Annotated in this window: 94 protein-coding genes, 4 pseudogenes and 1 riboswitch (1 of these 99 only partly in view); of the genes and pseudogenes, 38 read left to right on the forward strand and 60 right to left on the reverse strand. The window is 60.1% G+C overall.

Annotation, left to right across the window (positions count from 1 at the left end; translation table 11 throughout):
* The 3 genes from QSK43_RS15730 to QSK43_RS15740 form a co-directional block, all read right to left on the reverse strand.
* Nucleotide 1, reverse strand: partial view of an ABC transporter substrate-binding protein gene (locus tag QSK43_RS15730; protein ID WP_332304215.1) — a 1-nt sliver only. 1232 nt of this gene lie to the left of the window's left edge; just 1 of its 1233 coding nucleotides falls inside the window; only part of the start codon is in view: it crosses the left edge, with 1 base visible at nucleotide 1; its stop codon lies off the left edge, out of view.
* A 322-nt stretch (nucleotides 2-323) separates the two neighbouring features.
* Nucleotides 324-1754, reverse strand: a complete 1431-nt coding sequence (locus QSK43_RS15735; RefSeq protein ID WP_332304216.1) for a mannose-1-phosphate guanylyltransferase/mannose-6-phosphate isomerase — start codon at nucleotides 1752-1754, stop codon at nucleotides 324-326.
* A 271-nt stretch (nucleotides 1755-2025) separates the two neighbouring features.
* Nucleotides 2026-4455, reverse strand: a complete 2430-nt coding sequence (locus tag QSK43_RS15740; protein WP_332304217.1) for a glucose/quinate/shikimate family membrane-bound PQQ-dependent dehydrogenase — start codon at nucleotides 4453-4455, stop codon at nucleotides 2026-2028.
* A gap of 327 nt (nucleotides 4456-4782) precedes the next feature.
* Between QSK43_RS15740 and QSK43_RS15745 the strand changes: the two genes are divergently transcribed.
* From QSK43_RS15745 to QSK43_RS15780, 8 genes are all read left to right on the forward strand, one after another.
* Complete coding sequence (locus QSK43_RS15745) at nucleotides 4783-5781, forward strand: LysR family transcriptional regulator (RefSeq protein ID WP_332304218.1); 999 nt, start codon at nucleotides 4783-4785, stop codon at nucleotides 5779-5781.
* 132 nt (nucleotides 5782-5913) lie between these two features.
* Nucleotides 5914-8202: an NADP-dependent malic enzyme gene (locus QSK43_RS15750; RefSeq protein ID WP_332304219.1), complete on the forward strand. Its 2289-nt coding sequence runs from the start codon at nucleotides 5914-5916 to the stop codon at nucleotides 8200-8202.
* 233 nt (nucleotides 8203-8435) lie between these two features.
* A complete protein-coding gene (locus QSK43_RS15755) occupies nucleotides 8436-9275 on the forward strand; it encodes a transporter substrate-binding domain-containing protein (protein WP_332304220.1) in 840 nt (279 codons plus the stop codon).
* 188 nt (nucleotides 9276-9463) lie between these two features.
* The gene (locus tag QSK43_RS15760) at nucleotides 9464-10207 is read left to right on the forward strand and encodes an amino acid ABC transporter permease (RefSeq protein ID WP_332304221.1); all 744 of its coding nucleotides are present in this window, start codon (nucleotides 9464-9466) and stop codon (nucleotides 10205-10207) included.
* On the forward strand, nucleotides 10204-10986 hold the full coding sequence (locus tag QSK43_RS15765) for an amino acid ABC transporter permease (RefSeq protein WP_045017693.1): 783 nt from the start codon (nucleotides 10204-10206) through the stop codon (nucleotides 10984-10986). Before QSK43_RS15760 ends, QSK43_RS15765 begins: the two co-directional genes overlap by 4 nt.
* Before the next feature lie 12 nt (nucleotides 10987-10998).
* Complete coding sequence (locus QSK43_RS15770; protein ID WP_332304222.1) at nucleotides 10999-11799, forward strand: amino acid ABC transporter ATP-binding protein; 801 nt, start codon at nucleotides 10999-11001, stop codon at nucleotides 11797-11799.
* A gap of 4 nt (nucleotides 11800-11803) precedes the next feature.
* Nucleotides 11804-13150 (forward strand): MmgE/PrpD family protein, encoded by a 1347-nt coding sequence (locus tag QSK43_RS15775; RefSeq protein ID WP_332304223.1) that lies wholly within the window; start codon nucleotides 11804-11806, stop codon nucleotides 13148-13150.
* 26 nt (nucleotides 13151-13176) lie between these two features.
* On the forward strand, nucleotides 13177-14487 hold the full coding sequence (locus QSK43_RS15780; RefSeq protein ID WP_332304224.1) for an LLM class flavin-dependent oxidoreductase: 1311 nt from the start codon (nucleotides 13177-13179) through the stop codon (nucleotides 14485-14487).
* Nucleotides 14488-14565: 78 nt separating this feature from the next.
* Here the strand turns inward: QSK43_RS15780 and QSK43_RS15785 are convergent.
* Nucleotides 14566-16302: pseudogene (locus QSK43_RS15785) on the reverse strand (methyl-accepting chemotaxis protein).
* A gap of 323 nt (nucleotides 16303-16625) precedes the next feature.
* Between QSK43_RS15785 and QSK43_RS15790 the strand changes: the two are divergent.
* Nucleotides 16626-17879, forward strand: a complete 1254-nt coding sequence (locus QSK43_RS15790) for an NAD(P)/FAD-dependent oxidoreductase (protein ID WP_332304225.1) — start codon at nucleotides 16626-16628, stop codon at nucleotides 17877-17879.
* 58 nt (nucleotides 17880-17937) lie between these two features.
* Here QSK43_RS15790 and QSK43_RS15795 read toward each other — a convergent pair whose 3' ends face one another.
* Together QSK43_RS15795 and QSK43_RS15800 are read right to left on the reverse strand one after the other, a co-directional pair.
* Nucleotides 17938-18471 (reverse strand): hypothetical protein, encoded by a 534-nt coding sequence (locus QSK43_RS15795; protein ID WP_162484788.1) that lies wholly within the window; start codon nucleotides 18469-18471, stop codon nucleotides 17938-17940.
* A gap of 79 nt (nucleotides 18472-18550) precedes the next feature.
* Nucleotides 18551-18775 (reverse strand): aa3-type cytochrome c oxidase subunit IV, encoded by a 225-nt coding sequence (locus QSK43_RS15800; RefSeq protein WP_045017681.1) that lies wholly within the window; start codon nucleotides 18773-18775, stop codon nucleotides 18551-18553.
* 416 nt (nucleotides 18776-19191) lie between these two features.
* Between QSK43_RS15800 and QSK43_RS15805 the strand changes: the two genes are divergently transcribed.
* Together QSK43_RS15805 and QSK43_RS15810 are read left to right on the forward strand one after the other, a co-directional pair.
* Nucleotides 19192-19761, forward strand: a complete 570-nt coding sequence (locus tag QSK43_RS15805; RefSeq protein ID WP_234704224.1) for a TRAP transporter small permease subunit — start codon at nucleotides 19192-19194, stop codon at nucleotides 19759-19761.
* Between the two features lies 1 nt (nucleotide 19762).
* The gene (locus QSK43_RS15810) at nucleotides 19763-21598 is read left to right on the forward strand and encodes a TRAP transporter large permease (protein WP_332304226.1); all 1836 of its coding nucleotides are present in this window, start codon (nucleotides 19763-19765) and stop codon (nucleotides 21596-21598) included.
* Nucleotides 21599-21781: 183 nt separating this feature from the next.
* Here QSK43_RS15810 and QSK43_RS15815 read toward each other — a convergent pair whose 3' ends face one another.
* Complete coding sequence (locus tag QSK43_RS15815) at nucleotides 21782-22876, reverse strand: TRAP transporter substrate-binding protein (RefSeq protein WP_332304227.1); 1095 nt, start codon at nucleotides 22874-22876, stop codon at nucleotides 21782-21784.
* A 304-nt stretch (nucleotides 22877-23180) separates the two neighbouring features.
* Here QSK43_RS15815 and QSK43_RS15820 point away from each other — a divergent pair, with 304 nt between their 5' ends.
* Nucleotides 23181-23936, forward strand: coding sequence for a gamma-glutamyl-gamma-aminobutyrate hydrolase family protein (locus QSK43_RS15820; protein WP_332304228.1), 756 nt, complete (start codon nucleotides 23181-23183; stop codon nucleotides 23934-23936).
* Between the two features lie 101 nt (nucleotides 23937-24037).
* On the opposite strand, the gene QSK43_RS15825 is transcribed toward QSK43_RS15820, so the two are convergent.
* The 13 genes and pseudogenes from QSK43_RS15825 to QSK43_RS15885 form a co-directional block, all read right to left on the reverse strand.
* Entirely contained in the window at nucleotides 24038-25069 is a 1032-nt protein-coding gene (locus tag QSK43_RS15825; RefSeq protein ID WP_332304229.1) for an ABC transporter permease, read from the reverse strand.
* Between the two features lie 32 nt (nucleotides 25070-25101).
* Nucleotides 25102-26643 (reverse strand): sugar ABC transporter ATP-binding protein, encoded by a 1542-nt coding sequence (locus QSK43_RS15830; protein ID WP_332304230.1) that lies wholly within the window; start codon nucleotides 26641-26643, stop codon nucleotides 25102-25104.
* Between the two features lie 237 nt (nucleotides 26644-26880).
* Nucleotides 26881-27810: a sugar ABC transporter substrate-binding protein gene (locus QSK43_RS15835; RefSeq protein WP_332304231.1), complete on the reverse strand. Its 930-nt coding sequence runs from the start codon at nucleotides 27808-27810 to the stop codon at nucleotides 26881-26883.
* A gap of 320 nt (nucleotides 27811-28130) precedes the next feature.
* A pseudogene (locus QSK43_RS15840) lies at nucleotides 28131-28316 on the reverse strand (amidohydrolase); the annotation flags it as partial.
* A 44-nt stretch (nucleotides 28317-28360) separates the two neighbouring features.
* Complete coding sequence (locus tag QSK43_RS15845) at nucleotides 28361-29305, reverse strand: isoaspartyl peptidase/L-asparaginase family protein (protein WP_332304232.1); 945 nt, start codon at nucleotides 29303-29305, stop codon at nucleotides 28361-28363.
* A gap of 45 nt (nucleotides 29306-29350) precedes the next feature.
* Entirely contained in the window at nucleotides 29351-30889 is a 1539-nt protein-coding gene (locus QSK43_RS15850; RefSeq protein WP_332304233.1) for a hydantoinase/oxoprolinase family protein, read from the reverse strand.
* The gene (locus QSK43_RS15855; protein WP_045017659.1) at nucleotides 30886-31962 is read right to left on the reverse strand and encodes a DUF917 domain-containing protein; all 1077 of its coding nucleotides are present in this window, start codon (nucleotides 31960-31962) and stop codon (nucleotides 30886-30888) included. The genes QSK43_RS15850 and QSK43_RS15855 overlap by 4 nt, the downstream gene beginning before the upstream one ends.
* A gap of 117 nt (nucleotides 31963-32079) precedes the next feature.
* On the reverse strand, nucleotides 32080-33675 hold the full coding sequence (locus QSK43_RS15860) for an ABC transporter substrate-binding protein (RefSeq protein ID WP_332304234.1): 1596 nt from the start codon (nucleotides 33673-33675) through the stop codon (nucleotides 32080-32082).
* Between the two features lie 42 nt (nucleotides 33676-33717).
* Nucleotides 33718-34851 (reverse strand): DUF917 domain-containing protein, encoded by a 1134-nt coding sequence (locus QSK43_RS15865; protein ID WP_045017655.1) that lies wholly within the window; start codon nucleotides 34849-34851, stop codon nucleotides 33718-33720.
* Nucleotides 34844-36400, reverse strand: coding sequence for a hydantoinase/oxoprolinase family protein (locus QSK43_RS15870; protein WP_332304235.1), 1557 nt, complete (start codon nucleotides 36398-36400; stop codon nucleotides 34844-34846). Before QSK43_RS15870 ends, QSK43_RS15865 begins: the two co-directional genes overlap by 8 nt.
* A 17-nt stretch (nucleotides 36401-36417) precedes the next feature.
* Nucleotides 36418-38064, reverse strand: a complete 1647-nt coding sequence (locus QSK43_RS15875; protein ID WP_332304236.1) for an ABC transporter ATP-binding protein — start codon at nucleotides 38062-38064, stop codon at nucleotides 36418-36420.
* A 4-nt stretch (nucleotides 38065-38068) separates the two neighbouring features.
* Nucleotides 38069-38950: an ABC transporter permease gene (locus QSK43_RS15880; RefSeq protein ID WP_332304237.1), complete on the reverse strand. Its 882-nt coding sequence runs from the start codon at nucleotides 38948-38950 to the stop codon at nucleotides 38069-38071.
* Entirely contained in the window at nucleotides 38950-39978 is a 1029-nt protein-coding gene (locus QSK43_RS15885; protein WP_332304238.1) for an ABC transporter permease, read from the reverse strand. Before QSK43_RS15885 ends, QSK43_RS15880 begins: the two co-directional genes overlap by 1 nt.
* A gap of 136 nt (nucleotides 39979-40114) precedes the next feature.
* Between QSK43_RS15885 and QSK43_RS15890 the strand changes: the two genes are divergently transcribed.
* Nucleotides 40115-42466, forward strand: a complete 2352-nt coding sequence (locus QSK43_RS15890) for a helix-turn-helix transcriptional regulator (RefSeq protein ID WP_332304239.1) — start codon at nucleotides 40115-40117, stop codon at nucleotides 42464-42466.
* Nucleotides 42467-42514: 48 nt separating this feature from the next.
* On the opposite strand, the gene QSK43_RS15895 is transcribed toward QSK43_RS15890, so the two are convergent.
* From QSK43_RS15895 to QSK43_RS15940, 10 genes are all read right to left on the reverse strand, one after another.
* The gene (locus tag QSK43_RS15895) at nucleotides 42515-43828 is read right to left on the reverse strand and encodes an HlyD family type I secretion periplasmic adaptor subunit (RefSeq protein ID WP_332304240.1); all 1314 of its coding nucleotides are present in this window, start codon (nucleotides 43826-43828) and stop codon (nucleotides 42515-42517) included.
* Nucleotides 43815-45659 (reverse strand): type I secretion system permease/ATPase, encoded by a 1845-nt coding sequence (locus QSK43_RS15900; RefSeq protein WP_332304241.1) that lies wholly within the window; start codon nucleotides 45657-45659, stop codon nucleotides 43815-43817. The genes QSK43_RS15895 and QSK43_RS15900 overlap by 14 nt, the downstream gene beginning before the upstream one ends.
* A 14-nt stretch (nucleotides 45660-45673) precedes the next feature.
* Entirely contained in the window at nucleotides 45674-46429 is a 756-nt protein-coding gene (locus QSK43_RS15905) for a hypothetical protein (RefSeq protein WP_332304242.1), read from the reverse strand.
* 105 nt (nucleotides 46430-46534) lie between these two features.
* The gene (locus QSK43_RS15910; RefSeq protein WP_332304243.1) at nucleotides 46535-49312 is read right to left on the reverse strand and encodes a TonB-dependent receptor; all 2778 of its coding nucleotides are present in this window, start codon (nucleotides 49310-49312) and stop codon (nucleotides 46535-46537) included.
* 138 nt (nucleotides 49313-49450) lie between these two features.
* Nucleotides 49451-50446: a FecR family protein gene (locus QSK43_RS15915; RefSeq protein WP_332304244.1), complete on the reverse strand. Its 996-nt coding sequence runs from the start codon at nucleotides 50444-50446 to the stop codon at nucleotides 49451-49453.
* Between the two features lie 112 nt (nucleotides 50447-50558).
* Entirely contained in the window at nucleotides 50559-51059 is a 501-nt protein-coding gene (locus QSK43_RS15920) for an RNA polymerase sigma factor (RefSeq protein ID WP_045017636.1), read from the reverse strand.
* Nucleotides 51060-51264: 205 nt separating this feature from the next.
* Nucleotides 51265-52020, reverse strand: coding sequence for an ABC transporter ATP-binding protein (locus tag QSK43_RS15925; RefSeq protein ID WP_045017635.1), 756 nt, complete (start codon nucleotides 52018-52020; stop codon nucleotides 51265-51267).
* Nucleotides 52014-53081: a FecCD family ABC transporter permease gene (locus tag QSK43_RS15930; protein ID WP_045017633.1), complete on the reverse strand. Its 1068-nt coding sequence runs from the start codon at nucleotides 53079-53081 to the stop codon at nucleotides 52014-52016. The genes QSK43_RS15925 and QSK43_RS15930 overlap by 7 nt, the downstream gene beginning before the upstream one ends.
* Nucleotides 53078-54217, reverse strand: coding sequence for an ABC transporter substrate-binding protein (locus QSK43_RS15935; RefSeq protein WP_332304245.1), 1140 nt, complete (start codon nucleotides 54215-54217; stop codon nucleotides 53078-53080). The genes QSK43_RS15930 and QSK43_RS15935 overlap by 4 nt, the downstream gene beginning before the upstream one ends.
* A gap of 96 nt (nucleotides 54218-54313) precedes the next feature.
* Nucleotides 54314-55447: an ABC transporter substrate-binding protein gene (locus tag QSK43_RS15940; protein ID WP_332304246.1), complete on the reverse strand. Its 1134-nt coding sequence runs from the start codon at nucleotides 55445-55447 to the stop codon at nucleotides 54314-54316.
* A 113-nt stretch (nucleotides 55448-55560) separates the two neighbouring features.
* On the opposite strand from QSK43_RS15940, the gene QSK43_RS15945 reads away from it, so the two are divergent.
* On the forward strand, nucleotides 55561-56385 hold the full coding sequence (locus tag QSK43_RS15945; RefSeq protein WP_332304247.1) for a class I SAM-dependent methyltransferase: 825 nt from the start codon (nucleotides 55561-55563) through the stop codon (nucleotides 56383-56385).
* A 198-nt stretch (nucleotides 56386-56583) separates the two neighbouring features.
* Here the strand turns inward: QSK43_RS15945 and QSK43_RS15950 are convergent, their stop codons facing one another.
* The 4 genes and pseudogenes from QSK43_RS15950 to QSK43_RS15965 form a co-directional block, all read right to left on the reverse strand.
* On the reverse strand, nucleotides 56584-57078 hold the full coding sequence (locus QSK43_RS15950) for a pseudoazurin (RefSeq protein WP_332304248.1): 495 nt from the start codon (nucleotides 57076-57078) through the stop codon (nucleotides 56584-56586).
* Nucleotides 57075-57875, reverse strand: coding sequence for an ABC transporter ATP-binding protein (locus tag QSK43_RS15955; protein ID WP_332304249.1), 801 nt, complete (start codon nucleotides 57873-57875; stop codon nucleotides 57075-57077). Before QSK43_RS15955 ends, QSK43_RS15950 begins: the two co-directional genes overlap by 4 nt.
* Nucleotides 57872-58900 carry a FecCD family ABC transporter permease gene (locus QSK43_RS15960; protein ID WP_332304250.1) on the reverse strand — a complete coding sequence of 343 codons (1029 nt, stop codon included), beginning with the start codon at nucleotides 58898-58900 and terminating at the stop codon, nucleotides 57872-57874. The genes QSK43_RS15955 and QSK43_RS15960 overlap by 4 nt, the downstream gene beginning before the upstream one ends.
* Nucleotides 58897-59850, reverse strand: a pseudogene (locus tag QSK43_RS15965) (ABC transporter substrate-binding protein); the annotation flags it as partial. The gene QSK43_RS15960 and the pseudogene QSK43_RS15965, both read right to left, overlap by 4 nt.
* 241 nt (nucleotides 59851-60091) lie before the next feature.
* A riboswitch (cobalamin riboswitch) is annotated at nucleotides 60092-60326 on the reverse strand.
* A gap of 185 nt (nucleotides 60327-60511) precedes the next feature.
* Between QSK43_RS15965 and argE the strand changes: the two are divergent.
* The 6 genes and pseudogenes from argE (at nucleotide 60512) to QSK43_RS15995 (ending at nucleotide 66056) form a co-directional block, all read left to right on the forward strand.
* Nucleotides 60512-61636 (forward strand): acetylornithine deacetylase, encoded by a 1125-nt coding sequence (gene argE, locus QSK43_RS15970; RefSeq protein WP_332304252.1) that lies wholly within the window; start codon nucleotides 60512-60514, stop codon nucleotides 61634-61636.
* Nucleotides 61637-61660: 24 nt separating this feature from the next.
* Entirely contained in the window at nucleotides 61661-62587 is a 927-nt protein-coding gene (locus tag QSK43_RS15975; protein WP_332304253.1) for a 2-hydroxyacid dehydrogenase, read from the forward strand.
* A gap of 26 nt (nucleotides 62588-62613) precedes the next feature.
* Nucleotides 62614-62970, forward strand: coding sequence for a cupin domain-containing protein (locus tag QSK43_RS15980; RefSeq protein ID WP_045017612.1), 357 nt, complete (start codon nucleotides 62614-62616; stop codon nucleotides 62968-62970).
* Between the two features lie 297 nt (nucleotides 62971-63267).
* A pseudogene (locus QSK43_RS15985) lies at nucleotides 63268-63471 on the forward strand (aldehyde dehydrogenase family protein); the annotation flags it as partial.
* Between the two features lie 68 nt (nucleotides 63472-63539).
* Nucleotides 63540-64583: a tartrate dehydrogenase gene (locus QSK43_RS15990; protein WP_332304254.1), complete on the forward strand. Its 1044-nt coding sequence runs from the start codon at nucleotides 63540-63542 to the stop codon at nucleotides 64581-64583.
* A gap of 15 nt (nucleotides 64584-64598) precedes the next feature.
* Nucleotides 64599-66056: an NAD-dependent succinate-semialdehyde dehydrogenase gene (locus QSK43_RS15995; RefSeq protein ID WP_332304255.1), complete on the forward strand. Its 1458-nt coding sequence runs from the start codon at nucleotides 64599-64601 to the stop codon at nucleotides 66054-66056.
* A gap of 93 nt (nucleotides 66057-66149) precedes the next feature.
* Here QSK43_RS15995 and QSK43_RS16000 read toward each other — a convergent pair whose 3' ends face one another.
* Together QSK43_RS16000 and QSK43_RS16005 are read right to left on the reverse strand one after the other, a co-directional pair.
* On the reverse strand, nucleotides 66150-67424 hold the full coding sequence (locus QSK43_RS16000) for an NAD(P)/FAD-dependent oxidoreductase (RefSeq protein ID WP_332304256.1): 1275 nt from the start codon (nucleotides 67422-67424) through the stop codon (nucleotides 66150-66152).
* A gap of 15 nt (nucleotides 67425-67439) precedes the next feature.
* Nucleotides 67440-68108 (reverse strand): haloacid dehalogenase type II, encoded by a 669-nt coding sequence (locus QSK43_RS16005; protein WP_045017605.1) that lies wholly within the window; start codon nucleotides 68106-68108, stop codon nucleotides 67440-67442.
* Between the two features lie 326 nt (nucleotides 68109-68434).
* On the opposite strand from QSK43_RS16005, the gene QSK43_RS16010 reads away from it, so the two are divergent.
* From QSK43_RS16010 to QSK43_RS16040, 7 genes are all read left to right on the forward strand, one after another.
* On the forward strand, nucleotides 68435-69271 hold the full coding sequence (locus tag QSK43_RS16010) for a GNAT family N-acetyltransferase (protein WP_332304257.1): 837 nt from the start codon (nucleotides 68435-68437) through the stop codon (nucleotides 69269-69271).
* 14 nt (nucleotides 69272-69285) lie between these two features.
* Nucleotides 69286-70659, forward strand: coding sequence for an aspartate aminotransferase family protein (locus QSK43_RS16015; protein ID WP_045017603.1), 1374 nt, complete (start codon nucleotides 69286-69288; stop codon nucleotides 70657-70659).
* 284 nt (nucleotides 70660-70943) lie between these two features.
* Nucleotides 70944-71627: an HAD-IA family hydrolase gene (locus QSK43_RS16020; RefSeq protein WP_442967842.1), complete on the forward strand. Its 684-nt coding sequence runs from the start codon at nucleotides 70944-70946 to the stop codon at nucleotides 71625-71627.
* Between the two features lie 94 nt (nucleotides 71628-71721).
* Complete coding sequence (locus tag QSK43_RS16025) at nucleotides 71722-73332, forward strand: ABC transporter substrate-binding protein (RefSeq protein ID WP_332304259.1); 1611 nt, start codon at nucleotides 71722-71724, stop codon at nucleotides 73330-73332.
* A 197-nt stretch (nucleotides 73333-73529) separates the two neighbouring features.
* The gene (locus tag QSK43_RS16030; protein ID WP_045017597.1) at nucleotides 73530-74480 is read left to right on the forward strand and encodes an ABC transporter permease; all 951 of its coding nucleotides are present in this window, start codon (nucleotides 73530-73532) and stop codon (nucleotides 74478-74480) included.
* Nucleotides 74480-75331 (forward strand): ABC transporter permease, encoded by an 852-nt coding sequence (locus QSK43_RS16035; RefSeq protein ID WP_332304260.1) that lies wholly within the window; start codon nucleotides 74480-74482, stop codon nucleotides 75329-75331. The genes QSK43_RS16030 and QSK43_RS16035 overlap by 1 nt, the downstream gene beginning before the upstream one ends.
* Nucleotides 75331-76986 carry an ABC transporter ATP-binding protein gene (locus QSK43_RS16040; RefSeq protein WP_332304261.1) on the forward strand — a complete coding sequence of 552 codons (1656 nt, stop codon included), beginning with the start codon at nucleotides 75331-75333 and terminating at the stop codon, nucleotides 76984-76986. The genes QSK43_RS16035 and QSK43_RS16040 overlap by 1 nt, the downstream gene beginning before the upstream one ends.
* A gap of 158 nt (nucleotides 76987-77144) precedes the next feature.
* On the opposite strand, the gene QSK43_RS16045 is transcribed toward QSK43_RS16040, so the two are convergent.
* Nucleotides 77145-77621 (reverse strand): Lrp/AsnC family transcriptional regulator, encoded by a 477-nt coding sequence (locus QSK43_RS16045; RefSeq protein WP_045017871.1) that lies wholly within the window; start codon nucleotides 77619-77621, stop codon nucleotides 77145-77147.
* Between the two features lie 231 nt (nucleotides 77622-77852).
* Here QSK43_RS16045 and QSK43_RS16050 point away from each other — a divergent pair, with 231 nt between their 5' ends.
* Nucleotides 77853-79178, forward strand: a complete 1326-nt coding sequence (locus tag QSK43_RS16050; protein WP_332304262.1) for an NAD(P)/FAD-dependent oxidoreductase — start codon at nucleotides 77853-77855, stop codon at nucleotides 79176-79178.
* Between the two features lie 87 nt (nucleotides 79179-79265).
* Here QSK43_RS16050 and QSK43_RS16055 read toward each other — a convergent pair whose 3' ends face one another.
* The 7 genes from QSK43_RS16055 to QSK43_RS16085 all read right to left on the reverse strand — a co-directional run bounded on the left by QSK43_RS16055 (nucleotide 79266) and on the right by QSK43_RS16085 (nucleotide 87326).
* Nucleotides 79266-80201 (reverse strand): ABC transporter substrate-binding protein, encoded by a 936-nt coding sequence (locus QSK43_RS16055; RefSeq protein WP_332304263.1) that lies wholly within the window; start codon nucleotides 80199-80201, stop codon nucleotides 79266-79268.
* Nucleotides 80202-80322: 121 nt separating this feature from the next.
* Nucleotides 80323-81261, reverse strand: coding sequence for an ABC transporter substrate-binding protein (locus tag QSK43_RS16060; protein WP_332304264.1), 939 nt, complete (start codon nucleotides 81259-81261; stop codon nucleotides 80323-80325).
* Nucleotides 81262-81286: 25 nt separating this feature from the next.
* On the reverse strand, nucleotides 81287-83092 hold the full coding sequence (locus tag QSK43_RS16065) for an amino acid ABC transporter permease/ATP-binding protein (RefSeq protein ID WP_332304265.1): 1806 nt from the start codon (nucleotides 83090-83092) through the stop codon (nucleotides 81287-81289).
* Nucleotides 83093-83105: 13 nt separating this feature from the next.
* On the reverse strand, nucleotides 83106-83663 hold the full coding sequence (locus QSK43_RS16070; RefSeq protein ID WP_332304266.1) for a GNAT family N-acetyltransferase: 558 nt from the start codon (nucleotides 83661-83663) through the stop codon (nucleotides 83106-83108).
* 22 nt (nucleotides 83664-83685) lie between these two features.
* Nucleotides 83686-84873, reverse strand: coding sequence for a M20 aminoacylase family protein (locus tag QSK43_RS16075; RefSeq protein WP_332304267.1), 1188 nt, complete (start codon nucleotides 84871-84873; stop codon nucleotides 83686-83688).
* A gap of 84 nt (nucleotides 84874-84957) precedes the next feature.
* Entirely contained in the window at nucleotides 84958-86298 is a 1341-nt protein-coding gene (locus tag QSK43_RS16080; protein ID WP_332304268.1) for an LLM class flavin-dependent oxidoreductase, read from the reverse strand.
* Between the two features lie 23 nt (nucleotides 86299-86321).
* The gene (locus tag QSK43_RS16085; protein ID WP_332304269.1) at nucleotides 86322-87326 is read right to left on the reverse strand and encodes an LLM class flavin-dependent oxidoreductase; all 1005 of its coding nucleotides are present in this window, start codon (nucleotides 87324-87326) and stop codon (nucleotides 86322-86324) included.
* A gap of 304 nt (nucleotides 87327-87630) precedes the next feature.
* On the opposite strand from QSK43_RS16085, the gene QSK43_RS16090 reads away from it, so the two are divergent.
* Entirely contained in the window at nucleotides 87631-88080 is a 450-nt protein-coding gene (locus QSK43_RS16090) for an RrF2 family transcriptional regulator (RefSeq protein ID WP_045017867.1), read from the forward strand.
* Nucleotides 88081-88087: 7 nt separating this feature from the next.
* Here QSK43_RS16090 and QSK43_RS16095 read toward each other — a convergent pair whose 3' ends face one another.
* The 5 genes from QSK43_RS16095 to QSK43_RS16115 all read right to left on the reverse strand — a co-directional run bounded on the left by QSK43_RS16095 (nucleotide 88088) and on the right by QSK43_RS16115 (nucleotide 92196).
* Nucleotides 88088-89032: an acyl-CoA dehydrogenase family protein gene (locus QSK43_RS16095; RefSeq protein ID WP_332304270.1), complete on the reverse strand. Its 945-nt coding sequence runs from the start codon at nucleotides 89030-89032 to the stop codon at nucleotides 88088-88090.
* 51 nt (nucleotides 89033-89083) lie between these two features.
* Complete coding sequence (locus QSK43_RS16100) at nucleotides 89084-89629, reverse strand: flavin reductase family protein (RefSeq protein WP_332304271.1); 546 nt, start codon at nucleotides 89627-89629, stop codon at nucleotides 89084-89086.
* Nucleotides 89630-89831: 202 nt separating this feature from the next.
* The gene (gene ssuD / locus QSK43_RS16105) at nucleotides 89832-91001 is read right to left on the reverse strand and encodes an FMNH2-dependent alkanesulfonate monooxygenase (RefSeq protein ID WP_332304272.1); all 1170 of its coding nucleotides are present in this window, start codon (nucleotides 90999-91001) and stop codon (nucleotides 89832-89834) included.
* A gap of 159 nt (nucleotides 91002-91160) precedes the next feature.
* Nucleotides 91161-91358 (reverse strand): hypothetical protein, encoded by a 198-nt coding sequence (locus QSK43_RS16110; protein ID WP_332304273.1) that lies wholly within the window; start codon nucleotides 91356-91358, stop codon nucleotides 91161-91163.
* 217 nt (nucleotides 91359-91575) lie between these two features.
* Nucleotides 91576-92196: an alpha/beta hydrolase gene (locus tag QSK43_RS16115; protein ID WP_332304274.1), complete on the reverse strand. Its 621-nt coding sequence runs from the start codon at nucleotides 92194-92196 to the stop codon at nucleotides 91576-91578.
* A gap of 129 nt (nucleotides 92197-92325) precedes the next feature.
* On the opposite strand from QSK43_RS16115, the gene QSK43_RS16120 reads away from it, so the two are divergent.
* Nucleotides 92326-92532, forward strand: coding sequence for a hypothetical protein (locus QSK43_RS16120; RefSeq protein WP_332304275.1), 207 nt, complete (start codon nucleotides 92326-92328; stop codon nucleotides 92530-92532).
* A gap of 62 nt (nucleotides 92533-92594) precedes the next feature.
* A complete protein-coding gene (locus tag QSK43_RS16125) occupies nucleotides 92595-93665 on the forward strand; it encodes an LLM class flavin-dependent oxidoreductase (protein WP_332304276.1) in 1071 nt (356 codons plus the stop codon).
* Nucleotides 93666-93724: 59 nt separating this feature from the next.
* On the opposite strand, the gene QSK43_RS16130 is transcribed toward QSK43_RS16125, so the two are convergent.
* The 3 genes from QSK43_RS16130 to QSK43_RS16140 all read right to left on the reverse strand — a co-directional run bounded on the left by QSK43_RS16130 (nucleotide 93725) and on the right by QSK43_RS16140 (nucleotide 97651).
* Entirely contained in the window at nucleotides 93725-94903 is a 1179-nt protein-coding gene (locus tag QSK43_RS16130; protein ID WP_332304277.1) for an acyl-CoA dehydrogenase family protein, read from the reverse strand.
* Nucleotides 94900-95931, reverse strand: coding sequence for an ABC transporter substrate-binding protein (locus QSK43_RS16135; RefSeq protein ID WP_332304278.1), 1032 nt, complete (start codon nucleotides 95929-95931; stop codon nucleotides 94900-94902). Before QSK43_RS16135 ends, QSK43_RS16130 begins: the two co-directional genes overlap by 4 nt.
* 112 nt (nucleotides 95932-96043) lie before the next feature.
* On the reverse strand, nucleotides 96044-97651 hold the full coding sequence (locus QSK43_RS16140; RefSeq protein WP_332304279.1) for an ABC transporter substrate-binding protein: 1608 nt from the start codon (nucleotides 97649-97651) through the stop codon (nucleotides 96044-96046).
* 270 nt (nucleotides 97652-97921) lie between these two features.
* On the opposite strand from QSK43_RS16140, the gene QSK43_RS16145 reads away from it, so the two are divergent.
* The 7 genes from QSK43_RS16145 to QSK43_RS16175 all read left to right on the forward strand — a co-directional run bounded on the left by QSK43_RS16145 (nucleotide 97922) and on the right by QSK43_RS16175 (nucleotide 105310).
* Entirely contained in the window at nucleotides 97922-98911 is a 990-nt protein-coding gene (locus tag QSK43_RS16145) for an ABC transporter permease (protein ID WP_045017562.1), read from the forward strand.
* Nucleotides 98908-99903, forward strand: a complete 996-nt coding sequence (locus QSK43_RS16150; RefSeq protein ID WP_332304280.1) for an ABC transporter permease — start codon at nucleotides 98908-98910, stop codon at nucleotides 99901-99903. Before QSK43_RS16145 ends, QSK43_RS16150 begins: the two co-directional genes overlap by 4 nt.
* Entirely contained in the window at nucleotides 99900-100898 is a 999-nt protein-coding gene (locus QSK43_RS16155; RefSeq protein WP_332304281.1) for an ABC transporter ATP-binding protein, read from the forward strand. Before QSK43_RS16150 ends, QSK43_RS16155 begins: the two co-directional genes overlap by 4 nt.
* Nucleotides 100876-101811: an ABC transporter ATP-binding protein gene (locus QSK43_RS16160; protein ID WP_332304282.1), complete on the forward strand. Its 936-nt coding sequence runs from the start codon at nucleotides 100876-100878 to the stop codon at nucleotides 101809-101811. Before QSK43_RS16155 ends, QSK43_RS16160 begins: the two co-directional genes overlap by 23 nt.
* Before the next feature lie 39 nt (nucleotides 101812-101850).
* Nucleotides 101851-102906 carry an aldo/keto reductase gene (locus QSK43_RS16165; RefSeq protein WP_332304283.1) on the forward strand — a complete coding sequence of 352 codons (1056 nt, stop codon included), beginning with the start codon at nucleotides 101851-101853 and terminating at the stop codon, nucleotides 102904-102906.
* A 70-nt stretch (nucleotides 102907-102976) separates the two neighbouring features.
* Nucleotides 102977-104215, forward strand: coding sequence for an acyl-CoA dehydrogenase family protein (locus QSK43_RS16170; RefSeq protein ID WP_332304284.1), 1239 nt, complete (start codon nucleotides 102977-102979; stop codon nucleotides 104213-104215).
* Nucleotides 104216-104338: 123 nt separating this feature from the next.
* Nucleotides 104339-105310 (forward strand): LysR substrate-binding domain-containing protein, encoded by a 972-nt coding sequence (locus QSK43_RS16175; protein WP_332304321.1) that lies wholly within the window; start codon nucleotides 104339-104341, stop codon nucleotides 105308-105310.
* Between the two features lie 16 nt (nucleotides 105311-105326).
* Here QSK43_RS16175 and QSK43_RS16180 read toward each other — a convergent pair whose 3' ends face one another.
* The 8 genes from QSK43_RS16180 to QSK43_RS16215 form a co-directional block, all read right to left on the reverse strand.
* A complete protein-coding gene (locus tag QSK43_RS16180) occupies nucleotides 105327-106679 on the reverse strand; it encodes an LLM class flavin-dependent oxidoreductase (RefSeq protein ID WP_332304285.1) in 1353 nt (450 codons plus the stop codon).
* A 55-nt stretch (nucleotides 106680-106734) separates the two neighbouring features.
* Nucleotides 106735-108330, reverse strand: coding sequence for an ABC transporter substrate-binding protein (locus QSK43_RS16185; RefSeq protein ID WP_332304286.1), 1596 nt, complete (start codon nucleotides 108328-108330; stop codon nucleotides 106735-106737).
* Between the two features lie 40 nt (nucleotides 108331-108370).
* Complete coding sequence (locus QSK43_RS16190; protein ID WP_332304287.1) at nucleotides 108371-108721, reverse strand: DUF3088 domain-containing protein; 351 nt, start codon at nucleotides 108719-108721, stop codon at nucleotides 108371-108373.
* Between the two features lie 435 nt (nucleotides 108722-109156).
* Nucleotides 109157-110746 (reverse strand): ABC transporter substrate-binding protein, encoded by a 1590-nt coding sequence (locus tag QSK43_RS16195; protein WP_332304288.1) that lies wholly within the window; start codon nucleotides 110744-110746, stop codon nucleotides 109157-109159.
* A 34-nt stretch (nucleotides 110747-110780) separates the two neighbouring features.
* The gene (locus QSK43_RS16200; protein ID WP_332304289.1) at nucleotides 110781-111980 is read right to left on the reverse strand and encodes a M20 aminoacylase family protein; all 1200 of its coding nucleotides are present in this window, start codon (nucleotides 111978-111980) and stop codon (nucleotides 110781-110783) included.
* A 93-nt stretch (nucleotides 111981-112073) separates the two neighbouring features.
* The gene (locus QSK43_RS16205) at nucleotides 112074-113258 is read right to left on the reverse strand and encodes an LLM class flavin-dependent oxidoreductase (RefSeq protein ID WP_332304290.1); all 1185 of its coding nucleotides are present in this window, start codon (nucleotides 113256-113258) and stop codon (nucleotides 112074-112076) included.
* A complete protein-coding gene (locus tag QSK43_RS16210) occupies nucleotides 113249-114145 on the reverse strand; it encodes an NmrA family NAD(P)-binding protein (RefSeq protein WP_332304291.1) in 897 nt (298 codons plus the stop codon). Before QSK43_RS16210 ends, QSK43_RS16205 begins: the two co-directional genes overlap by 10 nt.
* A gap of 7 nt (nucleotides 114146-114152) precedes the next feature.
* Entirely contained in the window at nucleotides 114153-115220 is a 1068-nt protein-coding gene (locus QSK43_RS16215) for an ABC transporter substrate-binding protein (RefSeq protein ID WP_332304292.1), read from the reverse strand.
* Between the last annotated feature and the right edge of the window lie 123 nt (nucleotides 115221-115343).

The following is a 115343-nucleotide window of genomic DNA, read 5'->3' on the forward strand; positions in this document are numbered from 1 at the left end:
TGAGTCTCCTCCCTCACTGAAACGTTGCAGTTGGAACGTAAGCGAAGATTTTTGATTAGGCAACCGCCTAGGACAATGAATCTCGCCATCGCTCCCCAAGGCGTTTTGGACGGTCGCAAAACGGGACGGGCGACTGGCTTTTTACCAAGAAAAGAAGGTGGGGGATTGGGAAAAGCCGAATGGCGCGAAGAGGTCGGTTACACGTAACCCACAGGCAATGCGGCGCTGTTCTCCTGATCCGGCGTAGTGACAGAGATGCTATGGATCTATGATCCCGGCCTCACCGGCCGGGATAAAATGCCGCTCCGGCGCGGGCAACGATCCTAGTGTCTCTTATAATCGTCCTCGATGCGGATGACGTCGTCCTCGCCGATATAGGCGCCGGTCTGGATTTCCACCAGTTCGAGCGTGATCTGCCCCTCATTGGCAAGCCGGTGCGGCTGGCCAATGGGGATGTAAACCGACTGGTTTTCGGTCAGCAGTCGGGTTTCCTCGCCGATCGTCACCGACGCCGTTCCCTTGACGATGATCCAGTGTTCGGAGCGGTGATAATGTTTCTGGAACGAGATGCGATGGCCGGGATCGACCGTGATGTGGCCCACGCGATAGCGCTCGTCCACATACATATGTTCGATGTAACCCCAGGGGCGATAGACACGCCTGTGCGCTTGCGTCCGCGGTGCATGTTCGCCGTCCTTCAGCGTCTCCACCAGCCCTTTTACATCCTGCACCCGGTTTTTCGGGACCACCAGAACCGCATCCTTGGTAGCCACCACCACCAGGTCCTTCGCACCCACCACCGTCGTCAGCAATTGCGTCGAATGGATCAGGCAACCCTCGGAATCGATGAAGACGCCCTCGCCCTCCAGCGCATTGTCGTTGCCCTGCTTGTCGGCGATCTCCCAGATCGCGTCCCAGCTGCCGATATCCGACCAGCGGAAATGGCCGTGCACCACAGCCATGCGTTTCGTCTTCTCGATCACCGCATAGTCGATGGAGTTTTTCGGCGAGGCCTCGAAGCTTGCCTGATGCAGGCGCACGAAGCCAAGGTCGCTTTCATATTGTTCGACCGACTGCGTCACTGCCGCGAGAATCTCCGGCGCGAATGCCTTCAGTTCGGCGATCATCACGTCGGAGCGGAACAGGAAGTTGCCGGAGTTCCAGAGATAGCCTTTTTCCAGATAGGAGATCGCCGTTTTCACATCTGGCTTTTCCACGAAGGCTTCAACGATGCTGAGGTCTGCCTCGCCATCGATCGCCTCGCCCGGCTTGATATAGCCATAGGAAGTGCGCGGCTCTGTGGGCACCAGACCGAAGACCACGATATTGCCCTGATCGGCGGCTTTCGCGCCAAGCTTCACGGCGTCGGAGAACTTGTCCGCATCCAGAACAACATGGTCGGCGGCCAGCGCCAGCACCAGACATCCCGGCTCCCGGCGTTCGGCCAGCACGGCGGCGGCGGCCATGGCGGCGGCGCTGTCGCGGCGGGCGGGTTCCAGCACCACAGTCGCCGGCAGGTCGATCTCTTCCGCCTGACGGCGGGCAAAGAAGCGGAAATCCTCGTTGGTGATCACCAGCGGTTCGGAATAAAGCGTCTTGTCGCCCACGCGTGTGAGCGTCTGCTGATAGGTCGAAAGATTGCCGACCAGCGGCTGGAACTGCTTGGGCAACTGATCGCGCGATACCGGCCAAAGCCGCGATCCCGCCCCGCCTGCAAGAAGAACCGGCGTGATCTTTCGAGTTTGTTCCTTCACAGCAAAAACCTTTCCAACTTTAAAAAATTTCCGGCGGGCCGGACAATATACATATTTGCCAATACCGCCATCATCGGTTTGCGGGCGGACGAGCGCAAGCTCATAAGTTCACCGTGTGAAAGCTTGGTGAATACGGGACCCGTGCGCCGATAGACCGTTTTGCTAACGCGAGGCGGAGGGTGAAGTTCCCCTCGGGTATCAGTTACGCGGCAAAGAAAAACCCCGGACCAATGGCCCGGGGTTGCGTTTCCAGAATGATGAGCCGTGAGGATCAGTCGGGCAGCGCATAGGCGATCACGTAGTCGCCACGGTCGGGAGACTGGCGTGCGCCGCCGGCCGAGATGACGATATATTGCTTACCAGTCTTAGGAGACTTGTAGCTCATCGGACCGCCCTGACTGCCGACCGGAAGGTGGGCCTTCCAGACTTCCTTGCCGGTCGCCGTGTCGAAGGCGCGCAGATAATAGTCCTGCGTACCGGCGATGAAGACGAGACCGCCCTGCGTGGCAAGCGTGCCGCTGAGCGTCGGCATTCCGATTGGGATAGGCAGGCCCATCTTGATGCCGAGCGGACCCGTATCCTCGACAGTGCCGACCGGCACCTGCCATTTGATCTGCTGCGTCTTCATGTCGATGGCGGTCATCGTGCCATAGGGCGGAGCCTGGCAGGGAATGCCGAGAGCCGACAAGAAACGGTTCTTGTTCACCGCATAGGGCGTGCCCTTCATGGGAACCACGCCCATGCCGGTGTTGACGCTTTCGCCACCGCTGGCCACCGCCTTGGTCGGAGCGGCTTCCTTCATCTCGATCCACAGGCCGAGGCGCATGTCGTTGACGAAGATGGTGTTGGTGGTCGGATCGGTCGAAAGACCGCCCCAGTTCATGCCGCCGAGCGAACCCGGGAAGGCCAGGGAGAGATCCGTTCCCGGCGCGGTATAAAGGCCCTCATAACGCATGCCCTTGAAGGCGATACGGCACAAAAGCTGGTCGAACGGGGTGGCGCCCCACATATCGGCCTCGGTCAGGGTCTGCGCGCCGATTTCAGGCATGCCAACCGAACGCGGCTGGGTGGGCGAATAAGGCTCGTTCGGAATATTGCCGGCCTTGACCGGAACGTCTTCCACCTTCGTCAACGGCTGACCCGTCGCGCGGTCCAGCACATAAATCTGCCCGGCCTTGGTACCGAAGACCAGAGCTGGAACGGTCGTTCCGCCCGCCTTCGGGAAATCGACGAAGCTCGGCTGCATCGGCACGTCGAAGTCCCAGAGGTCGTTGTGAACCGTCTGGTAGACCCATTTTTCACGGCCGGTCGTGGCATCGAGCGCCAGCATGGAAGCGCCGTATTTGTGGTCGAGCGGCGTGCGCGTCGCGCCATAAAGATCGACCGAAGGGCTGCCGACCGGCATGAAGACCGCATTCAGCTCCGGGTCATAGGACATGGACGCCCAGACGTTCGGCGTAGAGCGGGTATAGGTCTGGCCTGCAGGCGGCAGTCCGGTGATCTCGGGGTTGCCGGGATCGAAAGCCCAGCGAAGCTCACCCGTCACCACGTCAAAACCGCGCATCACGCCGCCAGGCATGTCCACCTGCACGTTGTCGGCGATACGTCCGCCAACGACGACGGTGGTGCCTGCGAGCGTCGGTGCCGATGTCAGCACATATTGCGGATCCGGCGCATCACCGAGACCAATCTTCAGATCGACGCGGCCGTTGGTGCCGAAATCCGGGCAAAATGCGCCGGTGTCGGCATCGAGTGCGATGAGTTCAGCGTTGATGGTGTTCATCAGAATGCGGCGCTGGCAAAGCGCGCCGTCGGCAACGACCGCTGGCGTGACAGGTGTCGAGCCCGGCGCTGTCGGCTGCTTCAGCGGCGCCTTGGCATCGAAATAGGCAAGACCACGGCAACGCATCCAGACGCTGGATTTCGCGTTGATTTCGGTCTTCCACTTCTGTGCACCGGTATCGGCGTCGAGAGCGATGACATTGTTGTGCGGCGTGCACACAAACACGGTGTCGCCCACCTGCAGCGGCGTCTCCTGATCTTCCGCACCGTTCGCGCCGGGGCTGATCGGGGTATCGCCGGTGCGATAGGTCCATGCGACCTCAAGGTTCTTGACGTTGTCCCGGTTGATCCCGTCAAGCGCGACAAAGCGGCTACCGCCTGCCGTATTGCCGTAATGCTCCCAGTTCTTCTGCTCCGTTTCCGGCGTCACCGGCGTCAGCGCAGCGACCTCACCATTAAACGCGACGGTCGGATGCGGCACGAACATGCCGGCAAAACCGGCAGCGGACGCGATGGCCAAAACGGCGGCCAGGGCAAAGGAGGTGCCGTAAGCCGGCGTTTTGCCAGCCGCGCGGCGCAGCAGCGGATAGGAAAGCGCAACCACCGTGGCGCCCACACCCAATGCCAGCAGGCGGGAGATGAGCGGCCAGAAGTGCAATCCGGCTTCCCAGAATGCCCAGACACCGCTCGCGATGAAAACAAGGCCGAACAGCAGCGCGCCAGCGGGCTTGCGCAATACGATGAGCAGGCCGGAGACGATCAGCGCGATACCCGCCACGACGAAATAAAGGCTGCCGCCGAGTGCTGCGAGCTTCCCGCCGCCGATGGCGAAGAACAGGCCCGCGGCAATGATGACGGCGCCGAGCACCAACAGCCATAATCTGGCTGGAAGCGACGATGAGGTTGCTGGTTTACTCATGAATTAAATATCCGGTTAGGAGAGCCGCCGCGAAGGCTGACGCCCGATGATCGTTCAATGTCCGGCAAGACCGGGACAGTCCGCCGCACTTGCGGCTGAGCGAAGATGCGATGAAGGCGGCGCGGATGAACGGGGAACAATGCTGGGGAAGACTTCCGTGGTGACTGTCATTTTGACCCATTCACTGCAGGTTTCCGCCGGCCCGGTGGACGGCAGATTAGACGCTCGAATAAATCCTCCCCGGCCCGGAGACTGCCAGCATCGCTTGTTGACGCCAGAGAACCGAGACCTTGGGCGTGGTATAACGTCGCCTGCGACAAGATGACAATGCTCAAGACAGGCAAATTTGATAAGCTATACTTATACCATGTAACCTCGCCGAAAAAGACCTGCCCGCCGATGGATATTCGACAACTTACAATCTTCGTGGAAGCCGCAAGGGCCAGAAATTTTCGTGCCGCCGCCTTGCAGCTCGGCATCGCCCAGCCTGCCGTTACCCAGCGTATCCGGCAACTGGAGGAAAACCTGGGCTTCAAGCTCTTTCACCGCATCAGTCGCGGCGTGGAACTCACGCCAGCGGGCCAGTCGATGCTGCTCGATGCGGAGGAAATCCTTGCCCGCACCAGGGGCGCGCTGGAAAAAGCGCACCAGATCAGGCGAGGCCAGCTCGGCACGCTGCGTATCGGCTTCGGCACCAGCGTGATGGCGGAACACAAATTGCCGGCGCTGATCACCCGTTATGGAAGCGACCATAGGGAGATCACGCTTGAACTTCTGCCCGGCATGACGATGGAACAGTTGATCGAGCAGGTGGCGACGCGCAAGACCGACGTGGCCTTCATTCGCGCACCCCTGCCCCAGTTGCCGCAAGGGCTGAGGGCTAAGCCCTTCGATCGCGCGAAACTATGCATCGCCCTGCCGGAACAGCATCCGCTTGCGTCCCGCGACAGACTTTCGATTAGCGATATTGCGCAGGAAAAACTGCTGCTGCCGGTAGACGAGATCGGCCTCGGCCTCAGCAGCAGCGCGCTCTCGCTGTTTGAGGATGCAGGCTGCGAACCGCAAATCGCTATGCGCATCGCCAACGTCAATACCATCCTTGCCCTTGTGGCAGCGGGTGCGGGAATTTCCATTCTGCCGGAAAACACGGCGCGCTCCATCAGAGGCGTCACTGGTGTGCCGCTGGACAGCGCCGATCCCTGGTCGGATTGCGTACTGGTCGTCCGGCGGGGTCAGCTTGCCCTTCACGTAGAGGCCTTCGTAAATATGGCGCAGCAGGCCTACAGCGCCGGTCCGCAATTCGAACAATACGACTTAATCGATTGAATCGTCCGCAAATTTCGCAACAGCTAAATTTGCTGCACTGAACAACATTCAAAGCTTGGCAGGCGCGCGAAAAATACAATAACAACGGCGGATATTTTTACACGTTTATCGACAGGAAAGCACGCACAGCCCATGTCCGACACCACGAAAACCGCCAGCCCCAGAACATCGGTTACGGATCAGGAAGCACTGGATTTCCACTCGCAAGGCAGACCGGGGAAACTGGAAATCACCCCGACCAAGCCGATGGCGACGCAGCGGGATCTGTCGCTCGCCTATTCGCCGGGTGTGGCTGTGCCGGTGAAAGCGATCGCCGAAAATCCGGCCACCGCTTACGACTATACGACGCGCGGCAACATGGTGGCGGTCATCTCCAATGGCACGGCGATCCTCGGTCTCGGCAATCTCGGCGCGCTCGCCTCCAAGCCGGTCATGGAGGGCAAGTCGGTTCTGTTCAAGCGCTTCGCCGATGTCGACTCCATCGACCTTGAAGTGGACACAGAAGACGCCGACGAATTCATCAATTGCGTGCGTTACCTCGGCCCCTCCTTTGGCGGCATCAATCTGGAAGACATCAAGGCGCCCGAATGTTTCATCATCGAAAGCCGCCTGCGCGAGTTGATGGACATTCCCGTCTTCCATGACGACCAGCACGGCACCGCCATCATCGCCGCCGCCGGCCTCATCAACGCCATCGAGCTGACCGGCCGCGACTTCAAGACGACGAAGCTCGTCTGCAACGGTGCGGGCGCCGCCGCCATCGCCTGCATGGACCTCATCAAGGCCATGGGTTTCAACCCTGAAAACATCACGCTTTGCGACACCAAGGGCGTTATCTATCAGGGCCGCACCGAGGGCATGAACCAGTGGAAATCCGCGCATGCGGTGAAGACCGATAACCGCACGCTGGTGGAAGCCATGAAGGGGGCGGACGTGGTGTTCGGCCTGTCCCAGAAAGGCGCCTTCAGCGAAGAGATGATCCGCTCGATGGCACCGAAGCCGATCATTTTTGCGATGGCCAACCCGGACCCGGAAATCACCCCCGAAGAAGTCGCCCGCATCCGTGATGACGCCATCATGGCGACCGGGCGTTCGGATTATCCGAACCAGGTCAACAATGTTCTGGGCTTCCCCTACATCTTCCGCGGCGCGCTCGATGTCCGCGCCAGCCAGATCAACGATGCGATGAAGATTGCCGCCGCACAGGCGCTGGCCGACCTTGCCCGCGAGGATGTGCCGGATGACGTGGCCGCCGCCTATCAGGGCAACCGTCCGCGCTTCGGATCGCAATATATCATTCCGGTTCCGTTCGACCCGCGCCTGATCTCGGCCATTCCGGTGGCCGTTGCCCGGGCCGCCATCGAAACCGGCGTCGCCCGCCGCGAGTTGCCCGATCTCGACGCCTATGCCCGCGAGCTTTCCGCCCGACGCGACCCCATGGCTTCGACAACGCAGCGCCTTTACGAGCGGGTGCGCCAGTCGCCCAAGCGGGTTGTCTTTGCCGAGGCGGAAGAAGAACAGGTTATGCGCGCGGCGATTTCGTTTACCGCGCAAGGGCTTGGTACCGCCATCCTGCTCGGCCGCGACGACATCATCAAGGCCAATGCGGAGCGCGCCGGCATCGATCTCGACCGTGCGAATATCGAGATCACCAATGCCCGCCTCTCCAGCCGCGTCGATGCCTATGTCGATTATCTCTATGCGCGATTGCAGCGCGGCGGCTTCCTGCTGCGCGATGTGCAACGCCTGGTCCACAACGACCGCAACCACTTCGCCGCCTGCATGGTGGCGATGGGCGACGCGGATGCCGTGGTCACCGGCGTTACCCGCAACTATTCCACGGCGCTGGAGGATATCCGCCGCTGCATCAACACCAAGCCTGGCCACCGCGTCATCGGCGTTTCGCTGGTCGTGTCGCGCAACCGCACCGTCTTCGTGGCCGACACAGCCGTGCACGACATGCCGTCCGCTGAAGACCTGGCCGATATTGCCGAAGAGGCAGCCGGTCTCGCCCGCCGTTTCGGTTACGAACCGCGCGTGGCCATGCTCGCCTACTCCACCTTCGGCCAGCCGACCGGCGAGCGCTCCGACAAGGTCCGCGAAGCGGTGAAGATCCTCGACAAGCGCAACGTCAATTTCGAGGTCGACGGCGAAATGTCGGCCGATGTCGCGCTCAACCATCAACGCATGCAGAGCCAGTATCCCTTCGCCCGCCTTTCCGGTGCGGCCAACGTGCTGGTCATGCCCGCCATCCATTCCGCCTCCATCTCCACCAAGATGTTGCAGGAACTGGGCGGCGCAACCGTCATCGGCCCGCTTCTCGTCGGCCTCGACAAGTCGGTACAGATCACCTCGATGGGCGCCAAGGACAGCGATATCGTCAACATGGCGGCGATCGCGGCCTATAATGCCGGTCGGTGAGACGGGCTGGACATTGCGGCGCATTTCTTCTCCCCGGCGGGGAGAAGGCGAAAACTGCGCCAGCTCGCTTCTTAAAGAACAAGATTCTACGATTTTAAATTCTTAGGTTATTTTTTCTCATTAGAGAACTTATTGGAACACGATTTTATTTATGAGATTTTTGGCGCAAAGCCAATTCTCGCTCTCGGCGGGCGCGTCATGTAGTTTCCATCTACAATAAAAAGGAAATACCAATGGCCCTCTCCTTCTCCAGATTTGCCGCAAAACTCATCGCAGGAACCGTCGTCGTCGCTTCGATGGCCACCGCCGCTCACGCGGATGCGACGCTCGACCGTATCAAGGGTCGTGGCAAGCTCACCGTTGGCGTCATCCTGTCCGGCGCGCCTTTCGGCTTCATCGATCCGAAGACGCAGGAGCAGAAGGGTCTCAACATCGACGTCGCCAAGGCGCTGGCAGCCGGTCTGGGTGTCGAACTGGTCACCGAAACCGTGACCCCGCCCAACCGCGTGCAATTCCTGCAGCAGGGCAAGGTCGATATCCTGATCGCCAACATGCAATACACGGAAGAGCGCGCCAAAACGCTCGGTTACGTGCCCACCCCCTATGACCGTCAGGGCGGCGCTGCTATCGGCCGCAAGGATTCGGGCATCAAGGACTGGTCGGACCTGAAGGGCAAGATCGCCTGCGTTTCGCAGGGCTCCAACTACACCCAGCCGCTGATCGAGCAATATGGCGCGCAGGTAAAGGCGCTGCCGAGCCAGCCGGAATCGCTGCTGGCGCTGAAGGGCGGCAATTGCGACGTCTCCGTGCACGTCAACGGCACGCTGAGCCTGATGCTTCAGGACCGTGCCGACGAGTGGAAGGATTACGGCATCCTCATCCCGACCGATCTTATCCCTTCTGACTCCGTCATCTGGCTGCGCAAGGGCGAGGCCGACACCCAGGCCGCGCTCGACAAGGTCGTCAAGGAATTGCACGCCTCCGGCAAGATGATCGAATTCGCCAAGGCCAACCGCCTGCCGAGCATCGGTTATATGGAAGAGCAGAAGGCGAAGCTTTCCGCTGCGCAGTAAAAAGACAGGTTCCGGGTTTTCTCCTCCTAGCAGCAAGGGCGGCGGGAGATGACGATGCGAACGCGGAGCGGTTTACCTAATCATCAAGAACGGCCGGTTTCACCCGCCGTTCTTTTCTGCTTTATAACAAGGCAGGTCATTCTGGCGCCGCCTGTCGGGCGGCACCGCGACAACAGCATGGATTTCCGATGCAGGATGCATTTATAGCGCGCTTCATAGAACTGGCCGCGCATATCGGCCTCAACTATGACTTTCTGAACAGCGGCTACGAGGTTCAGATCTGGCTCGACGGCATGAAGATGACGCTGATCCTCGTGGCCGTCACCCTGCCGCTCAGCCTCATCTTCGGCTTCATTTTCGCGGCCATGCTCACTTCAGGCAAGGTCTGGCTCGCCGGACCCGTGCGCGCCTATGTGGAACTGACCCGCAACACGCCGACGCTGGTGCAGCTGATGTGCGGTTTCCTCGTGCTCAACATGCTGATTTCCAACGCACTTGGCGGCGCGCAGAACAATCCGCTCACCCCGTTCTTCTGGGTCGTCGCCATCACCGGCCTGCACGTTGCCGCTTTCCATGCGGAGGCGCTGCGCGGCGGCATCGAGGCGGTGCCAGCCACCACCATCGAGGCGGCGCGCTCAATCGGCTTCAGCTCCTTCGATATCTTGCGCTATGTGGAGTTTCCGCTGGCAATCCGCACCGCGCTGCCCTCCATCATCAACAATCTCATCAATCTGGTGAAGCTCACCACCGTCGGCTCGGCGATTGCAGTCGGTGAAATCACCTATGCCTCGATCCTCATCTGGACGCAGCGCGACAATGTGGTTGAACTGATGCTGGTGATCCTCATTTTCTTCAGCATCATCAATTTCATTGTCGCAAGGGCGGGTCTGTGGCTCGAACGGCGACTTGCGGTTCCGGGGTTCGGTCAATGAGCGCGGTGGTCTCTCCAACACAGGCGGCGAAGAAGCTGCCTTTCGGCACTATTCTTCTGTGCGGCGTACTGGTCGCCGTCGTGCTGTGGCTGGTTCTCGACCCTTCGCTCGGCCAGGTGTTGCTGGAATGGCTGCCCTATCTCGGCAAAGGTTTCGCGATGAATGTGCTGATCAGCATTCTGGCGATCGCCATCGGCACCATCATCGGCGTTGTGCTTGGCGTCATGGAGCTTGCGCCCTATCGCCTCGTGCGCGCGCCGGCGCTCACCTATGTGCAAATCTTCCGCAACGCCCCGCATCTAGTGCTGATTTTCGCCGCGACCTACATCTTCCCCTTCGAGATCGTCGCTTTCGGCAACTACATTCCCTTCCCTGACTGGATCAAGGCGGTCGTCGGCCTCGCCATTCCGGCAAGCGCCCACATCGCCGAAATCACTCGTGGCGCGATCCAGTCCATTCCGACAGCGCAATGGGAAGCGGCGCAGGGCCTCGGCTTTTCGCGCAACCAGACGCTGCGCTGGATCATCCTGCCGCAATGCGTGAAACGCTCGCTGCCGCCGTGGATGAACCTTTACTCCTCGATTACCATGGGCACGGCGCTCGCCTCGCTGGTCGGCGTGCATGAGCTTCTACATGCGGCAACTGATGCCAGCACCGCCGTGCAGCGCAACGATTTCACCGTCGTGGTTTATCTCACCGTCCTGATGGCGTTCTTCCTGTTCTGCTATCCTGTGTCCCGTTTCACGCAGCGCCTCGAGCGGCGCTTCGCCTCCCGCTGATTGGAATACACCATGTCCGCATCCGCACCGCAAACCGCCGCTAATGCTCTGGTTGAACTGGAAGGCGTGCACCTGTCCTTCGGTGACAATCAGGTCCTGAAAGGCATCGATCTTACGGTCAACAAGGGCGACGCCGTTTCCATCATCGGCCCTTCCGGCTCCGGCAAATCCACGATCCTGCGCTGCATCAACGGCCTGCTCATTCCGCAATCGGGCAAGATCACCGTCGGCGGCACCCGTGTCGATCAGCTGAAAACCGAGGCCGAGCGCATAACGTTGCGCAAGCGCATCGGCATCGTCTTTCAGCAGTTCAACCTCTTCCCGCATCTGACTGTCATGGAAAACATCACCATCGCGCCCATCAAAATCCTCGGCACGCCAAAGGCGGAGGCCGAACGTCATGCCCGCGAATTGCTGGAAAAAGTGCGTCTGTCGCAGAAGGTAGACGCCTATCCCGGCCAGCTTTCCGGCGGCCAGCAGCAACGCGTGGCCATTGCCCGCGCACTCGCCATGCGGCCGGAACTGGTGCTGTTCGACGAAGTCACTTCCGCGCTCGACCCGGAAACCGTCGGTGAAGTGCTCGCCGTCATCCGCGATCTCGTCAATGACGGCATGACCAGCATTCTCGTCACCCACGAAATGCGTTTTGCCGAGGAAATCAGTGATAATATCGTCTTCACCGAAAACGGCCTGATCGTCGATCAGGGAACGCCGGAGCACATCTTCTACAAATCGACCAATCCACGCATCAACGCCTTTGTCAAAGGTCTCGGAGGACAGGTGGCACGGGTTGCTGACGGCGAAGGGATCTGATGCCATGACCGCCGACCAAAAGCTCACGCTTCATCTGGCCGAGGCCATCGCCGCCTCCGATCCGCTCCGCGACGAAGAGGCGGTAGCGATTGCCCGCACGGCGCTGATAGACTTTTTCGCCTGCGTGCTGGGCGGCGCTTCAGACAGAAGCACGACAGTCCTGATCGACAGCTTTACGCCAGGCACATCCGGCATGGCAGGCATTATCGGCCACGATCTGCGCACGGATGTCTTTACTGCCGCCCTCATCAACGGCCATGCCGGGCATGTGCTGGACTATGACGATGTCCACGGCAGCGTACGCGGCCACCCAACAGTCGCTATCATCCCCGCTCTGCTGGCCGTTGCGGTCGAGGAAGGCTCGACGGCGGACGCCTTCATCGCCGCCTATATCGTCGGGTTGGAAACCATGGCGCGGATTGGCCTGTCGCTCGGGACCAAACATTACGAAAACGGCTTCCACGCCACCGCCACCCTCGGCCCCATCGGCGCTGCGGCAGCCATCGCCCACCTTCTGAAGTTCAATCCGCAAACCACCGCCGTGGCGCTTGGCCTCGCGGCCACGCAATCGGCCGGGCTTCGTCTGCAATTCGGTTATGATGCGAAGCCACTGCATGCCGGACTTGCCACACGCGCCGGCCTTACCGCCGCACGGCTGGCACGATCAGGTTTTCAGGGCGCGCCGGATTTTCTGGACAACCCGATCGGCTTTTATTCCGCCTTCGCCTTCGGTGCCGAACAGCCGAAACGGGTCCTGTCGGGCTGGGGTTCGCCCTGGCAGATCGTCTCGCCTGGCCTCACCCTCAAAGCCTTTCCCTGCTGCACCGCCAGCCACCCCGTCGCCGTCGGCGCGCTTGCGTTACGCAACCTGCATGACCTGACGCCGGATGAAATTGAAACCGTCGTCATCACCTTTCCGCCGGGTGGCGATGCCGCCCTTGTCGGCTCGGCTACGCCCGTCACCGGTATCGATGCGCGCTTCAGCGCCGAATATGTCTTTGCCGCCGCACTTGCCGATGGAGCGCTTGGCATTAGCCATTTCGACGAAAGCCCGGCGCGTACCGACCTGCTTGAACTCTCGGCAAAAGTCTCGCGCCGGCATGACGAAACTGCCCGCCGTCTCTCGCCCGATCCGACCACCCGTTTCGTGGTCATCGACGTGACGAAGAAGGATGGCACGGCACTCTCGCGCCGTATCGACGGCCTGCCCGGCATCGATGACCCCACGGAAAAATTTGCCGATGCCACCGGCGGCAATGAAAAACTCGCTGGAATTCCGGCACTGGTGCGGAGCATGAAAACCGCAGCCGATCTCAAGAAGCTCGAAACGCTTCTGGCAACACAAATATAACTCGACCGACATGAAGGCATGATCCCATGACCACGACGACCCGCAAAAGACAGATGCATCTCGGCCTTTTCCTGCAGGGCGCAGGACACCACGTTTCCGGCTGGCGTCATCCGGAGGCGGAAGCCGGCAGCGAGAATTTCGACCTTTTGACCCGCGTCACGAAAATGGCCGAAGCTGCGAAGTTCGACATGGTGTTTCTCGCCGACGGCCTGACCAGCGGCGTCGACGCCCATCCCTCGATGATCGCCCGTTTCGAGCCGCTGACCCTGCTTGCGGCACTTGCCATGGTGACCGACAAGATCGGTCTGGCCGCCACCGCCTCCACAACTTACGGTGAACCTTACCACACCGCCCGTGCCTTCGCCTCCATCGATCATCTGAGCCATGGCCGCGCGGCATGGAACATCGTCACCACATCTTACGCCCGCACGGCGGCAAACTTCTCCAAGAGCCATCCCGAGCATGACGAGCGTTATGCCGTGGCGGAAGAATATGTGAACGTGGTGCGCGGCCTTTGGGACAGCTGGGACGACGACGCCTTCGTCAAGGACAAGCAGGCGGGCCGTTACGTCGATCCTGAGAAGGTCCATATTCTCGATCACGAAGGCAAATATTTCACGGTCAAGGGGCCGCTCAATATTCCGCGCTCGCCGCAGGGTCACCCGATTCTCATTCAGGCCGGCTCCTCCGGGCCAGGTCAGGATCTAGCCGCCCGCACCGCCGATATCGTCTTCACCGCCCAGCAGGCGATTTCCGAAGCGCAGGCCTTCTACACCAGCCTCAAGGCGCGGGTGGAGAAGTTCGGCCGCGATCCGGCCGGCGTCGCCGTGATGCCGGGTTTCATGCCGATTATCGGCAAGAGCTTCGAAGAGGCCGGCGAAAAGCTGAAGGAACTGAACCGCTGGACCGATATCAAGAGCGCCATGCCGCTGCTTGAGGAGCGCATCGGCCACAGCCTTGCCGAATACGATCTCGACGGCCCGCTGCCGGATCTGCCGATCTCCGACCAGTTGCGCAGTCGCGCCGAACTTCTGACCGAACTGGCGCGCCGTGAAAAGCTGACGATCCGTGAACTGGCGCTGCGTGTTGCAGCAGGACGCGGCCATCATATCGTCATGGGCACGGCGAAAGACGTGGCCGACCGCATGCAACAATGGTTCGAAAATGGCGCAGCCGACGGCTTCAACGTCATGCCACCCTTCTTCCCCGGCGGGCTGGAAGAATTCACCCGCGAGGTCGTGCCGCTCTTGCAGGAACGCGGTCTGTTCCGCCTGGACTACGAGGGTTCGACGCTGCGCGACCATCTCGGCATCGAGCGACCTGCATTGCGGGGGTAATGGCATGCGGATGCTGACCGGACGCATTCGGATCACCAAACCTCGTTGAAGAACCGAAGCGGGCGCAAGCCCGCCCCTTCAGGCGGCGGCGCGGTCTGCTTGCCGACCCTGCCGAGCGGCATTCGAGAAATCTGACCGGACGGGCGATCCGTCCTCGCGCTGAACCGTGCGGCGGTTCAGTTTGAACAGGCTGACCAGTTGCGCGAGCACATCGGCTCCCTGCGCCAGCGTGGTGCTGATTGCCGTGGTGCGGGCGCTCATGGCGGCATTCTCCTGCGTCATCCGGTCCAGCTGGCCAACCGCCTTGTTGATTTCGCTGATGCCGATGGCCTGCTCGTCGGCGGCCTTGGCAATCATGTCGACATTGCCGTCGATGTGCCTGACCAATCCGTCGATCTGCTTCAGTGCCTCGCCGGTCTCACCCACCAGCCTGACGCCTTCGAGAACTTCCGCGCCGGACTTGTTGATGAGCGTCTTGATTTCCTTTGCGGCTTTGGCGGAACGCTGCGCAAGCTCGCGCACTTCCTGCGCCACCACGGCAAAACCCTTACCCGCCTCGCCCGCGCGCGCTGCTTCCACGCCGGCATTCAGCGCCAGAAGGTTGGTCTGGAAGGCGATCTCGTCGATAACGCCGATGATCTGGCTGATTTCCCGCGATGCCGTCTCGATGCGCTGCATGGCGTTGACGGTCCGCTCGACAACCTCCGTCGAGGCCGCCGTCGATGTACGTGCGCTCTGAACGAGTTTGCGCGTCTCTTTGGTATTTTCGGTCTAAGAACGGACCGTGGAGGTGATCTCTTCAAGCGCTGCCGAGGTCTCTTCCAGCGCCACTGCCTGCTCGCGCGAGCGCTCGGCGAGATTGATGGAGGCATCGCTGACTTCCTGGCTGCTTCTGCTCAGCTCGTCCGTCTGGCCGAGAACATTCTCCAGCGTCTTCTGGAATTCCGCGATGGATTTGTTGAAATCGCGTCGCAGCGTTTCGAACTCGCCCACGAACGGCCTATCCAGCGTCAGCCGGATATTGCATTGTGAAAGCCGCTCGAGTGCCGCACCAAGTTCCTCAACCGCATGCATCCGGTCGGTGACGTCAAAAGCGAATTTTACGACCTTGAAGACACGGCCCCGGTCATCGAGGATCGGATTGTAGGACGCCTGAATGAAGACGCGTTTGCCATCCTTGCCGAGCCGCATGAATTGCCCGGAGGAGAAACTTCCCGAACGAAGGTCTTCCCAGAAGGAGCGATATTCCTGGGACCGGACATAGGTCTGATCGCAGAACATCGAATGATGTTTGCCGATAATTTCTTCCGCCGTGTAACCGAGCGCGGTCAGGAAATTCTCGTTGGCGCCGAGGATCTTTCCGTCCGGCGTAAACTCGATCGTCGCCTGCGCCCGGGAAAGCGCCACCAGCTTGCCGTCATCCTCGGCGCTCTTGCGCTTCATCGAGGTGATATCGGTTGCGATCTTGACCACCTTGTAAGGTTTGCCGAAACGAAAAACCGGATTGTAAGAGGCTTCGATCCAGATATCGTCACCGCTTTTCGCACGCCGCCGGTACTGCCCTTGATCGTATTCGCCGCGCGACAGTTTTGCCCAGAAAGCCCTGTATTCGGGCGAAGCCGCGTCTTCAGGCGACAGGAACATGCTGTGGGAGCGTCCGATGAGGTCAGATTGCTGATAACCGACCGCCTTGCAGAAATTGTCGTTCGCTTTCAGAATCTTACCAGCCAGATCGAACTCGATGATCGCCTGTGAGCGGCCAAGGGCGTCGAGGATCGCAGATGCGTCCGAACCGAGATTGAAAAAGTTAGACATGCGTTCCCCCATCAATGACCGATATGCGGACCTCCTCCTCCCTTGATATCCAGGAGATGAAATCGGAGCGGTCTGCTTTCGCGCAAAACTAGCGGGACACCGTTAAATACCGATTAATGATGATCTATAACTATCAATCCGGCTACAGATTTGTCGACAAAACCGTTGCAGGCGCACGCTTTGGCCCACCGCCCTGCCTCGAACCGGAAACGCTTATTTGCCACAGTGCCGATATTTCTGCGGTCGCGGAGCGATGTGGGCTTTCAACGGAACGGCATTCATTGTTATGGCGAGCTTGAAATATTTGTGTTGCAGGAGCGCCGATGACCAAAACCCTGAAATGCGACGTGCTGGTGATCGGCACCGGCATTGTCGGTTCCATGGCGGCGCTTTACCTGCAAAATGCCGGGCGTGAGGTCGTTCTTCTGGAGCGCGGCGAGGTTGCCCGGGGCGCAAGTTCCGGCAATGCCGGCATCCTTGCCTTTCCTGAAATCATTCCCATTCCCGCCCCCGGCATCATGAAAAAGGCGCCGCGCTGGCTTTTCGATCCGCTCGGCCCGCTCAGCGTGCCGCCCGCCTATGCGCCGAAGATCGCGCCCTGGCTGTGGCGTTTCTGGCGCGCCAGCGCCGAGCGCAACTTCCGCCACGGGCTGAGGGCGCTCAGCGAAATCAACCGGCTGGCGGCAACGGAAATGGCGCATGTCGCCGCCATGCCGGAGCTTGTCCCCTTCGTTTCGAAAATCGGCACGCTCGATCTTTACGACAGCGAGGCAAGCCTCAACGCCGCCCGCAAGGACTGGGATGAAAAGGAGCAGGCAGGCTTCTCTTCCCAGCGCGTTGGCCGCAACGAGATAGACGAGTTACAGCCGGGTCTTGCACCGCAATTTCGTCACGCCATATTCTCGCCGGACGGCCTGCAGGTCTCCGATCCCTACGATTTCACCCGCGCCATTTTCGATCTGGTGATTTCCCGTGGTGGAAGCCTGCGCAAGGGCGAGGCCGAACGCATCGACGCCGTCGGCGAAAGCACGATCGTGACGCTGGAAAACGGCGACAAGATCGATGCCGACAAGGTGGTGATCGCCTGCGGCGCGTGGTCGAAGAAACTTGCCGCAACGCTTGGCAACATAGTGCCGCTGGAAACCGAGCGCGGCTACAACACCACCCTGCCCGCCGGCGCTTTCAACCTGACGCGCCAGCTTTATTTCAACGACCACGGTTTCGTCGTAACCCCGCTTTCCTCGGGCATCCGCGTCGGCGGCGCTGTCGAACTGGGCGGACTGGAACTGAAGCCGAATTTCAAACGATCGGAAGCCATGCTGAAGAAGGCGGGACGTTTCCTGCCTGGCCTCAAGGTGGAAGGCGGACAGCAGTGGATGGGGTTCCGTCCTTCGATGCCGGATTGTCTTCCCGTCATCGGCACAGCCCGCAACACAACTTCCGTCATCTATGCCTTCGGCCACGGCCATCTGGGGCTGACGCAATCGGCAGCAACCGCGCGCCTCGTGACGCAGCTGGCAAGTGGCGAAGAGACTGCGATTTCGGCCGATCCGTTCCGTCCGGGACGCTTTTCCTGAGACAGGTGGCGGGTTGGATATCAGCCAGAATGTTTCCGGTTCAGGCGGAAGCGTCAGGCTATTTCACCTGCTGCATGGAATCTTCCGGAAACTCCACCTCGGCAAAGGACGGGTAAACCTTTCGCAGGATCGTTACCTGCTGCTGGTCGCTCACGCGCAGCAAATACCAGCCCGTACCGTCGATCAGCGCCAGTGTGTGGGACTTCGCTTCAATCGTCTGGCCTCCGGTTTCCATCACCGTTTTCGTCGGAATGAGCGCATAGGGCGTTCCGTCAGACGTCTGCTCCAGGCTGATCGCCTGCGTGTCCATGGTGAATTCGGTGATCTTGACTGCCGCGAGCGCCATTTGCATCTGTGTCGTCAGAGCGCTGCGCAATTGCCCGACAGAAACACCCGCATCCTGTGCAATGAACTCGAAGATTTTCGGCGGCACCGTCCGGCCTACGGTCTCGAAATCCTGCGCATTTAATGCCGCGCTGAAACGCTCTATCTGCGTATGCAGTTTGTCCTGTTCAGACGGCGAAAGATCGCGCGACAAAGCGGGATATGACAGCGCCGCCAGCAAAAACAGACAGGATAACAGGCGTTTCATTGCATGGCCCTTCCGAACATGGCGTTTCCGGCTGACCAACATCGCCATGTTCCGGCCGGGAAACGCTCGTGAACGGAATTCAGCGCAGAAGAATGAAGCCTGCGGCCGAGAGGACGAGGAACACGATGAGACCGCCAAGGAAACCCACCGAGGTAAAGAAACCGGCGACCATCGCCAGCATCAGCACGCACAGCAACATGGTGCCGTATTTCGTCATGGCCAGAAAAGCGTTATAGGTCTTTTCGTGCTCGGCGTAGTTCATCTCGGCGCCAACTTCGACTGGACCCGTATGGTGTTCGCTCATTTCCGCTTCCCCTTTATCTCCATCCGCCATACCCGCCGCACAAGACGATTTGCTCGCCGACGATCACGGGTCCATGACGGATTCTCCGGAGCCAGAGGTAACATGAAGTCGGAGAAAAGTGCAATGGATCATTGCCTCCACGTTGCTTGTCGCAGCCGTGGAAAAGTGAAATTTAATAGGCCGTGAAAGACCGATGCTGTAGCGCACAGGGTAAAATCCGTGCACGATAAATTGTAGCAGGCGCTGCCGGGAGGGATTGCCAGAGGAGGGGTAAGCCGTTCGGAGTTGCTTTTTGAAATGCAGTTCAATAAGCACCTGCAAACAAGAAAACATCGGACTTGCTTGGCAACAGGGCATAAGCCGTCAATAAAAAATGCTGCGGTCCGGACCTTGGTTCTGGTCCTGAGGAGGGGAAAGTGAAATTTTTATTGGGAATAAGCCGTGCCGTTGATGCGGTCACCACGGTTATAGGGCAATCTGTGTCCTGGTTGTTGCTGGCGGCGGTGCTGATCAGCGCAACCAATGCGGTCGTTCGCAAGGTATTCGACATGTCGTCGAACGCATGGCTTGAGGTGCAATGGTATTTATACGGCACTGTTTTTATGCTTGCGGCGGCGTATGCGCTTCTTAAGAACGAGCATGTGCGGATCGACGTCCTGTCCTCCACATGGTCGAAGCGCACGCGTGATATCGTCGATTTCGTCCTTCACATCATTTTCCTCGTCCCCTTTGCCGGGTTGATGACCTATCTGGCCTGGCCTTGGTTCTGGAATTCCTTCAACTCCGGTGAAGTGTCGTCCAATGCCGGCGGCCTGATCATCTGGCCTGCCAAATTTGTCGTGCTGCTGGGCTTCGCCCTGCTTCTGGTCCAGGCGTTTTCGGAAATCATCAAGCGATATGCGGTGATCGCCGGATACATGGCCGATCCGCGCGAAACGGCGCTGTCGGAGCACGAAGCAGAAACCAACGGCACGGCAGGAAACTGACATGATAGATCTGATCGCGCATAATCTGCCGCTGGTAATGTTCAGCAGCGTGATGCTGATGCTGTTGCTCGGTTATCCCGTTGCCTTCACGCTTGCCGCCGGCGGCCTCATCTATTTCGTGGTGGGCGTGGAACTGTCCTGGATTTCTCCAGAAATCCGCCTGTTCTGGCCCTTGCTGCAATCCCATCCGGAACGCATTTACGGGATCATGTACAACGACACGCTGCTGTCGATCCCGTTCTTCACCTTCATGGGCATCATTCTCGAGCGTTCCCGCATGGCGGAGGACCTTCTCGATACGATCGGCCAGCTTTTCGGCCCGATCCGCGGCGGCCTCGCCTATGCCGTCATTCTCGTCGGCGCGCTGCTGGGCGCCACGACCGGCGTGGTGGCGGCCTCCGTCATGGCGATGGGCCTCATCTCACTGCCGATCATGATGCGTTACGGTTATAACCGCCCACTCGTCGCCGGCACCATCGCCGCTTCGGGCACGCTCGCGCAGATCGTGCCGCCGTCCCTGGTTCTGATCGTCATGGCCGACCAGCTCGGCCGCTCCGTCGGAGACATGTATGTCGGCGCGCTTTATCCGGCGCTTCTGATCATTGCCACCTACTGCGCTTATATCTTTGCGATTTCAATTTTCAAACCGGACATGGTGCCTGCTCTTCCAAAGGAAGCACGCACGCTCGGTAACGGCGTTACATCGCTTCTCGTGATGATCGCGCTTTCGGTGGCGCTTTATTTCCTCGGGATGCATGTGCTCTTCGCCGGCGTTGCAAGCCCGGAATGGCGGCTCGTTGCCGCGCTGGCCTTTGCCGTCCTGGCGGTTTATCTCGTTGCCCTGTTTAACAGCGCGGTGAGCAAGAAGGTCATCTCGCGTCTGGCTGAACAGGTAATCGTCGTTCTGGTGCCGCCGCTGGCACTGATCTTCCTTGTTCTCGGAACCATCTTCCTCGGCATCGCCACACCGACCGAAGGCGGTGCGATGGGCGCCACCGGCGCACTCATCCTCGCACTCGCCAAAGGCAGACTTTCGGTTGCGACGGTAAAGAATGCGCTGGATGCGACCACCAAACTCTCCGCCTTCGTCATGATGATCCTCATCGGCGCCCGCGTTTTCGGTCTCACCTTCTACGGCATCAACGGTAACGTCTGGATCGAGGAATTGCTGCTTGCCCTGCCTGGCGGGGAATACGGCTTCCTGGTCGTCGTCACGATCATCATTTTCATTCTCGGCTGCTTTCTCGATTTCTTCGAGATCGCCTTCATCATGGTGCCGTTGCTCGCTCCCGTGGCCGACAAGCTCGGCATAGACCTGGTCTGGTTCGGCATCATTCTCGGCATCAACCTGCAAACCTCGTTCCTGACGCCGCCCTTCGGTTTTTCACTGTTCTTCCTGCGTTCCATCGCCCCGAATTCCACCTGGGTGGACAAGGTCACCGGCAAAAGGATGCCGGGCGTGAAGACGACGGAAATCTACAAGGGTGTGTTTCCCTATATCGTCATCCAGTTCGCGATGATCCTGGTCGTCATCGCATTCCCCGGCCTGGTCATGACCTACAAGAGCGGCCACAGCACAGTCGATCCCAATACCGTCAAGATCGAGATACCGGGCGGCCCCGGAAGCGGCGGACTTTCCCTTCCCCCGCTTGGCGGCGGTACTTCACCGCAGCAACCCTCCATGGGCCTTCCACCGCTGAACCTGGGCGGGCCAGCCCCGGCAGCCCCGCAGGCGCCGGCCCTCGGTCTGCCGCCGCTCGATCTGGGCGGCCCGCAAAACGGACAGCAGCAACCGGCACAGCCCGACCTCGGCCAGCCGCCGAAGATCGGTCCGTAAACGCCGGCTTGCCGAACGGCCCGCGAATGCAATGTTCCCAAGGGATGGCGAAGCCTGCGGCCTCGCCATCCCTCATGACACATGCAAGCCCTACCGCGCGGCTGCACCCTCGGAAAATCGCACAACAAAAACCCCGGAGACCGAAATCTCCGGGGTTTTTGCCGGTCCGCCTTGACCGCATAATCAGAGCTTGCCGTTACGCTGCTGGATCATCATGAATGTATCGAACGTATACTCCGAAAGCTGCATCCAGAGATAACCCTCGCGCTTGAAGGCCACCTGATCCTCGTAGATCTTCTTGAAGTCAGGGTTGGATGCCGAAATATTGGCGTAGACTTCCAACGCAGCCTTGTAGCAGGCTTCGAGGATTTCCTGGCTGAATGGACGCAAGACGGCCCCTTCCGCAACAAGCTGCCGCACCGCTGTCGGGTTTTTGGCGTCATATTTCGCCATCATATTGGTGTTGGCAAAGGCACAGGCGTCCTGCAGCACCGTCTGATAGTGCTTCGGCAGGCTGTTCCACTTGTCCAGATTGACGAAGGAGTGGATGACCGGGCCGCCTTCCCAGAAGGCCGGGTAATAATAATATTTCGCAACCTTGTAGAAACCGAGCTTGTGGTCATCATAGGGACCGACCCATTCGGCAGCGTCGATGGTGCCTTTTTCCAGCGCCGGATAGATGTCGCCGCCAGCGATCTGCTGCGGCACGACGCCGAGCTTTTCCACCACCTTGCCGGCCAGACCGGCAATGCGCATCTTCACGCCCTTGAAGTCGTCGACGGTGTTGATTTCCTTGCGGAACCAGCCGCCCATCTGCGCGCCGGTATTGCCTGATATCATGCCGTAGAGATTGTGCTTGGCGTAAAACTCGTTGAGCAGTTTGTTGCCATTGCCCTCGTAGAACCAGGAATTGGTCAACCGGGCATTAAGGCCGAAGGGTATCGCCGTACCGATGGCGAAGGTCGGATCCTTGCCGACGTAATAATAGGAGCAGGTATGGCACATTTCCACCGTGCCTGATGACACGGCATCGGCCGCCTGCAGGCCGGGGACGATTTCGCCGGCGGCGAAAGTCTGGATGGTGAAATTGCCGTCCGTGGCGGCGGCGACATGCTTGGAAATATCCTCTGCGCCGCCATAGATCGTGTCGAGCGATTTCGGAAACGACGACGTCAGACGCCAGGTGATCTTTGTATTCTGTTGTGCAATGGCAGGCGCGGCAAGAGCCGTAGCAGCTCCCGCAAGCGCACCTTTTTTCATAAAGGAACGGCGATCCATCTATATCCTCCCAGATATGAACGCTGCCTGCAGCTTGAATTTCCCCTTTGCTGTTCAGGCATCAAGGCGAAGTATGCACGGTCCCGCCTTGCTGACAAGCACCCTCGCCAAGAATAAACCGCCGAAAAACCGGCCCTTTCGAGAATTTTTCGGAAGGGCCGGTACTATTCTGTTTGCAACTGAAAAGGCTTCATCCCGCCTCATACTTTAGGCGGATACATCGTGGAGGCATCACCAAACGCATGCTTGACTTGGCCCGTCGGCAGTCGCACATATTTTCGGAGATTCGCCGCCCGGAGCCGCCATGCCAAAACCCATCATCGCCGTTCCCGCCGACATCCGGCATTTCGCCGGAGCCGACTGGCACGCCGCCCAGAACCAGTATCTTTCCGCCGCGCTGAAGGTGGCCGGTGTCATGTCTTTCATCGTTCCGGCCTTCGAGGACGGCAATGAGGTCGACGCCATCCTCGACCGGGTCGATGGCCTGCTCGTGTCCGGTTCGGCCACCAATGTGCACCCTTCCCTCTACGGAAAAGAGGCGCAGGAGAGCGACGGACCATTCGATCCGGCCCGCGACGCCACCAGCCTGCCGCTTATCCGCCGCGCGCTGGAACGCGGCATTCCAATGCTTGCCATCTGTCGCGGCATTCAGGAGCTGAACGTGGCGCTGGGCGGTACCCTTGCTTCCGAAATACAGGAACAGCCCGGCATCTGGGACCACCGCAAGCCAGAACATGACGACCGCGACGTGTCGTTCGCCATTCGCCAGCCCGTGCAGGTGCGCGAAGGCTCCTGTATTGCGCAACATCTCGGCGTATCGGGCGAAATCCAGATCAATTCGCTGCATCGGCAGGCGATTGCTGAAACGGCGCCACGCCTGCAGGTGGAGGCGACGGCGGCGGACGGCACCATCGAGGCCGTTTCCGTGATCGACGCCAAGGGCTTTGCCGTTGGTGTGCAATGGCATCCGGAATATTGGGCCGAGACGGATGCCCCCTCGCGAGCCTTGTTCGAGGCCTTCGGCAAGGCTGTTTACGAGTACCGAAACAGCAAGGCCTGAAACCGGCCTCTTTCCTCCAACGCAAATCAAGCCTTCATCGCCAGGGCATAAAAAAAAGGGGCAAGCCTGAAAGCTTGCCCCAAGTCCGGGAGGAGGAGTGTTTAGCGCTTTGCGCGTTTCTTCTGTCGGTAAACGTCGGCGACGACGGCGGCCACGATGATCAGACCTTTGACGATCTCCTGGTAATAGGCATCGACCCTGAGGAACGTGAAACCGGATGTCATGACGCCGAGAATGATGGTGCCGATCACCGTTCCGGTGATGCGGCCAGCACCGCCGGCGAGCGAAGTGCCGCCGATAACGGCTGCGGCGATAGCGTCGAGTTCATACATCACGCCCATGCCGGCCTGCGCCGTCTGTGCACGGGCAGCGGTGACGACGCCGGCAAGACCGGCCAGCATGCCGGCAATGGCATAGACCTTGATCAGATGCGCCTCGATATTGATACCGGAAACGCGGGCGGCCTGCTGGTTGGCGCCGATGGCATAGGTGAACTTGCCATAACGCGTGTAACGCAGCGCGACATGGAAAATGACGGCAACGACGAGGAAAACCACGACCGGCCACACGCCCGTGCCGATGAAGGTGAAACCATCGGTCAGGCCGGAGATCGGCTGACCCTTCGTGTACCATTTGGAAAGACCGCGCGCCGTCACCATCATGCCAAGCGTTGCGATGAAGGGCGGGATTTTCGTGCGCGCGATAAGTTGCCCGTTGATAAAACCGGCCAAAGCGCCCGCCAAAATGCCGACAGCCAGCGGCATGAAGAAAGGCAGATCGGTAAGACCCGGATAAAGCGCGCGCGGCCACGTGGAGGATTGCCCCACACTGGCGGATAACATCGCTGTCAGGCCGACCACCGAACCGGAAGACAGATCGATGCCGCCGGTGATGATGACCTGCGTGACGCCGACGGCGATGATGCCGATGACCGACACCTGCAGGATCATGATCGTCAGGCGCTGCTGGTTCATCAGAAAGCTCTGGCCGATGAAAATCCAGCCGAGTATTTCATAAACCAGCGCGATGCCGATCAGCACGAAAAGTATATTTGCTTCCGGCGGTATGCGCCGATGCGGCTTGCGTCCGGATTTTGCATCCAACTCTGCGTTGGCGGCGGCGTTCGTAGTCATAGTCATTCCTCCTCGAAAAATCCCGGCGCGCCTCACCGCGATGCGAGATCCATCACCTTCACCTGTGTGGCTTCACTTCTGTCAAGGAAACCCGTCACGCGACCTTCATGCATGACCATGATACGGTCGCTCATGCCCAAAACCTCCGGCATTTCGGAGGAAATCATGATGACGGCGACGCCATTTCGTGCCATCTCGCAGACCAGCTTGTGAATTTCCGCCTTGGCCCCGACATCGATGCCGCGCGTCGGCTCGTCCAGAATGAGAATACGCGGCTTGGTCAGCATCCAGCGGCCGATCAGCACTTTCTGCTGGTTGCCGCCTGACAGATTTTCGATACGCTCGTAAAGATTGGGCGTCTTGACCCGCAGCTTGCGGCACATGTCCTCGCAGGCTTCGGACAGCGCGTTTTCCTGCACGAAGCCATTGGCGACATATTTGTCCTGCAGGACGGCGATCTGCATGTTCTCCAGAATATTGAGGATCAGCAGGCACCCGGTATCCTTGCGGTCTTCCGTCAGGAACGCCATACGGTGGCGGATCGCCTCCGTCGGGCTCATGATCGAGACTGGTTTGCCGTTGATTTCTACGGTGCCCGAAGAGGCCGGCGTAACGCCGAACACCGTTTCCGCCACATTCGAGCGACCCGAGCCCACCAGACCCGCAACGCCTAAAATTTCCCCGGCGCGGACATCGAACGAAACATCGTGGAACACACCCTTGAGCGTCAGGTTTTTAACCGACAGCACCACGTCGCCGATCGGAACCTCTTCCTTCGGGAACATCTGGGTGATTTCGCGGCCCACCATCATGTGGATGATGTCGTCACGCGTCACATCGGTGGAAGCGTGGGTGCCGATATATTTGCCGTCGCGGAAGACGGAAAATTCATCGGCGATCTCGAACAGCTCGTTCATCTTGTGGGTGATGTAGACGATGCCGATACCGCGTTCCCTGAGGTCACGGATGATGCGGAAAAGATGCTCGACCTCGCGTTCCGTCAATGCCGAGGTTGGTTCGTCCATGATGAGAACGTCGGAATCGTAAGAAACCGCCTTGGCGATCTCGACCATCTGGCGGCTCGCAACCGATAGCTCGCCGACGCGCATCTCCGGATCGAGATCGATACCGAGCCTTTCGAGCAGCGTCTGGGTGCGACGATACATTTCGCCATGGTCGATAAAGCCCAGCCGGTTTTTCGGCTCGCGGCGTATCCAGATGTTTTCCGCCACCGTCATATAAGCCATCAGATTGAGTTCCTGATGGATCATCGCGATGCCGTTTTCGAGCGCGTCGAGCGGTGAATCGAGACGTATCGCAGCGCCCTTCAGGCGAATTTCGCCGACGTCCGGCTGATAGATACCCGCGAGAATCTTCATCAGCGTCGATTTGCCGGCACCATTCTCGCCCATCAGCGCGTGCACGGTGCCGCGCTTGAGATGGAACGAAACATCATCGAGCGCGACGACGCCGGGAAACTCCTTGCGTATGCCGTCCGCCGCGAGAAGATATTCTGCATTCGGCACTGCGCCACTGGCGCGCACGGCGGCCATTGTCGATGGACTGACGACCATCTCATCCTCCACGATAGACAAAAATGACCGGAGAACGGCTCTGCCAAACGGCGTGGCTCCCCGGGGAGGTTTACAGCGCCATGTCGATCACGACACAAAAAGGCGCTGTAACAATTTGAATTCACTGAAATTCTACTATCATGCTTCGGCCCGGAGCCTGGCGTTCCGGTTACCGTCCATATCCGGCATTTGCTTCCGGGATTGGTTTAAGCGGTCGCAAATGCCGGTAGTGGATCGTCAGTTCTTGGCTACGTAGTCCTTGACGTTTTCCGGCGTGACTAGCTGGAAGGGAATGTAGACCTTCTTCTCAACCTTGTCGCCCTTGACGAGCTTCAGCGCGGCATCGAGAGCGCCCTTGCCCTGGCCGGCCGCGTCCTGGAACACCGTCACGTCGAGATCGCCCGCCTGCATGGCGGCAAGGGCGTCCTGCGTGGCGTCCACACCGGCAACTACATAGTCCTTCATGTCCTTGCCAGCGGCCTTCAGCGCCTGAACGGCACCGATCGCCATTTCATCATTATTGGCGATGACGGCGTTGAACTCGATACCGCTGGACAGCCAGTTGGTGACGAGGTCGGAACCCTGGGTGCGCTGCCAATTGGCGGTCTGTTCTTCCACCACGGAAATGCCCTTACATTCATCGGTCTTCAGAACATCGTGAACGGCCTGCGTGCGCATGCGTGCGCCCTGATTGGACAGTTCGCCCATCATGATCACGGCCTTGCCCTTGCCACCGAGAAGCCGGCAGACTTCCTTGGTTTCGAGCGTGCCCGCCACCGTTTCTTCCGATGCCACAAAGGCCTGGCCGTCCGGCAGGTTATCCACGTTCACCGGCTGACGGTTCACGTAAACCAGCGGAATCTTGGCCTCAGTGGCGAGTTTCGACATTGCCGCCGTCGCATCCGTATCAACCGGATTGACGATGATCGCGTCGACCTTGGAGGCGATAAAGTTCTGGATCTGGCTCTGCTGCTTGGCAACGTCGTTCTGCGCGTCCTCAACTTGCAGTGTGACGCCTTTCAGTCCCTTGGAATAATCCTGCATGCCGTTGCGCAGCACAGTCAGGAAGTTGTCGTCGAACAGGGCCATCGAAACACCGACGGTCTCGGCATGTGCCGCCGTGCCCAAAAGCACAGATATGGCCGCACTGATAATAAGCTTTTTCATTATTTTCTCCTCCTCGGTGTCCGGCGCCACCTCTCCCAGCCGGAAACGGACCCGAAAGTCCGCCGCTAACTCCTCACAGTCAGAAAACGGAATAATGAAACCGAAATTCTTATGTTCGATATATTTATTCCATTTTTAGCTCGAACGTCAATGCTTTCTTCGTCGCCACGGGACAAGGCGGCAAACAAAGCGGTGATGATCAGGGGATTATGGCTCATGCTCTTGCTGAGCACTTTCACGGAAGTCGCTGGGCGGCCTGTGATAAAGCTTCACGGACAGACAGGAAGAGTGGGTTGGGCGCGAAAAACCCCCGCCGCGCCTTATCGGTGAAAACCGGGCATTACATCCGCCGGAATGGGACAGACATAGTCGCTGCCTTCGGTTTTCTCCGGCCATTCTTTGTGGGGCTCTGGCTACCAGTTCGGGCGAGGTCGTCAGCGAAAGACCCGTCAAGGCATACGTTTGGCGGCCTGCGCCATAGCCTTGTGGGTGGCCGGACTTTGCCCTGCGCCACCACCCGTCAGATGAGCGGATTGGTTCCGATCACCCGTTACAATTCCACCTCATAAACCCTGTCGTGGGTGGCGACACGGGCCTCTCCTGAAGGCGTCACCCAGCCCCGGAACATGCCGGGCGTATTATAGGGCGCGGCAATGCCACCTTCGGCATCGATCGCGACAAGACCGGCACCGATATCGTAGGGCGCCAGATCCTTATGGACGAGATTGCCGGCGGCGGTCTCCAGATCTTGCCCAAGATAGGCGACGCGGGACGCGATCTCATGGCCGACGACGTAGCGGATGAAAAACTCACCCTTACCGGTGCCGGAAACCGCACAGGCGCCGTCGCGTGCGTAGGTCCCTGCCCCGATCACCGGGCTGTCACCCACCCGGCCATCCGGCTTGTTGGTATATCCGCCTGTGGAGGTCGCTGCTGCGAGATGTCCCGCCGCATCGAGCGCCACGGCACCGACGGTTCCGTGTTTTTCGTTTTCTGTCGCTTCGGTTCCTGTCGCGGCATGGACCTTCATGGCCGCCAGCGCCTCGACCCGCTTTTGCGTGGTGAAATAGGACTGAGGCTCCGTGGCAAGCTTCTTCTCCTGCGCAAACCGGTCAGCCGCTTCGCCGGTAAGATAGACCGCACGTTCATCCACCATGAGCGCACGTGCCGCCTTCACCGGGTTTCGGATGGCGCGGGACGCACTGATCGCGCCCGCCGCCAGGGTCTTGCCGTCCATGATCGACGCGTCGAGTTCGTGAATGCCATTCTCGTTGAGCGCCGCCCCATGGCCTGCGTTGAAATGCGGGCTATCCTCCATGACGATGACGGCCGCTTCAACCGCTTCCAGCGCCGTTCCGCCAGCCTTGAGCACACCATAACCGGCACGCAGCGCCGCCGCCAGATCGTGGCGCGCAGCCTCCCATTCCTCCGGCGTCATGCTGTCTTCCGGCATCACGCCGCAACCGCCGTGAATGGCCAATGCGATCTTCGTCATGTCCTCACTCCACTGTCGCCCCGCCGCCGGCCGGGCCTCTTATCGTCAATGAAAGGCGATATCGCCGATGACCCGTACCCGTACCCGCCGAGCGCCGCCCGGCAGATAGGCGATGGGAATATCCTCCACCTCAAGGGTCTTGAGGCTCGCGCGCTCTGCTCCCGAAGCGACCGCCGCGTTCTGCGCTTCGGTCTCGGCTTTCGCAAGGGCCTCGTCGCGGCTCAATCCGGAAAAGACCTGATCCACTTCGCCCGAAACCTGCGCCATCGCCGCACCGAGCGCATTGGCAACGCCTGCATTTTCCACCCGCAGTACCTCGGATGCGCCCGGAACCCGCTCCGGTATCAGGAATGCCCCGCCGCCGACCGCAACCAGCGGCACGTCTTCGGCCGAAGTCTTCATCTGGTCGAAACTGTCAGCCACCATGTCGCGGATACGGCCGAGCGTCGCCTGTACGAATGCCAGATCGAGGTCCTTCACACGTTCCCTGTCGCCCATCTCGATCAAGCCTGCGGCCACCGCAATATCCGATGTCGTCAGTGTCTCGCCGCCGAAAACGCGGGCTTCGGTCAGGATGCGATACCCCACCGAGCGCGGGCCTATCTTACCTGTCTGCGGGTCGACAATGGTGCCGCCACCAAGTGCGATCGGCAGAAGATCGGGCATGCGGAACAGGGTACGTACTCCGCCAATATGGACGATATTGTTTGCCTCACGCGGAAAACCACCGACAAGGCAACCGATATCGGAGGTGGTGCCGCCAACATCCACCACCATGGCATCGGAAAGCCCGGTGAGGAAGGCCGCGCCGCGCATCGAGTTGGTGGGGCCGGAGGCGAAGCTGTGCACGGGATTTGCGGCAGCCACATCCGCCAGCGCCACGGTACCGTCGTTCTGGGTCAGATAGAACGGCGCCTTCACACCCGCTTCGCGCAGTGCATCCGAAAATGCCTGTACCGTGGTCTTGCCCAATGTCTGCAAGGTGGCATTCAGAAGTGCGACGTTCTCGCGCTCCAGCAGCCCGATGCGTCCGAGCGTGTGGGAAAGCGTGATGCGTGCATCGGGGATCACCGAACGGACGATCTCCGCCGCCCTCACCTCGCACTCCGTCGTCAACGGCGAGAAGGTCGCGGAAATGGCGATGGAGGTGATGCCCGCATCGCGGATTTTCATCGCCGCTTCACGGGTTTCGTCCGGGATCATCGGCACCAGCGGGCTGCCATCATATTCATGGCCGCCATGAACCATGAAGATCAGCGGATCGACAGCGTCATGGAGGTCTTTCGGCCAGTCGCACATGGGCGGCAGCGAAGAACCGGTCGGCAGCGCGATGCGAATGGCCGCAACCCGCTCCAGCCGGGCGCGCTCCACCACCGCATTGGTGAAATGCGTCGTACCGATCATCACCGCCTCGATCGGGCGATCCGCCACACCGACATGGCCCGCCACGTGGCTCAGTGCCGCCTTCACGCCGGACAAGACATCCTGCGTGGTCGGAACCTTGATGGAGGCGACGATCGTGTCTCCATCGATCAGAACGGCATCCGTATTGGTGCCGCCAACGTCAATACCGATGCGTTTCATGGGAATACCGATTTGAAGTCAATGTCATAACCGAAGGCACGCGGGCCGACGGCGGCGATACCCGCGGGCGTCGTCAAGAGTTCCGGCGCCGGCAGGGCGACAACCGTGACGCGCTGGCCGTACCGCACCGATTCCGTGCCGATGGCGCTGCCCGAAACGGTGTCGAGAAGGCAAAGCAGATCCGGCGTCATGGCGACCGGCTGGCCATCGCGGAAGGCGACCGCCCATTCGTTCTGGAAGGCGAGTTCCAGGCGCGAGCCTCTGTCGGCGTCGATGCCTTCAATGGTGGTGCTGCCGCGCAGGAAGCCGCCGGTAGTCTCGCGGGCGACATCCACCACCTTGCCACGGAAGAGATGCTTGCCGCCCTCATGGTCGAGAACCGCCTGAACAGGATCGTCATGGCGCGCACGCGCCTCCATCACCGCACGCCCGAGTTCGGTCGCCTTGGTGACGGTATAGTGGATGCCCCACTCCTTCACTTCCTTGCCGGTGCGCGGCGCCTTGCAGGTCGCGGCGGTGGAGCCGACTTCGGTGCAGACCTTGCGCGAGATGCGTTCCATCCATTTCCAGGAGGCAGCACGCGTCACGATCACCTCATTGTCGCGTACATCGACCAGCGAAAGCGGAAACATCGGCAGGTTGCCGATTGCGAAGGATGTCATCTGCGCTTCGGGATAAGCGCGTCCCATCGCATCCGCATTGACGACCGGCCGGTCGAGCATGGCGGCGGCGAGGAAAGACGACAGCGCGTTCGAACCGCCGATCTCGACGCTCATGATCGCCCGGAATGGCTTGCCGAGGTAATCTTCCATGACCTCCACCGCGCGGGCAAGATGAACGGGGTCTCCCAGCCGCTCCTGGCCGACAAGCGGCGCGCCCATCTTGGACACGACGGCCACCATATCGTCGTCGGCAAGCGCCATAGGGTCCATGACCTTTACCCGCCGCCCTTCGGCATAAAGACGGCGCAGATTGAGCGTCGAGATATAGGGATTGCCTCCCCCGCCCGTTCCCAAAATCCAGGCACCGGTGGCAAGAGGTTCGATATCGTCTTCGGAAAATTCCTGGATCATGCGTCATCCTCGAGCATCCCGCAGCCGTTACGGCGCATATGGGTCGCTCTATCCCTTTGAAATCACACGTTTGACCGGCCCCGCCTGTGGCGGAGCCGGATTTTCATAACGAGGCGATCACTCCGCCTTGCAGTCCCAGTGGAAGTTGGAGAAGTTCAGGTCCCAGCTCTGCATGGGAATGAATTCGTAACCCTGAAGGCACTTGTTCGCCGCATAACGGCGGTTCGGTGCAACCGCCCAGACATCCGGCTGAAGATCGGCGATCTTGGTCTGCATTTCCTTGTAGGTGGCGTTCTGCACGCCGACATCGGTCGTGGAACGAACCTTGTCGATCAGCCCGTCGATTTCCGCATTCTGCAACCATTCCATCGACATCCAGGTGCCAGAAGCCTTGGAATGATACTGGTTGTAGAACATCGAATCCGGCGACGGATAGGTGGGCGAGATATTCACCTGCGTCGATGCGGGCGTCGTCTCGGGCTTGGAGGAAAGCTCGACGATGCGGTTCCACGGCTCCGGCTTGATATCGAGCGTGATGCCGATCTGCTCGAGGCTGGACTGCAAAAGCAGCGCCACTTCCGCCTCGAAGGCCAGCGAAGCGACATAGCTGTTGACGAGCGTGATCTTCTGGCCGGCATATTTCGACTTCGCCAGCTCTTCCTTCGCCTTTTCCAGATCGTAGACGCCGGGCTGGATATCGCCGTTATGCGCGTCCTTGAAAGCGTCGGAGAGCGGTCCCTGCATGTCGAAACCGGGATAGATCACTTCCTGGATCGTTTTGTAATCCGTCGCATAGGCAATGGCGCGGCGAACGTGAACGTCGTCGGTCGGGTAGACCTTGGTATTCAGCTTGATGACGAAGCCGCCAGCCGTGCGGGTCTGGATCAGCTTGTAACCCTTCATCCGGCCGATGGATTCGTAGGTGTCGTTGCCAAGCCCGTGCGAGGAAAGGCCAAGCTCGCCCTTTTCCGCGAGCGCCTTGACGGTGGCGTCGTCGCTCGTCTGGACGAAGCGCACTTCGTCGATCGGCTTGCCCTTGGTCCAGCCGAGGAAATAATCCGCATTGCGGGCGATGACCATATCGGCCGAGCGGTTGTAGCTGACGAGCTTATAGGGGCCAGAACCGGCGGAATGTTCGCCGACATAGGCCTCACCCCATTTGTCTTCGGGCTTGGCATTGGCTTCGATCAGCGTCTTGTTCAGCGCCATCATCAGCGGCGTGGCGGCCATGAACGGCGAGAACTGGCGCTCGATCTTCATGACAAGCGTCGCATCGTCAGGTGCGGTGACGTTTTCGGGCTTCAGCACGCCGACGATGAGGTTCGACGGACCCTTGTTGATGCCGAGCAGGCGCTGCACCGACCAGACGAGATCGGCAGCCTTCACCGCCGTGCCATCCTCAAACTTCGCGTCGTCGCGAAGATGGAAGGTATAGGTCAGGCCGTCTTCAGAAATATCCCAGGACTTCGCCAGATGCGGCACGATTTCGCCCTTGGCGTTCACCGTGGTCAGGCCGTCATACATGTTCACGATGGCCATGTAGCCGGTGTAGTCAGTCACCTTCGCCGGGTCGAGTGAGCTGAATATCTGCATGGTATTGACCGCGACCGAAACCTTGTCTTCCGCAAAAGCAGCGGAAGGAACAAGCGGCAGCGCGATTGCCGTGCCGAGCGCAAGCACGGCAAGGCGGGAAGAAAGTCCTGGCATTTTCATTGTCGTTCTCCTCTTTATTGCGGGTCATTTGCCCGCTTATGGTTAGGCAGCCTTGCTGACCGGTACGGGCAGCGGTGAGAAAGGAATTTCCGGGTAACCGAACGCCGCCGGTCCAACGACCTCAAGCGCGCGGGCGCTGCGCAGAAGATCGTGGCAGGGGATCGCGACCACGGCCACGCGCTGGCCATAACGCAGGACTTCGGTGGTGATCGGATAACCGGTATCGACATCAAGCAGGACGATCAGGTCCGGCACGGTCACTTCCACCTTGCCGTCACGGCGGAACAGCAGGAATTCGTTCTGGATCGCCACGCTCGCCGTCTGGCCGGAGCAATCGTCAAAACCGGAAAGTTCGACATCGCCGACGGCGAAACCGCCGCGCAGATGGCGCTTCAGATCGGTGATCTTGCCGTTGAAGATGCGTCGTCCGCCTTCAAGCGCGCAGATCGCCGCAATCGGGTCTTCCTGCTGCTTGCGGGCGCGGATCACCGCCTCGCCGAGCGCGATCGCCTTGGTGTAGGTTTTCGGAATGCCGTACTGGTGCACGTAGTGGGCCTGCATCGGCGCAGTCGCCAGCATTGCGCCGCCGCCCTGCGAAACGACGCAGGCGCGGGCCATGCGCTCGTGCCAGACCTCGGAAACGGCGTGGCTGAAGATCACGGCATTGCCGTGCAGGTCGCACATTACCGATGGTGTCGAACTATGCCCATAGATGGAGAAGGTCGTCATCTGCATCTCGGGGAAAGCCCGGCCCATGCCGTCGCAATCGAGGATCGGCAGGCCACCCAGCGCCGCCGTCACCAGCGGGTTCATGGAGTTCGAGCCGCCAATTTCCTCGCAGACGATTGCGTCAACCGGCGTGCGGATCAGCTCTTCCATGGCGCGCAGGCAACGCAGGCCTTCACGGCCCTCGCGGATGCGCTCCACGCCGACCACGGGCGCGCCGATGCCGCCGATGGACATGCAGAGCGCATCCGGCTCGATGGCGTCGGTCGCAAGGATCTTCATCTCGTAACCGGCTTTCATGGCCTCGAGTGCAAGCAGCTTGCCCAGATAGGGATTGCCGCCACCGCCCGTGCCGAGAATACCGGCACCGATTTCCAGCGCGTCGAGATCCTCCCGCGTCAGCGTACGCAATGCCGCCTCGTCATATTTCAGCTTGCGCGTCTCAGCCATGATTGGCTCCCATTTCTCCAACGACTTTCACATGAATGCGGGTGGCATTGCCGGGCAGATAGGCAAGCGGCATATCCTCGCGCTCGATGACTTCCAGCGTCTCGGCCAATGCGCCTGCCGCAATCGCCTTCTCGCGTGCCTCGGCCTCGGCCTCGGCAAGTGCGCTTTCACGCGTACGGCCCTCGACCAGCGAGAAGACGCGGTCCGTTTCGCCGCTGATCTGCGCGATCGCCGCGCCGACGGCATTCGCCACCGCGAAATTCTCGGGGCGGATGACGTCCAGTTCGCCGATGCGATCAGGGATGAGAATGGAGCCGCCGCCAACGGCGATCACCGGCACCGGCGAAGACGAGATCCGGCTGCGTTCCACACATGCCTCGAGCATGTCATTGATCTTTTTCACCGCAGCATCCACCAGTCGCTTGTCGAGAGTGGAAACCAGCGCCTTCTCACCCACATCCGCCTTGCCGGATGCGACGGCGATATCGGTTGCGGTCAGGGTCGTGCCGCCAAAGCAGAGCGCTTCGCGGCGGACGCGGTAACCAACCGATTTCGGGCCGACGGTGAGGCCATGGTCACCATTGACCACCAGCGAGCCGCCACCGAGACCGATGGAGAACACATCCGGCATGCGGAAATTGGTGCGCACGCCGCCAATATCCACCGTCGTGGAAGCCTGGCGCGGAAAGCCATGCGACAGCGAGCCGACATCGGTGGTGGTGCCACCGACATCGACCACAACGGCATCCTTGAGGCCGGTGAGGAAGGCCGCGCCGCGCATGGAGTTCGTCGGACCCGAGGCGAAGGTGAGTACCGGGAAGCCGCGCACGACGTCAGCCGCCATCAGCGTGCCGTCGTTCTGGGTGATGTAGAAGGGGCATGTTATGCCCGCTGCCTTCAACGCCTCGCCGAAAGCGGCGACGGTGCGGTCGGCAAGCGACAGAAGGCTGGCATTCATGATCGCCGCGCTTTCACGAGCGAGCAGGCCGTGCCGGCCGATATCCTTGGACATGACCACCGGCAGACCGGGGCAACGCTCCTGAAGGATTTCCTTCACCCGCACTTCCATCGCATCGTTGATGCCGCTGAAAACACAGGTGACGGCGGCTGCCTTCAGGCCCTTGGCGCGGATATCGGCGGCGATGCGGACAATCTCGTCCTCATCGAGCGGTGAGAGTTCGCGGCCGTCGAATTCGTAACCGCCCCGAACCTGGTAACCGTGGTTGCCGACGATTTCCCTGAGATCATCCGGCCAGTCGACCATCGGCGGCAGGCCGGCGCCGGATGGCAGGCCGAGCCGGATGGCGGCGACCTCGTCCATATGTCGCCGCTCGATCACCGCATTGGTGAAATGCGTGGTGCCGATCATCACGGCGCCAATGCGCGCCCTGTCGATGCCCGACGCCTCGATCACCTTTTCAAGGGCTTCGATGACACCGGACGTCACATCCTCGGTGGTGGAGGCCTTCACCCCCGCCAGAACGATCTTTTCCTGTAACACAACGGCATCGGTATTTGTGCCGCCGACGTCAATTCCAACGCGATACACGTCAGGCTCCTCTTTCATCAATCGGTCGTTTTGACGAGGAAGCGCATACGCTCTTCCTCCGTCACGGTGGGTTTCAGACGTTCTTCCTCGTCGGTGACGACGGGGATCGCCGCGATCAGCGCGCGGGTATAGGGATGCTTCGGCTCAGCGAAGACGGCCGAGGTCACCCCTTCCTCGACGATCTCGCCACGCAGCATGACGGCGATGCGCGAGCAGAAATTGCGCATCAGCGACAGGTCGTGCGAGATCATCAGATAGGTCAGGCCAAGCTCCTCGCGCAGCTGCAGCAAAAGGTCGATCACCGTCTTCTGCACGGAGACATCAAGCGCCGCCGTCGGCTCGTCGAGGATGAGGATTTTTGGTTCGGCCGCCAGCGCACGGGCAATGGCTACACGCTGCTTCTGGCCGCCGGACAGTTCATGCGGGTATTTGCCGAGATAGGATTGCGGCAACCGCACCAGCCCCATTAGTTCCTGCATCCGGTTTTCGCGCGCCTCGCCGCCCATGCCGATGGATTTCAGCGGCAGGCTAAGCGTCTGCCTGACGGTGCGCTTCGGATTGAGGGAGGTGCCCGGATTTTGATAGACGATCTGCGTCAGCCGCTTGCCACGTTCCGGAGACGGGGCGTCAATGACGAGACTGCCGGAGGTCGGGCGCGAAAGGCCCATGATCATCCGGGCAACCGAGGTCTTGCCGGAACCGGATTCGCCCGCAAGGCCGAAAATCTCGCCGTCCTTCAGCGTCAGGTTCACATCGCGCACGGCATGGTAACCGTTGCGCCTGCCGTAAATCTTGTTCAGCCCTTCGATTGTGATGATCGGCGAGCGTTTGCTTTGCGCCAGATCCGTCACGCGCGGGCCGTAGAGCGGCGGCACCGCATCCAGCAGCGAACGTGTGTAATCCGCAGCGGGAGCATGCAGGATTTGCGCGCAGGGACCGGTCTCGACGATATCGCCATGGTGCATGACCACGACCCGGTCGGCCACCTTGCGCACGACGCCGAGATTGTGGGTGATCATCAGCAGCGCCATGTTTTCTTCGGCCACCAGCTGGTTGATGAGATTGAGAATTTCATCCTGCGTGGTCACATCAAGCGCGGTGCCGGGCTCATCGGCGATCAGGAGTTTGGGCTGATGCAGCAGCGCAAGCCCGATCAGCACGCGCTGGCGCATGCCGCCCGAAAGTTCTGACGGATAGGCATTCATGACCCGCTCGGTATCGCCAAGCTGCACGCGGCGCAGAACCGCCGCGATGCGGATGCGGCGCTCTGCCTTGGACGAGTTGATGCCGTCGCGCTTGTCGGCAAAGCGCATGACATCGTCGAGATGCGTGCCGATCTTGAAGACCGGATTGAAGGACGACAGCGGATCCTGCATGATCAGCGAAAACGCCGTTCCCTTGAGCGCCTCGCGTTCCCTTCGCGGCATGGCGAGCACATCCCGGCCGTCGATGACGATGGCCCCGGAAGTTATCGCAGCATTCTTTGGCAGCGTGCCGATGATCGTCTTGGCCGTGACCGATTTGCCCGATCCGGTTTCGCCGATCAGCGCCACGCGCTCGCCGGCGGCGACCGTGAAGGCGACATCGCGCAGCACCTGCCGCGTACGGCCATAATTGGTGAAAGTGACGTTGAGGTTTTCGACCTTGAGAAGCGGTTCAGTCATGGCTTTAGCTTTCCACGTCGAACATGTCACGCAGGCCGTCGCCCAGGAGATTGAAACCCAGCGTCACGTAAAGCACGGCCGCACCGGGGCAGAGGACTTCCCACCAGAAATCCGGCATGAACTGACGCCCGTTGACAACCATCGATCCGAGGTCGGGGGTCGGCGGCTTGACACCGAAACCGAGGAAGCTGAGCGTCGCACCGAAGAGGATGACGAAAGCCGCATCCAACGTCGTCTTGACGGAAATGACCGAGACGCAATTGGGCAGGATTTCGCGAAAGAGGATATGCAGCGGCCCGGCGCCGGCAAGACGCGCGGCTTCGATGTAATCCTCGGATGCGATGGACTTCGAGACCGAATAAATCAGCCGCGCATGCCAGGTCCACCACAGAAGCGTGATCGCGATCATGGCGTTCATCAGGGTGGGTTCCAGCAGATTGGAGACCGCCAGCGCCATGACGAGCGGCGGCATGGCCAGCATCACATTCGTCAGGCCGCTGATGATTTTCTCGGTCCAGCCACCGAAATAGCCGGCAGCCAGGCCGAGCACCGTGCCGACGGGAACCGAAATGCCCAGCACGCCGATGACGAGAAGAAGCGAGACCCTGAGCCCGAACACGGTGCGGGAGAAGATGTCGCGTCCGGCCTTGTCCGTGCCGAACCAGTGCTCCAGATCCGGGGGCATGTGGCGGGCGCGGAAATCGACCACCGCGCCGATATGTTTGGGATAGGGTGTGAGCCAGGGCGCGAAAATCGCCAGCACCAGCACCGACAGTAGAATCAGCGAACCGATGACCGCCGCCGGATTACGGCTGAAGCGGTACCACATCATGTAACCGGCGCTTAAGCCCCGATCGGTGGGTTCGAGCATTTTCATATCAGCCATCAGCGAGCCTCCTTGCGGCGCAGGCGCGGGTCGATGATCGAGATCAGGACATCAACGATCAGGTTCGCAACGATGAAGAACAGGCCAGCCACCAGCACCACGGCGGTTACGGCATTGAGGTCTTTCTGAAGGATGGAATTCAGCCCGTAGGAGGCGAAACCGCCCCAGGCGAAAACCATTTCGATCACGAAGGCGTTGCCGATCAGCGAGGCGAATTCGAGCCCCATGATCGTCAGCGGCGCGATGGAGGAAAGCTTCAGCAAATAACGGAAGATGATGACCCGCTCCGGCACGCCGAAGCTTTGCAGGGTGAGCACATGATCCTTGCGCTGGTTCTCGATCATCGAGGAGCGCGTGATGCGGGTGATCTGACCGATGCCGGCCATGGAAAGCGCAAATGCCGGCAGCGCAAGGTGTTTCAGCGCGTCCAGCACCACATCGAACCGTCCGGCAAGCGTCCCGTCGATCAGGATAAACCCCGTCGGACCGCCCTGCCAGCCAAGCGCATGATCGATCCTGCCGATGATCGGCCAGCCGGAGATAAAGCGGGCGGCCAGCAATTGCAGCGTGATGGCGAAGAGGAAGCTCGGGATCGTCACCCCGGTGAGCGAGAGGATGCGGCCGATATGATCGAGCGGCCGGTCGCGGTAATGCGCGGTGATGACGCCGAGCGGGATGGCGACGGCAAACATGAAGATGACCGATACCAGCACCAGTTCGACAGTGGCTGGAACGGTCTGCGCCAGATCGGTGGTGACGGGACGCTGGGAAACCAGCGAGAAACCGAGATCGCCGTGCAGGGCGTTGCTGATGTAGTCCACATATTGAGCGGCGAGCGGCTTGTCGAGACCCATCTCGCCGCGCAGCGCATCCACCTGTTCCTGCGTAGCGGCTGGACCCAGCGCCATGCGGGCGGGATCACCCGGCACCACGCGGGCCAGAACGAAAATCATGATGGACAGGGCGATCATGACCAGCACGAAAGCGCCGAGCCTGTTCAAAATCGCGACCAGCGGATGTTGCTGCATCAGTGGAACGTTCCTTGTGCATCAGTTGCCTGAGCACAATTTTTCACCGCACATCCTTTTGAACAATCGCCGAAAGGTATAGTTTTTTGATAAATGAGTATAGGTTTTTGAAATCAAATCCCCTATCCCTTTGCGAATGACGCTTCTGCCGCGCACCCACCTCTGCCGTCGCATCGCCAGCGAAACCGTGGGCGTGATCTTTCTGCGCGCGCCGGCAGGCGCCGGGAAAAGCGTTCTCATGGACATGTTGGCAAAAGAGCTTGGAACGGAGGTGTGCCGGACGCACCAGCCGCGAAGCGATGATGCAACAAAAGGCTGGCTGCTTTGGGATGTCCCGGTCTTCGCACGCGCCGTCCGCATGCCCGCTCCTATTCTGGAAACCGTGCGTTTCGTGGTCATCGCCTGCCGTCCGGATCAGCGCATCAGCGGACTGGCACGGCAAATCCTGCATCGCGGTTCGTTCACCATCGGGCCGGAAGAACTGACTTTCAGGCGAGACGAGGCGAATGGCCTTTCTGCCGAGCAGAAGCGCCTCGCGCTCGACGATTATGCGGGCTGGCCGGCCTTTCTGTCTCTCGCCTGCGAACCCGACGAAAAACTGTGTGCCGACTATCTGCGGGAAAACTATCTGCCCCATCTTTCGCCCGCTCAGACGGTTGCGCTTTCACTCTGGCTCGAAGAGCCGTCAGCAGACCCCGGAGAGGACTGGGTAGAACTCCTGCCGCCTTTCCTGACAGGAAACCCGGAAAAGCACGGCATGCTGATACGGCTTCTGACGGTGGCAGTGAGAGAACGTCTCGCGACATTGCAGGCCGGCAGCGCCGTGGTGGAGATCGCCTCGGCTTTCGAAAAGGAAGGGCGGGCGCTTGCGGCAATGGCGATGCTGCTCGACCGCGGTTATGAGACCCATGCCGCGCAAATCCTCGAACGAGCCGATGGCCGGGAGCTGATCTACAGGAGTAGCGTCGACAGGTTTCGCGAGATCATCATGCGGTTTTCGCAGGACATGATTGCGGCGAATGAAACCGTCCTCTTCGCCGTTACCCGCGCACTCCTGAAACAGGGCGAATTGCAGCGCGTGCGCCATCTGCTCGGCAAGAGCCTCGGTTCGGATTATCTCGACCCGCTGAAAGTGCTTGCCCGTGGCTCGCGTTTTTCCTTCGCCGCCCGCACGTTCCGGCTGAATCTGATGATTGCCGAGGACCTGACCCCCAATGACGCGATGATAACGCGGCTGGGGGAATTCATGGCCGATTATCCCATGGACGACCACGGAAAATGGGCGGCCTACTACAATGCGCTGCTGGAATTCGAAATCCGTCGCCGCAATTTTCGCGAGGCAGAGGCCTCCGCCGCCCGCGCCCTCATCTATCTGCGCAAGATGGGCGGTCAGCCGCTGCTGGAATTCTTCATCCATCTGCACCAGATCGTCCTGCGACTGATGAGCGGTGATGTGCTTTTGGCCCGCCGTGCGGCGCAGGAGGCCCGCACAAAGCTGGAACAGGTACAGCATGACGCCGCGCAGGAATTCCGAATGCTGTGCCTGGCTGAAGCCTGCCTCGCCTACGAGGCTGGAAAGCCCCGCGATCTGCTGCATTTCGTCGAGCATGAATTCGATCATTTCGCAGCGGCCGAGATATGGCCGAGCCTGATGCAATTTGCCCTGCATTATGCCTCGCAGGTTCTGATCGATCATTTTCCGATGACGGTTCGCCCGGGCTTTCTCGACGGCCTGTGGATCCATCTTTCGGAAGGGCTGCAATTCCACGCGATGATGGAGATCAGAACGGCCATCGCCTACCAGAACGCCAATCGCTGGGCGGATGCGGCTGCAACGCTATCCGCAATCCGCATGCCGATGGGCCGCAACTGGGTGGAGAGCGCGCATGAGGACCTTGCCCGCCTGACGCGGCGCGACGAAATCGCCTACGTGATGGCCTGGCTTCGCGATGCGGTGCATCTCTTTACGCCGCGCGCCTATCTCTCCCGGCAGATGGACGCGATGATCGCCAATCCCAAGGTCACCAACCGCGAAAAGGTCGCGCTCAGAATTTGGCAGAGCTACGCCGCTCATCAGCGCCGCGACAATGCCGCTGCCCGCGCCCATATTCTGACCGCTCTTGAATCGGCGACGCGCCTTGGTTGCAGCGGCGTCCTGTCGGAGGAGCGCATCTTCCTGTCGCCGCTTCTGAACAACCGCCGTATCCGCAGTTTCATCGAAACCTCTTCCGACGTCCGGACAGCTTTGTCGATTTTCGCCGCTTCGGTGAACTCACCGCAGGCGCGCGCCCTGCATGGCGGACTTTCACAGCGGGAAACGCAGATGTTGCAACTGCTCGCAAGCGGTATGTCAAACAAGAAGATCGCGCAGACGCTCAACATCTCGGAAGTGACAGTGAAATTCCATCTCGGAAACCTGTTCCGCAAGCTCGATTGCAAACGCCGCGCGGAAGCGATCCGTGCGGCGAAAGCACTGGGCTGGCTCTGATCCCAACCCCGAACAACCGATCGGAAGAGCCGGCGCCCCGCTCGAGACCTATTCCTCCCGGAAGGCGCGGTTGATCTGGTCCGTCAGCGGCTTGGCGATATAGGACAGAGCGGTACGCTCGCTGGTCTGGATGAATGCCTCAGCGGGCATGCCCGGCACCAGCGGCGCATTGTTCAGCTTTTTCCGCTCGGAAACCGGTATGGTGATCCGCGCCAGATAATGGGAGAGACCGGTCCTCTGATCTGTGGTGATATCCGCCGCGATGCGACTGACATGGCCTTCCAGTTCCGGCGTGACGCGCTGATTGAACGCAGTCATGCGCAGCATGGCTTTTTGCCCAACCTGTAACTGGTCGATGTCCTTCGGCACGATCTGCACCTCCAGCGCCAGTTCGTCACCTTCCGGCACGATGAGCATGATCGGATCCGCCGGCGTCACCACACCGCCCACGGTATGCACCGCCATTTCATGCACCATGCCGGATTGTGGCGCGATGATATCAATGCGTTTCAGCTGGTCCTCGGCCGCCACCTGCCGCTCGACATATTCGCCTGTCTGCGCCTGTATCTCGCGCAGTTCGCGCCCGACCTCCGTGCGCAGCTCCTGATCGATCTGCAGGATCTGCAGTTTCGTTTCGGTGATCCGGCCCGCAGTCTGCGCCTGATAGGCGATTTTTTCACCGCGCTCGCCGCCAAACGTCGCGGCCTGGGTCTGCAGGCTGTTCAGCCGCTGCACGGACACGACACCCTGTTCCCGCAGCGATTTCTGCGAAATGATTTCGTTCTGCAAGACCGCAAGCCCGTTGTCATAGGCGATTTCCTGCGCCTTCAACCCTTCGATTTCATGTTCGAACTGCATGATGCGTTCGGCAAGCTGCGCTTTCCGCCCCTCGCGATAAGACTTGCGGAATTCGAACAGCTTTGTTTCGCTGCGCATGGCGGAGGCGACGTCGGGATGATCCTTGCGCGCCATGAGCGCCTGCGGAAAGACGAGTTCCGACAGATCGTCCCGCTCGGCCTCCAGCCTTGCCATGCGCGCGCTCAACTCGTCCAGCCGCTTGGTCACGATGGCGAGATTGGCGCGGGTCTGGGTCGCGTCGAGACGCATGAGGATATCGCCGGCCTTCACCTTGTCGCCTTCGTTCACCAGAATTTCGCCAACGACGCCGCCGCTCGGATGCTGCACTTTCTTGGTATAGGAATCCACCACCAGATGACCGGATGCGACGACCGCACCGGCAAGGTTGGTCGTTGCGGCCCATCCGCCGACACCGGCCAGCAGCGCAACGCTTGCGGCAAGGCCGGCAAGAAGATGTTTGCGGATGGAACGGGACACATGGCTGCGCTGATCAATTTTTGACATCCGTATCTCCTTCCAGGCTCACCTCTTCTCGGTCTTTCAGCACCACCGCCTGGGGATTGGTATTGGCGACAACACGCAGCGGCGAAATCGTTTGGGCGGAAGCGGCAAATCCCTTGGTTGCCTGCCCGTTCGGTGCGCGCAGCACTTTCGACAGCACTTCGTCGCGCGGACCGAAAGCTTTCATCCGGCCCTCCTCCATCATCAAAATGAAATCGACGGCACCGATCGCGCTTGGCCGATGAGCAACGACGATGGCAATGCCCCTGCGCGCCTTGACCGAGGCTATTGCCCTGACGACGGCCGCCTCGCCTTCCGCATCGAGATTGGCGTTCGGCTCGTCCAGCACCACGATGAAGGGATCGCCATAAAGCGCGCGGGCAAGACCGATACGCTGGCGCTGCCCTGCCGAAAGCGCGGAACCCGCCTCGCCGATGTCGCTGTCGTAGCCCTTTTCGAAACGCAGGATCAGCTCATGCGCACCGGCGGCTTTCGCCGCGGCGATGATTGCCTCGGGATCGGGATCGTCCTCGAAACGGCAGATGTTCTCGCCGATCGTGCCGTCGAACAGCTCCACGCCCTGTGGCAGATAACCGATGTGACCGCCGACCGTCTCGCGATCCCATTGATCGAAGCTCGCACCGTCGAGCCGCACCTTGCCGGCTGCGGGCGTCCAGGCTCCGGTGAGAATACGCGAAAGGGTGGATTTGCCGGAACCGGAAGGGCCGATGACGCCAAGCGCGCTCCCGGCGGTCATGACGAAACCAAGTCCCGCGACGGTCGGTTTTCGCTCTCCCGGCGGAACGATGGTGACGTTCTCGACCCGGAGTTCCTTTTCAGGCTTCGGCAGGGCCATGGCCGAGGCTGTGGCCGGCATCTGCGCGAAAAGCTCCCTCAGCCTTACCCAGCTCTGCCGGGCCGCCACGAAGGATTTCCAGTTGGAGATGGCGAGATCGACGGGCGCCAACGCCCGGCCCATCATGATGGAGCTCGCAATCATCACGCCGCCCGAGGCCTCCTGCTGGATGACCAGCCATGCACCGAACGCGAGAATGGCCGATTGCAGCACGATCCGCAGGTATTTTGCGATATTGCCGAGACCGCCGGCTACGTCGCTCGCCTTGCGATTGGCGGCGAGATAGGCCTCGTTGGAAACCTGCCAGCGTCTGCCGAGCCGACCTCCAAGCCCCATGGCCTGCACGACCTCGGCATTGCGGCGCGAGGCTTCCAGCTGCCGGTTGCGGGCCATGTTTTCGATCATGGTGTCGCGGATCGGCTTCTGCGAGAAGATATTGGTCAAAATCGTAAGCGATATGAGCAGGATGGCGCCGGCAAGCGCCGTCACTCCAATCCAGAAATGAAACAGAAAACATATGCCGAGATAGAGCGGCATCCACGGCAGGTCGAAAAAGGCGGTCGGCCCCGTACCGGATAGAAAGCCGCGCACATTGTCGAGATCGCGCAACGGCTGCAACCCATCACCCGGCATGCGGTTGACGAGCGGCAGGCGCACCACGGCATCATGCACCTTGCCGGAATAACGCATGTCGAAATCTTCGCCGATGCGGATCAGAACCCGCGCGCGGATGATATCGAGCAGGCACTGGAAGCCATAGAGGCCAAGCGCGAGAAGGGCGAGCCCGATCAGCGTCGGCAGGCTGCCGCTGGCCAGCACCCGGTCATAGACCTGAAGCATGAAGAGCGGCGAGGTGAGCGCCAGTATGTTGACCACGCCACTGACGAGGGCCACACCGAAAAACGTGCTTTTAAGGGGCGAAACAACCGCCGCAGTGAGGGACTGCGGCGGTGTCTGCTGGTGGTTTTGAAAGCCCACAGCCTGATTTTCCTTTACGCGGCAAGCGCCGATGCGCTAGCGAAAATGAAGTCCGATGCGTCGAGTACGCTTGCATCGACACCGACGAGTGTGATCGAAACTGACGAGTTGGAGTCAGATTCCACCACCGCATTGCCATTGAGGTTATACCAGAACAGGTCAGCGACCGAGGTCGACCCCCAACCGGATACATCAAGCTTATCAGCACCATCCTGATAACCATAGGTGCCGGTTGGTCCTGCGGTTACGATATCGTTACCACCCGAGAAGACGAATGTATCAGCGCCAGCAAAACCGGTCAGCGTGTTCGAAGAGGTAGTATCCTCGACCACAGTGCCGGTAGCCGCGAAGTAATCATAGAATCCGGCCAGCGAGCCGAAACGGGCAAGCTGGTAAACAGCTAAATCGAGAAGATCGCGCGCGCCTGCAAGCGAGTAGGCGCTGTCGGGGTCAATCAGCAATTCCTGCTGGCTGACGGCGATGCCGCTGGTGGACTGGCTGTAACCGGAGCCGAGAACGATGCTGTCGACCGAACCCGTCAGGTTGCCCTGGGAGTACTGGAGAGCGCCGCTCATGACGATGCCCTTGCCGCCGGTGCTGCCATCGCCCCACGCCTCGTAGGTCGTGTTCGGATCGATGGTCGTCGTTGCAAGCGAGCTGGTCTGAGCGTCATAGAACGCACCATAGGTCGAACCGAAACCGCTTGTCCAACCGTTGAGGTAACCGATCAGGTCGGAGGAAGACTGCGTCAGTTGAATTGTGGTAGCCATAGGTGTACTCCTTTGCTGGCCAATACAGATACCTTTGTCTTATGACGAAGGCGTTTCATCTCCGGGACGGGCTGCAATCCCGGCCCGGAGAATTTCTTCCGCATCTCAGAACTTCACGTTCATCGTCGCGATAAAGGTGCGGCCCGGTGCGGTATAGGCACTTGCTGCCGGGATATATTTACGGTCCGTCAGATTGTTGACCGCGAACCGAAGCGTCGCTTTTTCATTGAAGGCATAGGAACCGTAGAGATCCACCGTCGTGTAAGGATCTGTCATTTCGCGCAGATTGCCCTCCGTATCGAGCGTGCGCGACTGTGTGGGCGTGACATGGTTCAGCCGCGCGCCCAGCGAGAATTTTTCGTCGAAGAAACGCATGCCGCCATCGAGCGTCAGCTTTACCTTGGGCGCTACATCGCCGGGCCATGCGACGATCTCGCCGCTTGTCGTGGTCGTGCCGTTGGAGAAAACCTGTGTTTTGTCCGGCCAGTCGGTCTTCAGCAGCGTCGCCGAGCCACCGATCCAGAAGCTGCGGGCATCATAATTGCCCTCGAATTCAAGCCCGCGCATATAGGTCGTGCCGTCGAGATTGACGAAGCTGGTATAGGTGCGGTTCGCGACCTGATCCGTAACGAGATAACCGAGAGCGATGTAATCCTTCACCTCGCGGCGGAAGGCGGCCATTTTGATGCGGATGGAATCGTGGTCCAGCAACACGCCGTCGAAGCTCATATTCGCGCCGATTTCGTAGGTCGTGGCTTTTTCGGCCCTGAGAAATTGGTTTGGGGCATACTCGTAACCAACGGAATCCCCTGGACGCGCACCGGCAAAAAAAGCCTCCAGGGTTGTCGGTGGACGCAGGCTCTGGGAATAGCTCACATAGGGACGAAGCCAGTCGAACGGCTTGAATTCTATCGTGGCGGAAGGCAGCCAATCACTGTAGGTACGGTCGATATCCATCTCATAGGCAGGGTTTTCAACAACTGGATCATTTCGGGTAGCAAATGGCCCGGTTCCTGGCATGCAGTTGGACGAAACGGTGTTCCAGACCCGGTTAAGGAACCTTGTCTCGGTAATATTGGTCGTGGGGTTTTCCGGGAGAAAAACAGCGTAATAATATTGCGACGCCGTGTAATTACTTGAGATGGGATCGCATGCAACCGTAGTGGTTCGTATATACGAAATTTCGTCGTAATACGTAGTCTTTCCCTTCAGACGCGACCAATCATACCTTACGCCACCGCTTAGAGTTAACCAATCGGCCGGCTCCAGTTCGCCGTTCAGGAAAAAACTGGCGATATCACGCCGCCCGGCTGGACTGAAAGACGTGTAACTGCTGGCCCATGTCGGGTTCAGCGCAATTTTGGAACTTGTCGCGCTGGCCATAGAGATATCGCGGAAAGCTTCCGCTCCATAATTCAGGCTGAGCGCACCCAGCTTGGTATCGAAACGGCTGGTGTTCTCGACGGTGCCACCGAAGCTTTTAAGACCAAGATCGAGAGCCGTCTCCACCGCATAGGTACGCGCCGAGCGCAACTCGTGCGTCATATTATCGTTCAGCCACAGCGACGACTTGAAGTCGATGAGTTCGCTTTCGGGGTCCCAGTCCAGCTTCGCGACGACGCTGTCATTGCGCACGCTTTCCCGGTCGATCACCTCGGCAGCGCCCTGAACGAAATCGTTCTGCTGGTGCATCCATGACAGTGACGTCTGTACATCCCCAAAATCGCCTTCGCCCTTGAAAAAGGTCGACCAGCCATCCCGGCCGAGCAGGTCTTTCATTGTCAACGCGGTGCTTCGGGCCTCGCCTTTGGTTCCGATCTTGTATTCATCCATGATCGTGCGGCTATAACCGGCGACAAAGGAGAGAGGACCTTCCGGCTCGCGAATGGCCGCCAGAACCGAACCCTGAAAATCGTAACCATTGGTGCCACGGGAGACATTCACCTCACCGCCCTTGTTCGCACCCTCGGGGATCAGATCGGCAGCGCTGACGGTGCGGAACTCGACCTTGCCGCCCAGCGAACCGGCATTGCCGGAGGTGGCGTTGGTTATTTTCTCGATCTCGACGGCACGGATGAAAGCGACATCGACATAACCTTGCCCGGCGCTCGCGGTGTAACTCGTGGCACCACCGAAAGCCGCACCACGCTGCGCATTTTGCCGCGCACCATCGATGGAGACGACCACGCGGCCGCTTTCCTGCAAGCCGCGTACATTGGGCGAAACGGTCGGGAAACTGCCATTGCCTTCACCGGCATAAACGCCGGATACGCGGTTGAAGACATCGCGCGTGTTGCGCACGCCGGCGGACTGGATCGCCTCGCGGCTGACAACGCTGACGCTGGCGGGGGTTTCGTAAACCCAGTCGGGCGTGCCCTGGTAACCGGAGCCGGCGGCAGCATTGCGCCCGCTTTTACCGGTCAAGGTGATGGTTTGAAGAACCGTGGTGCCTTCCGCCCCGGAAAGATCGACAGCGGCCTCCTGCCCGGTGCCGATGATGACGGTCGTGCCGTTACCGGCGATCCGGAAATTTACGCCCGTGCCCGCTAGAAGTCGCGCCAGCGCCTCCCGCACCGTGAAACTGCCGGTGACGGCATTGGTGCGCACATTGCCGGCCGATGGCGTGGCAAGCGTGACCTGGAGACCGGATTGCCGCCCGAAAGCGCCGACGACGGACGATAGCGATTGGGCGGGAATGTTAAAAGGCCGCGTCGCGCCCTGCTCGCCAGCCGGTCGCTGACCATTTGCGGCATTCGGCCCGCTCTGCGCAAAAACCGGCGTCGAAATTGAAACGACAGCCGCCGTCGTCGCCAGCAACACGGTGATACGTGCCTGCTGTGCCGTTTTTTTCCCTGAACCGGTCTTACGTGTCTGGAGGCGCATACTGCTTTCGTCTTCCTGTCTTTCGTTCCGGATATATCTTGACCGGATTACTCAACAAAAAGACGATTGCCTCGACGCTTTTTTTCATGGTTTCGGAAGAAATTTTATAAGCTACTGAAAATAAATAGATTTATTGATTCAGAAGCGGGTGATGATGCGGGCGGCACCGGCAATTGCATGCACCTTGCCGTGATAGGGCTCCACCAGCGCTTCCAGCGCGCGGTCCGGGTCGCGAAGGTTGTAAAAGCCCGTCACGCGCTGCTCGGCAAGCGTCTTGTCCGCCATCGTCAGCCATGCGGGATGATAACGCTGGATTTGCTCTACCACCGAGCCGATCGTCGCATCCACCACGTAAAGCTCACCGTTACGCCAACCGCCGATATCCTCAATGGCGACGCTCTCTTTCCGAATGGCGCCGGAGGCGTCGACAACCAGTACCTCGCCCGGAACAAGCCGTGCTGGCGGCGCATTGCGGAAGGAGGCTTCCACCGAACCGTGCGCAAGCGCGACCTGCGTCACGCCATCTGTGAGATCGACATCGAAAGCCGTGCCCAGCACCTGAACGGTCACGTTTTTCGCCTCAACGACAAAGGGTCGGGCGCTGTCCGGCACGACATCGAAAAAGGCTTCGCCCTTCAGCACCCTGACGCTGCGACGGCCATTGGCAAAATCGGTGGAAAGCGCGCTCGCAGCGGCGAGCTGCACCCGGCTGCCGTCTTCGAGGGTTATGGTGCGGTTTTCGGCGGTGCTGGTCTGATACTCGGCTTCGATGCGAACGAAAAGCGCAGGTACGAACAGCACGGCAAGACAGAGAGACACCGCCGCCACGGCCATGCCGGCATAATGGCGCGCGGACCAGCGCCGCTGCGACGCCCGTTGTGTGGCCTCGCCCGACAAATGCGGCGCATCTTCCCAGAGGCTCTTGAGAGCAGGCTCCACCAGACCGAGGTTCCGCCATGTCTTGCACGTCCGCTCCCAGGCCAGACGGTTTGCCGGCGAGGCTGCAAGCCACTGGTCGAATTCCGCCTTCACCCGCTGTTCCGAAGCACCCGCCTGCAGCCGGATCAGCCAGTCGGCCGCTTCTTCCGCCTTGCCCGTCGGCAATTCTATTTTTTTATCGGGATCAATGGTCATTGAGCCGGGCCAGTTCCTTTGACTGGGCGGAGGAGCCGCCTCGTCTTGCGCGTTACTATAAAGACGTTTGATGAAGAAGTTTTTTTCACAGGATGGGACAATAAAGGCTATTTTACTGCATTTCTTTAGTAATCGCGGCAATGCTACCCTTAATCAGACGGTGAGCGCTGGCCACGGACACACCGAGGTGACGAGCGATCTCTTCCATATTGTAACCGCCGAATCTATGCATTTCCAATGCCACCCGCGCCTGAACCGGCAGGGCGGCCAAGATAATCTGCATCTGCCGGACTTCATCGCAAAACAGCGCATGTTCCTCGGGCGTGCCGTGGTCCTGCGGCACACCCCAGAAGGGAGTGTCGTCCGGCCGCTCCCGCAGGTCCTGCCGGTTGCGCCGACGATTGTCGAGGGCGAGGTTGCGAACGATGCGGAAAAGATAAGATTTCAGGTTGGAGGGATTGCCGGAGCCTTCGGGAACGAATTTCAGGAACGCTTCCTGAACCACGTCTTCCGCGTCCGCCCGCGACCCTAAAATGAGGGTGGCGTATCTGATCAGGTCGATCCTATGCGTGACGTAAGCGTTATAACGCCTGTCATCTTCCCGTATGCCCATGTCTCAACCGAGAGAAATTTCAAGGATCAACGAACTGCAAGCCCCGAATGGCAGCGCAGTTTTGCTGCTCAAACCTCTAGCACCCAAACCGCGGATCGAACAGATATTTCATGACTATTATCATCAAGAATTTATGCAGGCGCAGATCGTGCAACAGCCGGAGACGCGCAGACCCGGCAAGCGTTGCCACCGGGTCTTGATCGCGTCAGATAGCCCCGTCGACGATCACCATCGGCCTGCCCTGCGAACAGGGTTCGATACGCGCATCGATGCGATAGATATCGCGCAGCATGGCCGAGGTTATCACCGCCTCGGTGCTGCCGCTCACCACCATTTCACCACGCGCGATCACCATCGTATTCTCACAATAACGAAGTGCGTGATTAAGGTCATGCAGGGCAATCAGCACGATCATGCCGGTCTTCTGCGCAAGATCGGTGACGAAGCCCAGAACCTCGATCTGCCGGTGAAGATCGAGCGCGGATGTCGGCTCGTCCATCAAAAGCACTTCCGGCTTGCGCGCCAAGGCCTGCGCCAGCGATACCAGCTGCCGCTGCCCGCCCGACAATTCGCCGAGCCCCCGAAAGGCGAGATCGTGAATTTTCAATGCCTTGAGAATGGCGTCGATCTCGAACAGTTCATCGTCGTGAACACGCCAGCCGCCACCGCCCTGCTTGGCGGAAAGCAGCACGGATTCGTAAACCGTCAGCACCGCATTGGCGCCGGTGTCCTGCGGCATGTAGCAGATGGCGCGGTTGCCGCGCGCCGTATCCGACAGTTCGACCAGTCCGGGACCCGAGATCAGGCTGGCGATGCGCTTGAAAAGCGTAGACTTTCCGGCGGCGTTGGGGCCGATGACAGCCGTTACGCTGCCGCCTTCCAGCGTATCGATGCCGACCTTGGAAAGAACGGTGGTGCGCCCGTAGGCGGCGCCGACATCCTTCAGTGCGAGCGCTACCATGCGCGTCTCCTGTTTCCGAAAATAAGCGCGAAAAAGAAGGGTACGCCAACCAAGGCCGTGATGACCCCGATCGGCAGAATAGCGCCGGGAATGAGGATTTTGCTGATAACCGAGGTTGCCGACAAAAGCAGCGCTCCGCAGATTATCGAACCGGGCAGGAAGAACCGCTGGTCCTCGCCAACCACCATGCGGGCGATATGCGGACCGACAAGCCCGACGAAACCGATGGTGCCGACGAAGGAAACCGGAATGGCGGCCAGAAGGCTGACGGTCAGCATGGTCTGCAACCTGAGCCGGCGCACATTGATGCCCATGCTCGCCGCCTTGTCGTCGCCCAGCCGAAGGGCTGTCAGCGCCCAGGCGCTGCGCATGAAGATCGGCACGGTGACGAGAAGAATGCCGCCGGTAACATAGACCTTTTCCCACGTCGCCTTCGTCAGGCTGCCCATGGTCCAGAAGACGACGGCGGCAAGCGCCTGTTCGGACGCCAGATATTCGAGCAGCGACAATGCCGCATTGAAGGTGAACACCAGCGCGATGCCGAGCAGGACGATGGTCTCGACGGTGACGCCGCGCATCGTCGAGGCGAAATGGATGAACAGGGCAGCGACCATGGCCATGATGAAGGCGTTGATCGGCACCATATATTGCACGGCACCCGGAAAGATTGCCACGCCGCCGACGAGGGCAAGCGCCGCACCGAAACTGGCGGCGGCCGAAATGCCGAGCGTAAACGGGCTGGCGAGGGGATTGGACAGGATAGTCTGCATCTGCGCGCCCGCAACCGACAGAGACGCGCCGACAGTGACCGCCATCAGCGCAATCGGCATGCGGATATCCCAGATCACCACCCGAAGCTGATTTGCCGCAGCAGCCGGATCGGCAATGGTCGCCAGAACTTGCGAAAGCGTGTAGCGCGCCGGGCCAAGCGCCATGTCGGCGGCCATGCTGAAACAAAGGGCGATGAACAGCCCGAAAAGAATAACGATCCTGCGGGCGGCAAGGGCGCGATATTGATCGCGCCCGCTCACGCCGACAGCGCTTTCATTCAACGAAGTCATTCATTCGAACCTTTTTCGAGGGAGGCGAAATAGCCCGGTCTGTAGGTAACGGGGAGAAACTTCCGGTGAAATTCCTCAAAATTCTTTTCCGGATCGAGATCGGTAAAGAGGTCGGGATGGAACCACTTGGCGAATTGCTGGATGGGAAAAAATTCGTAAGGCGCACCGTAGAACTGGTGCCAGACGGCGTGGACATCGCCTTTTTTGACGGCCTTCAGTTCCGGAAACGGCGTGCGCTTCATCAGGTTCGCCAGCCGCTTTCGAGAAAGAGCCATATCGGCTCCACGCCCTACGGGAACGAACTGGTTGATGTCGGATTCCGCCGCCCAGTTCGAGCCGGTGACGATGACGTGGTCGGGATCGGAAACGACGAGCTGCTCGGGATTGAGATCGCCGAACGTCGTCTTGATGATGCCGTCGGCAATATTGTGGCCGCCGGCGAGATCGACCATCGCGCCGAAATTGGCGGGGCCGAAAGTGCGGCAGCAATTGTCTTCACCGGAAATGCCGGGCGAGCGTTCGATGAAGACGTTCGGACGCGTAAGGTCCTTGACGCTGGCGAGCCGGTCGGTCACACGGGCGATCTCGGTGCGGCGATAAGCGATGAATTCCCTGGCGCGTTCTTCGGCGCCGAACATTTTCCCGAGAATTTCAATCGAGGCTTCGCTGTTCTTCTCGGGATCGAGGCGGAAATCGAGATAGACGATCTTGATGCCGGCGGCGGCGGCCTTTTCTTCGAAACCACTTTCCCTGGCGGATTTTTCCGCTTCCAGATTGAGGGTGATCACATCAGGCGAAAGGGTGATCGCCGTTTCCAGGCTGAAATCGCCCTGCGGCACATAGCCGAAGCGCGGCAGTTTTTCGATCTGCGGAAAACGCTCGACATAGGCGGCGTAGCTGTCTGGATCCTTCTTGAGAAGATCGTCACGCCAGCCGACGACGTTTTCGAAGGTCCGGTCGCCTTTCAGGGCCGCGATGACGTGAATCTGGCGCGCCTCGCCGACGATGACACGTTTGGCAGGCAGATCCAGCTCGACCACGCGTCCGGCGACGTCGGTGATCTCCGCTGCCAAAACAGGCACGGCGAGAAGAGAGAAAGCCAGCACAGCAAGATGCCTGAGGGCGTTGAGCCGCATGAGAAGTCCTCATTGAGTTCCAAAAGAAAATGATGAAGCCGCATGGCTGCGGCTTCATCCATCGATCAGACGGCGCTCCTCTTCACCGTCTACGTCTTACTTGGCGTCCTTCAGCGATACGAAGTAGCCGGGCTTGTAATCGAGCGGCAGGAAGCGGGCATGCAATTCCTTGAAGGTCGCCTCGGGATCGAGATCCTTAAAGAGATCCGGATGCAGCCACTTGGCGATTTCCTGGATGGCGACGAACTGATAGGGATTGTTGTAGAACTGGTGCCAGATGGCGTGAACATTGCCGTTCTTCACCGCCTGTACACCCGTAAAGGCCGGACGCTTGGTCAGGTTTTCGAGCTTGCGATGGGCTTCCTTGATATCCGCGCCATAACCGACACCAACCCAGTTGCCGCCGGGAACATAGCCGTTCCAGTTGCCGCCGGTGATGATGATCTGCTCCGGATTGGAGGCGATGATCTGCTCGGGATTAACATTGCCGAACGTGCCGGGAATGATATCTTTCGCCATGTTGATGCCGCCGGCAAGTTCCACCATCTTGCCGAAATTCTCGTTGCCGAAGGACATGCAGCAATCGTCGGAATAACCGCCGGCGCGTTCAATAAAGACCACCGGCTTCTTCGGGTTGGCCTTGGCGAGCGTATCGGTAACGCGGGCGATGGAGTCCGCGCGGAACTTGATGAAGTCCTCGGCGAGCTTTTCCTTGCCCGTCAGCTTGCCCATCAGGCGCATGCTCGGCTCGGTGTTTTCCATCGGCTTTTCACGGAAGTCGACATAGACCAGGGGAATGCCGACCTTTTCGAGCTTTTCGACATAGCCGGCTTCCTGCGTCGCCGTCTTCGCGTCGATGTTCATCAAAATGACATCGGGTTTCAGCGCAATGGCCTGCTCGATGTCGAAGGTGCCGTCCTTCATGCCGCCGAAGGTCGGCAGCTTGGCGATCTCAGGGTATTTGGCGAGATAGGCGTCATAGGTTTCCGGATCGGCCTTCGCCAGATCGTCGCGCCAGCCTACCACGTGCTGGAAGGGGTTTTCCTTGTCGAGCGCGGCGAGGAAGTAAATCTGGCGTCCCTCGCCCAGAATGACGTGCGAAACGGGAACGTTGACCTCGACATCACGGCCTGTCACGTCCTTGACGGTTACCTTTTCGGCGAATGCCGGCCAAGCGGCGGATACGAGAAGGCCAAGGGCAAGTGCCGCGAATTTGGCTGAGATGCGCATCGGATATTGCTCTCCAGTGTTGACTGTCGCGGCTGTATTATTTTCTGACTGTACTAGTCAAGATTTATGTTTTAGAGCCATTCTTAACTGACCGGTACATGAGCTGAAGAACAATGATCGACACTATCCAGTATGGTAAAAACGACAGCCTGAGAGACGAAATCAAAGCCTATTGGTCCGGTCGCGCCGCGACCTTCGACCTTTCTCCCGGACACGAGATTTTTTCGGAAGAAGAACGCGCGGCCTGGCATGCGCTGGTCTTGAAGCATCTGGGCCAGGGCGAAGGCCGCAAGGCGCTCGATCTGGCGAGCGGCACCGGCGTCATCTCGCATCTGATGGACGATCTCGGTTTTCAGGTCACCGGCATGGACTGGTCGGAAACGATGCTGGAGCTTGCAAGGGCGAAGGCGAAAGCGCGCGGGCGCAATATCCGCTTTTTCGTCGGCGATGCCGAAAGCACGATGGAGCCGGACGAAAGCGCCGACGTCATCATCACGCGCCATCTGGTCTGGACGCTGGTGGACCCGCAGGCAAGCTTTGCCGAATGGTTCCGCGTGCTGAAACCGGGCGGACGCCTGCTGATCGTCGATGGTGATTTCGTCAACACCGGCTGGCGTGAAAAACTGGTAAAGAAGCTGGCGACCGGTCTGGAAAGCATCGGCCTCGTGAAACCGGACCAACCGCACAAGCCGGCGGACCCGGCCAACACCTTCAGCAGCATTCTTTCACGGGTCTATTTTTCGAAAGGTGCAAGGGCCGGCGATGTCGCGGCGCTGTTGCGCGAAACAGGCTTCGAACCCGTCGCGATCGATCAGGAACTTCAGGCCATTCATCGCGCCCAGTCGAAAAACTTCAGCTTGCTGAAGGGTATTTTGCGCGGCCTGCAACACCGTTATGCGGTTTGTGCGGTGAAGCCGGATATTTCCGAAAAGGTCTGAGGAACGCCACAGATGCCTTCAATATCCGCATACACGACGTCGTCCTCGGGCCTGTCCCGAGGATCCAATCACGTATCGCAAAATCAATGCATTGCAGATGCTCGGGACAAGCCCGAGCATGATGGAGGAGAGGTTTTCGGGCTTTGCCTGCACCCTCCCGGACGATCCAAACAGCCACTCAAGACTTCCACCGACGCCTCAATTTTCCGCCCGCTCGAATAGCCCCTCCAAGCGCGGCTTCGCCCGGCCGGGCACCTCTACCGTCTTGTAACTCTGCGGCAAGGTCGCCTCCCCCACCTTGATCAGCATCACCATGCCCATGCCGTAATGCGGTGGGCATTTTATACCGTAAAAGCCCGGTCGTTCGAAACTGTGCTCGAATTCGTCGTTGATCCGGCTTTTGAACCCTTCAGCACCTTCAGGAATCATGCCGCCGATAGTCGCGGCATTGTGGCTCTTGTGGGTCGGCACGAAGCGCACGCGGTCGCCGGGGGCGATCTCCAGAAAATCGGGTTCGAATACCATCGGACCTTTTTCGCCTCGGTTCAGCATCTTCACTTCGAAGGTTTCGGCCATCGCGTGAAAGGGAAAACCCGCAGCCGTCGCGAGGGCGATTCCGACAAAAGCGTAAAACGATTTTGCATCCGGAAGGTCGCCAAAGCGAAGATTTTCAAGCATATTCAATGTGATCATCGTGCCAGCGCTTTCTTTGCGTGGTCGACCGTCCCGTGGGCAGGCAGAAAACGAATATGGGAAAAGCCGCCCTCGTCCGTGGTGACGACGGATTGCACGCCGAAAACGGCGGCTATCGTCGCAGAGGTCAAAACCTCGCGCGGTGGGCCGACTGCGATCAATTCGCCCCGATGGATGATGACAACCCGGTCGCAGAACATGGCGGCATGATTGAGATCGTGCAGCGCCGCCACAACGGTCAAGCCCTGCCGGCGCACCAGATCGAGCAGGCCGATCTGATGGCCGATATCGAGGTGGTTGGTCGGCTCGTCCAGCAGCAGGATGTGCGGCTGCTGCGCCAGCGCCCGGGCAATGTGCAGGCGTTGGCGTTCGCCGCCTGAAAGGTGGTGCCAGTTGCGATCCGCCTTGTCCGCCATGTCAACATTTTCGAGCGCGGCATCGACGATGGCATCGTCTTTTGGCGACCAGGCGGACAGCGGGCCGAGATAGGGCGTGCGCCCGAGTTCCACGGCCTGCCGGGCGGTGATGCGCTCAGTGGTTTCAGCCTGCTGCTCCACGAAGGCGAGCCTGCGGGCAAGTTCCCGCCGCCCGAATGAGACAAGCGGCTCCTCACCAAGCGTGACATGACCCCGGCGCGGCTTGCGAATGCCGGCCAGCATGGAAAGCAGCGTGCTTTTGCCGGAACCGTTCGGCCCGATGATGCCGAGAAATTCACCGGAGGCGACCTCCAGCGAAACCCCGCGCACGATGTCGAGAGTGCCGGCATGGAAATGCAGATCATGGGCGGACAATCTCATGACCGGCCTCTTTTCTGCCCGAGAATGAAGGCGAAGGCGGGCGCGCCGACCAAAGCGGTGATGACACCGATCGGCAAAACCTGGCCCGGAATGACGATGCGCGACAAAATATCCGCCACGATCATGAAAACCGCACCTGTGAGGGCCGTCACCGGCAGCAGCATGCCGTGGCGAACGCCAACGAAGATGCGCGCCGCATGCGGAATGACGAGGCCAACGAAGCCGATGGAGCCGACCAGCGACACCATGACCGCCGTCATGATCGCCGAAACCGAGATCAGCACCGCATAGACCCAGCGCACCGGGATGCCGAGCGACGCCGCCGCCTGCCCGCCAAAAGCGAAGGCATCGAGCGCACGGGCATACCAGAGACACACCGCAAGCCCTGCAAGACTGACCGGCAGGGCCAGCCAGACATCCGGCCAGCGCACGCCCGAAAGATTGCCCAGAAGCCAGAACATGATGCCCCGCGCCTGTTCGGCATTGGCGGATTTGGTAACGACGAACGACGTCATGGCGTTGAACAGCTGCGAACCAGCCACCCCCGCCAGAATGATGGCGCTGTTGCCGTGCCCTGCCCGCACCGCCAGAAGGCTGACCAGCGAAAACGCAACGAAAGCCCCGATCAGGGCGCCCGCCGGCATCGTCAGAAACCCTGCGCCGAAGCCCAGAAGCGCCACGGCGACTGCGCCGGTGGAGGCGCCTGCGGAAATGCCGAGAATATAGGGATCGGCGAGTGGATTGCGCAAAAGCGATTGCAGCACAGCACCGGCCAGCGCCAGCGATGCGCCGCAGCAGGCGGCGACAACGGCGCGGCTGAGGCGGTAACTCCAGACGATGCCCTCATCGAGCGGCTCCAGCGGATAACCCGCATGAAACACACGATTGGCGATGGTTTTTGCCACCACATCGAAAGGAATGGCGGTCTCGCCGATGGCCGCACCGGCCATCAGCGCGACGAGCAGCAGGGCGAGTGCGGCAAAAGCCAGACCCGCCCGACCGAGATGGACGGAAAAACCGTTCACTTGGCGAAGCCGGCGGTGGAAATCGCCTCGGCCAGCGTCTCAATGCCTTCGATCGTGCGGATCGTCGGGTTCATCGCCTGTGCGTCCATTTCGAAGACATGAGCCTCCTTGACGGCGGGCATGATGCTGGCAACCGGATCGGTGGCGAGAAACTTAAGCTTGACGGCAACATCATCGGCGGGGAAACGGCGACGGTCCATCTTGCCGGCAACGATCACCGATGGATTGGCCTTGGCGATGGTTTCCCAGCCGACGGTCGGCCATTCCTCATCGCTTTCGATGACATTCTTCAACCCGAGCGCGGACATGATGTAGCCGGGCGCGCCATTGCGCCCCGCCACGTAAGGATCGATATCGAGTTCAGCGCTGGAGAACCAGAAGACGGCCGAAAGCTTGCCATTCGCCGAGGCGATCTTGGCGCGGGCGGCTTCCTCGCGTTTCTTCAGGTCGGCGACGACTTCCTCGCCGCGATCCTGAACGTTGAATATCTGGGCGAGGTCGCGGATTTCCTGGTAGATCAGATCCATTGTGAAGACGGATTTGCGCACGCCGTCACCCCCACCGGAATTGTCCTTGCCCATGCAATCGGCAGGCGACGTATAGACGGGAATACCGAGTTCGGCGAATTGCGCCGGCGTTCCGACAACGCCTTCGGGGCCGATCTGCCACTGGAACTGCGTCGTCACGAGGTCCGGCCTCTTGCCGACCACCGCCTCGAAGCTCGGATCATTGTCGGCCAGCCGCTCCACCTTGGCGTTGGCGTCCTCGTAACCCTTCAGAACCGGGCCGATCCACAGCGCCGTGCCCACCACCTTGTCGGCGACGCCGAGCAGATAAAGAACCTCGGTCGTGCTCTGGCCGACGGAAACGGTGCGGGCGGGCGCCTGCTTGAAGGTGATCTCGTGGCCGCAGCTTTTGATCGTCAGCGGATAAACGGTTTCGGCAGCATGAGCGGCTCCGGCAGGCAGGGCCGAGAGTGCAACGGCCAGAAGACCGACGGAAACCGGCAGGTGTTTGAAATGGAACATATGTTCTCCAGTCAGAATACGTGGCGTGATCCGCAGAGGCGCGTCAAAACGCGTGGCGACAAAGCGGCGGCATGTGTGGAGATGGAGAACGGGACACGGAATACGTTTCCGCAGACGGAAAGGTCATAATCAGCTCCTCTTCCGGGCATCCCCGCCCGTAACGATGGTTCATATTATGACGGCAGGTCTCCTGGCTCACGAATATGCGCCGTTCATCTGCCTTCCCGCATCCCGAAGGACACAGTGGCATGACGCTTTGCGGCGTCACGAGGATGAACGGCAATCCGCTTACAGTTGCGGGGGCAGCCACGGCATTGGGCGATTAAAATCACCCGCACCATGTTCCCTATTAATCCCTTTGCCTTTCGGCTTCAGGAACCGTCACGTTCTGACATAAGGGGCAAGTGGCGGGGCGTCAATTGCGATATTCGACTTTGAGGAAGGTCGCCGGTCACACCAGCACGAATTTTCTGAAAGCACTGGAAGGTCACAACAATCTACCGAAATCCTCCGCATTTCAGCAGATAAACGCCGCAGGCCACTCTAAGCTTGCGCGATGACAATCCGGTCAGCGGAGACGGCCATGAACGCAATCGAAATCCTTGAGCGTCTCGTCGGTTTCCCGTCGGTCGTCGGAACCGCCAATGGCGACATTGCCGGATGGATCGCCGATTATCTGGATAGCCACGGCGCCAAAGTCTCCCTGCTTCCCGGGCCGGAAGGTGATCGCGCCAATCTGTTCGCAACCTTCGGGCCGGCAGATCGTGCCGGCTATATTCTGTCCGGCCATATGGATGTGGTGCCCGCAGGAGAACCGGAATGGTCCTTCGACCCCTTCTCGCTGCGGCCCGAAAACGACCGTCTCTATGGGCGCGGAACCACCGATATGAAAGGCTTTCTGGCGACTGTTCTGGCCGCCGCACCGGCATTTTCGCACCTGGCGCTGAAACGGCCCGTGCATATCGCCTTTTCCTATGACGAAGAGGCGGGCTGCCGTGGCGTGCCGCATCTGATCGCCCGCTTGCCGGAGCTGTGCGCTCCGCCGGCGGGCGCGATCATCGGTGAGCCGAGCAATATGCGGGCCGTTCGGGCGCATAAGGGCAAGGCCGCCGCGCGCATCGCCATCCGTGGTCGCTCCGGCCATTCGTCGCGCCCGGACCAGGGGGTGAACGCCATCCACCTGATGACCGGCATCATGGCAAAGGCCGTCGAGACGGCGGATGTGCTGATGCGGGGACCGTTCGAAGCCACTTTCGAGCCGCCCTATTCCTCGCTGCAGATCGGCACCGTCAAGGGTGGTCAGGCGATCAATATCATCCCCGATTTCTCCGCTATCGAGCTGGAAGCGCGGGCGATTTCCGGCGTATCGCCGCTCGCCCTGCTCCAGCCGGTTCGCGACAGCGTCGAGGCGCTTGCCGCAAAGGGCGTCGATATCCAATGGACGCCGATGAGCGATTATCCGGCGCTTTCCTTGCCAGCCGACACTCCACTCGTTCTGCTTCTGGAGGAACTGACCGGCACGGCGTGTCTGGCGGCCGTCAGCTACGGCACGGAAGCGGGGCTTTTTCAGGCTGCGGGCATCGATGCCATCATCTGCGGGCCGGGGGATATCGGCCGCGCCCACAAACCGGACGAATTCATAACGGCAGGCGAACTTTCGGCCTGCCAGTCGATGCTGGAAACACTCGCCAGCCGTTGCACGGTCTAAACCTTCGGGAAATATGGATTTCAGATGACGTTTCTCTTCAACTCCGACGCAAAGCGCGGCGAAATCTTCCGGCAGGCTCTGGCCGCCGACCTGCCTGATCTGCCGTTTTCGATGGATGCTTCCAGTGTCGATCCGGACGCGGTCCGTTACCTCATCACCTGGACCGTGCCGCAGGACATCGCCCGGTATCGTAATCTCGAAGTCCTGTTTTCGATCGGTGCGGGTGTCGACCAGTTTCACATCGAGGCCATCCCCGAGACGGTGAAGGTCGTGCGCATGGTGGATGAGGGCATCATCCGCATGATACAGGAATATGTCTGCCTCGGCGTGCTTGCCCTTCACCGCAACCTGCCGGTCTATTTGAAACAGCAGCGCCAGCAATTGTGGAGGCCCCTGTCGGGCCAGCGTCAGGCGGAAGAGTGCCGAGTGGGCGTTCTCGGCCTCGGCATGCTGGGCGTTGCGGCGCTGGAGCGGCTGAAACCTTTCGGTTTTCCGCTCTCCGGCTGGAGCCGCTCACCGCGCCAGATCAAAGGCGTCATCTGCCACCATGGCGAAGAGGGGCTGGCCGCCATCCTCTCTACCAGCGATATTCTCGTCTGCCTGCTGCCGTTGACCGACGAGACCACGGGGCTTCTGAATGCCGGGCGCCTCGGGATGCTTCCCGAGGGTGCCGCCCTGGTCCACACCGGGCGTGGCAAACAGCTTGACCATGACGCCCTCATCGACGCGCTGGACAGCGGCAGGCTTTCAGGCGCCATGATCGACGTCACCGATCCGGAACCCCTACCGGAAGACCACAATTTCTGGACGCACCCGAAAATTCTCCTGACACCGCACATCGCCAGCGTCACCCAGCCCCATTCCGCCGCCCGCACCATTGTCGAAAATATCAAACGATACCAATCCGGTCTCGAACCGCTCGGCCTCGTCGACCGCGGCCGTGGATATTGATTACACCGCTCCAAGAAAGGACATCCATGCCTCTCCTCAAGACAATCGACACCAAACCCACCTTTGAACCGAAAGCCTCCAAGGCCTTGCCTGAACGTCTTATCGCCGGTGATCCGTCGTTCAAGACGTGGCCGCTGGATGAAGCCCGCGACGGCACCGTCCACACCGGCATCTGGGAAGCGACCCCCGGCGAAAGCCGCTCTATCAAGGGCGAGACATTCGAGTTCTGCCACATTCTCGAAGGCGTCATCGAGATCACGCCGGAAGGCGGTGCGCCGCTGCGTTACACGGCGGGCGACAGCTTCGTCATGAAACCCGGCTTTGTCGGCGTCTGGAAGACCATCGAAACCGTGCGCAAGATCTACGTTACGGTCACGGGGTGATTTGTTAAGCCAAATTCTTGGCATTCCGGCCGGTGGACAGGCGTTTTTGCGAAAAAACGCCGGCCGGCAATCGGATGCTGGACCCGTGCCTGCATGGGTGTCATCCCCGAATATTTTTCGGCCGGGATTTGCACCCCGGACGAAACGCAGCAGTTCCCAGTAAGCGACTTATGTCCGCCGAAGATTGCGCTGTGGGCCGCCTGCAAAACAGGATTTTCGTTCATTACCCCACCGCAGTCGGTCAATACTGCTTGCCATCAAGGGTTAGCGTTGAGGCATATCCAAAGAGGATTCCACATGACGCTCAGCTTCGATCCAGACAGCTTATCTCTCCCGATCGGCCATTTCATCGGCGACCGGCTGATCCCGGCTAAAAACGGCATCGACATGCACCGCCCCGCCGGCTGCCCGAAAGCGGATGCGACGCTGGTCGATGAGGCCGTGCAAACCGCCAAGGCCGCGCGGCGGCTACAAGCGCTCCGGCATTGGCAAGGATCTCGGGCCGGAGGCCTATCTTGCCAACCGCAAGAGCAAAAGCGTCCTTATCGGACTGTAACAGGGGAAGCATCTTGAAAACGCATCGCATCGCACTCATTCCCGGAGACGGCATCGGCCGCAGCGTGACGGACGCGGCATGGCAGGTTCTCAATGCCGCAGCAAAAAGTTCCGATTTTGCGCTTGAAGGAACGGAATTCCCCTGGTCCTGCGCTTTCTACAAGGAAACGGGCGCGATGATGCCGAAAGACGGCATTGAAACCCTGCGCGGTTTCGATGCCATCATGCTCGGCGCGGTCGGCTGGCCGGCGGAGGTGCCGGATTCGGTCTCGCTGCACGGCCTGCTGCTGCCGATCCGCAAGGCTTTCGTGCAATACGCCAATATCCGTCCGCACCGGCTTCTGCCGGGTGTGCAGGGGCCACTCAAGGCCGATGGTTTCGACATCCTCTGCATCCGCGAAAATACCGAAGGCGAATATTCCGGCGCGGGCGGACGTGTACACCAGGGCACCGAGGACGAGGTTGCTGTCGAAACCTCCATCTTCACCCGCAAGGGCGTGGAACGCATTTTGCGCTTTGGCTTCGAGCAGGCGCAAAAGCGCCGTGGCAAGCTGGCTTCGGTCACCAAGTCGAACGCCCAGAAATACTCGATGGTGTTCTGGGACGAGGTGACGCAGAAGCTCGCCGCCGAATATCCTGACGTCGAGGTTTCGAGCTACCATATCGATGCCATGGCGGCACGCATGGTCATGGCGCCTGAAAGCCTCGATGTCGTGGTCGCCTCCAACCTCTTCGGCGATATTCTGACCGATCTCGGTGCGGCCATTCAGGGTGGTCTCGGCTTTGCCGCTTCTGCCAATATCAATCCCGATCGCTCCGCCCCGTCCATGTTCGAACCGGTGCATGGGTCCGCCCCGGATATCGCCCCTCTCGGCATCGCCAACCCCATCGCCGCCATCTGGTCCGGCGCGATGATGTTTGAGCATCTTGGCGAGACCGGCGCGGCCGAAAGGATCATGACGGCACTGGAAACAGCGACCGGCAGGGGTATCGGCACGGTGCCGGGCAAGGACAAGACGGACACCATAACCGCTGCAATTCTCGCAGCACTCGACTGATTTTGGAGGAACATGATGCAGGGCTTGAAGGACAAGGAACTCTTTCGCCAGACGGGTTTGATCGGCGGCGCATGGCAATCGGCGGCAACGGGCAAGACAGTCGACGTGATCGACCCGGCAACGCAGGCAATTATCGGCACCGTGCCGGATATGGATGGCGGTGAAACCCGCGCGGCGATCGAAGCCGCCAATGCCGCCTTCGGGCCGTGGAAGAAAAAGACCCACGCCGAACGGGCGGCACTTCTCGAAAAATGGTTCGCGCTGATGATCGAGCATATCGATGATCTCAGCCTGATCCTCACCACCGAACAGGGCAAACCTCTCGAAGAAGCCAAGGGCGAAATCCGCTATGGCGCGTCCTTCGTCAAATGGTTTGCGGAAGAGGCCCGGCGCATCAGCGGCGGCACCATCCCCTCCCCGACGCCGGATCGTCGCATTGTGGTGTTGAAGGAGCCTGTCGGCGTCTGCGGCATCGTCACGCCGTGGAATTTCCCGAATGCAATGATTACCCGCAAGGTCGCACCAGCCCTTGCGGCCGGCTGCACCGTCGTCATCAAGCCTTCGGAATTCACGCCCTATTCGGCGCTGGCGCTCGGCGTTCTCGCCGAACGGGCCGGCATTCCCTCAGGCGTCATCAACATCGTCACCGGCATGCCAACGGATATCGGCAACGAGATCATGGCCAACGAGACGGTGCGGAAGATCTCCTTCACCGGCTCCACCCGTGTCGGCTCGCTTCTGATGCGTGGTGCGGCCGACAGCGTGAAGCGGCTGTCTCTGGAACTCGGCGGCAACGCGCCATTCATCGTTTTTGAGGATGCGGATCTGGATCTCGCCATTGAAGGCGCCCTCGTTTCGAAATTCCGCAACGGCGGCCAGACCTGCGTCTGCGCCAACCGCATTCTCGTTCAGGCGAGCGTTTATGACGCCTTCGCGAAAAAACTCGCCGCCCGCGTCGATGCCATGCGTGTCGGCCCCGGAACGGAGGCCGGTGTTTCCATCGGCCCGATGATCAACGAGCCAGCAATCGCCAAGATCCGCGCCCATATCGACGATGCCGTTTCCAAAGGCGCGACGATCATCACCAAGCCGCATAATCTGCCGGAAGGTCCGCAATATACCGCACCCGTGGTGCTGACGGGCGCCACGACCCAGATGCGTCTGGCGAGCGAAGAGACCTTCGGGCCGGTGGCCCCGCTCTTCCGCTTCGAGACCGAAGAGGAAGCGATCGCTATCGCCAACGGCACGCCCTTCGGTCTTGCCGCCTATTTCTATACCGAAAGCCTCAAACGCGCCTGGCGCGTGGGCGAAGCGCTGGAATTCGGCATGGTCGGCCTCAACACCGGCGCGATCTCCACCGAGGTCGCACCTTTCGGTGGCGTCAAGCAATCCGGCCTCGGCCGCGAAGGCGCGCAGGCCGGTATCGAGGAATATCTGGAAATAAAGACGTTCCACATCGGTGGACTTGCCTGACGACTGTTTCTTTCTCCCCGCCTAAAGGGCCGCTCTGCGGCCCTTCTTTTTTGTACCCATGCAACAAAAAAGCGGCCCGGAGGCCGCTTTGAATTACTGGAACTTGTCGAGCATCTTATAATAAAGCCCGACGAGCGGCAGAAACCAGGGCTTGCCGAAATGGCCGGGAACGGCGGGCCAGTCCAGCCCCTTCAGCGGGTTGGTGTCCGGGCGGCCAAGAATGGCGTCGGCCATCGTCATGCCGAGATGGGTGGAAAGCTGCGCGCCGTGGCCGGAATAACCCATGGCGTACCAGACGCCATCCTGAAAACCGGCGCGCGGATAACGGTCCTTGGTCATGTCGACCAATCCGCCCCAGCAATAATCGATCGGCACATGGGCAAGCTGCGGGAATATGCGGTGCAGGCTTTCCGTCAGGATCGCACCGCTCTTGGCATCCGAACGCTGGTCCGATGTGGCGGAAAAGCGCGCGCGGCCGCCGAAAATCAGCCGGTTATCCGGCGCAAGGCGGAAATAATTGCCGATATTCATGGTGTTGACGTAGGTACGGTTGCCCGGAACAGACGCCTGCACTTCGGCATCCGTCAGCGGCCGTGTGGCGATGATGAAACTGCCGACCGCGATGATGCGGCGGCGGAAATAACCGAAGCCGGAAGGGGTATAAGCGCCGGTCGCAACCAGAACATTGTCGGCCGTTACCTTGCCGCGTGCGGTTTCCAGTTCGTGGATCTTGCCGTTCTGGATGTGCTTCGTCACCGCCGCATTTTCGAAGATCACCGCGCCATGGCGGCTGGCGGCTTGCGCGAGACCGGCCACATACCGACCCATATGCATCATGGCGCTCTTCTTGGACAGCATGGCGCCATAAAAGGGAGAGCCTATTTCCGCCTTGAGATCGTCAACCGACAGAAGCGCCGTATCGGGATCGACCTCGGCATGAACAGCCTCGAAATTCTTCGCCAACCCTTCGAAATGCTGCGGTTTCGAAGCCATTTTCAGCTTGCCGGCACGGCGGAAATTGCAGTCAATCCCTTCCTCGGCGATCAGGCTTTCCAGCGTGTCGATCGAGGCATCCAGCGCCTTGTAGAGCGCAATGGCGCGCTCCTTGCCGAGTTCCGCCTTGGCGGAGAGGTAGGAGTGGGCAAGGCCATTGTTGAGGTGCCCGCCATTGCGGCCGGAAGCGCCCCAGCCGACACGCTGTCCTTCCAGAACGACGACGCGCGCACCGGCTTTCGCAAGCTGGCGCGCGGCACCGAGACCGGTGAAGCCGCCACCGATGACGGCCACATCGTAGTGGCCTTCGACAGGACCTTGCGCCGCCCCCGCAAACAGGGGCGACGTGTCATGCCAATAGGAGACGAGCTTCATGATCCGATCCTTTCCTTACAGTCCGACGACGCCCGCGAGACCGGAAATATCGGAGATTTCCGTGTAACCGTAATAGGGATTTGCCGGTTCATGGCCGCGATTGACCCAGACCTTGTTCTTGATGCCGAGATCATGGGCAGACATCAGGTCGTAGCGGAAGGAGGACGAGACGTGCAGGATATCCTCCGGGCCGCAGCCGAGCATGTCGAACATATATTCGAAAGCCTTGAAATGCGGCTTGTAGGCCTGCGCCTGTTCGGCCGTATAGACAGCATGGAACGGCGCGCCGAGCTTTGCCACATTCGACATGATCTGCGAATTCATGGCGTTGGACAGGATGACCAGCGGAATTTCCTTGGCGACCTTGGAGAGACCGGCCGGAACGTCCGCATGCGGACCCCAGGTAGGAACCCGCTCATAAACCATTGCCGCATCTTCGTCCTTGAAGGCCACACCGTTGCGCTTGCAGGTGCGCGACAGGGCGTTATGCACGACTTCGGCGTAAGGCTTCCAGTCATGCATGACCTCATCCAGGCGATAGGCAGAGAAGTCCTTGATGAATTCCTGCATCTCGGCCTCGTCCAGACGATCACCATAGAGATCGCGGGCAGCCTCTGCCATCTGGAAGTGGATCAGCGTACCGTGGCAATCGAACGTGATGTATTTCGGGCGGAAGATGGTCATGTCGTCGTCATCCTTTGCTGGGGATCGAAAGTGGCCGTGATATCAGGATTATAGAAAGCCTTTGCCGGACCGGCGCACCGCAATTGCCGGTCGCGAAAGCAGATTGTTGCGTATCCGACCACGAGATTGGCACAGAGTTGCGTGCGCCCATCCGGCCATTCCACGCCGGCCTCCCTTTTGCCCGGCAGAGGCGAACGACACGCGGCATAAGATGCGGCGGTGGGTAAAAGCAACAGTCAAACATATCGAACCTTGCCATTCGTCGGGACAATGTTCTTTGGCCACCGGTCTATCAATGAACGAGAAGAACAAAACGGAGTTGGGCCATGCAAGCCAGCCTGATCGATATTCAGAATTTCGAGCCTCAACATCTTGACGCCGCCGTTGAGCTTTCCCGGCAGGCCAGCTGGCCGCACCGGAAAGAAGACTGGGCGCTTGTCCTCTCACTCAGCAAGGGTTTCGTCGCTCTGGAGAACGGCCGGGTCGTCGGAACGGCGATGGCAACACTTCTGGGAGACACCTGCGCCACCGTTAATATGGTGATCGTGGACGAGGTGATGCGTGGCCGGGGTCTCGGGCGCCAGTTGATGAATGCAGCCCTCGACGCCGCCGAAAATCGCGAATGCCGTCTGACCGCCACCGCCGATGGTCTCCCGCTTTACGAGAAGCTGGGGTTCGCCGCCTGCGGCGAGGTACTCCAGCATCAGGGTATCCCAGTTGCGACCGATAAGCCGACCAGTGTGACTTGGGCGGAAACCGTTGTTCCAGCCGAGCTTGCAGCACTTGATGCGCAGGCTTTTGGCGCGGACCGCACAGCACTCTTTGCCGAACTTGCAGATAGGGCACGTTTCGCGGTCGTGCGACAACAGGGCGTCATCAAGGGTTTTGCGGCGCTGCGCACGTTTGGCCGTGGCGAAGTCATCGGCCCGGTTGTGGCGGAAAATGCCGAAACTGCACGCGATTTGATCGCCTTCGTGCTTTCCGAGCGCCCCGGCGCATTCTTACGCGTCGATACCACCGCCGTTACGGGCCTTGGCCCCTGGCTTGCCGAACACGGCCTCGGCCATGTTGGCGGCGGCATCGCCATGCGGCGGGCCGAAGCCGAAATCCCCGCCGACAAAAAACTGAAAACATTCGCATTGACCAGCCAGGCGCTGGGCTGAATCTGGAGAGACCAATGTTAAGCAATTCACTGATCGAGCTCGACCGCGCCCATCTGGTGCACCCCGTCTCTTCTTTCCGCGGCCATGAAAAGCTGGGCGTGCGAATATTGAAATCAGCAAAGGGCGCCACCGTCACCGACATGACCGGCCACCAGTTGATCGACGGCTTTGCCGGCCTCTGGTGCGTCAATGCAGGCTACGGCCATGACAGCATCGTCGAGGCGGCGGCAAAGCAGATGCGGGAATTGCCCTATGCGACCGCCTATTTCGACATTGGCAGCGAACCGGCGATCCGGCTGGCCTCCGAACTGGCCGACCGCGCGCCGGGCGATCTCAACCACGTCTATTTCACGCTCGGCGGTTCCGATGCGGTGGACAGCACCATCCGGTTCATCCGCTATTACTGGCACGCCAAGGGCCAGCCGCAGCGCGACCAGTTCATTTCCATCGAACAGGGTTATCACGGCTCCACAACGGCCGGTTCGGGCCTGACCGCCCTGCCCGCCTTCCATGCGGGTTTCGGCGTGCCTTACGACTGGCAGCACAAGATCCCGTCGCATTATGCCTATCGCAATCCTGTCGGCAGCGATCCGGCCGCCATCATCGCTTCTTCCCTCCAGATCCTGAAGGACAAGATCGAGGCCATTGGCCCGGAACGGGTCGCCGCCTTTTATGCCGAGCCCATTCAGGGCTCGGGCGGCGTTCTGGTGCCGCCGCCGGGCTGGATCAAGGCCATGCGCGAACTCTGCCGGTCCTATGGCATCCTCTTCGTCGCCGACGAAGTGATCACCGGCTTCGGCCGCACGGGACCGCTATTTGCCTGTGCCGACGAGGACATCGTGCCGGACTTCATCACCACCGCCAAAGGCCTCACCTCCGGCTATGTGCCGATGGGTGCGGTATTCATGGCCGACCATGTTTATGATACGATAGCCGACTTCGCGGGCGATGCCGCCATAGGGCACGGTTACACCTATTCCGCCCACCCCGTCAGCGCTGCCGTCGGCCTCGAAGTGTTGAAACTTTACGAGGGCGGGCTGCTGGAGAACGGCCGTCGCGCCGGTGCGCGGCTGATGGCCGGACTGGAAGGGTTGAGAAGCCACCCGCTGGTTGGTGATGTGCGCGGCCGCGGCATGCTCGCCGCCATCGAACTCGTGACCGACAAGGACAAAAAAACACCGCTGCCGGCTGCGGCGGCCCCTGCACGCAAGGTTTTCGACCGTGCCTGGGAGAACGGCCTCATCGTGCGGGCCTTCGCAAACGGCGTTCTCGGTTACGCGCCGCCGCTCTGCTGTACCGACAGCGATATCGACACCATTGTCGAGCGGACGCTGAAAACCCTCGATCAGACGCTCGAGGACCCGGCCGTTCGGGCCGCCATGGCCTGAGACGAAAGACGGATGGCGTTGCGACACCTTCTTGAAATGTCGCAACGCAGCACATATTCGCAATATTCTGCCGAAGTCTCGAGCCTTTTCGGCGAATCCGGCGCGCTGGAAGTGCCAAACTATCCTTAGAAAAACGCCAAACGCCTTAAAGAATGGGCGTTGACAACAATAGGAACGGGGCAAGCATCCCGTCCGGGAACAGAATAAAATGCCGCAGCCTTCCCACGAGGCGCGTGGCATAGCGGAGACCGACATTGCCCAAGAAATTGCGCGACTTCAAATATATGAGCTTCGATGTGGTTGGAACACTCATCGATTTCGAAGGCGGCCTGAAAACGACGCTTGTCGAGATCGGCGCTGAAAACGGCGTGGAGATCGACGGTGAAAAAGCCCTCGGGCTTTACCGTGCCGCCCGCTACTCCGACGCGACCGACCTGTTCCCGGACGATCTCGTCCGTGTGTACCTCGCCATCGCTCCGGAACTCGGCTTGCCGGCGGAGCGCGCCTTTGGCGAACGCCTGCGCGACGCGGCAAAAAACTGGAAAGGCTTTGCAGACAGCCGTGCCGCCATGGCTGAGCTTGCCAAGACGCATCGTCTCATCGCCATGACCAATGCCCAGCGCTGGGCTTTCGAATATTTCTCCAGGGAACTCGGCAATCCCTTTCATGCCGCTTTCACGGCGGATGATACCGGCACGGAAAAGCCCGACCCCGTTTTCTTCGAAAAGGTTTTCGCCTTCGTTGAAAGCGAGGGGGCATCGAAGGACGACATTCTGCACGTCGCGCAAAGCCAGTACCACGACATCGGCATTTCACGGAAACTCGGACTGACCAATTGCTGGATAGAACGCCGCCACGCCCAGAAGGGATATGGCGGCACGATCGAGCCGGAAAACTTTACCGAACCGGACTACCACTTCACCTCGATGGCTGGCCTTGCCGAGGCCACGAGGCAGACGGGCGGTTGAGATCGTCCTTGCCTGTGGCACCACGCGCCAGGACGCGGATGCCGGAAATTTCTGCAAACGCTATTTCAACAAATCATACAATAAGGGGAAGACCATGAGTGACAGGATTACAAACTGGACCCGCTCCGACGATGCCGCCGTTGAACAGGCGATCCGGCGCGGCGCGACACGGCGAGAACTGCTGCACATGATGCTGGCGGGCGGCGTGGCGCTTTCCGCCGGTTCGGCCATTTTCGGCCGCGCCTCGCAGGCCGTGGCGGCCACCCCCGTTTCCGGCGGTACGCTGAAGGCGGCCGGCTGGTCCTCTTCCACCGCCGATACGCTCGACCCGGCGAAAGCCTCGCTTTCCACGGATTACGTCCGCTGCTGCGCGCTCTATAACCGCCTGAGCTTCCTCGATGTTTCCGGCACGCCCCAGATGGAGCTGGCCGAATCCATCGAAACGAAGGACGCCAAGACCTGGACCGTGAAGCTGCGTTCCGGCGTCACTTTCCATGACGGCAAGGCGCTGACCGCCGACGACGTGGTCTATTCGCTGAAGCGTCACCTCGACCCGGCCGTTGGTTCGAAGGTCGCCAAAATCGCCGCCCAGATGACCGGCTTCAAGGCAATCGACAAAAGCACCGTCGAGATCACGCTGGCAAACGCGAATGCCGACCTGCCGGCTATTCTGGCCCTGCACCATTTCATGATCGTCGCCGACGGCGCGACCGATTTTTCCAAGGGCAACGGCACCGGCGCCTTCAAGCTGGAGAAATTCGAACCCGGCGTCCGCTCGATCATGTCGAAAAACACCAACTACTGGAAACAGGGTGGCCCGCACGTCGATAGCTTCGAGTTCTTCGCGATTTCCGAAGATAATGCCCGCGTCAATGCGCTCATTTCGGGCGATATCCATCTTGCAGCAGCGATCAATCCGCGTTCGATGCGCCTGCTCGACAAGCAGGAAGGTATCGTGCTGTCCAAGGGAACGTCCGGCAACTATACCAACCTCAATATGCGGCTGGACCAGGCTCCGGGCAACAATGCCGATTTCATCGCCGGCATGAAGTCGATCGTCAATCGCGAGCAGATCGTCAAGGCGGCGCTGCGCGGCCTCGGCGAAGTCGGTAACGACCAGCCCGTGCCGCCAATGAGCCCCTACCACAATCCGGACCTGAAGCCGAAAGCCTTCGATCCGGACAAGGCGAAATTCCATTTCGAAAAAGCCGGTCTCATCGGCCAGTCCATCCCGGTCATCACCTCGGACGCCGCAAACTCCGCCGTGGACATGGCCATGATCATCCAGGCGTCGGCCGCGGAAATCGGCGTCAAGCTCGACGTTCAGCGCGTTCCTTCCGATGGTTACTGGAGCAATTACTGGCTGAAGGCGCCTATACACTTCGGCAACATCAACCCGCGCCCAACGCCGGACATTCTGTTCTCGCTGCTTTACGCCTCCGACGCACCGTGGAACGAAAGCCAGTATAAGTCGCCGAAGTTCGACAAGATGATGCTCGAAGCGCGCGGCATGCTAGACATGGAAAAGCGCAAGCAGATCTACTTCGAAATGGAAACGATGATCGCCGACGAAGCCGGCACCATCATTCCCGCCTATATTACCAATGTCGACGCCATCTCCTCCAAGCTGAAGGGGCTGGAAGCCAATCCGCTCGGCGGCATGATGGGTTACGCCTTTGCGGAACACGTCTGGCTTGAAGCCTGATAGACCAAGGGGCCGGGCGCTGACGCACCCGGCCACCTTTCCGCCAGTGCGGAAAGCCTCCACAGCTGGAGCAGGACGATGAGACATAAGCGGTTTTCGTCGAAAACCCGCCCCAGCTATATAATTTGGATCATGATGATTTCAGGTCGATCCGGCCTGAACTCATCATGACCCAGGCAGGTCGCAGGAGCATGTGAATGAACAGCCGGATATTATCCCTTATCGCCAGGCGGCTGGTCGTCATGCTGACGACGCTGCTTATCGTATCGTTTATCGTCTTTTCCGCCACCAGCCTGCTGCCCGGCGACACGGCGACGATCCTTCTTGGTCAGTCGGCGACGCCGGAGGCCGTGGCCGGCCTGCGCACAGCCATGCATCTCGACGACCCCGCCCTTTTGCGTTTCGTCCGCTGGCTTTTTGGCCTGCTGCGCGGCGAACTCGGCACGTCCTACGCCAACAATATGGCGATTGCCGACCTCATCGGTCCGCGTTTCATCAACTCCATGAAGCTTGCCGGCATCACCACTGTTATCGCCGTGCCGCTGGCGCTGACGCTCGGCATCAGCTCCGCCATGCTGCGCGGAACGCTTTATGACCGCGCCGTCACGATCCTGACCATCGGCGTCATTTCCGTGCCGGAATTCATGATCGCGACGCTCGCCGTTCTGCTTTTCGCCGTGTACCTGAAATGGCTGCCGGCCCTGTCGCTGGTCAGCGAGGTTCATACCCTGTTCGATGTGCTGCGGGTCTACGCCATGCCGGTCATCACCCTCACCTTCGTCGTGTCGGCACAGATGATCCGCATGAGCCGCGCCGCGGTCATCGAGACGCTCGACACGCCCTATGTGGAAATGGCGCTCTTGAAGGGCGCGCCACGCATGCGCATCGTGCTCCGCCACGCGCTTCCCAATGCGCTCGGCCCCATCGTCAATGCGGTCGCCCTGTCGCTCTCCTATCTCGTCGGCGGCGTCATCATCGTCGAGACCATCTTCAATTACCCTGGTATCGCCAAGCTGATGGTCGATGGCGTTGCGACCCGCGACCTGCCGCTGATCCAGAGCTGCGCGATGATTTTCTGTGTGGGTTATCTCCTCCTCATCACCACCGCCGATATCATCGCCATCATGTCCAATCCGAGGCTGCGCTGATGGCCGAGCATATCAAAACAACGTCGGGGAATTCGCGTTTGGGTTACAAGATCAACGTAGTCGGCGTTTTCGGCTTTCTCGTCATTTTTCTCTGGGCAATGGTGGCGATCTTCGCGCCTTATCTCATCCCGCATCCGGTCGGTGAAATCATCGATCTCGATTATTTCGGACCGATGACCTCCGATCTCTGGCTCGGTTCCGACTATCTCGGCCGCGACGTGTTTTCCCGCATTCTCATGGGCGCGCGTTTCACGGTCGGCATCTCGCTTGCTGCCGTCACGATCGCCTGCGTGTCCGGCGTCGTTCTCGGCATGAGCGCCGCCGTGGTCGGCGGCTGGTTCGATGCGGTACTCAGCCGCTTTCTCGATGCGGTGAACTCCATTCCGAGCAAGCTTTTCGGGCTTGTGGTCGTCGCCGCCGTCGGCTCTTCCATTCCGGTGCTGATCGTCACCCTGTCGGTGATCTATACGCCGGGCGCCTATCGTTTCGCCCGGGCGCTCGCCGTCAATGTCAACACCATGGACTTCGTCACCGTCGCCCGCGTGCGCGGCGAGAGCCTCCTGTACCTCATTATCTCCGAAATCCTGCCGAACATCATCCGCCCAGTGCTTGCCGATCTTGGCGTGCGTTTCGTGTTCATCGTGCTGCTGCTGTCGGGCCTCTCCTTCCTCGGTCTCGGCCTGCAACCGCCGAATGCGGACTGGGGCGCGCTGGTGCGTGAAAACATCGGCGGCCTGCCCTTTGCCGCGCCGGCCGTCCTCTTCCCGTCGCTGGCAATCGCCAGCCTGACGATCAGCGTCAACCTGCTGATCGACAATCTGCCGCAGAAAATCCGCGACAGGAGCGAATAATGACAAATCTCGTTGAAATCCGTGGACTTAAAGTCGAGGCGACCACCGATTCCGGCCGCCGCATCGAAATCATCAGGGGTGTCGACATCGATATCGCCGAGGGTGAAATCGTCGCGCTGATCGGCGAAAGCGGCTCCGGCAAGACGACCATCGCGCTGTCATTGATGGGTTATGCCCGCCCGGGCTGCCACATTTCCGGCGGCAGCGTTACGGTGGCGGGCCGGGACATGGTGCAGCTTTCGGAAGCAGAACGGGCGACCATTCGCGGCACGAAAATCAGCTATGTGCCGCAGAGCGCGGCAGCCGCCTTCAACCCGGCACAAAAGATCATCGATCAGGTCATTGAAGTCACCCGCATTCACCATCTGATGCCGCCGCAGGAGGCGCGCGTCAGGGCGGTAGAACTGTTCAAGGCATTGTCGCTGCCCAGCCCCGAAACCATCGGCGACCGTTATCCGCATCAGGTTTCCGGCGGCCAGCTTCAGCGTCTTTCCGCCGCCATGGCGCTGATCGGCAACCCGGAACTGGTGATCTTCGACGAACCGACCACAGCACTCGACGTGACCACACAGATCGAAGTTCTGCGCGCTTTCAAATCGGCGATGCGCAAGGGCGGCATCGGTGGCGTCTACGTTTCTCACGACCTTGCCGTCGTCGCCCAGATTGCCGACCGGATCGTGGTGCTGAAAGGTGGCGAGATACAGGAAACCGGCACCACTACGGATATTCTGGAGAATGCGCAGCATCCTTATACGCGGGAGCTGCTGACCGCCTTTAACGACAAGGTCCGCGCCGTAACACCGCTCAGACAGAGTGACGCAAAGCCGCTTCTGGATATCGAAAATCTGATCGCCGGTTATGGAACGAAAGGTGACGACCGGATGCCGCTGGTGCGTGCGGTGGATTCCGTCAGCCTTGCGGTCTATCCCGGCCGCAATCTCGGCATCATCGGCGAATCCGGCTGCGGAAAATCAACGCTGGCGCGCGCCATTGCCGGCATTCTGCCGGCCGCAAGCGGTCACGTCGTCTTCGAAGGCCGGCAACTGGATGCCGACGCCCGGTGTCGCACCAGCAATGAGCTGCGCCGTATGCAGATCGTTTTCCAATATGCCGATACGGCGCTCAACCCGGCAAAACCCATCGAGGACATTCTTGGCCGGCCGCTGACCTTCTATCATGGTATGAAAGGCAAGGCCCGCGACGCCCGCATCGACGAATTGCTCGACATGGTGAAGCTGCCGCGCTCGGTTCGCAACCGCCACCCTTCCGGCCTGTCGGGCGGGCAGAAACAGCGCGTCAATTTCGCCCGCGCGCTCGCCGCCGAACCATCGCTCATCATCTGCGATGAAATCACTTCGGCGCTGGACACGGTCGTCGCAGCCGCCATCATCGATCTGCTCGGCGAACTCCAGCGAGAACTGAACCTCTCCTACATCTTCATCAGCCACGACCTTTCTGTGGTGGAAACCATCTGCGACGAGATCGTCGTGATGTATGGAGGGCAGAAAGTGGAGCATCTGGAGACCGAAGCGATCAAATCCCCGACCCATCCCTATTCGAAACTCCTGTTCTCCTCAGTACCGAAGCTCGACCCGAAATGGCTCGACAGTCTCCAGCAGGATGCGGAGCTGGTGCGGGCGTTCTCCAAGAAGTAACAACATCACTTTCGTCATCCTCGGGCTTGTCCCGAGATCTGCAACCGTCTGATTCTGCGAGACGTGGGTAGATCCTCGGCACGAGGCCGAGGATGACGTTGAGTATGAAGCGACGTGTCTCGGCACTTCGGCACCCCTGCAAAGGGACGTCCATCGCCTCAGAGCGGAAACAGGCTGGTCAGCGGCATATGCGATTTGATGATCGGCGATTTCAGCACCACGAAGCTGAAATATTTGTCGATGCCGACATCCATATCCGTCAGGCGTTCCATGATCAGCTGATATTCTACGATGCCTGAGGTGACGAATTTCAGCAGATAATCGTAGCCGCCCGATACCAGGTGGCATTCCACCACCTGATCGACCTTTTCGATGACGCCGAGGAAGCGGGCGAAATCGATCTGGCGGTGGTTCTTGAGCGTGATCTCGGTAAAGACCGTCAGCGTCTGACCGAGCTTGTTGATGTTGATCTGCGCCGAATAACCTTCGATGTAACCCTCGGACTGAAGTTTCTTCACCCGCATCAGGCAGGGGCTCGGCGAGAGGTTGACAAGCTCCGCCAGCTCGACATTGGTGATGCGACCGTTTTTCTGGAGTTCGTAGAGGATCTTGATATCGATCCGATCGAGTTTCATCACTTTGCAGAACCCCTTTTTTGTTTTTTCGTACACGCGGCATAAAATTCTGATGCGGCATTGAAAATCTTATCACATGGGCGAGCGCTGTCGACGCGGTGATGTTTTTTTCATTCAGCATAAAGAGTTGCAGACATGCCGCCGAACGGCAGGAGATTCTGACAATCGGCGTAGTCTGGCAGCGTTTACCTGACGAGCAAGGTAAATTAGGACGAATACAAGGAGCCCGACATGCCTGCCCCGCTGCAACAGATCACGACATCGCCGGAACTGCCGAAATCTGCGGACGCCGTTATTATCGGCGGTGGCATCGTCGGGGTTTTCGCTGCCTATTACCTCGCCCGTCGCGGCCTGAAAGTGGCGCTCGTCGAAAAGGGCCTGATCGGCGCGGAACAATCCAGCCGCAACTGGGGTTGGTGCCGGCAGCAGAACCGCGACGCCCGCGAATTGCCGATTTCAACGCAGAGCCTGGCGCTCTGGGAACGGTTTGCCGCAGAAAGCGGCGAAGACACCGGTTTCCGCCGCTGCGGATTGTTCTACCTGAGCAACAACGAAGCTGAAATTGCCGGCTGGGCGCGCTGGCGCGACTTTGCCATCACCGCCGGCGTAACGACGCATATGTTGAGCGGGGATGAGGCCAGCGAACGTGGCCGCGCAACCGGAAAACGCTGGAAGGGCGGCGTGTTTTCGCCGACGGACGGCACGGCCGATCCTTCGATGGCGGCCCCCGCCGTCGCGCGCGCCATCATGAAACTGGGCGGCACGGTACACCAGAACTGCGTAGCGCGCGGGCTGGAGACGGAAGGTGGCCGCGTCAGCGCCGTCGTTACCGAAAAAGGCACCATCCGCACCAAAACCGCCATCATGTCCGGCGGGGCCTGGGCGTCCTCCTTCTGCCGCCAGCTCGGCATTCGTTTTCCGCAGGCCTCTGTCCGCTCCTCCATCCTGTCCGTCACATCGGGTGCGGAAGGCCTGCCGGATGCGCTGCATACAAAAGCCGTTTCCGTAACGCGCCGGAACAACGGCGGTTACACGCTCGCCATCAGTGGTCTCGGCCGTATCGACCCGACCGCGCAGCAAACGCGTTTTGCGCGCGAATTCGTTCCGATGTTTCTCAAGCGTTGGCGCAGCCTGCGGCCGGGCGGGCTGGAAGGTATTCGCGGCGGCCACGAAACGCTGAAACGCTGGCGACTCGATGCACCAACGCCGATGGAGCGGGTTCGCATTCTCGATCCGAAACCGAATGCCGCCGCCATTCGCGAGACCCACAAACGGGCGCTGGAGCTTCTGCCTGCCCTTCGTAACACGCAGATTTCCGCCGCCTGGGCCGGTTTCATCGACAGCACGCCGGATGGTGTACCCGCCATCGGCGAAACCAGCGAATTGCCCGGCTTCATCCTCGCCGCCGGTTTCAGCGGCCACGGTTTCGGCATCGGACCGGGCGCTGGCCATCTGATTGCCGATATAGTGACGGGTTCAACCCCGATCGTCGATCCCACCCCCTATCACCCCAGCCGTTTCCAAGGTTCGGCGTGGGGCAAGGTCGCCGATTTCTGATTTTTCTGCTCAGGGCAACTGACGCACAAAACAACACCCGCAGGCATAACCTGCGGGTGTTGCAGTCCGCCGCATTGTTTCGACCGGTCAGCTTTTCGGCAGGCCCGGAGGGTTGGTGCGCGATTCCGGCAAAGCCTCTTCCGAAAGCTGCCAGCGATCCAGTATTTTGGCATACGCGCCGCTCTTGATCAGGTCATTGGTAGCGAGCGTCAGGGCATCGGCCAGTCCCGAACCCTTGCGGGTGGTGATGGCGACATCGGAACGTTCCGGCCAGCCGGCAGAGAGCGTCCCGACACGCTTGATGGTCTTGTCGCGCGCGGCAATGAAGACCAGCTGTGCATGCGGCTGGACGATCACATCCGCCCGCCCCGCCGAAAGTGCGACAAGCCGGGTCGCCTCGTCATCGTAATATTGTAGCTCGAGTGGCTTCAATCCGGCAGCGACATTTTCATCGTTCCATTTCAGCAGAATACGCTCCTGATTGGTACCGGCCCCGACGATGATCCTCAGACCCGCCGCATCCTTCGGCTCCCTGATGGCGGTGATGCCGCTGTCAGACTTGACGAAGAAACCGTGCAGGCCCTGACGATAGGTGGAGAAGTCGAACTTTTCCTTACGCTGCTCGGTCACGCCGACATTGGAGATGACGGCATCGTATTTACCTGAGGCGAGGCCGAGCGGCCAATCCGCCCAGGCCACCGCCACCAGTTCCAGTTCGAGGCCGAGGCTGTCGGCCACCGCAAGGGCATAATCCGGGTCGGCCCCGACCACGGTTTTCGCGTCCGTCGCATAGGTTGCAAGCGGCGGTCCGCCGGGTGCCACGGCAACGGTGAGTTTGCCCGGCGTGAAGAATTTGAAGTCTTTCGGAATGGCCGCTATCGCGCCGGCGTCTTTTTCCACCCGGATCCGGTCAGGCTGGTCCGGTGAGAGATCGAAAACATCGGTTGCGAAAGCCGATCCGAAACCTGCGACGGAGAGAAAAGCACCGAGCGCGACTGTCGCGAGACGAGAGGTGAACGTCATTCTGGTTCCCCGATAAAATGATTGCGGGACGGAGATAGCGCGGACGGGAGGATGCCCGCGCTATCGGCTGAGTGATGTCCCACCTTCAACTCAGCTTGTTTGCAACTCAGCTTTTGGTAACTCAGCTCTTGGGCAGGCCGGGCGGATTGGTGCGGGATTCGGTGATGGCTTCCGAGCCGAGGTTCCAGCGCGCAAGGACCTTGCCGTAATTGCCGTTCTTGATCTGGGCGTTCAGCGCCGCCGTGACGGCTGCGGCGATGCCCGCATCCTTTTTGGATGCGACGGCGATTTCCGCCGCTTCCGGCCAGCCGCCGGAGAAGGTGCCGACGAGCTTGGTCTTCTTCTGGCTTGCCGCCTGGAAGGCCGACGTTGCATTAGGGCCGAGATAGGCGTCCGCGCGGCCGGATTGCAGGGCTATATCCAGCACGGCCTGATCGTCGTAATATTGTACCTCGGTGTCGGCCAACCCCTTCGCCTTGTTGTCCTTGATCCATTTCAGCAGGATCTGCTCCTGATTGGTGGAAGCGCCGACGATGACCTTCAGCCCGGCCACGTCTTCGGGCTTGCCGATTGCCGTCACCTTGCTGTTGTTGCCCACGTAAAAACCGAGCAGATCGTTGCGGTAGCTGGAAAAATCGAACTTTTCCTTGCGCGCTTCCGTCACGGTAATGTTGGAGGTAACGGCGTCGTATTTGCCGGACGCAAGACCGAGCGGCCAGTCGGCCCAGGCGATCGGAACAAGCTGCAGCTCAAGGCCGAGGCTGTCGGCAACCAGTTGGGCGATATCCGGCTCCACGCCAACAGGCGTTTTTGTATCGCTCGCATAATCGACCAGCGGCAGGCGGAACGGCACGGTCGCGACCGTCAGCTTTCCGTCAGCGATGAACTTATGGCTGGCGGGAAGAAGCTTGATCGCCTCTTCCACCTTCTCAGTGCGCACGCGCCCCTTCTGTTCCGGCGAAAGGTCGACTTCCTGCGCATGCGCAGTCGGTATCAGCGCAGTGGTAGCGGTGAAAAGACCGCCTGCAAGCAACGACAATAGTTTCGATGAAAAAGCCATACGAGTGTTTCCTTTGTTGTTTTGATTAAAGAACTTTTGCGAGGAATTCGGCGGTGCGGGGGTGATCCGGGCTGTTGAACACCTTTTCCGGCGTGCCCGTTTCGATGATGCGGCCCTGTTCCATGAAGACGACCCTGTCAGAGACTTCCCGGGCAAAGCCGATTTCGTGGGTGACGATAATGAGGGTGACGCCGGAGCGGGAAAGCTCCTTGATGACGTCCAGCACCTCGTTGACGAGTTCAGGATCGAGCGCGGATGTCGGCTCGTCGAACAGCAGCACCTTCGGCCGCAAGGCCAGCGCCCGGGCAATTGCCACGCGCTGCTGCTGTCCGCCGGAAAGCTGGCGGGGATAGGCGCCGGCTTTTTCGGCAAGGCCGACGCGGGCCAGAAGATCACGCGCCTCGGTCTGCGCCTGCTCTTTCGATATGCCACGAACGGCGACCGGTGCTTCGATGATGTTTTCAAGCGCGGTGAGGTGTGGGAACAGGTTGAAGCTCTGGAACACCATGCCCACCTCGGCGCGGCGCTTGAGGATTTCCCGTTCCTTCAGTTCGTAAAGCGTGTCGCCCTTTTGACGATAGCCGACCAGTTCGCCGTCTATGGCGATGAAACCGTCATCGACGCGCTCCAGATGGTTGATGGAGCGCAGCAATGTGGACTTGCCGGAGCCGGATTGGCCAAGAATGGTGGTGACGCTGCCGGCGGGAATGGAAAGGCTGATATCTTCAAGCACCTTCAGTAACCCGAAGGATTTCGAAACGCCGTGGATATTGACCGAACCGCCGCGATTTCCGAGCTGGAAGCTGGCCGCGCGGGTAGGTGCAACACGCTCGGGCCTTGCGGCGACCGTGGCCACCGTTTCTCCTGCTTCAGGCAAGGGCTTGCGCGGCAGGAAGGTGCGGTAGATCGTGGCAAACAGGGAGGGTGGCGGATTGCGCAGCGCGCCGCGTGAGAAATGCCGCTCGATATGGTGCTGCACGATCGACAGCGCGGTCAGGATCACCAGATACCAGACGGTCGCGACCATCAGCAGCGGGATCACTTCCAGATTGCGGCGATAGATGATCTGGATCGTGTAGAACAACTCCGGCAGGGCAAGGATGTAGACCTGAGACGTGCCCTTGGCGAGGCCGATGATATCGTTGAAGGCCGTGGGCAGGATGGAGCGCATCGCCTGCGGCAAAACGATGCGAGACGCCTGCCGCCGACGGGGAAGGCCGAGTGCGGCAGCGGCTTCCAGTTGACCCTGATCGACCGAGAGAATGCCGCCACGCACGATTTCGGATGCGAAGGCGGCCTGATTGAGCGTCAACCCCAGAACGGCGGCGGCAAACGGCGTCATCAGCTGCGTCGTATTCCAGCTGATGAAGTTGATGCCGGTATAGGGCACACCGATCGTCACGGTCTCATAGAGATAACCGAGATTATTGAGGATCAGCAGAAGCACGATCAGCGGGATCGACCGAAAAATCCAGATATAGGTCCAGGATACGGCAACCAGCAGCGGAGAGCGGGAAACGCGGGCAAGCGCCAGCAACGTTCCCAGCACAAAGCCGAACACGGCACCGAACGCCGTCAGCAGCAGTGTGCGGCCGAGGCCGACCAGCACCGGTTCGGCGAAGAACCATTCCGCAAACACGTCCCAGCCCCAGCGCGGATTGCCGAAAACGGAATGCAACACAGCGGCGATGATGAGAACGGAGAAAACCGTGCCCACCGTCCGCAACGGATAACGGGCCGGAACGATGCGGAAATGGGAGTAACCACCCTTGAACGGTTCACCCTTTTGGTCGCTCACCGCAACATGCGGAAAATCAGAGGCTATAGTCATCGGAAAAAGCCTTTCACGGGTGGGCCGGGGAAGATTGCGGCCGGGTAGCCGGTATCGGCGCTCCGTCCGCAACGGAGGTGGAGACGGTATCGGAGAGCCATTTCTCGAAGGGCAGCGACTTGATCGTCTCGGGGTCGGCCGACGTGTCGAACAGAGCGCGATAACCGTTGGTGAGATAAAGGCCGACCGCTTCCGGTTGGCGGAAGCCCGTGGTCAGATAGACGCGGGCATAACCCTGCCGGATCGCCTGCTGCTCCAGCTCCTGAAGCACGATTTTCGCCAACCCCTGCCGGCGGTGGGCCGAATGGGTCCAGACCCGCTTGAACTCGGCGGTTTCTTCGTCGTAACGCATGAAAGCGCCACCAGCGATTGCCTTGCCGCCGCGCAAAAGCAGCAGGAAGTTGCCCGATGGCGGGCTGAAGGCCTCCGGCGGATATTTGTTCATTTCCGCCCTGGCACCTTCCGCATTGAAAAATGTGCCGTAACGGCTGTCATATTCGAACAGCAACTCCTCCAGAAGCGGGGTTGCGAGCGGATCATTGACCGATGTGTAGAGAAAACTGTCGCTCATCTCATTGTCCTAAACTCGTGCATCAGGAGAGGTATGCTTCCGCCAGACGCACCCAGAAGCGGGCCGCAGGCGCGATGATCGCGTCGTTGAAATCGTAGTGGGGGCTATGCAGCGGCGCGCTGTCGCCATTGCCGACGAAGAGATAGGAGCCTGGCCGCTCGAGCAGCATGAAGGCAAAATCCTCGCTCGCCGTTCGCGGCTGAAACCTTTCGGCAACCTGCTCGGCGGGAAAATGCCGTTTCGCGACATCGCGGGCAAAAACCGTCTGCGTCACGTGATTGATGACGGGCGGGAAGCCACGGGAATAGGTGACGTCCGCCCTTGCGCCGAAGCTTTCCGCCTGCGCCTTCGCGAGGGCGGGAAGCCTCTCCTCCAGCCTGTCGCGCACGGTGGGCGAAAAGGCCCGCGCGGTGATCTGGAGTTCGACACTTTCGGGAATGACGTTGGAGGCCGTGCCGCCATGGATGGAACCCACCGTCAGCACCGCCATGTCACGCGGATCGACATTGCGCGAGACGATGCTCTGCAAGGCGGTAATGAAGCTGGCCGAGGCCAGAACCGGATCGACCGTTTCATGCGGCGCAGCGCCATGCCCGCCCTTGCCGATGATCCGCACCTTCGCCTTGTCGACGGAGGCCATGGCAGGCCCCTCGACAAAGCCGAACTGGCCGGTTTCGACACCCGGCCAATTGTGGAGGCCGAACACCGCATCGACGGGAAACCGCTCGAACAGGCGATCCTTTATCATCGCTCTGGCACCAGCGCCGATTTCCTCAGCAGGCTGGAAAATCAGCGTCAGCGTGCCGGAAAAGCGCGAAGTTTCGGCAAGATAACGGGCGGCCGCGAGCAGGATCGTCGTGTGGCCGTCGTGGCCGCAGGCATGCATCACACCCTGCGTCTGGCTGGCATAGGCAAGGCCGGTTTCCTCGATGATCGGCAGGGCGTCGATATCGGCGCGGATGCCCAGACGCTTGTCACCATGACCACGTTTCAGGGTGGCGACGACGCCATGGCCGCCGACACCTTCCGTCACCTCATATCCGAACGACAGGAGATAACGGGCAATAAGCGCCGCCGTGCGTTTTTCCCCAAGCGAAAGCTCCGGGTGCCGGTGGAGATCGTGCCGAATAGCGATGCTTTCCTCGATAAAGGCAAGGATTCCCCGTTCGGCGTCGTCCTGCGGACGCGCGCCGTCAATGCGGATATTCATGGTTCTGGTCTCCTGCGCCGCGCTTCACCCGCACAGCACTTTGAAATTCTCTCCGGGCGGCAACGGCTGCCGCCCGACCCGGCCTTATGCGATCGCCTTGTTGGGACCGCTTTCAGCGCGGGAATAGATGCTTTCCTTGAAAGGCAGACCGAGATGCTCACGCAACGTCGCACCTTCCAGATGCGGCTCGAAATATCCGCGGCGTTGCAGCACCGGAATGACGAGACGGATGAAATCATCCAGCCCTTCAGCAATCACCGGGAAGCCCAGAATGAAGCCATCGGCCGCATCGTGCTCCACCCAGCGGATGATCTCGTCGGCCACCTTGTCGGGGGTGCCGATGAAGCCTTCGCGCGGGGTCGCGGCCTCCAGCGCCGCCTCGCGCAGGGTCTGGTTCTTTTCCTTCGCGCGACGCTTGATGCGATCGGTCGTCGAACGGAAACTGTTCTTGCCGATATCGCCAAGTTCGGGGAAAGGCTCATCCAGCGGATAGACGCTGAAGTCGTGGTGGTCGAAGAAGCGGCCGAGATAGGCAAGCGCATCCTCGATGGTGATGAGGTTGCGGATGACGTCGTATTTTGCTTCCGCCTCCTCCTGCGTTTCACCGACGATTGGTCCGATGCCCGGGAAAATCTTCACGTCGGCAGCAGACCTGCCCTGCGCGACCGCGCTCTGCTTCACACGCTTCAGGAACGTCTGGTTTTCCTCGAGTGATGCGGAATTGGTAAAGACGGCGTCGGCATGTTTGCCCGCAAGGCCGATACCGGCCTCGGAAGAACCCGCCTGGAACACCACCGGCTGCCCCTGCGGCGAACGCTGGATGTTCAACGGGCCTTCCACCTGGAAGAAACGACCCTTATGGCCGAGCGTATGGAGTTTTTGCCTGTCGAAGAATTGCCCCGTCTCGCGGTTGCGCACGAAGGCGCCGTCGTCCCAGCTGTCCCACAGCCCTTTGATCACCTCCAGATATTCATCGGCAATCTCGTAACGCAGCGCATGTTCGGGATGGTTGCGGCTGTAGTTTTTCGCGGTGCCTTCGAGCGGCGTCGTCACCGCGTTCCAGCCTGCCCGGCCCCCGCTCAGAAGATCGAGCGAAGCGAACTGGCGCGCGATGGTGAAGGGGTCGCTGTAAGAGGTCGAAACCGTGCCGGCGAGACCGATCTTCGAGGTGACGGCGGCAAGCGCCGAAAGGATGGTCAGAGGCTCGAACCGGTTGAGGAAATGCGGAATGGACTTGTCGTTGATGTAAAGCCCGTCGGCCACGAAGGCGAAGGCGATGCCCGCCGCTTCCGCCTTCAGCGCGTTCTTCCTGAAGAAATCGAAGTTAACGCTGGCATCAACGGGGCTTTTCGGGTGCCGCCAGGCGTTCATATGCCCGCCGGGGCCTTGAAGCATGATGCCGAAACGGATTGTTTTTCTCGTCATGTCATTCCCTCCTGAGGACAAGTTCACGCAGCCTTGGAAAGGCGGTGTGTGGCCAGCAGTTCAATAGAAGCAAGCCGCTGATCGGCCCCGACATGCGGCGGCTCGATGATGAATTCCTCGATGCCGTGCTCATCGGAAAGCGCCCGCAGCGCCCTGTGAATATCCTCCGGCCCGCCATGCAGGACGTTGGGCTTGCGCTCCTCGATACGATAATCGCTATCGCCGGACTGGCGGGCGAATTCTTCCGCCTGTTCACGGCGGCCAAGGTTGAACGCCTTGCCGTCACTCAGGAACACCCGGTAAATGCGCTGGCCCTCGACCTGCCTTGCCGCATGGTCGGGATCGCTGGCGGCAAAGACGGAGAGGGCAAGGATCGGCGCCCTGCCGCCGCTTTCCTCGCGGAAAGCCGACAGGCTGCTGCGAAGAACCTCCGAATCACCATTGAGGTGGCCGGCAAAGACGAAATTCCAGCCTCTCAAAGCTGCAAGCCTTGCGCTTTCCGGGCTGGCGCCGAGCAGAAATTTTTCCACCGCAACCGGCGGCATGGGCGTTGCCTGCAACCCGGCCTTCGCATGCTCCTGCGGTGCGGCACCGGAGAGAAACGTGGTGAGTTCACCAAAAGCCGTTTCGAAATCCGGCTTGCGGGCGGGATCATAGGCCTGCTGCAAGGCGGATGTCGCAAGCGGCAACCCGCCCGGCGTCTTGCCGACACCGAGATCGACCCGGCCGGGTGCAAGTGACGACAGGACGTTGAACACCTCGGCAACCTTGTAGGGGCTGTAATGCTGCAGCATGACGCCGCCGGAGCCGACACGGATGCGCGATGTCTTCGCCAGAATCCACGCAACAAGCGCCTCGGGCGCGGAGCCGGCAAGCTCCGGCGAATTGTGATGTTCGGCCACCCAGAATCGGCGGTAACCCAGTTCTTCGGCGCGTCTGGCGAGATTGATCGTGTCGCGGAACGCACTCGCCGCGTCTTCGCCCGTCGGAAGCGGGCTCTTATCCAGCAAACTGAGAGAATACATCATCACCTCGCACGTCTTTTGATGTATACTTTGTCTACTGATTTTATATGGTAATAAAGGATGTTCGTTCCACGTTCCAATGAGATCAGAGAAAATATTGTTTTCCCCGATGGTTCCGGCAGGCGTCTTTGGCAAAGCAATCCGAAATCATCAAGAAGCAGGTCAAATAAGCCGATGCGAAGCTGTTTTCGGTGCTCAACCCGGACGAAACGGGCTTGCGCGGGAATTCGGTAAAAACTACTTAGTAAGTTGAGAACAACATGATCCGGCACTCCAGAATGTGCCGGCTCTCTTTTCGGATCATGCGATGCTGACCAAAAAAGGCAAATACGGACTAAAGGCTCTTGTCGATCTGGCGCGGTTGCCCCAGGGCGAGACCGCCTTCGTGACCGAGATTGCAACCCGCAACAACATTCCGAAAAAATTTCTGGATACTATTCTTCTGGAGCTGCGCAACAGCGGCATTCTGCGTTCCAAGAAGGGACCGAATGGCGGTTATTCGCTGTCGAAAATGCCCTCGGAAATCATGATCGGTCAGGTCATTCGCACGCTGGACGGGCCTTTGGCCCCCATCCGCTGTGCCAGCCGCACTGCCTTTGAAGCCTGCGACGACTGTGACGATCCCGAGACCTGTCAGGTCAGGGTTTCGATGACGGACGTTCGTGACGCCATCGCAACCATCCTGGACAATATGACGCTCGCACAATTCGTCGCCAAGGATGGGCAGGACGCGCGTTCCATTCCCGCAGGTAAATAAGCCTCGCTTATTGCCGGCGCAGATCCTCGTCCAGAGATGCGATCAGCCCGGATTCGCTTACGCCGTCGATAAGGCCCAGGCGTGCCATCAGGATTTCCAGCGTGATGGCATTGTTCCTGACCGAGCGATAGGTAACGTTTTCCGCACCCACCTGCGCCGCATCGATATTGGTCGCGAGGCGGGAAATTTGCGCCTTCAGCAGTTCAATGGCGAGAAATATTTCGCCGATGAGGGGCCGCGTGTCGCCTTCATCGGCCAGTCTGTCAATCAGGAGCGCTGAAAGCTCACGCTGTTTTTCACCCAGAGCCACGGCGGCCTTCAGCAGGGTGAAAACGGAAGCGGCCAGATTTCCGGCACCCTGAGCAAGGAACGCAACCTGATCGGCGCGCAGCAGGCCGTCCCACGATGTATTGGGGCGATTGCGCAGAACGACGAGCAAAGCCTGCCCCGCCGCGTTGACGGCCGGAACGACGATCCAGTCCGCATCTGAGGTAACCGATCGGGCAACGTCGTCAGGAAGCCGTAAGCCGTAGTCATCGTCAGTCACCAGAACCGCCTGATCCACGCCGGTATCAGATGAGGCGAGCGCAAAGGTCTCACCAAGATCGAGGCGGGTGAAAAGGGCCTTGCGTTGCTCGTCGCTTCCCGCATTCCTGATGAATTCCAGCGCCGTGAAGTGTTCGGCAAGAGCGTGCGCCGCCCCCGCATCGGCTGCGGAAATAATCGAGAGGGCCTGCGAGAGAACGTCGTTGGTTATATCCGCCCCGCCCAGTTCGTTTGGAACGGAGAGGGCGAGAAGGCCGGAACGGGCGATCCGGGCATGAATTTGTCCCGGACTTTCCACGGCGCATTTTTCGGCGATCGTTCGGGCGACGGTCAGCACATCGCCGTCCGCGCCGAGACGCGGGGACACGAAACGAATTCTTTCGCCAAGTGGCGTGACGGATCCCATGCTCAACTCCCTCAAAGAATGACCGAGTGAAAGCGCCGGAGCGGCCGGCGCTCAGTCCAGCGAATGATAACGTCCGTTTTGATAGACCAGCGAATGGCCCGAGCCGAGGCGGATTGCCTCCACCTTGCCGATGATGATGACGTGGCTGTGTCGTTCGATCGCCTCTTCGATGGTGCAATCGATTGCGGCAACGGCATCCTCGAGAATGGGCGCGCCGCTCGCCAACCGGGTCCATTCCGCGCCGCGATAACGATCCGCGCCTTTCAGTCCACCGATACCGGCAAACTGGTTGGCGATGAACTGATGGTTCGGGCCGATAATATTCACCGCGAGATGACCGAAACGCTGCACCACAGGCCATGTGGATGAGGAGCGGTTGAGCGCAACCAGCATTCTTGGCGGATCGACAGACAGGGCGGTGGCGGATGTCACCGTAGCGCCCGTGCGCGCGTCACCCTCGCCCGCAGTGATCACGCTGACGCCGCCACCCAGCGTTCTGAGCGCCGCCTTCAGGCTGTCGGCATCCGCCGCCTTGCCGGAGACGGGATCGCGAAGATTGATGAATTGTTGATCCTTGGCTGCATATTGCAATGTCATCGGACGCTCCTGAAAACAGCTGATTGATCAATAGTTAGCAGCGGCGGCGGGGCCTGAAATAGACATCGTTTTCCATAATATTTATATTCTATGGAAATAATGTTTTATATGCAGTTCATCTTCTGCCACCGACGCTCCGCCGGATAGGCGCCCACCGGAACTGCAAACCGGAAGGCAGCGCCACCTGCCTTCCGGCGGTTGATCACGAGCCGGACACCAGCTTGACGTTGCCGCCATGCCCACCGCCGCCAAAAACCTGTTTCGCACCGAAAGACGAGCGGATCTGATTGCGCGGCCCGCCAAGCCCAATTTCCGGGAACAGCAGTTCGGATAGCCGATAGGCTTCCTCCAGATGCGGATATCCCGACGCGATGACGGTATCGATGCCCAGCGCTTGATACTCCCTCAAGCGCGCCGCAACCGTTTTCGGCGAGCCGACCAGCGCAGTGCCAGCGCCCGAACGGACAAGACCGATGCCCGCCCACAAATTCGGGGAGACTTCCAGCCTGTCGCGCCGGCCATTGTGCAGCGCCTGCATCCTCGCTTGCCCGACGGAGTCCGACGCCTTGGAAAAGACCTCTTGAGCCGAAGCGATGGTTTCGTCGGAGAGCTTTGAAATCAGCCGGTCGGCATCGGCCCAGGCTTCCTCGTCGGTTTCACGCACGATGAAATGCAGGCGGATGCCGAAAGTGGCCTCCCGTCCCTTTTTTGCAGTGGCGACGCGAACCTTGGCGATTTTTTCCGCCACCTGTGCCGGCGGCTCGCCCCAGGTCAGATATTTGTCGGTAATACCGGCCGAAAACTCGATGCCGGCATCGGAAGAACCGCCGAAGTAAAGCGGCGGGCGCGGTTCGTGCACCGGCGGCAGGCCGAGCCGGGCACCCTGCGCCTTGATATATTTACCGTCGAAATCTCCCTTGCCGGTTTCGATCAGCGAATTGAACACCTGGAAAAACTCGTCGGCGTGATCGTAACGCTCGTCATGCGGCAGGAAAATGCCGTCACCGGCCAGTTCCTGCGCGCTGCCGCCAACGACGATGTTGAGAAGCAGCCGGCCATGGGAAACACGATCGAGCGTGGAGGCCAGCCGTGCGTAATAGGCCGGTGAGGCGACGCCCGGACGGATGGCGACGAGGAATTTCAGCTTTTCGGTATAGGCGGCGAGATTGGCCGCCAGAATGAAGGATTCCTCGCAGGCGACACCGGTGGGAATGAGCACGCCGGAATAACCGAGCCGATCCGCAGCCTGCGCTATTTCCCGGAAATATCCGGGATCGGCTGGACGCGACAGATCGTCGGAGCCAAGATAGCTGCCATCGCCTGAGGTGGGTATGAACCACAGAAAATCGAGTGGTTTGTCAGCGCTGCTCATCGACAGGTCCTTTGCAATCCGCCCATCGGGCAATTCGGCTTGATGATAAAAGGGTAACCAATTCCCCGGCGCGTTTAAGAAATTTTGTTCCAATTTCCCCGCTACAAAGAGAGTTTATCTCCACGGGAAAACCGCGCTTCGAAGCTCGTCGCCGGAATGCTAGAAGACCGGATAAAGGCCGAACATCGCGAAATTCATTTCGCAGATCTCTTCCCGTTCGAGTTCGAGATCGCTTTTCTCCTGCCGGACGCGCCCGGAATGATCCAGCGGATGAAGATTGCCCTGCTCATCCTTGCGCGGGCGACGCCCGGCCAGACCGAACAAATCGAAAGTAAACGCATGAAGTCCCTGCGGCATGTGCGCCTCCTTTGGTCAACGTCCCCTATCCTCCGGCGGCTGCTCAAAATGGTCAATATTTTCCATAAAATTACTATTCTATAATTGGCGGATAGCCGGCAAATGTGGACTAAGGTTGCGGCAACGGGAAAAAATCCGTTTCGAACGTCCATAATGGGATCATCGCGATAGCACTCAGAGGTGACCACTCAAAGCGCGCCGACTTGGGACAAAAAGACTACAGAGCGCCAGCATCACCCAGATGCGCGCCGTGTATCGCGGGCAGTCCGCGTATTCTCGATCTGGTCGCCGCCTTTTCAGATGCGCCCGCCGTTTTCAGGCGTTCGAAGAGAGCATAGCCCTCTGGCCACCGGCCGAAACCGGCGGCGATATTGATATGCCCGACCGAACCGAGATTGACGAGATCGCTTCCCCAGCCGGCGGCAGTACGCGTCAGCTCTTCCGGGTTCATATAGGGGTCGTTCATGCTGCCAACGACGAGACTGGGGAAAGCGAGCGGCGCTTGAGGAAATGCGCCGAAGCGGACGATGCAGGGGTGCATCGCCTCTACCCGGTCCAGATGGGCGGGCGCCACCAGAAGCGCGCCCTTGATTTTGCTGGCGACGGCTCGCGACGCCATATTCGCGACAAGCAGGCAACCGAGGCTGTGGGCGACGATATAGGCGCTTTCGGTTGCGGCGAGCGCCACCTCCAGACGAGCAAGCCAATCGTCAAGAACCGGGCAGTCCCAGTCCTCCTGATCGACCAGTTGCGCCTGCGGATCGTCCAGCAGCCAATGCCTCTGCCAATGTCCCTCGTCCGAACCGTTAAGGCCGGGAACAATCAAGGTCGTACACATGCCTACTCCGTGGTTTGCGGGCGGTGTGTATCAAGAATGGTGAATTTCACGATTTTAATCGACTATTGCCTTGCTCAACTTTCCCGAACTCGGGAAAAATAGATCCAGACAATTTCAGAAGATCAGAAAATGTTTTCTCTACAGTGGCTCCAACGCTGTTCAAACGGAATCATTTCCTTAAATATTTTCTATGGAAAATATGTGCATAATAAAGCGCAGGCGCGGAAAGCTTTTCCTCTGCCGCACCCCAAAAGAAACACCGCTGCTTGGCCGGGCCGCCGCCGGTTTGCCATTCTCGCACCATCGGAGGCTGTGCCTCCCGAACCTAAAAAATGACCAGGGCCGAACATCGGCGGACCATTCCACCGCGGCATAAAACCAAAATTCAGGCGGATAATGTGAGCAGCAAGAGCGAATTTCTCTGGTACATCCCCAATGACGTCAAACCCGGCCATAGGGGCGATGCCGTCAGTGAAGACCATAACAGCCTCGATACATTGACCAGCCATGCCAGAGCGTTGGAAAACCATGGCTGGAAAGGCGCGCTGATCGGCACCGGCTGGGGGCGTCCGGATACCTTTACGGTGGCGGCGTCGCTTACCGCACGTACCACCACATTCGAGCCGCTGATCGCCATCCGCCCCGGTTACTGGAAGCCGGCCAATCTTGCATCGGCCGCCGCCACGCTCGACCAGCTTTCCGGCGGCCGGGTGCGGATCAATGTCGTCTCAGGCCGTGACGAGCTTTCAGCCTATGGCGATGAAGAAGGCGATCAGGCGCAGCGTTATGCGCGCACGAAAGAGTTCATGCGGCTGGTGCGGCGGCTCTGGACTGAGGAAAACGTCACTTTCGACGGCGAACATTTCCGGGTCAAGAATTCCACCGTCTCGCCGCGCATCGTTGAACGCGTCGGTCGGCCGCATCCCAAGCTCTATTTCGGTGGCGCTTCCGAGGCCGCCGAACAGGTTGCCGCAACTGAAGCCGATGTGCAGCTGTTCTGGGGCGAACCGCTTGCCGGCGTGCGCGAACGGATAGAACGGCTCCGGCACTTCAGCGAGACGCTCGGTCGCGACCTGCCACCGCTGCAATTCGGCCTGCGGATCACCACGCTGGTGCGCGAAACCACGGCCGAGGCGTGGCGCGATGCGGAAGCGAAGGTTGCCGAGATGGCCGCAAACAACGGCGTGCGCTGGAACGATCATCTTCAGGGGGTTGCAGTCGGCCAGCGCCGCCTGCTGGACCTGCACCGGCAGAACGATGTGCTGGACGACAATCTTTACACCGCGCCCGGCAAGTATGGCGGCGGCGGCGCCGGAACGACATGGCTCGTCGGTTCAGCGGAAGACGTGGCCGCTTCACTGCGCAAATACCGCGCGCTCGGCATCACCCATTTCGTGCTGTCCGACACGCCCTACCTTCAGGAGATCGAACGGCAGGGCAATAGCTTGCTGCCCCTGCTGCGGGACTGATGCCGACTGCTTGAACTAGGGCGGCCCTGCCGGGCAAGGCCGCCCCTGTCTCCATGTAATCAGCCGCCGGCGGACTTGATGATCTGCCGGCCGAGGATAGTTCGGATCATGTGGCTTTGCGGCGCATGCGCCCTCGCCGTGATGGCGTCGCGGTGATGCCGCTCGAGATTATAGTCCCGGCGAAGGCCACGATTGCCGCCAAGCTCCAGCGCCAGATCCGTCACCGCCACCGCATTGTCGATCACCACATGACGGACGGCGAGCGCGTCCGTCCCCACCTTCTCTCCCGCATCGATATCGCGGGCGACGGATAGGAGTAAGCGCCTGTTCGCCGCGAGAAGCACTTCGATCTGGCCGAGACCCTCCTGAATGCGTGGAATGGAGGACAGCGGCGCACCGAGGCTTGCCGGAACATGGCCCGTCAGATGGCGCAGCAGCGCGTCACGCGCGGAAAGCGCGACGCCGTGGTAAACGGAAGCCAGCAGGACGAAGAAATTGTAACCGTCCGCCTCATCCCGCCGCAGCGGCTCGTCCGCCGGTTGCTCGGCGACGATATCGGCAATCGGCACCTTTACCTCCTCAAGCACCAGATCGTCACTTGCGGTCGCATACATGCCGGTCGCTTCCCACGCTTTTTCCCGGCCGATGCCCGGTACGTCGAGCGGCACCAGAAGCTGGATCAGGCGCGGCGTCTCTTCGGTCGTCACGGCAAGCACGATCGCCCATTTCAGGCCCGGCAGGCCGGTCACGAAGCTCTTGCGGCCGTTGACCACCCAGACATCGCCCTCGATCCGCGCCGTCGTTTCCGGCAGGCCGCCATGGGCGGGTGAACCGATGCCCGGTTCCGCCTGCGCATTGTTCAATAGCGCCGGCTCCCTGCTGTTGGCGGCCAGCACCTTTGCCGCCAAAGCAGCCGGCCATTTGCCGCGCCGGATGGCCGCGTGAACGCTGTAATGCATGGCGAGGATGAGAGCGGTGGACGGATCACCCTTGGCGATGGCCGCGATGACGGCATGCGCCGTTTCCATGCCCTCTCCCCAACCGCCGTCCTTTTCAGCCGTGACGAGCCCGAGCAGGCCAGACTTGAACAGCGCCTCGAAATTGCCGGCGGCGAAATCACCGCTTTTGTCGTAGTCCGCAGCGGTCAGGCTGAAACCTTCGGCGAGCGCTGTTGCAATGGCAACGGGGCTGGATAACTGTTCCAGCGATCGAGGAACGGCGGATATTGCAGCGCTCATGCCACCGCCCTTTCACGTGCCGTAGCGAACCGGTCATCGATCCACGCACCGAGATCGAAGTCGTTTTCAAGGAAGCCCCATTGATGCAGGAAATCCTTGTAATGGCCGACAGCGGCAACGAGGTCCGCATCGAGGCCGAGGCCAAGATGGCGGTGAACATCCGGGCCGTTGGCGGCCAGAACCTGTTCTTCGGTGGCTCCCGCCTCGCGCGCGATAAAACGGCGCGTTTCTTCCGGATGCTGCTCCGCCCACAGCGAGGCTTTGGCAATGGCGGCGACCAGCCGCTCCACCAGATCGGGGCGCTCATCGGCAAGCCGTCCGTCAACCGTCAGCACGCGGGGAGAGCCGGAGTTGATGCGTATCTTAGGGTCGGGGTGAAAACCGAACTCCGCCACCTGAACGGCGCCGATCAGGTTCGCGGCGGCGATGCCGGCGGTTCCCTTGACGAAAATCGCGTCGACCTCGCCACGCAACAGCGCGATGATCTCCTCACCGAAGGATTGTCGGCGCTTCAGGCCGAAAAGGGATGGTCCCTCCTGTGTCGCCAGCACGGAATCCTTGATGACGATGTCCTTCAGTTCGATATCCGCGACAGTCAGCCCTTCCAGCGAAAGCGCCGAGACAATGCCCTTCAGCGCCGTCGCCCGCATGAAGTCGACGATACCATCAGGTCTGCGCGGCACACCGAAACGGTGGCCGGCAAGATCGGCAAGCGAGCGGATGCCGGTCTCCGGCAGGGTGATGATTGCCTGGAACTCGTCCGTCCAGGTAATGCCAATGAGCCGCGTATTACGCCCTTCCGAGCGCGCGCGAATGGGCGGCACATTGCCGCCATGACGGAAGGACCATTCCAGCGTGTGGTTGAAATGGCTCTGCCGGACGGAGCGATCCGGCGAATCGATGATGGATTTCAGCGATATGCCGACCTCCTCGAAGGTCTCTCCGAGATAACCGAGCTGCGCCGCCAGCCCCACGGGCGTGGGCACCGGGCAACGTGTGTACCAGATTTCAGAAAGTGTCGTGCTCATGGCTTTGGCCTCGATGAAAACGGTGGCACCCAAAAGCGATGCTGAGGTGCCTGTCGATGGAGGGGAGATGCTCCGGCCCGCTGCAAAAGGCGGGCCGGGTTTGGCAAGACGATCAGGATGCGGCGATATGCGCGAAGGCGAGGCTTCCCGCGACACCTTCCGCACCGATGGTGTGATCGGCTATGCGCTTGTTGAAGATGGTGATTTCCGGAGCTGCGACGATATCAATGGCAGGCACGTCCTCGACGAGGATTTGCTGGATTTCCTTCCATTGCGCGACGCGCTTGTCCGGATCGATCTCGATTGCGGCAGCTTCCAGAAGCGCATCCACCTTGGGATTGCTGTAGGCGGCGCCATTGGAGAAGGGCACGCCCTTCTTGAAGTTCTTGGACCAATAGAGCCGCTGCACGCCGACGGTCGGATCGAAGAGATTGCTCATGCCCTCATAGGCAAAATCGAAATCGCGATCCGTGTAGATGCGCTTGGTATAGGTGGCGAAATCCTGCGTCCGCACCGTCACATCCACGCCGACCTTTGCCAGCGCCTGGCGAATGTAATCCGCGCCGCGCGGATAGGCCTCGGTGCTCGGCACATAGTCCAGATTGAGCCTGAAACGGATGCCATCCGCACCGCGCTTGTATCCCGCCTCGTCCAGCAGGGCTTCCGCCGCCTTCAGATCGATCGGATAGGTCTTCAAATCCTCGACGAACCATTTCGAGAGTTTCGGATTGATCGGCCCGGTGATTGTCGCGCCATAGCCATAGTTGACCGTGTTGAAGATGACGTTGCGGTCGATCACATGCGCGAAGGCGCGGCGAACGCGCACGTCCTTGAACACGTCCTTTTCGAGATTGAATTCCACCCGGCTGACGGAATTCGAATATTGATAGCCGTTCGTCTCGAAGCCGAGGCTTGGCAGCTCCTTCAGGCGGTCGAGATCGCTATAGGCGACCGGCGTGCTGGGCGCGAGATCGATCTCGCCGGTTTCGATTGCGATGGCGCGGGCCGAGGCATCCGGAATGAAGCGGACGATAAGCTTGTCGAGATAGGGACGCGGCGCATCCCAGTAATCGGCGTTACGCTCAAAAACGATATGGCTGCCGCGCACCCACTCCTTGAACTTGAACGGACCGGTGCCGATAGGCGCGAGATTGATCGGATTTTCGGTGACTTTCGTGCCTTCATAGAGATGTTTGGGCACAACAGGGGTTTCGGCGGCGGCGAGCGCCGATATCAGATACGGCGCGGGCTTGGAAAGAACCAGTACCGCCGTCAGATCATCCGGGGTCTCGACGCTGGTGAGGTTCAGGAAGGTATTGCGCCCGCGCGGATGCACTTCCTTGATGGTATTGATGGAAAACGCCACGTCGGCAGCGGTGAAAGGCTTGCCGTCATGCCATTTCACGCCGGGTCTGAGGTTAAAGGTGTAACGCAGGCCATCCGCGCTCACGTCCCAGGATTTTGCCAGGAGCGGCTTGGGATTGAGGTCGAAATCATAGGTCAGCAGCCCTTCCGTGACCTTGGGCGATATATAGACGGAATTATAGGCCGTGTGCGCGATCGTCGTCAGTACCGGCGGCTCCGATGAGATGAGCAGGGTGGCAGTGCCGCCGCTTGCCGGCTCCGCAGCACGGAGCTTCAGCCCCGGCAGCGACACCACGCCGAGCGCTACGGACGCCAACAGAAATCCACGCCGCGTCGTCTGGTTGAAAACAGTCATGCGATACCTCTCCTTAATTGAACCGACGAAAAATCGGCAAAACTGAACAGTTGCGCTTAGGAAGAAGTTTGTTCCGCAGACGAGAGTGAGATTGGTATGAAGCACCAACCACCCTCATTAATAGGAATTATCTTTTCTTTATCGCGCGATTTATCGTAAACTTCAGAAAATAATTCTATTACTCTTTGACAAATTCCATAAAATTAGTCAACTAATACCCATGCCTTCAAAGGCTGATTTCATGTTTTCCAAGCTTACGGACTGGAGCCGATGTCGAATTCGAAACGGATTTTATCGCAGGCAAAACGGGTCGCCATTCAGGCCATTCCGACGGTTCTCGGTATCGTCATTCTGAACTTCTTCCTGCTGCAGCTGGCGCCCGGCGACGCGGCCGATGTACTGGCTGCGGAAGCGGGTTCGGCGACGGTCGAGACCATGGCCGAACTCCGTTCCCGCTTCGGACTGGACCTGCCGGTCATGCATCAGCTCATGAACTATCTCGGCAATCTGGCCCAGTTCAGCCTCGGTTTTTCACCGCGTTACGGCATGCCGGTGGCGGACCTCATCGGCCAGCGCCTGCCCGGTACGCTCGCGCTGATGGGAGCGGCCCTCGCTATCGCGATTTTCGTCGGCGTGTTCCTCGGCTCCATCATGGCGCTCTTTTCCGGCAAGCTGCCGGACCGGATCATTTCGATAGGCTCGCTGATCTTTTATTCCGTGCCGGGTTTCTGGATCGGCCTGATGCTCATCCTGACCTTCTCGGTCAAGCTCGGCTGGCTTCCGTCTGGCGGCGACAGCACCATCGGCAGCAGCCTCACCGGGCTCGACGCCCTTCTGGACAGGCTGCGCTATATCGTTCTCCCCGCCCTTTCGCTGGCGCTTTATTTTCTGGCGATCTATGCCCGCCTCACCCGTGCGGCGATGCTGGAAGTCAAATCCCAGGACTATGTGCGCACGGCGCGGGCCAAGGGCGTTTCTCCGTTCAGGCTCACCACCCGCCATATTCTGCGCAACGCTTTGATTCCCATCACCACCATGGCCGGCATGCATATTGGCGGCCTGCTGGGTGGCGCGGTCGTGGTTGAAACCGTCTTCAGCTGGCCGGGGCTTGGCCGTCTTGCTTTCGAAGCCGTCATGGCGCGAGATTTCAGCGTGCTGCTCGGCATCCTGCTTCTCTCTTCCCTTCTTGTCATTGTCGTCAATGCAGCTGTGGACCTGTTGCAGGCATGGCTCGACCCCCGCATCGGAGAAAGCCGATGAATTCCCCACATACGTCAGCAGTTCTCAACCCGGCCGAACTCAGCACTGATGAGACCAATCCGAAACCGAAAAAACCCGAAGAAAAGGTCTGGCCCTATATCCACGCGCCGGACGCGCTTTCGGCCCGCTCCGTCTCCGTGCCACGGCGCGGATTGCGCCGCGAACTGAAAATCTTTCTGACCAACCCCAACGCCATCGTCGGGCTGCTGTTTCTCGCCACCGTCCTCATCGCCGCTCTCACGGCCTCGCTGATCTATCCCGGTGATCCGCTGGAAATGGTGGCCCGCCCCTTCCTCTGGCCCGGCCAGAATCCGGCCTATCCGCTCGGCACCGATTCCATGGGCCGGGATGTTCTGGCCGGCATCGTGCACGGCGCACGCATCTCGCTCACCGTCGGCGTCGTCGCCACCCTGATCGGGCTTACGATCGGCATCACCATCGGTGCTTTCGCCGGTTATTTCGGCGGCGTCATCGACGATATTCTCGTCAAGATCATTGAAATCTTCCAGACGTTACCGAATTTCGTGCTTTTGGTGGTGCTGGTCGCCATCGCCCAGCCTTCAATCACCACGGTCACCTCGGCAATCGGCATCATCACCTGGCCGCTCGTTGCGCGCCTGACCCGCGCCGAATTCCGCGCCATCCGCGAGAAGGACTATGTGCTTGCCGCCCGCAGCCTGGGTTATGGCCACGCGCGCATCGTGTTCCAGGAAATCCTGCCCAACGCCCTGCCGCCGATCATCGTCACCTCCTCCGTTATGGTGGCGGGCGCGATCCTCATGGAAGCAGCGCTTTCCTTCATGGGGCTTGGCGATCCCAACCGTGTTTCCTGGGGGTCGATGATCGGTTCGGGACGCGACGTTATCCGCACCGCCTGGTATCTGACCGCCCTTCCCGGCCTCGCCATCGTCTTCACCGTCATTTCGCTGAACCTCATCAGCGATGGCCTCAACGATGCGCTCAACCCCCGTTTCTCGGAGGAACGCCGATGAGCAAACTGATCGAAGTCCACGATCTCTCCGTCAGCTTCGGCTCCGCCCAGCCGGTCAAGGGCGTCAGCTTCGATGTGCAGTCCGGCGAAATGCTGGCGATCGTCGGCGAAAGCGGCTCGGGCAAATCGCTGACTGCGCTTGGCCTGATCGGCCTGTTGCCGTCGCATGCAAAGACCGGCGGGCGTGTTCTGCTCGAGGGTCGCGATCTCCTGCCGCTTTCCGAGCGGCAATGGCGCGGCATTCGCGGCCGGGATATCGGCATGATCTTTCAGGAGCCTATGACGTCGCTGAACCCGGTCCTGACGGTCGGCGAACAGATCGTTGAGGTGCTGCGCATCCATGAAAGGATCGACAGGTATCAGGCGCGCAAACGCGCAATCGAGCTTCTTGACCTCGTCAATATTCCCGACGCCCGCCGTCGTGTGGACGATTATCCGCACCAGCTTTCCGGCGGCATGCGCCAGCGCGTGATGATCGCCATCGGTGTTGCCTGCAATCCGAAACTGTTGATCGCCGACGAGGCGACGACCGCACTGGACGTGACGATACAGGCACAAATCCTCCAGCTGCTCGACAATCTGCGCCGCGATCTCAACATGGCCGTCATCCTCATCACCCACGATCTCGGCATCGTCGCGCAATGGGCCGACCGGGTGATGGTCATGTATGCCGGACGCAAGGTGGAAGAGGGACTGCCGGAACCGGTTTTCTCCAACCCCTATCATCCCTATACGCGAGGCCTGCTCGCCGCCTCTCCGCGCGCGGAAGACGGCCAGCATTATCGCGACGGGCCACTCATCGAAATTCCGGGCTCCATCGTTTCCGCCACGGGCGAGCGCGGCTGCGCCTTCCGGCCACGCTGTCCGAGCGCCCGCGGTTTCTGCGGGCAGTTCGTACCGCCGCTGAGGCTCATCTCGGAAGGCCGCTACGCCGCCTGCCCCTTCGTGTCCCCCACATCCCAGGAGGTATTCGATGACGCTCTTGTCAGTGCATAGTCTGTCCACCCATTATTCAGGAGGACGCGGAACCGTCCGTGCCGTCGATGACGTGTCGCTCGACATCGAGGCGGGCGAGACCGTGGCGCTGGTGGGTGAATCAGGCTGCGGCAAATCCTCGCTCGGCAAGTCGCTGATGCGGCTGGTGGAGCCCACTTCCGGCAAGATCACCTTCAAGGGCGCCGATGTCACGGCAATGACGTCATCCGAACTGCGCGGCATCCGCCGCCGCATCCAGATGATCTTTCAGGACCCATTCGCCTCGCTCAATCCGCGCCAGACGGTGCGAACCATCCTTACCGGGCCGCTGAAGGTGCACGGCATTGGCGACAGGGCGCAACAGGGGCAAATCGTCGAGGCCATCGTCGCGCAGGTGGGCCTGCCGCCTGACGCACTCGACCGTTATCCCCATGAGTTTTCCGGCGGCCAGCGCCAGCGCATCGGCATTGCCCGTGCGCTCATTCTGGAGCCGGAACTGGTGGTCTGCGACGAGCCTGTCTCAGCGCTCGATCTTTCCATTCAGGCGCAAATCCTCAACCTTCTGGTGGAGATGAAGAAGCGGCTTTCGCTGTCCTATCTCTTCGTGTCCCACGACCTTTCGGTCGTGCGCTATTTTTCCGACCGGGTGCTTGTCATGTATCTCGGCAAGATCGTGGAAAGCGCACCGACCGCCGAACTCTGGGCGTCGCCGAAACACCCCTATACCCGTGCGCTTCTCGCAGCCGTTCCCGATCCCGCGCGCCGCAAGCAAGCGGCTCCCATTTCCGGCGATCTGCCCAGCCCGCACAACCCGCCATCCGGCTGCCGGTTTCACACCCGCTGCCCGCTCGCCACCGATCTCTGTCGCGAAAAAGCGCCGGATTACACCCTTTTCGGCAAGAACCACGCCGTCGCTTGTCACCATGCCCAATAACTTGCCAACCATACCCAATAACTTGAAGGAGCAACCATAATGGTCGACTATCGCTATCTCGGACGCAGCGCGCTGAAGGTTTCGCCGCTGAGCCTCGGCACGATGATGTTCGGAGGTCCGACGCCGGATGACGTGGCCTTCCGCATCATCGACAAAGCGCGCGAGCAGGGCATCAACTTCATCGATACCGCCGATGTCTATCACGACGGCAAGTCGGAAGAAGTCGTCGGTCGCGGCATCAAGGCCAGCCGCGATCACTGGGTTCTTGCGACGAAATTCGTCAATTCCCATACAAAGGGGCCTAATCTCGGTGGACATTCGCGCAAGTGGGTGATCGAGACCGTCGAGAATTCGCTTCGCCGTCTCAACACCGACTATATCGATATTCTCTATTTCCACCGCGCCGTCTTCGACGCGCCGCTGGAAGAGCCGGTGCGCGCCATCGCCGATCTCATTCGTGCGGGCAAGCTGCGCTATTTCGGCGTGTCGAACTTCCGTGGCTGGCGTATCGCCGAAATTTCGCATCTGGCCGACCAGCTCGGCATCGACCGGCCCATCGCCAGCCAGCCGCTCTACAACATCGTCAACCGCACGGCGGAAGCCGAGCAACTGCCTGCGGCACACAATTACGGGCTGGGCGTCGTTTCCTATTCGCCGCTGGCGCGTGGTGTCCTGACCGGCAAATATCAGCCGGGCGAGCAGCCGGGTGCGGATACCCGCGTCGGCCGTGGTGACAAGCGGGTTCTGGAAACGGAATGGCGTCCGGAATCGGTCGAAATCGCCCAGAAGGTTGCGGCGCATGCCGCATCGAAGGGCGTTTCGGCAGCGGATTTCGCGCTCGCCTGGGTGCTGAACAACAAGTTCGTCACCGCAGCGATCACCGGCCCGCGCACCGAAGAGCATTGGGACGGGTATGTCCGCGCGCTGGATGTGAAGATCGATGCGGAAGACGAGGCACTCGTCAACAGCCTTGTGACAACAGGCCATCCCTCCACACCCGGTTTCAACGATCCGAGCCATCCCGTCGAAGGACGCGTGCCGCGCAATGTCGAACCCGCTCCGCGTCTGGCCGTCAAGCCGCGCGCGGTCGCCTGATCGTCCAGAAGAAAATGCCTGCGGCGCGACCGTGCCGCAGGCCCTCACATCCGCTCAGGGAAAACCCGCAATGTCCAATCCGAAAATACAGACCGCAACCACTGACAATTCCGGCGTACCGAGCCGTGACGACATTCTGGCGCGCGCGCGGGACATTGCGGCTGTCGCGGCCAAGGATGCCGCTCGCCGTGAACGCCAGCGGGAACTGCCCTTTGAAATCTTCGGTCTGATCAAGCAGGCGAAGATCGGCACGCTGCGCATCCCAGAGGCAAAGGGCGGACCGGGCGGCTCGATTGCGGACTATATCGAAGTGCTGATGATCCTCGGCGAAGCCGACAGCAATATTCCGCATGCACTCCGCAGCCATTTCAATTTCACCGAAAACCTCGCTCTCACACCGATAGAGCTTGAGGATCGGCGGCACCTCGAAAATGTCCTCGCCGGCAAGCTCTTTGCGGGCGCCAGCACCGAACAGGGCACCAAGCGCCCCGGCGAAATCACCACGCGCCTCAGCGCCGATGGCGACCGTTACCGCCTGAACGGCCGCAAATGGTATGCGACCGGCACCACCTTTGCGGATTTCGGCACCTTCAGCGCTGTCGGCGACGACGAACAACCGATCGGCGTCCTCATTCCGCTTGATCGGCCCGGGATCACCATTCTCGACGACTGGGACAGCATGGGCCAGCGCATGACGGCAAGCGGCGGCGTTTTGCTTGAAAATGTCGAGGTGCTCCCGCATGAACTGACGACCCGCAAGCTCGGCAGCCAGGTCGGCCGCCACAGCTCGGCCATGCGGCAGTTGCACCTTGCCGCCTCGGCTGCCGGCGCCGTTCAGGGCGCACTCAATGACGGTATCGATTATGTGCAGCGCCAGGCACGCACCACGCTCCACAGCAGCGCGGAAACCGCCAATCAGGATCCATTTGTGCAGAAGATGCTCGGCGAAATCAGCGCTGGCGCCTTCGCCGTCAAGACGCTCATCCGCGAGGCCGCAAGAACGCTCGACCGGACCGCCACCGCGTTTGCCGGCGGCGATGAAGAGGCGATAGAGGCCGCCCTGCTGGAAGGCTCGCTCGCCACCGCCCGCACCCAGATCATCGCCTCGCAGCTTTCGCTGACGGTCGCCACCAATCTTTACGAACTCGGCGGCGGCTCGGCGACATCGAGCGAGCGGAATTTCGACCGCCACTGGCGCAACATCCGCACGGTCTACAACCACAATCCGCTTGCCCACAAAGCGCGGGTCATCGGCGACTACTATCTCAACGGCACCACGACGCATCTCAAGGAAGGCCGGGTATTCTAGAGCACGTCCGGTCAAAACGGATCCGTCGGACGTGCTCTATCACTTTGTTTTTTCGCATTTTCCGGACGTAAAACCGCTACGCACTTTTACTGGAAATGCTCCAGCCATGAAGAGGAGACGGCCATTAGAACGGAATTCATCCCTCCTTCGGTCGCGCGGGCGGCTTTTCGCTTGCCGACACTTTCCCGGCTGCCACCGCTGACGGCGTTGCGCGCCTTTGTCGTTGCCGCCCGTCACGCCAGCTTCTCGCGGGCGGCGGAGGAACTGCATGTCTCGACGGCAGCGATCGGCCAGCAGGTCCGCATTCTCGAAACCCATCTCGGTCAGCCGCTCTTCAGCCGCCAGCGCGGTGAACTGGTGCTGACCGACGCCGGCAGTACGCTTTACCCCGGCCTCGCGGACGCTTTCGAAACCATGATCGGCAGCCTTTCCGATCTCATGGCCTCCGGCGGCCGGCGACAGCTGAAGGTTCTCGCGGAAGGCTGTTTTGCGGCCCGCTGGCTGGCACCACGGCTAGGAAGCATCATTCCAGCCCTCGGAGACATCGATATCTCGATCGAATCCCTTGATGGCGACACCATCGATCTCGCGCATTTCGATGCCGATTGCGCGATCGTCGCGACCCATGCGCAAATCCCCGGTTTCATTCACGAGCCGCTTTTTACCGATACCGTCAGTGCCATCTGCACCCCAGATTTCGCAGCCCGTCACCGGCTTTGTGGCGAAGTCGAGCGGCTGCGGGATCTCTCTTTTGCGATGTTGCGCGGCAATGGTGCGGATGCTGCTTTTGAATGGGCAACCTGGCTTCGCGCCTGCCGTATTCCCTTAAGGCTCTCGGCAACCGGCCCGCGCTTTTCGCGTCAGACCGCGTTGATAGAGGCAATTTTAGCCGGCCACGGCATCGGCCTTGCGCGCCATTCGCTGATTTCCGAAGAGCTTCGAAGCGGCCGCCTGATCGCGCCCTTTGGCGCACCGCAGCCGACGGCCAGCCGTTATCACCTGCTGACAAGTCCTGACAGGCGGCGGCTGCCGGAAATCGCATCTCTACTCGCTTTGTTGCGCGAGGATATACGCTCCCTGGAGGCCGCCGCCTGAACACGCCCGTCCCACCTCAGGCGCGTTCCCTCTGCAACTCCTTCGTCACATGGATGTTTTCCGGCCGGGGCAGGCCGTAATGATCGCGCAGCGTATCTCCCTCGTAATCCTCGCGGAACAGCCCGCGCTGTTTCAGGATCGGCACGACCTCGTCGACGAAGATATCGAACCCGCCATTCAGCCATGGCGGCATGATGTTGAACCCATCGGCAGCGCCCTCGCGGAACCAGGTCTCTATCCAGTCCGCCACCTGTTCCGGCGTTCCGGAAATAACCTTATGGCCGCGCCCGCCGGCAAGCCGGTGCAGCAATTGCCGGATCGTCGGATTTTCCCGGTCGATGACATCGAGAACCAGCTGATGACGGCTGCTATCCGCCTGCGCGCGCGTCGCTTCCACGGCTTCCTGCGGCAAGGGCCGGTCGAGATCGGCCGATGAGAGATCGATGCCGGTAATGCGCTGCAACTGCCCGAGCGAAAAGGCCGGCTGGATGAGATCGTTGAAACTGGCCTCGAGCTTGCGCGCCTCCTCTTCGGTGGAGGCGATGAAGGGGCTGATGCCCGGCAGGATTTTCACATGGGCGGGATTACGCCCCGTGGCCGCCACACGTCTCTTGATGTCGGAATAAAAAGACCGCGCACTCTCCAGAGTTTGATGTGCGGTAAAGATTGCCTCGGCGTAATGGGCGGCAAAGCCTCGCCCTTCCTCCGAGGAGCCGGCCTGCACATAGACCGGCCGGCCCTGCGGCGAGCGCGGTAGGTTGAGTGCGCCCCGCACGCGGTAGAACTCGCCCTCATGATTGGCGGGGTGAATGCGGTCGGTATCGGCAAAAAGACCGCTCTGCCTGTCGGCGACGATGGCATCGTCTTCCCAGCTGTCCCAGAGCTTTGTCACGACGTCGACGAACTCTGTCGCCTGACGGTAACGGTCGGCATGCGGCGGATGCTGCTGGAGATTGAAGTTTCCGGCAGCTGCATCCGCCGAGGTCGTCACGATGTTCCAGCCCACCCGGCCGCCGCTGATATGATCGACCGAGGCAAACAGTCTGGCGAGATTATAGGGCTCGTAATAGGTGGTGGACGCCGTGGCGATAAAACCGATCTTTTCCGTGACGGCGGCCAGCGCCGCCAGCATGGTGATCGGCTCCAGCCGGTGGCGGGCGGCATAGCGGATATTAGCGTCCAGCACCGGCGCATCGGCGAAGAAGATGGCGTCCAGTTTGGCCGCCTCGGCCTTGCGGGCGATATCCTGATAGAGTTTTATATCGGTGACGCGGAGAGGCTCCGACTCGGGGTGACGCCAAGCTGCTTCATGATGTCCACCCGGATAGATGAACGCATTGAGGACCAGCTTCTCGGATTTTCTGCTCATGGCGATGAACCCTTTTTAACTCTAACAAGGCTTTAAACGAGAGGTGGGGAGGCGCTTACGCCTCCTTCGTCACCCACGTTTTGGCGAGATTGCCGCTGAGACCCTGCGCCCCCGTCGCATAATCCTTGATGCGGACGCTGCCGACGACCGGCTGGATTGGCGAGACAAGATTGATGACGGGAAGATCCCTAGCGATGACGGCCTGAAACTCCTTGAAGAAGGCTGCACGCTTTTCGATATCCGGCTCCACCGCCGCCGCTTCCAGCAGCCGGTCCACTTCCGGACTGGCGTAGTGGCTGGCATTCGAGAACGGCAAGCCGATCTTGAAGTTCTTGCTCCAGTAGACGCGCTGCACGCCGGCCGTAGGATCAAAAGTATTGGAGAGGGATTCGACTGAGAGGTCCCAGGCGCGGTCGGTATAAACGACCTTCACATAGGTGCCGAAATCGAATTTCTGGATATCCGCCTCAATGCCGATCTTGGAAAGCGCCTGTGCAATGAAATCCGAATAGGTCTGCGGGTTGAACGGGTTGGTCGTGACCCGGAGCTTGAAGCGCTTGCCACCGTCCTTGCGGGGAAAGCCTGCCTCATCCAGCAATTTTTCCGCCAGCGCGACGTCGAATTTGGCAAAACCGATATCCGGATTGTGGAATTTCGGAAGACCGGGGCTGATCGGCGTGGGCGATGGCACGGCGTAACCATAGAGCACGGTGTCGATCAGCGCCGGAACGTCGAGCGAGTGGGCGATGGCCTGCCTCACCTTCAACTCCTTGAGATATTCGTTCTCAAGGTTGATCACCAGCTGGTTTTGCTGGCCGGCATAGGCATAGATGCGGTCATCCACCTTCAGCGTCGGGATGGATTTCAGCCGTTCCAGATCGGCAAGCGCCACCGGGTTCGGGCCGATGTCACCCTCGCCGGTTTCCAGTGCCGCCGCGCGAGCGCCCGCATCGTTGATGAGGCGAATGATGACGCGGTCGAGATAGGGGCCTGACGCATCCCAGTAGTCGGCATTCTTTTCCAAAAGAATATGGCTGCCCGGCACCCATTCCTTCAGCACGAACGGACCGCTGCCGATGATCTGGGCGGGTTTCGGATTGTCAGTCGGCTTGAAGGTCTCGAAGATGTGCTTTGGCACAACAGGCGATTCCGATGAGGCGAGCGCGGTTATCAATCCTGGCGCCGGCTTGGAAAGCTTCACCTTCGCGACCAGCGGATCGGAAGTATCGACGCTTTCAACATGCGAGAAAGTGGCGCGGCCGCGCGGATGGGCTTCCTTCAGTCGCAGGATCGAAAATTCCACATCTGCCGATGTCACCGGTTTACCGTCATGGAACTTCGCATTCGGCTGCAGATGGAAGACATATTCCAGTCCGTTGGCGGAAACGCTCCATTCTTTGGCAAGGCTTGGCTTGGGCGAAAGTTCGTAATCGTACGTCAAAAGCCCGTCATAAATCTTCGAGCCGATGAACTGGGGCCCACCCGCGCTGGTATTGATCGCAACGAGCTGGGTCGGCTCGGGAAAATAAACGATCTTGAGCGTACCGCCCGAAACTGGCTCTTCGGCAGCGGCGAAAGAACCGCCGGGAAGCGCCACGAAAGCGCCGGCGGCAAGTGCAATCTTATGAAACTGGCGTCTGGAAAAGGTCATGTCTATCTCCGAATAAGTCCGATGGGCGGGGTGCGGCAGCTCAGTGCAGCTGGGGGAACCCGTGGCGCTCGGCGAGGATTTGCAAAATGCGTTTCGTTTCCTGAATAAAGTACGTGTCGCCTTTGGTCGTCGCATCTGCGGGCGCATCGCCGGCAAAGACGAACAGCGGCAATGACTGGTTTTCCTCACCCACGACGGCGATGACCGCTTCGCGCGGACGCTGAAAACCAACCCGATGGATATGGATCCTGGCAGCAAGGTCCGGAAAGGCGGCAAGCAAGCCTTCGATCTGGTTGCAATGCGGGCACACGAACCGGACACCGGGGTGCTTGGGGTCCTCGAAACCGGGGGCGATCAAAAAAAGCGTATCCTTGGCCATGGCATCCATCATTTGCGGGTGAGAATTTCATGACCACAGTGCAGGTGGAAAAAGCAGAGGTCCAGAAAGCTATTCTTCCCGCAAAACGAAGAATTCCTTCGCCCTAAATTATTGAAGAATTTGATTTTTTAGAATTCCGATAGTCGGCATCGCTGTTCCGCCCGGCCTATCCCGAAAGCAATGTTTTTCCCGAAAATACCGTTATCGCGAGATGGAGAAAAAATGCCTGAGGGCCGTTTTCGGCAACAAAAAACCCGGCAGAATTGCCGGGTGAGAGTTGATGAAGAAGATCGTAGACCTCTCTTCCGTCATGCCGGGCTTGACCCGGCATCCCGCCCACGGCGCGTCTGCGCCGTGAGAGTCTTTCGCGATCAAGGACTTGATCGCGCTGGCCCCCGGAACTGGTCCGGGGTGACGGAGTGTGGAGAACGCCGCGTTGCCAAACGTTCACTCATTCTTCCAGGCCGTCGCCAGATCGCCATAGGCAATATCGATGGTGGTGACGAGAGACTGGAGGCTGGTGTTGCGCAGAATGACGGTCGGCAGGGCGACGATCGAGAAATTCGGCAAATCGTCGCCGGTGATCTTCTGGATATCGTGGAACTGCCCCGTCCGTTTCGTCTCATCCACCTCGATGGCGGCGGCACGGAATAGACCGTCCACCCTGGGGTTGTTGTAGTGGGCGGCGTTGACATAGGGCGCGGGGTTCTTGATGCCGTCGGACCAGTAGAGGCGCTGCACGCCTGCCGTCGGGTCGAACAGCCGGCTGATGCCGTTCACCGTCAGGTCAAAACCGCGCTCCGTGTAGACGCGCTTGATGAAGGTAGCGAGATCGCCCTCCACAATATCCACCTTCACGCCGAGCTTGCCGAAGGAGGAGCGCAGATATTCTGAGGTTTTGCGAAAGACGTCGGACGGCAGGAAGGCAAGCCGCAGCGAAAAACGAGTGCCATCTGCGCCCTTTGGATAACCCGCCTTGTCCAGCAACTCGTTCGCCTTGGCGAGATCAAAAGGATAGGTGAAGGGCTTCTCGTCATTATAGGCGGTGAAGACGGCCGGAATGTTCGAACCGGCGGGTTTTGCTGTGCCGAAGAAGATGGCGTCATTGATGAAATTGCGGTCGATGGCATGGGCCAGCGCGTGCCGGACCTTCTTCTTCGCGAGGATGGGGTTTTCCAGGTTGAACTCGAATATGGCGGCATTGTTGAGATAGGAGTCGGTATACACCTCCACCGAGAGCTTCGGATTTTGCCGCAAGCGCTCCAGATCGCTGTAGGAAACGTCAGCGGTATAATCCGCCTCGCCCGTCTCCACCGAGATGGTGGTGGAGGCCGCATCGGCGACGAACCTAGCCACGAAACCGTCGAGATAGGGCAGATCGGCCTGCCAGTAGTTCGGGTTCTTCTTTAGCTTCACATAGCTGCCGCGTTTCCACTCCTCGAACAAAAAGGGGCCGGTGCCAACTGGCGCGTTGCCGTTCGGGCTCTCATTGTAGTTTTCCGAAGCATAGGCATGGGCCGGCAGAATGGGCGTTTCCCCACCGGTCAGCGCCCGCAGAAGATAGGGCGCAGGTTTCGAAAGCACCACCACGGCCGTCAGCGGATCGGGCGTTTCGATATCAGCAACATTGGCGAAGGTGATACGCCCGCGCGGCCCGACCTTCTTGAAGGCAAGCAGGGAAAATTTCACATCCTGTGCGGTGAAATCCTTGCCGTCATGCCATTTGACGCCTTTGCGCAGCTTGAAGATGTAGCGCAACCCGTCGGCCGATGTTTCCCAGCTCTCGGCTAGAACCGGATGCGGCTTGAACTCGCTATCGAACCGCACCAGCCCTTCGAGAATTTTGGTGGAAATGGCGCGGGTGCGCGTATTGGAATCGGAAAGCGGCACAAGCGTCGTTGGCTCGCCAAGACCCGCAAGGGTGACAATACCGCCTTTTTTCGGCGTTTCCGCCGCCAGTACCGGCAGGGATGGCAATAGCATGGCCCCGGTTAGCGCAGCGCTCAAAAGCAACGTCTTACGTCTTGTAATATCCATGGATGTTTCCTCTTGCAGGCTTGTTTTCAAATTTTCACGCAGGCTTCAGCCGGGTTTCGACCAGCCGGGCAAACAAAGTGGCACCGACCGGCAGAATGGCGTCGTCGACGATGAAACCGGGATTATGGGCAGGCACGGTGCCGGAATGCCCGAGGGTGAAAAACGCGCCGGGTGCGTGTTTCAGGAGATCAGCGAAATCCTCACTGCCCATGAAGCAGCCGGGCTCGGTGGAAACGCGCTCGTCTCCGAGAACCGTGCGCGCGACCCCCGCAACAATCTCCACAGACGCATCGTCATTGGTCAGAACCGAGAATATGTCGCGAATATCCACCTCAGCGGTCAGGCCATAGGCGGCGGCAATGTGATCCGAGATTGTGCGGATACGGCCCCGTATGGTTTCGCGCACGCTGTCGGAGAAGGCCCGTACCGTTCCTGCAATCGAGGCCGTCTCGGGAATGACGTTATAGGCCGATCCCGCCTCGATGCGGGTAATCGACAATACGGCGGGATCGGTCGGGGGCACATTACGGCTGACGATGGTCTGCAAGGCTTGGATAAGTTCGCCCGTTGCCGGCACCGGGTCACGCGAGACATCCGGGTGGGCAGCATGGGCCCCCCGGCCCTTCAGCCGGATATCGAAGAAATCCGCCGCCGCCAGAATGGTGCCTGGCGAGACCTTCAGATGGTTGGGTGCGGTATGGGAGGAATTATGCAGCCCGTAAATCTCGTCGACGGGGAAATCCTTGAACAGCCCGTCGGCGATCATGGCGCGTGCGCCACCCAGACCTTCCTCGGCGGGTTGGAAAATGAAAATCACCGTGCCGGCAAAATCACGGGTTTCCGCCAGATAACGGGCAGTGCCCAGCAATATGGTGGTGTGCACATCGTGCCCGCAGCCGTGGAACTTACCGGGATAGACCGATGCGTATGGCAGCCCGGTTTCCTCGGGCATTGGCAGGGCATCCATATCCGCCCTCAGCCCGATGGAACGTTTGCCCGCGTGCCGGCCGCGCAGCACGCCGACCACGCCGGTCTGACCGTAACCGCGGTGCACCTCGATGCCCCAGGAGGTCAGCTTTTCGACGACGATGCCGGAGGTTCGCACCTCTTCGAAACCGATTTCCGGATGCTGATGCAGATCGTGGCGGATGGAGACGAGGTCGGGAACATAGGTCCCGATCCGGTCTATGATTTTCGGTGCAGGCGTTTTGACGGGATCGACGGCAATATTCACGGTATCTCCTCAGGGCAAAAAATCTCGTTCTCGCAATCACGGCGATTGCGAAGTGCTAAGCTTCGGAACTGGAAAGCTGAGGCGGGAGAGGCGTCAGAGCCTCAGGCCAGCCTCCTTCATCAAGGGCAGAATGCGCTGCGCGAAATATTCGAGGTCTTCGCGGAAATCGTAAAAATTCAGCTGCACGCCATCGATGCCGGCCTTTTTCAGGCCGACAAGCTGCTCGACCACCTGCTCCGGCGAGCCGATGATTTCGATATTGCCGCCGAGATTGCGCCCCTGCTTGTGGCGCGCATCGCCGCGACCGCGCCAGGCATGGGCGTCGCTGTCGTAATTGTTGGTGGCGAAGGCACGGGTGCCGGGCTGCCGTTTTCCCGCCTCAATGGCGTCGGCATAGGCGATCGCCTCCTTCTCCGTGTCGCGGCTGACGATGATCGGGTTGATGAGCGTCTTTACGTGCCGGCCATAGGCTTTGGCGCGGTTCTTGATGGTGGCGATATGATCGGGAAGCGTTTCCAGTGCGCTGTCGATATGCGCTCCGCCGGGCGAGGTGACGAAAACCAGATCGGAATGGCGCGCGGCGAAATCGATGCCGGCAGGCGAACCGGTCGCCGTCACCAGTGGAGGGCGGCCAAAGGCGGGCTTCGGCGTTATCCACCCGTTGTTGATCGCCCAGGGATTGAGCTTGCCCTCATAGGAAAAGTTTTCGGTTTCTCCCCACAGGCGATGGAGTACATCGAACAATTCGCCCGCCATGTCATAGCGCTTGTCATGGTCGATACGCTGCCAGCCGAACATTTCATGCTCGATGGCGCGGTGGCCCGTGACGATGTTGATGCCCCAGCGTCCCCTGGCGATATGATCCAGCGTCGCGCCATATTTGGCGAGATGAAGCGGATGCAGGGGACCGTAAAGCACGTGGATGGTGGAGATCAGAAGAATGCTCTTCGTGACCGCCGCCATGGCGCCCAGCGCAATGAAACTGTCGAGCGAGGATTCACCGTCATAACCACCCTTGGGCAGCCATTGCGTGCGGCTGAAGGCGATTTCGAAACCAAGTTCTTCCGCACGCTTCACCAGCTCCGCATTGTAGTCGAAGGTCCAGCTATTGCTAGTCGGCAGGCTGGAGAAGTTGATGTCCTGCAGATTGAGGAACAGCCCCAGCATCAGCGGCTGCTTTGCCGCCAGGCTCAGCGGGCTGTCTTCGAAATCGGACGGACTTTTCAGCTCAAGACCTTTCAGTTCGGGACCTTCAGGCAGTGGAACAGTCAGCGCCATGTTTTTTCTCCCTCGGAATGATCGCCCTGCGGAGCGGTCGCCGCCAGTCGAGCGCGCAGATAGTCTTCAACGCTACGGGGCAACCGGGCTATAATCTGGTGGATGGTATCGTTGACGGAGGCCGCGAGACCTTCGCGGATCAGTTGGCCGAATTCATCAATCGCCTTCAGTTCGAATGCACCGATATGCGGCGGGAAAGCCGGGGCGGCATCATGTGAAACTCCGACGGGGCGATGGAGGATACGAGCCGCGATGCGCGCGATTTCCAGCGCCGTCAAGGCCTCGCCACCGGTCAGCACAAGAGCGCCGGAAACAGGTGCGCTTGCGGTCAGAGCGTGAACCGCGACATCGGCGATATCGTCGGCATCGATGAAGGAAACGGCCGCATCACCGAAGCGGGCGGGCACATCTTCCCCCCTGCGCAGTGCCGCGACAACGGGTTCCAGCGCCACCTGCACCCATGCGTTCGGCCGCAGCACCGTATGCGCAATACCGCTCTCGGCCAGATGTTTTTCCACCTCGGCATGGGCGGCACCCGAGATCGAGCGCGCGGCATTGGCGATGGTCCAGTCGGAGCCGGATATTTTCACGATCCGCGATACGCCAGCGGAGAGAGCAGCATCGATGACCGAATTCTGGTCCGCCGCCAGCGTTTCACCGATGGGGGAAAGCAGAAACACCGTGTCTATTCCGCGTGAGGCCTCTTTCAGGCTGGCCGGATCGAAGAAGTTTCCCTCTGAAATATCCACCCTGTCGCCCCAGAGCTTCAGCGCATCCTCACGCCGGCGGGTCAGCACCCGGATATCAGCCTCTTTTTGCAAAAGACGGCTGACGACGCGTTGGCCGAGCGTGCCGGTTGCCCCCGTTACGAGAATGGTTGCTGTCATGACACCCTCACTTCGCCGCAGCCTGTTGCGCGGCATCTTGCTGTAAGGAGAGGGTGCGCGGATCGGCCCAGCCGTTCACATCGAAATCGTCAGGAATGAATTTCCATTCCAGCAGGAAATCCTTGAAGTGACCGAGCGCATCCAGCTCCGCCGGATCGAGATCGAGTCTCAGGTTGCGGTACACATCCGCCCCGTTGGCGGCGATAATCGCTTCCTCGCTGACGCCGATCTCGCAGGCGATGAAACGCACCGCTTCCGCCGGATTGTCATTCGCCCAGCCGGCAACCCGCTGTACCGTGGCCACGAGGTCGGCGACCAGATCGGGCCTTTCATCGGCAAAGGTGGCATCCACGGTCAAAGGACGTGGCGTGCCGTTGTTGATGCGGATTTTCGGATCGGGATGAAACCCGGTCGGCACGACGACATGCGCGCCAATGAGATTGGCGACGGTGACGCCTTCCGCTCCTTTGACAAAGAACGCATCGATCTCACCGCGATGCAGTGCCGCTATTTCCTCGCCATAGGGAAGCCGTCGGTGCAGACCATGGAACCTGTCGTCAGCCGGACCAAGCAACACCGGCTCGGTGGCGGTGAGATCGACCAGCTCCACTTCAGCGATGGAAAGACTGGAAACGGTGAGGGCCGACACGATGCCCTTGAGCGATGTCGCGCGCTGGAAGTCGATGGTTTCGTTCGGTCGTTTCGGCAGCCCGATGCGCCGGCCCTTCAGTGCGCCGCCCTTGGTTATGCCGCTTGCGGGCAAGGCGATGACCGCCTGAAACTCGTCGGTCCTGGTCAACCCCACCAGACGGGTCTGGCGTCCACCGGATTTTGCCCAGATAGGCGGAATATTGCCGCCCTGCCGGAAGGACCAATCCAGACGGTGATCGAAATGGCTCTGGCGAATGGCCGGGTCGGCCGCATCGCGAATGGAGGAAACAGTGATGCCATGGCCGGCGAAACTTTCCTCTATCCAGCCAAGCTGCACCGCGATGGAAAGCGGTGTGGGCGCCGGGCAGCGGGTGTACCAGACGGTTTCGGGGTGGGTTACCTGGCGAAGGGTCGCATCAGCCATGGCGTTCGTCCTCTCAATTGCGATCTGGAGGCACGCTACATGCCATTAAATATTTTCTATAGATAAAGTATACTATTTCAGAAGCCATTCAGGAAATTCGTTTCCACATCGCCCGCACCTTAC

The sequence above is a fragment of the Rhizobium sp. GR12 genome, assembly GCF_036596185.1.
GTDB lineage: Bacteria > Pseudomonadota > Alphaproteobacteria > Rhizobiales > Rhizobiaceae > Agrobacterium > Agrobacterium nepotum.

What these genes read in the sequence shown, in the direction of transcription:
- QSK43_RS15875 (WP_332304236.1), bottom strand. Translation starts at nt 38,064, where the DNA reads ATGACTGAACCGCTTCTCAAGGTCGAAAACCTCAACGTCACTTTCACC.
- QSK43_RS16000 (WP_332304256.1), bottom strand. Translation starts at nt 67,424, where the DNA reads ATGAAGCTCGTCTCCTATTGGCATGACACGTCGCCCCTGTTTGCGGGG.
- QSK43_RS15810 (WP_332304226.1), top strand. Translation starts at nt 19,763, where the DNA reads ATGATAGATCTGATCGCGCATAATCTGCCGCTGGTAATGTTCAGCAGC.
- QSK43_RS15865 (WP_045017655.1), bottom strand. Translation starts at nt 34,851, where the DNA reads ATGGCTGAGACGCGCAAGCTGAAATATGACGAGGCGGCATTGCGTACG.
- QSK43_RS16020 (WP_442967842.1), top strand. Translation starts at nt 70,944, where the DNA reads ATGAGCTTCGATGTGGTTGGAACACTCATCGATTTCGAAGGCGGCCTG.
- QSK43_RS15885 (WP_332304238.1), bottom strand. Translation starts at nt 39,978, where the DNA reads ATGCAGCAACATCCGCTGGTCGCGATTTTGAACAGGCTCGGCGCTTTC.
- QSK43_RS16095 (WP_332304270.1), bottom strand. Translation starts at nt 89,032, where the DNA reads ATGGGATCCGTCACGCCACTTGGCGAAAGAATTCGTTTCGTGTCCCCG.
- QSK43_RS16045 (WP_045017871.1), bottom strand. Translation starts at nt 77,621, where the DNA reads ATGAAACTCGATCGGATCGATATCAAGATCCTCTACGAACTCCAGAAA.
- QSK43_RS16210 (WP_332304291.1), bottom strand. Translation starts at nt 114,145, where the DNA reads ATGACAGCAACCATTCTCGTAACGGGGGCAACCGGCACGCTCGGCCAA.
- QSK43_RS15765 (WP_045017693.1), top strand. Translation starts at nt 10,204, where the DNA reads ATGAGCGCGGTGGTCTCTCCAACACAGGCGGCGAAGAAGCTGCCTTTC.
- QSK43_RS15795 (WP_162484788.1), bottom strand. Translation starts at nt 18,471, where the DNA reads ATGAAACGCCTGTTATCCTGTCTGTTTTTGCTGGCGGCGCTGTCATAT.
- QSK43_RS16030 (WP_045017597.1), top strand. Translation starts at nt 73,530, where the DNA reads ATGAACAGCCGGATATTATCCCTTATCGCCAGGCGGCTGGTCGTCATG.
- QSK43_RS15895 (WP_332304240.1), bottom strand. Translation starts at nt 43,828, where the DNA reads ATGTCAAAAATTGATCAGCGCAGCCATGTGTCCCGTTCCATCCGCAAA.
- QSK43_RS15830 (WP_332304230.1), bottom strand. Translation starts at nt 26,643, where the DNA reads ATGGTCGTCAGTCCATCGACAATGGCCGCCGTGCGCGCCAGTGGCGCA.
- QSK43_RS15755 (WP_332304220.1), top strand. Translation starts at nt 8,436, where the DNA reads ATGGCCCTCTCCTTCTCCAGATTTGCCGCAAAACTCATCGCAGGAACC.
- QSK43_RS16035 (WP_332304260.1), top strand. Translation starts at nt 74,480, where the DNA reads ATGGCCGAGCATATCAAAACAACGTCGGGGAATTCGCGTTTGGGTTAC.
- QSK43_RS16085 (WP_332304269.1), bottom strand. Translation starts at nt 87,326, where the DNA reads ATGATGTATTCTCTCAGTTTGCTGGATAAGAGCCCGCTTCCGACGGGC.
- QSK43_RS16005 (WP_045017605.1), bottom strand. Translation starts at nt 68,108, where the DNA reads ATGACCATCTTCCGCCCGAAATACATCACGTTCGATTGCCACGGTACG.
- QSK43_RS16120 (WP_332304275.1), top strand. Translation starts at nt 92,326, where the DNA reads ATGTTTTCTCTACAGTGGCTCCAACGCTGTTCAAACGGAATCATTTCC.
- QSK43_RS15760 (WP_332304221.1), top strand. Translation starts at nt 9,464, where the DNA reads ATGCAGGATGCATTTATAGCGCGCTTCATAGAACTGGCCGCGCATATC.
- QSK43_RS15850 (WP_332304233.1), bottom strand. Translation starts at nt 30,889, where the DNA reads ATGAAACGCATCGGTATTGACGTTGGCGGCACCAATACGGATGCCGTT.
- QSK43_RS15935 (WP_332304245.1), bottom strand. Translation starts at nt 54,217, where the DNA reads ATGCGGCTCAACGCCCTCAGGCATCTTGCTGTGCTGGCTTTCTCTCTT.
- QSK43_RS16070 (WP_332304266.1), bottom strand. Translation starts at nt 83,663, where the DNA reads ATGAGCGACAGTTTTCTCTACACATCGGTCAATGATCCGCTCGCAACC.
- QSK43_RS15940 (WP_332304246.1), bottom strand. Translation starts at nt 55,447, where the DNA reads ATGCGCATCTCAGCCAAATTCGCGGCACTTGCCCTTGGCCTTCTCGTA.
- QSK43_RS15770 (WP_332304222.1), top strand. Translation starts at nt 10,999, where the DNA reads ATGTCCGCATCCGCACCGCAAACCGCCGCTAATGCTCTGGTTGAACTG.
- QSK43_RS15995 (WP_332304255.1), top strand. Translation starts at nt 64,599, where the DNA reads ATGCAGGGCTTGAAGGACAAGGAACTCTTTCGCCAGACGGGTTTGATC.
- QSK43_RS15750 (WP_332304219.1), top strand. Translation starts at nt 5,914, where the DNA reads ATGTCCGACACCACGAAAACCGCCAGCCCCAGAACATCGGTTACGGAT.
- QSK43_RS15945 (WP_332304247.1), top strand. Translation starts at nt 55,561, where the DNA reads ATGATCGACACTATCCAGTATGGTAAAAACGACAGCCTGAGAGACGAA.
- QSK43_RS15920 (WP_045017636.1), bottom strand. Translation starts at nt 51,059, where the DNA reads ATGGGCATACGGGAAGATGACAGGCGTTATAACGCTTACGTCACGCAT.
- QSK43_RS16130 (WP_332304277.1), bottom strand. Translation starts at nt 94,903, where the DNA reads ATGAGCGCTGCAATATCCGCCGTTCCTCGATCGCTGGAACAGTTATCC.
- QSK43_RS16155 (WP_332304281.1), top strand. Translation starts at nt 99,900, where the DNA reads ATGAGCAAACTGATCGAAGTCCACGATCTCTCCGTCAGCTTCGGCTCC.
- QSK43_RS16145 (WP_045017562.1), top strand. Translation starts at nt 97,922, where the DNA reads ATGTCGAATTCGAAACGGATTTTATCGCAGGCAAAACGGGTCGCCATT.
- QSK43_RS15950 (WP_332304248.1), bottom strand. Translation starts at nt 57,078, where the DNA reads ATGATCACATTGAATATGCTTGAAAATCTTCGCTTTGGCGACCTTCCG.
- QSK43_RS16215 (WP_332304292.1), bottom strand. Translation starts at nt 115,220, where the DNA reads ATGGCTGATGCGACCCTTCGCCAGGTAACCCACCCCGAAACCGTCTGG.
- QSK43_RS16115 (WP_332304274.1), bottom strand. Translation starts at nt 92,196, where the DNA reads ATGTGTACGACCTTGATTGTTCCCGGCCTTAACGGTTCGGACGAGGGA.
- QSK43_RS15955 (WP_332304249.1), bottom strand. Translation starts at nt 57,875, where the DNA reads ATGAGATTGTCCGCCCATGATCTGCATTTCCATGCCGGCACTCTCGAC.
- QSK43_RS16150 (WP_332304280.1), top strand. Translation starts at nt 98,908, where the DNA reads ATGAATTCCCCACATACGTCAGCAGTTCTCAACCCGGCCGAACTCAGC.
- QSK43_RS16190 (WP_332304287.1), bottom strand. Translation starts at nt 108,721, where the DNA reads ATGATGGATGCCATGGCCAAGGATACGCTTTTTTTGATCGCCCCCGGT.
- QSK43_RS16160 (WP_332304282.1), top strand. Translation starts at nt 100,876, where the DNA reads ATGACGCTCTTGTCAGTGCATAGTCTGTCCACCCATTATTCAGGAGGA.
- QSK43_RS15980 (WP_045017612.1), top strand. Translation starts at nt 62,614, where the DNA reads ATGCCTCTCCTCAAGACAATCGACACCAAACCCACCTTTGAACCGAAA.
- QSK43_RS15835 (WP_332304231.1), bottom strand. Translation starts at nt 27,810, where the DNA reads ATGAAAAAGCTTATTATCAGTGCGGCCATATCTGTGCTTTTGGGCACG.
- QSK43_RS15890 (WP_332304239.1), top strand. Translation starts at nt 40,115, where the DNA reads ATGACGCTTCTGCCGCGCACCCACCTCTGCCGTCGCATCGCCAGCGAA.
- QSK43_RS16180 (WP_332304285.1), bottom strand. Translation starts at nt 106,679, where the DNA reads ATGAGCAGAAAATCCGAGAAGCTGGTCCTCAATGCGTTCATCTATCCG.
- QSK43_RS15825 (WP_332304229.1), bottom strand. Translation starts at nt 25,069, where the DNA reads ATGACTACGAACGCCGCCGCCAACGCAGAGTTGGATGCAAAATCCGGA.
- QSK43_RS15820 (WP_332304228.1), top strand. Translation starts at nt 23,181, where the DNA reads ATGCCAAAACCCATCATCGCCGTTCCCGCCGACATCCGGCATTTCGCC.
- QSK43_RS16170 (WP_332304284.1), top strand. Translation starts at nt 102,977, where the DNA reads ATGTCCAATCCGAAAATACAGACCGCAACCACTGACAATTCCGGCGTA.
- QSK43_RS16140 (WP_332304279.1), bottom strand. Translation starts at nt 97,651, where the DNA reads ATGACTGTTTTCAACCAGACGACGCGGCGTGGATTTCTGTTGGCGTCC.
- QSK43_RS15880 (WP_332304237.1), bottom strand. Translation starts at nt 38,950, where the DNA reads ATGGCTGATATGAAAATGCTCGAACCCACCGATCGGGGCTTAAGCGCC.
- QSK43_RS16060 (WP_332304264.1), bottom strand. Translation starts at nt 81,261, where the DNA reads ATGGCTTTTTCATCGAAACTATTGTCGTTGCTTGCAGGCGGTCTTTTC.
- QSK43_RS16080 (WP_332304268.1), bottom strand. Translation starts at nt 86,298, where the DNA reads ATGACGAGAAAAACAATCCGTTTCGGCATCATGCTTCAAGGCCCCGGC.
- QSK43_RS15925 (WP_045017635.1), bottom strand. Translation starts at nt 52,020, where the DNA reads ATGGTAGCGCTCGCACTGAAGGATGTCGGCGCCGCCTACGGGCGCACC.
- QSK43_RS15915 (WP_332304244.1), bottom strand. Translation starts at nt 50,446, where the DNA reads ATGACCATTGATCCCGATAAAAAAATAGAATTGCCGACGGGCAAGGCG.
- QSK43_RS15930 (WP_045017633.1), bottom strand. Translation starts at nt 53,081, where the DNA reads ATGACTTCGTTGAATGAAAGCGCTGTCGGCGTGAGCGGGCGCGATCAA.
- QSK43_RS15780 (WP_332304224.1), top strand. Translation starts at nt 13,177, where the DNA reads ATGACCACGACGACCCGCAAAAGACAGATGCATCTCGGCCTTTTCCTG.
- QSK43_RS15910 (WP_332304243.1), bottom strand. Translation starts at nt 49,312, where the DNA reads ATGCGCCTCCAGACACGTAAGACCGGTTCAGGGAAAAAAACGGCACAG.
- QSK43_RS15815 (WP_332304227.1), bottom strand. Translation starts at nt 22,876, where the DNA reads ATGGATCGCCGTTCCTTTATGAAAAAAGGTGCGCTTGCGGGAGCTGCT.
- QSK43_RS16090 (WP_045017867.1), top strand. Translation starts at nt 87,631, where the DNA reads ATGCTGACCAAAAAAGGCAAATACGGACTAAAGGCTCTTGTCGATCTG.
- QSK43_RS16100 (WP_332304271.1), bottom strand. Translation starts at nt 89,629, where the DNA reads ATGACATTGCAATATGCAGCCAAGGATCAACAATTCATCAATCTTCGC.
- QSK43_RS16185 (WP_332304286.1), bottom strand. Translation starts at nt 108,330, where the DNA reads ATGACCTTTTCCAGACGCCAGTTTCATAAGATTGCACTTGCCGCCGGC.
- QSK43_RS15775 (WP_332304223.1), top strand. Translation starts at nt 11,804, where the DNA reads ATGACCGCCGACCAAAAGCTCACGCTTCATCTGGCCGAGGCCATCGCC.
- QSK43_RS15800 (WP_045017681.1), bottom strand. Translation starts at nt 18,775, where the DNA reads ATGAGCGAACACCATACGGGTCCAGTCGAAGTTGGCGCCGAGATGAAC.
- QSK43_RS16195 (WP_332304288.1), bottom strand. Translation starts at nt 110,746, where the DNA reads ATGGATATTACAAGACGTAAGACGTTGCTTTTGAGCGCTGCGCTAACC.
- QSK43_RS15975 (WP_332304253.1), top strand. Translation starts at nt 61,661, where the DNA reads ATGACGTTTCTCTTCAACTCCGACGCAAAGCGCGGCGAAATCTTCCGG.
- QSK43_RS16010 (WP_332304257.1), top strand. Translation starts at nt 68,435, where the DNA reads ATGCAAGCCAGCCTGATCGATATTCAGAATTTCGAGCCTCAACATCTT.
- QSK43_RS16050 (WP_332304262.1), top strand. Translation starts at nt 77,853, where the DNA reads ATGCCTGCCCCGCTGCAACAGATCACGACATCGCCGGAACTGCCGAAA.
- argE (WP_332304252.1), top strand. Translation starts at nt 60,512, where the DNA reads ATGAACGCAATCGAAATCCTTGAGCGTCTCGTCGGTTTCCCGTCGGTC.
- QSK43_RS16065 (WP_332304265.1), bottom strand. Translation starts at nt 83,092, where the DNA reads ATGACTATAGCCTCTGATTTTCCGCATGTTGCGGTGAGCGACCAAAAG.
- QSK43_RS15905 (WP_332304242.1), bottom strand. Translation starts at nt 46,429, where the DNA reads ATGGCTACCACAATTCAACTGACGCAGTCTTCCTCCGACCTGATCGGT.
- QSK43_RS16055 (WP_332304263.1), bottom strand. Translation starts at nt 80,201, where the DNA reads ATGACGTTCACCTCTCGTCTCGCGACAGTCGCGCTCGGTGCTTTTCTC.
- QSK43_RS16015 (WP_045017603.1), top strand. Translation starts at nt 69,286, where the DNA reads ATGTTAAGCAATTCACTGATCGAGCTCGACCGCGCCCATCTGGTGCAC.
- QSK43_RS15745 (WP_332304218.1), top strand. Translation starts at nt 4,783, where the DNA reads ATGCTCAAGACAGGCAAATTTGATAAGCTATACTTATACCATGTAACC.
- QSK43_RS16025 (WP_332304259.1), top strand. Translation starts at nt 71,722, where the DNA reads ATGAGTGACAGGATTACAAACTGGACCCGCTCCGACGATGCCGCCGTT.
- QSK43_RS16110 (WP_332304273.1), bottom strand. Translation starts at nt 91,358, where the DNA reads ATGCCGCAGGGACTTCATGCGTTTACTTTCGATTTGTTCGGTCTGGCC.
- QSK43_RS16135 (WP_332304278.1), bottom strand. Translation starts at nt 95,931, where the DNA reads ATGAGCACGACACTTTCTGAAATCTGGTACACACGTTGCCCGGTGCCC.
- QSK43_RS15740 (WP_332304217.1), bottom strand. Translation starts at nt 4,455, where the DNA reads ATGAGTAAACCAGCAACCTCATCGTCGCTTCCAGCCAGATTATGGCTG.
- QSK43_RS16165 (WP_332304283.1), top strand. Translation starts at nt 101,851, where the DNA reads ATGGTCGACTATCGCTATCTCGGACGCAGCGCGCTGAAGGTTTCGCCG.
- QSK43_RS15845 (WP_332304232.1), bottom strand. Translation starts at nt 29,305, where the DNA reads ATGACGAAGATCGCATTGGCCATTCACGGCGGTTGCGGCGTGATGCCG.
- QSK43_RS16075 (WP_332304267.1), bottom strand. Translation starts at nt 84,873, where the DNA reads ATGAATATCCGCATTGACGGCGCGCGTCCGCAGGACGACGCCGAACGG.
- ssuD (WP_332304272.1), bottom strand. Translation starts at nt 91,001, where the DNA reads ATGAGCAGCGCTGACAAACCACTCGATTTTCTGTGGTTCATACCCACC.
- QSK43_RS16205 (WP_332304290.1), bottom strand. Translation starts at nt 113,258, where the DNA reads ATGGCGCTGACTGTTCCACTGCCTGAAGGTCCCGAACTGAAAGGTCTT.
- QSK43_RS15790 (WP_332304225.1), top strand. Translation starts at nt 16,626, where the DNA reads ATGACCAAAACCCTGAAATGCGACGTGCTGGTGATCGGCACCGGCATT.
- QSK43_RS15855 (WP_045017659.1), bottom strand. Translation starts at nt 31,962, where the DNA reads ATGATCCAGGAATTTTCCGAAGACGATATCGAACCTCTTGCCACCGGT.
- QSK43_RS16040 (WP_332304261.1), top strand. Translation starts at nt 75,331, where the DNA reads ATGACAAATCTCGTTGAAATCCGTGGACTTAAAGTCGAGGCGACCACC.
- QSK43_RS15860 (WP_332304234.1), bottom strand. Translation starts at nt 33,675, where the DNA reads ATGAAAATGCCAGGACTTTCTTCCCGCCTTGCCGTGCTTGCGCTCGGC.